This is a genomic window from Arthrobacter sp. LFS091, from assembly GCF_047977885.1.
GTDB lineage: Bacteria > Actinomycetota > Actinomycetes > Actinomycetales > Micrococcaceae > Arthrobacter.
In genome coordinates this window covers 1-114401 of record NZ_JBFPFP010000005.1, presented here as the reverse complement: position 1 = coordinate 114401, position 114401 = coordinate 1, and the positions used below count along the sequence as shown (strand labels likewise).

At 63.6% G+C, this 114401-nt stretch carries 103 protein-coding genes, 2 tRNA genes and 1 riboswitch; of the genes, 42 read left to right on the top strand and 63 right to left on the bottom strand.

What is annotated here, in order from left to right; all coding sequences use genetic code 11:
• Positions 1–37 precede the first annotated feature (37 nt).
• The 6 genes from ACNQOP_RS10790 to mtrA form a co-directional block, all read right to left on the bottom strand.
• A complete protein-coding gene (locus tag ACNQOP_RS10790; protein WP_416404455.1) occupies positions 38–1327 on the bottom strand; it encodes a winged helix-turn-helix domain-containing protein in 1290 nt (429 codons plus the stop codon).
• 29 nt (positions 1328–1356) lie between these two features.
• Complete coding sequence (gene hpf, locus ACNQOP_RS10785; RefSeq protein ID WP_235520694.1) at positions 1357–2085, bottom strand: ribosome hibernation-promoting factor, HPF/YfiA family; 729 nt, start codon at positions 2083–2085, stop codon at positions 1357–1359.
• Positions 2086–2227: 142 nt separating this feature from the next.
• Positions 2228–3229 carry a ComF family protein gene (locus ACNQOP_RS10780; RefSeq protein WP_416404454.1) on the bottom strand — a complete coding sequence of 334 codons (1002 nt, stop codon included), beginning with the start codon at positions 3227–3229 and terminating at the stop codon, positions 2228–2230.
• 106 nt (positions 3230–3335) lie between these two features.
• Positions 3336–5054: an LpqB family beta-propeller domain-containing protein gene (locus tag ACNQOP_RS10775; protein WP_416404453.1), complete on the bottom strand. Its 1719-nt coding sequence runs from the start codon at positions 5052–5054 to the stop codon at positions 3336–3338.
• The gene (mtrB, locus tag ACNQOP_RS10770; protein ID WP_416404452.1) at positions 5051–7015 is read right to left on the bottom strand and encodes an MtrAB system histidine kinase MtrB; all 1965 of its coding nucleotides are present in this window, start codon (positions 7013–7015) and stop codon (positions 5051–5053) included. Before mtrB ends, ACNQOP_RS10775 begins: the two co-directional genes overlap by 4 nt.
• The gene (mtrA, locus tag ACNQOP_RS10765) at positions 6987–7661 is read right to left on the bottom strand and encodes an MtrAB system response regulator MtrA (RefSeq protein WP_211714198.1); all 675 of its coding nucleotides are present in this window, start codon (positions 7659–7661) and stop codon (positions 6987–6989) included. The genes mtrB and mtrA overlap by 29 nt, the downstream gene beginning before the upstream one ends.
• Positions 7662–7884: 223 nt before the next feature.
• On the opposite strand from mtrA, the gene ACNQOP_RS10760 reads away from it, so the two are divergent.
• From ACNQOP_RS10760 to ACNQOP_RS10735, 6 genes are read left to right on the top strand one after another with little or no spacing between them, the layout of a single operon-like run.
• On the top strand, positions 7885–9159 hold the full coding sequence (locus ACNQOP_RS10760; RefSeq protein ID WP_416404451.1) for a hypothetical protein: 1275 nt from the start codon (positions 7885–7887) through the stop codon (positions 9157–9159).
• Between the two features lie 23 nt (positions 9160–9182).
• Positions 9183–9839 carry a DUF4129 domain-containing protein gene (locus ACNQOP_RS10755; protein WP_416404450.1) on the top strand — a complete coding sequence of 219 codons (657 nt, stop codon included), beginning with the start codon at positions 9183–9185 and terminating at the stop codon, positions 9837–9839.
• Positions 9836–11038: a DUF4350 domain-containing protein gene (locus ACNQOP_RS10750; protein ID WP_416404449.1), complete on the top strand. Its 1203-nt coding sequence runs from the start codon at positions 9836–9838 to the stop codon at positions 11036–11038. The genes ACNQOP_RS10755 and ACNQOP_RS10750 overlap by 4 nt, the downstream gene beginning before the upstream one ends.
• A complete protein-coding gene (locus tag ACNQOP_RS10745) occupies positions 11035–12075 on the top strand; it encodes an AAA family ATPase (RefSeq protein ID WP_416404448.1) in 1041 nt (346 codons plus the stop codon). Before ACNQOP_RS10750 ends, ACNQOP_RS10745 begins: the two co-directional genes overlap by 4 nt.
• Before the next feature lie 32 nt (positions 12076–12107).
• Positions 12108–13400 carry a DUF58 domain-containing protein gene (locus ACNQOP_RS10740; protein ID WP_416404447.1) on the top strand — a complete coding sequence of 431 codons (1293 nt, stop codon included), beginning with the start codon at positions 12108–12110 and terminating at the stop codon, positions 13398–13400.
• A gap of 11 nt (positions 13401–13411) precedes the next feature.
• Complete coding sequence (locus tag ACNQOP_RS10735) at positions 13412–14137, top strand: DUF4166 domain-containing protein (RefSeq protein ID WP_416404446.1); 726 nt, start codon at positions 13412–13414, stop codon at positions 14135–14137.
• On the opposite strand, the gene ACNQOP_RS10730 is transcribed toward ACNQOP_RS10735, so the two are convergent.
• Both ACNQOP_RS10730 and ACNQOP_RS10725 read right to left on the bottom strand, forming a co-directional pair.
• Positions 14134–15168: a hypothetical protein gene (locus ACNQOP_RS10730; protein ID WP_416404445.1), complete on the bottom strand. Its 1035-nt coding sequence runs from the start codon at positions 15166–15168 to the stop codon at positions 14134–14136. The two genes, ACNQOP_RS10735 and ACNQOP_RS10730, sit on opposite strands and share 4 nt — an antisense overlap.
• A gap of 3 nt (positions 15169–15171) precedes the next feature.
• Positions 15172–15561, bottom strand: coding sequence for a chorismate mutase (locus ACNQOP_RS10725; protein WP_235520619.1), 390 nt, complete (start codon positions 15559–15561; stop codon positions 15172–15174).
• A gap of 160 nt (positions 15562–15721) precedes the next feature.
• On the opposite strand from ACNQOP_RS10725, the gene ACNQOP_RS10720 reads away from it, so the two are divergent.
• A complete protein-coding gene (locus ACNQOP_RS10720) occupies positions 15722–16378 on the top strand; it encodes an NADPH-dependent F420 reductase (protein ID WP_416404444.1) in 657 nt (218 codons plus the stop codon).
• A gap of 78 nt (positions 16379–16456) precedes the next feature.
• On the opposite strand, the gene ACNQOP_RS10715 is transcribed toward ACNQOP_RS10720, so the two are convergent.
• The 4 genes from ACNQOP_RS10715 to ACNQOP_RS10700 all read right to left on the bottom strand — a co-directional run bounded on the left by ACNQOP_RS10715 (position 16457) and on the right by ACNQOP_RS10700 (position 22022).
• On the bottom strand, positions 16457–18163 hold the full coding sequence (locus ACNQOP_RS10715; RefSeq protein WP_284986913.1) for an ABC transporter ATP-binding protein: 1707 nt from the start codon (positions 18161–18163) through the stop codon (positions 16457–16459).
• Positions 18160–19173 carry an ABC transporter permease gene (locus ACNQOP_RS10710; protein ID WP_257369220.1) on the bottom strand — a complete coding sequence of 338 codons (1014 nt, stop codon included), beginning with the start codon at positions 19171–19173 and terminating at the stop codon, positions 18160–18162. Before ACNQOP_RS10710 ends, ACNQOP_RS10715 begins: the two co-directional genes overlap by 4 nt.
• 2 nt (positions 19174–19175) lie before the next feature.
• Positions 19176–20267: an ABC transporter permease gene (locus ACNQOP_RS10705; protein ID WP_284986912.1), complete on the bottom strand. Its 1092-nt coding sequence runs from the start codon at positions 20265–20267 to the stop codon at positions 19176–19178.
• 126 nt (positions 20268–20393) lie between these two features.
• Positions 20394–22022 carry an ABC transporter substrate-binding protein gene (locus ACNQOP_RS10700; RefSeq protein WP_416404443.1) on the bottom strand — a complete coding sequence of 543 codons (1629 nt, stop codon included), beginning with the start codon at positions 22020–22022 and terminating at the stop codon, positions 20394–20396.
• A 242-nt stretch (positions 22023–22264) separates the two neighbouring features.
• Here ACNQOP_RS10700 and ACNQOP_RS10695 point away from each other — a divergent pair, with 242 nt between their 5' ends.
• Entirely contained in the window at positions 22265–23092 is an 828-nt protein-coding gene (locus ACNQOP_RS10695; RefSeq protein WP_284986911.1) for a caspase family protein, read from the top strand.
• Between the two features lie 19 nt (positions 23093–23111).
• On the opposite strand, the gene ACNQOP_RS10690 is transcribed toward ACNQOP_RS10695, so the two are convergent.
• Together ACNQOP_RS10690 and mnmA are read right to left on the bottom strand one after the other, a co-directional pair.
• On the bottom strand, positions 23112–24737 hold the full coding sequence (locus ACNQOP_RS10690) for a hypothetical protein (protein ID WP_257369224.1): 1626 nt from the start codon (positions 24735–24737) through the stop codon (positions 23112–23114).
• Positions 24738–24831: 94 nt separating this feature from the next.
• A complete protein-coding gene (gene mnmA / locus ACNQOP_RS10685; protein WP_416404565.1) occupies positions 24832–25953 on the bottom strand; it encodes a tRNA 2-thiouridine(34) synthase MnmA in 1122 nt (373 codons plus the stop codon).
• A gap of 176 nt (positions 25954–26129) precedes the next feature.
• Between mnmA and ACNQOP_RS10680 the strand changes: the two genes are divergently transcribed.
• Positions 26130–27368 (top strand): NAD(P)/FAD-dependent oxidoreductase, encoded by a 1239-nt coding sequence (locus ACNQOP_RS10680; RefSeq protein WP_416404442.1) that lies wholly within the window; start codon positions 26130–26132, stop codon positions 27366–27368.
• Between the two features lie 38 nt (positions 27369–27406).
• On the opposite strand, the gene ACNQOP_RS10675 is transcribed toward ACNQOP_RS10680, so the two are convergent.
• The gene (locus tag ACNQOP_RS10675) at positions 27407–28630 is read right to left on the bottom strand and encodes a cysteine desulfurase family protein (protein WP_416404441.1); all 1224 of its coding nucleotides are present in this window, start codon (positions 28628–28630) and stop codon (positions 27407–27409) included.
• Positions 28631–28639: 9 nt separating this feature from the next.
• A complete protein-coding gene (locus ACNQOP_RS10670) occupies positions 28640–29335 on the bottom strand; it encodes a helix-turn-helix transcriptional regulator (RefSeq protein ID WP_416404440.1) in 696 nt (231 codons plus the stop codon).
• Positions 29336–29445: 110 nt separating this feature from the next.
• Here ACNQOP_RS10670 and ACNQOP_RS10665 point away from each other — a divergent pair, with 110 nt between their 5' ends.
• Entirely contained in the window at positions 29446–29841 is a 396-nt protein-coding gene (locus ACNQOP_RS10665; RefSeq protein WP_416404439.1) for a hypothetical protein, read from the top strand.
• A gap of 20 nt (positions 29842–29861) precedes the next feature.
• On the opposite strand, the gene ACNQOP_RS10660 is transcribed toward ACNQOP_RS10665, so the two are convergent.
• On the bottom strand, positions 29862–30533 hold the full coding sequence (locus ACNQOP_RS10660; RefSeq protein ID WP_416404438.1) for a hypothetical protein: 672 nt from the start codon (positions 30531–30533) through the stop codon (positions 29862–29864).
• Positions 30534–30608: 75 nt separating this feature from the next.
• Positions 30609–31550 carry a diacylglycerol/lipid kinase family protein gene (locus tag ACNQOP_RS10655; RefSeq protein WP_416404437.1) on the bottom strand — a complete coding sequence of 314 codons (942 nt, stop codon included), beginning with the start codon at positions 31548–31550 and terminating at the stop codon, positions 30609–30611.
• Between the two features lie 111 nt (positions 31551–31661).
• Here ACNQOP_RS10655 and ACNQOP_RS10650 point away from each other — a divergent pair, with 111 nt between their 5' ends.
• The 4 genes from ACNQOP_RS10650 (at position 31662) to ACNQOP_RS10635 (ending at position 34737) form a co-directional block, all read left to right on the top strand.
• Positions 31662–32600 carry a J domain-containing protein gene (locus ACNQOP_RS10650; RefSeq protein ID WP_416404436.1) on the top strand — a complete coding sequence of 313 codons (939 nt, stop codon included), beginning with the start codon at positions 31662–31664 and terminating at the stop codon, positions 32598–32600.
• Positions 32601–32642: 42 nt separating this feature from the next.
• Positions 32643–33110, top strand: coding sequence for a tRNA (cytidine(34)-2'-O)-methyltransferase (locus ACNQOP_RS10645; RefSeq protein WP_211714220.1), 468 nt, complete (start codon positions 32643–32645; stop codon positions 33108–33110).
• A 78-nt stretch (positions 33111–33188) separates the two neighbouring features.
• Entirely contained in the window at positions 33189–33914 is a 726-nt protein-coding gene (sigK, locus tag ACNQOP_RS10640) for an ECF RNA polymerase sigma factor SigK (RefSeq protein ID WP_416404435.1), read from the top strand.
• 28 nt (positions 33915–33942) lie between these two features.
• Positions 33943–34737 carry an anti-sigma factor domain-containing protein gene (locus tag ACNQOP_RS10635; protein ID WP_416404434.1) on the top strand — a complete coding sequence of 265 codons (795 nt, stop codon included), beginning with the start codon at positions 33943–33945 and terminating at the stop codon, positions 34735–34737.
• An 86-nt stretch (positions 34738–34823) separates the two neighbouring features.
• On the opposite strand, the gene ACNQOP_RS10630 is transcribed toward ACNQOP_RS10635, so the two are convergent.
• The 6 genes from ACNQOP_RS10630 to ACNQOP_RS10605 all read right to left on the bottom strand — a co-directional run bounded on the left by ACNQOP_RS10630 (position 34824) and on the right by ACNQOP_RS10605 (position 41265).
• Positions 34824–36227, bottom strand: coding sequence for a GntP family permease (locus ACNQOP_RS10630; RefSeq protein ID WP_257369232.1), 1404 nt, complete (start codon positions 36225–36227; stop codon positions 34824–34826).
• Complete coding sequence (locus ACNQOP_RS10625) at positions 36224–36769, bottom strand: gluconokinase (RefSeq protein ID WP_211714223.1); 546 nt, start codon at positions 36767–36769, stop codon at positions 36224–36226. The genes ACNQOP_RS10630 and ACNQOP_RS10625 overlap by 4 nt, the downstream gene beginning before the upstream one ends.
• A 74-nt stretch (positions 36770–36843) precedes the next feature.
• Positions 36844–37623, bottom strand: coding sequence for a PIG-L deacetylase family protein (locus tag ACNQOP_RS10620; RefSeq protein ID WP_416404433.1), 780 nt, complete (start codon positions 37621–37623; stop codon positions 36844–36846).
• A 5-nt stretch (positions 37624–37628) separates the two neighbouring features.
• The gene (locus tag ACNQOP_RS10615) at positions 37629–38582 is read right to left on the bottom strand and encodes an electron transfer flavoprotein subunit alpha/FixB family protein (protein ID WP_284986901.1); all 954 of its coding nucleotides are present in this window, start codon (positions 38580–38582) and stop codon (positions 37629–37631) included.
• 13 nt (positions 38583–38595) lie between these two features.
• Positions 38596–39399 (bottom strand): electron transfer flavoprotein subunit beta/FixA family protein, encoded by an 804-nt coding sequence (locus ACNQOP_RS10610; RefSeq protein WP_416404432.1) that lies wholly within the window; start codon positions 39397–39399, stop codon positions 38596–38598.
• 237 nt (positions 39400–39636) lie between these two features.
• Entirely contained in the window at positions 39637–41265 is a 1629-nt protein-coding gene (locus ACNQOP_RS10605; protein ID WP_416404431.1) for a trypsin-like peptidase domain-containing protein, read from the bottom strand.
• Positions 41266–41586: 321 nt separating this feature from the next.
• Here ACNQOP_RS10605 and ACNQOP_RS10600 point away from each other — a divergent pair, with 321 nt between their 5' ends.
• Together ACNQOP_RS10600 and ACNQOP_RS10595 are read left to right on the top strand one after the other, a co-directional pair.
• The gene (locus tag ACNQOP_RS10600; protein WP_235520642.1) at positions 41587–43644 is read left to right on the top strand and encodes a TPM domain-containing protein; all 2058 of its coding nucleotides are present in this window, start codon (positions 41587–41589) and stop codon (positions 43642–43644) included.
• A 100-nt stretch (positions 43645–43744) separates the two neighbouring features.
• On the top strand, positions 43745–44533 hold the full coding sequence (locus ACNQOP_RS10595) for a PspA/IM30 family protein (RefSeq protein WP_235520643.1): 789 nt from the start codon (positions 43745–43747) through the stop codon (positions 44531–44533).
• Between the two features lie 109 nt (positions 44534–44642).
• On the opposite strand, the gene ACNQOP_RS10590 is transcribed toward ACNQOP_RS10595, so the two are convergent.
• From ACNQOP_RS10590 to ACNQOP_RS10570, 5 genes are all read right to left on the bottom strand, one after another.
• Positions 44643–45437, bottom strand: coding sequence for a GntR family transcriptional regulator (locus ACNQOP_RS10590; protein ID WP_284986897.1), 795 nt, complete (start codon positions 45435–45437; stop codon positions 44643–44645).
• 155 nt (positions 45438–45592) lie between these two features.
• Positions 45593–45666: transfer RNA gene (locus ACNQOP_RS10585), tRNA-Met, on the bottom strand.
• Positions 45667–45941: 275 nt separating this feature from the next.
• Positions 45942–46015 (bottom strand) — tRNA-Met (locus ACNQOP_RS10580).
• Positions 46016–46152: 137 nt separating this feature from the next.
• Positions 46153–49149 carry a UPF0182 family protein gene (locus ACNQOP_RS10575; protein ID WP_416404430.1) on the bottom strand — a complete coding sequence of 999 codons (2997 nt, stop codon included), beginning with the start codon at positions 49147–49149 and terminating at the stop codon, positions 46153–46155.
• Between the two features lie 126 nt (positions 49150–49275).
• Positions 49276–50412 (bottom strand): PDZ domain-containing protein, encoded by a 1137-nt coding sequence (locus tag ACNQOP_RS10570; protein WP_284986593.1) that lies wholly within the window; start codon positions 50410–50412, stop codon positions 49276–49278.
• A 210-nt stretch (positions 50413–50622) separates the two neighbouring features.
• Between ACNQOP_RS10570 and ACNQOP_RS10565 the strand changes: the two genes are divergently transcribed.
• Entirely contained in the window at positions 50623–52059 is a 1437-nt protein-coding gene (locus tag ACNQOP_RS10565) for a zinc-dependent metalloprotease (RefSeq protein ID WP_416404429.1), read from the top strand.
• 64 nt (positions 52060–52123) lie between these two features.
• On the opposite strand, the gene ACNQOP_RS10560 is transcribed toward ACNQOP_RS10565, so the two are convergent.
• Genes ACNQOP_RS10560 through nudC form a run of 3 tightly spaced genes read right to left on the bottom strand, consistent with a single transcriptional unit; the run spans position 52124 to position 55865 of the window.
• The gene (locus ACNQOP_RS10560; protein WP_284986590.1) at positions 52124–52747 is read right to left on the bottom strand and encodes a M48 family metallopeptidase; all 624 of its coding nucleotides are present in this window, start codon (positions 52745–52747) and stop codon (positions 52124–52126) included.
• Positions 52747–54879: an ATP-dependent DNA helicase UvrD2 gene (locus tag ACNQOP_RS10555; RefSeq protein ID WP_416404428.1), complete on the bottom strand. Its 2133-nt coding sequence runs from the start codon at positions 54877–54879 to the stop codon at positions 52747–52749. Before ACNQOP_RS10555 ends, ACNQOP_RS10560 begins: the two co-directional genes overlap by 1 nt.
• Positions 54876–55865, bottom strand: a complete 990-nt coding sequence (gene nudC / locus ACNQOP_RS10550) for an NAD(+) diphosphatase (protein ID WP_416404427.1) — start codon at positions 55863–55865, stop codon at positions 54876–54878. The genes ACNQOP_RS10555 and nudC overlap by 4 nt, the downstream gene beginning before the upstream one ends.
• A 172-nt stretch (positions 55866–56037) precedes the next feature.
• On the opposite strand from nudC, the gene ACNQOP_RS10545 reads away from it, so the two are divergent.
• A complete protein-coding gene (locus ACNQOP_RS10545) occupies positions 56038–57270 on the top strand; it encodes a macrolide 2'-phosphotransferase (protein ID WP_416404426.1) in 1233 nt (410 codons plus the stop codon).
• Between the two features lie 3 nt (positions 57271–57273).
• Here ACNQOP_RS10545 and ACNQOP_RS10540 read toward each other — a convergent pair whose 3' ends face one another.
• The 3 genes from ACNQOP_RS10540 to ACNQOP_RS10530 are packed head-to-tail and all read right to left on the bottom strand — an operon-like array spanning position 57274 to position 64531.
• Complete coding sequence (locus ACNQOP_RS10540) at positions 57274–60789, bottom strand: ATP-dependent helicase (RefSeq protein ID WP_416404425.1); 3516 nt, start codon at positions 60787–60789, stop codon at positions 57274–57276.
• A complete protein-coding gene (locus tag ACNQOP_RS10535; RefSeq protein ID WP_416404424.1) occupies positions 60786–64118 on the bottom strand; it encodes an ATP-dependent helicase in 3333 nt (1110 codons plus the stop codon). Before ACNQOP_RS10535 ends, ACNQOP_RS10540 begins: the two co-directional genes overlap by 4 nt.
• Complete coding sequence (locus ACNQOP_RS10530; protein WP_257369245.1) at positions 64115–64531, bottom strand: MGMT family protein; 417 nt, start codon at positions 64529–64531, stop codon at positions 64115–64117. Before ACNQOP_RS10530 ends, ACNQOP_RS10535 begins: the two co-directional genes overlap by 4 nt.
• Positions 64532–64597: 66 nt before the next feature.
• Here ACNQOP_RS10530 and ACNQOP_RS10525 point away from each other — a divergent pair, with 66 nt between their 5' ends.
• From ACNQOP_RS10525 to ACNQOP_RS10510, 4 genes are all read left to right on the top strand, one after another.
• Entirely contained in the window at positions 64598–65308 is a 711-nt protein-coding gene (locus tag ACNQOP_RS10525; RefSeq protein ID WP_416404423.1) for a 3'-5' exonuclease, read from the top strand.
• Positions 65309–65648: 340 nt separating this feature from the next.
• Positions 65649–66599, top strand: coding sequence for an ABC transporter substrate-binding protein (locus ACNQOP_RS10520; RefSeq protein WP_235520656.1), 951 nt, complete (start codon positions 65649–65651; stop codon positions 66597–66599).
• A 12-nt stretch (positions 66600–66611) separates the two neighbouring features.
• The gene (locus ACNQOP_RS10515) at positions 66612–67376 is read left to right on the top strand and encodes an amino acid ABC transporter permease (RefSeq protein WP_416404422.1); all 765 of its coding nucleotides are present in this window, start codon (positions 66612–66614) and stop codon (positions 67374–67376) included.
• Positions 67373–68110, top strand: coding sequence for an amino acid ABC transporter ATP-binding protein (locus tag ACNQOP_RS10510; RefSeq protein ID WP_416404421.1), 738 nt, complete (start codon positions 67373–67375; stop codon positions 68108–68110). Before ACNQOP_RS10515 ends, ACNQOP_RS10510 begins: the two co-directional genes overlap by 4 nt.
• Before the next feature lie 81 nt (positions 68111–68191).
• Here the strand turns inward: ACNQOP_RS10510 and ACNQOP_RS10505 are convergent, their stop codons facing one another.
• The 10 genes from ACNQOP_RS10505 to hemE all read right to left on the bottom strand — a co-directional run bounded on the left by ACNQOP_RS10505 (position 68192) and on the right by hemE (position 79481).
• Positions 68192–69478 (bottom strand): glycoside hydrolase family 3 N-terminal domain-containing protein, encoded by a 1287-nt coding sequence (locus tag ACNQOP_RS10505; protein WP_416404420.1) that lies wholly within the window; start codon positions 69476–69478, stop codon positions 68192–68194.
• Positions 69479–69590: 112 nt separating this feature from the next.
• Complete coding sequence (gene hemL / locus ACNQOP_RS10500; RefSeq protein WP_416404419.1) at positions 69591–70910, bottom strand: glutamate-1-semialdehyde 2,1-aminomutase; 1320 nt, start codon at positions 70908–70910, stop codon at positions 69591–69593.
• A gap of 43 nt (positions 70911–70953) precedes the next feature.
• On the bottom strand, positions 70954–72033 hold the full coding sequence (locus ACNQOP_RS10495; RefSeq protein ID WP_416404418.1) for an LLM class flavin-dependent oxidoreductase: 1080 nt from the start codon (positions 72031–72033) through the stop codon (positions 70954–70956).
• Entirely contained in the window at positions 72033–73013 is a 981-nt protein-coding gene (gene hemB, locus ACNQOP_RS10490) for a porphobilinogen synthase (protein WP_416404417.1), read from the bottom strand. Before hemB ends, ACNQOP_RS10495 begins: the two co-directional genes overlap by 1 nt.
• Entirely contained in the window at positions 73010–73867 is an 858-nt protein-coding gene (locus ACNQOP_RS10485; RefSeq protein ID WP_284986578.1) for a uroporphyrinogen-III synthase, read from the bottom strand. The genes hemB and ACNQOP_RS10485 overlap by 4 nt, the downstream gene beginning before the upstream one ends.
• A 4-nt stretch (positions 73868–73871) precedes the next feature.
• The gene (hemC, locus tag ACNQOP_RS10480) at positions 73872–74870 is read right to left on the bottom strand and encodes a hydroxymethylbilane synthase (protein ID WP_416404416.1); all 999 of its coding nucleotides are present in this window, start codon (positions 74868–74870) and stop codon (positions 73872–73874) included.
• Positions 74867–76090 carry a ferrochelatase gene (locus ACNQOP_RS10475; RefSeq protein ID WP_416404415.1) on the bottom strand — a complete coding sequence of 408 codons (1224 nt, stop codon included), beginning with the start codon at positions 76088–76090 and terminating at the stop codon, positions 74867–74869. Before ACNQOP_RS10475 ends, hemC begins: the two co-directional genes overlap by 4 nt.
• Positions 76087–76788: a hydrogen peroxide-dependent heme synthase gene (hemQ, locus tag ACNQOP_RS10470; protein ID WP_235520665.1), complete on the bottom strand. Its 702-nt coding sequence runs from the start codon at positions 76786–76788 to the stop codon at positions 76087–76089. Before hemQ ends, ACNQOP_RS10475 begins: the two co-directional genes overlap by 4 nt.
• 72 nt (positions 76789–76860) lie before the next feature.
• The gene (hemG, locus tag ACNQOP_RS10465; protein WP_416404414.1) at positions 76861–78360 is read right to left on the bottom strand and encodes a protoporphyrinogen oxidase; all 1500 of its coding nucleotides are present in this window, start codon (positions 78358–78360) and stop codon (positions 76861–76863) included.
• Positions 78361–78365: 5 nt separating this feature from the next.
• Complete coding sequence (gene hemE, locus ACNQOP_RS10460; RefSeq protein WP_257369256.1) at positions 78366–79481, bottom strand: uroporphyrinogen decarboxylase; 1116 nt, start codon at positions 79479–79481, stop codon at positions 78366–78368.
• Positions 79482–79639: 158 nt separating this feature from the next.
• Between hemE and ACNQOP_RS10455 the strand changes: the two genes are divergently transcribed.
• The gene (locus ACNQOP_RS10455; protein ID WP_257369257.1) at positions 79640–80959 is read left to right on the top strand and encodes a glutamyl-tRNA reductase; all 1320 of its coding nucleotides are present in this window, start codon (positions 79640–79642) and stop codon (positions 80957–80959) included.
• A gap of 9 nt (positions 80960–80968) precedes the next feature.
• Here the strand turns inward: ACNQOP_RS10455 and ACNQOP_RS10450 are convergent, their stop codons facing one another.
• The gene (locus tag ACNQOP_RS10450; protein WP_416404413.1) at positions 80969–81958 is read right to left on the bottom strand and encodes an SDR family NAD(P)-dependent oxidoreductase; all 990 of its coding nucleotides are present in this window, start codon (positions 81956–81958) and stop codon (positions 80969–80971) included.
• A 38-nt stretch (positions 81959–81996) separates the two neighbouring features.
• A complete protein-coding gene (gene moeB, locus ACNQOP_RS10445) occupies positions 81997–83199 on the bottom strand; it encodes a molybdopterin-synthase adenylyltransferase MoeB (protein WP_416404412.1) in 1203 nt (400 codons plus the stop codon).
• 6 nt (positions 83200–83205) lie between these two features.
• On the opposite strand from moeB, the gene ACNQOP_RS10440 reads away from it, so the two are divergent.
• From ACNQOP_RS10440 to ACNQOP_RS10430, 3 genes are read left to right on the top strand one after another with little or no spacing between them, the layout of a single operon-like run.
• Entirely contained in the window at positions 83206–83940 is a 735-nt protein-coding gene (locus tag ACNQOP_RS10440) for a TetR/AcrR family transcriptional regulator (RefSeq protein WP_257369260.1), read from the top strand.
• A 50-nt stretch (positions 83941–83990) separates the two neighbouring features.
• Positions 83991–84215, top strand: a complete 225-nt coding sequence (locus ACNQOP_RS10435) for a DUF3107 domain-containing protein (protein WP_018776516.1) — start codon at positions 83991–83993, stop codon at positions 84213–84215.
• A gap of 37 nt (positions 84216–84252) precedes the next feature.
• The gene (locus ACNQOP_RS10430; protein WP_257369261.1) at positions 84253–84555 is read left to right on the top strand and encodes a hypothetical protein; all 303 of its coding nucleotides are present in this window, start codon (positions 84253–84255) and stop codon (positions 84553–84555) included.
• Between the two features lie 57 nt (positions 84556–84612).
• Here ACNQOP_RS10430 and ACNQOP_RS10425 read toward each other — a convergent pair whose 3' ends face one another.
• From ACNQOP_RS10425 to thiO, 3 genes are all read right to left on the bottom strand, one after another.
• Positions 84613–85410, bottom strand: coding sequence for a thiazole synthase (locus ACNQOP_RS10425; protein ID WP_416404411.1), 798 nt, complete (start codon positions 85408–85410; stop codon positions 84613–84615).
• A gap of 3 nt (positions 85411–85413) precedes the next feature.
• Positions 85414–85650 carry a sulfur carrier protein ThiS gene (thiS, locus tag ACNQOP_RS10420; RefSeq protein WP_257369263.1) on the bottom strand — a complete coding sequence of 79 codons (237 nt, stop codon included), beginning with the start codon at positions 85648–85650 and terminating at the stop codon, positions 85414–85416.
• Positions 85647–86900: a glycine oxidase ThiO gene (thiO, locus tag ACNQOP_RS10415; RefSeq protein WP_416404410.1), complete on the bottom strand. Its 1254-nt coding sequence runs from the start codon at positions 86898–86900 to the stop codon at positions 85647–85649. Before thiO ends, thiS begins: the two co-directional genes overlap by 4 nt.
• A riboswitch (TPP riboswitch) is annotated at positions 86893–87012 on the bottom strand. (Overlaps the previous gene by 8 nt.)
• A 27-nt stretch (positions 87013–87039) precedes the next feature.
• Here thiO and thiE point away from each other — a divergent pair.
• The 4 genes from thiE to ACNQOP_RS10395 all read left to right on the top strand — a co-directional run bounded on the left by thiE (position 87040) and on the right by ACNQOP_RS10395 (position 92121).
• A complete protein-coding gene (gene thiE, locus ACNQOP_RS10410) occupies positions 87040–87723 on the top strand; it encodes a thiamine phosphate synthase (protein WP_416404409.1) in 684 nt (227 codons plus the stop codon).
• A 66-nt stretch (positions 87724–87789) separates the two neighbouring features.
• Positions 87790–89268 carry an RNB domain-containing ribonuclease gene (locus ACNQOP_RS10405; RefSeq protein ID WP_416404408.1) on the top strand — a complete coding sequence of 493 codons (1479 nt, stop codon included), beginning with the start codon at positions 87790–87792 and terminating at the stop codon, positions 89266–89268.
• A 277-nt stretch (positions 89269–89545) separates the two neighbouring features.
• Entirely contained in the window at positions 89546–91234 is a 1689-nt protein-coding gene (locus ACNQOP_RS10400; protein ID WP_416404407.1) for a DEAD/DEAH box helicase, read from the top strand.
• A gap of 8 nt (positions 91235–91242) precedes the next feature.
• Positions 91243–92121, top strand: coding sequence for a DNA-methyltransferase (locus ACNQOP_RS10395; RefSeq protein WP_235520679.1), 879 nt, complete (start codon positions 91243–91245; stop codon positions 92119–92121).
• A 10-nt stretch (positions 92122–92131) separates the two neighbouring features.
• Here ACNQOP_RS10395 and ACNQOP_RS10390 read toward each other — a convergent pair whose 3' ends face one another.
• Positions 92132–92740: a MarC family protein gene (locus ACNQOP_RS10390; RefSeq protein ID WP_235520680.1), complete on the bottom strand. Its 609-nt coding sequence runs from the start codon at positions 92738–92740 to the stop codon at positions 92132–92134.
• Complete coding sequence (locus ACNQOP_RS10385) at positions 92740–93585, bottom strand: PHP domain-containing protein (RefSeq protein ID WP_416404406.1); 846 nt, start codon at positions 93583–93585, stop codon at positions 92740–92742. Before ACNQOP_RS10385 ends, ACNQOP_RS10390 begins: the two co-directional genes overlap by 1 nt.
• A gap of 80 nt (positions 93586–93665) precedes the next feature.
• Here ACNQOP_RS10385 and ACNQOP_RS10380 point away from each other — a divergent pair, with 80 nt between their 5' ends.
• Positions 93666–95249 carry an aminopeptidase P family protein gene (locus ACNQOP_RS10380; RefSeq protein WP_257369269.1) on the top strand — a complete coding sequence of 528 codons (1584 nt, stop codon included), beginning with the start codon at positions 93666–93668 and terminating at the stop codon, positions 95247–95249.
• Between the two features lie 102 nt (positions 95250–95351).
• Here ACNQOP_RS10380 and ACNQOP_RS10375 read toward each other — a convergent pair whose 3' ends face one another.
• Positions 95352–96161 carry a general stress protein gene (locus ACNQOP_RS10375; protein WP_416404405.1) on the bottom strand — a complete coding sequence of 270 codons (810 nt, stop codon included), beginning with the start codon at positions 96159–96161 and terminating at the stop codon, positions 95352–95354.
• A 76-nt stretch (positions 96162–96237) separates the two neighbouring features.
• On the opposite strand from ACNQOP_RS10375, the gene ACNQOP_RS10370 reads away from it, so the two are divergent.
• From ACNQOP_RS10370 to ACNQOP_RS10360, 3 genes are read left to right on the top strand one after another with little or no spacing between them, the layout of a single operon-like run.
• A complete protein-coding gene (locus ACNQOP_RS10370) occupies positions 96238–97521 on the top strand; it encodes a magnesium transporter MgtE N-terminal domain-containing protein (RefSeq protein ID WP_144648468.1) in 1284 nt (427 codons plus the stop codon).
• The gene (locus ACNQOP_RS10365) at positions 97502–98233 is read left to right on the top strand and encodes a DUF1003 domain-containing protein (RefSeq protein ID WP_284986563.1); all 732 of its coding nucleotides are present in this window, start codon (positions 97502–97504) and stop codon (positions 98231–98233) included. The genes ACNQOP_RS10370 and ACNQOP_RS10365 overlap by 20 nt, the downstream gene beginning before the upstream one ends.
• A gap of 4 nt (positions 98234–98237) precedes the next feature.
• Positions 98238–99365 (top strand): Mrp/NBP35 family ATP-binding protein, encoded by a 1128-nt coding sequence (locus ACNQOP_RS10360; RefSeq protein WP_416404404.1) that lies wholly within the window; start codon positions 98238–98240, stop codon positions 99363–99365.
• A gap of 36 nt (positions 99366–99401) precedes the next feature.
• Here the strand turns inward: ACNQOP_RS10360 and ACNQOP_RS10355 are convergent, their stop codons facing one another.
• Genes ACNQOP_RS10355 through sigE form a run of 3 tightly spaced genes read right to left on the bottom strand, consistent with a single transcriptional unit; the run spans position 99402 to position 101368 of the window.
• Complete coding sequence (locus ACNQOP_RS10355) at positions 99402–99794, bottom strand: Sec-independent protein translocase TatB (protein WP_416404403.1); 393 nt, start codon at positions 99792–99794, stop codon at positions 99402–99404.
• Positions 99795–99825: 31 nt separating this feature from the next.
• A complete protein-coding gene (locus tag ACNQOP_RS10350) occupies positions 99826–100737 on the bottom strand; it encodes a hypothetical protein (protein WP_284986561.1) in 912 nt (303 codons plus the stop codon).
• A 7-nt stretch (positions 100738–100744) separates the two neighbouring features.
• Positions 100745–101368, bottom strand: a complete 624-nt coding sequence (gene sigE, locus ACNQOP_RS10345; RefSeq protein ID WP_235520688.1) for an RNA polymerase sigma factor SigE — start codon at positions 101366–101368, stop codon at positions 100745–100747.
• Between the two features lie 236 nt (positions 101369–101604).
• On the opposite strand from sigE, the gene ACNQOP_RS10340 reads away from it, so the two are divergent.
• Entirely contained in the window at positions 101605–102237 is a 633-nt protein-coding gene (locus ACNQOP_RS10340) for an O-methyltransferase (RefSeq protein ID WP_257369273.1), read from the top strand.
• Positions 102238–102314: 77 nt separating this feature from the next.
• Here ACNQOP_RS10340 and ACNQOP_RS10335 read toward each other — a convergent pair whose 3' ends face one another.
• The 4 genes from ACNQOP_RS10335 to ACNQOP_RS10320 all read right to left on the bottom strand — a co-directional run bounded on the left by ACNQOP_RS10335 (position 102315) and on the right by ACNQOP_RS10320 (position 105179).
• The gene (locus ACNQOP_RS10335; RefSeq protein WP_211714277.1) at positions 102315–102482 is read right to left on the bottom strand and encodes a DUF3117 domain-containing protein; all 168 of its coding nucleotides are present in this window, start codon (positions 102480–102482) and stop codon (positions 102315–102317) included.
• Positions 102483–102708: 226 nt separating this feature from the next.
• On the bottom strand, positions 102709–103905 hold the full coding sequence (locus ACNQOP_RS10330) for a hypothetical protein (protein WP_416404564.1): 1197 nt from the start codon (positions 103903–103905) through the stop codon (positions 102709–102711).
• Between the two features lie 77 nt (positions 103906–103982).
• A complete protein-coding gene (locus ACNQOP_RS10325; RefSeq protein WP_257369274.1) occupies positions 103983–104324 on the bottom strand; it encodes a DivIVA domain-containing protein in 342 nt (113 codons plus the stop codon).
• Positions 104325–104342: 18 nt separating this feature from the next.
• The gene (locus ACNQOP_RS10320) at positions 104343–105179 is read right to left on the bottom strand and encodes a TIGR00730 family Rossman fold protein (RefSeq protein ID WP_257369275.1); all 837 of its coding nucleotides are present in this window, start codon (positions 105177–105179) and stop codon (positions 104343–104345) included.
• A gap of 163 nt (positions 105180–105342) precedes the next feature.
• On the opposite strand from ACNQOP_RS10320, the gene ACNQOP_RS10315 reads away from it, so the two are divergent.
• The 4 genes from ACNQOP_RS10315 to ACNQOP_RS10300 all read left to right on the top strand — a co-directional run bounded on the left by ACNQOP_RS10315 (position 105343) and on the right by ACNQOP_RS10300 (position 108692).
• Complete coding sequence (locus ACNQOP_RS10315) at positions 105343–106098, top strand: amino acid ABC transporter ATP-binding protein (RefSeq protein WP_235516869.1); 756 nt, start codon at positions 105343–105345, stop codon at positions 106096–106098.
• A gap of 74 nt (positions 106099–106172) precedes the next feature.
• Complete coding sequence (locus ACNQOP_RS10310) at positions 106173–107051, top strand: glutamate ABC transporter substrate-binding protein (protein WP_257369276.1); 879 nt, start codon at positions 106173–106175, stop codon at positions 107049–107051.
• A gap of 91 nt (positions 107052–107142) precedes the next feature.
• Complete coding sequence (locus tag ACNQOP_RS10305; protein ID WP_257369277.1) at positions 107143–107793, top strand: amino acid ABC transporter permease; 651 nt, start codon at positions 107143–107145, stop codon at positions 107791–107793.
• Positions 107790–108692 carry an amino acid ABC transporter permease gene (locus ACNQOP_RS10300; protein WP_416404402.1) on the top strand — a complete coding sequence of 301 codons (903 nt, stop codon included), beginning with the start codon at positions 107790–107792 and terminating at the stop codon, positions 108690–108692. Before ACNQOP_RS10305 ends, ACNQOP_RS10300 begins: the two co-directional genes overlap by 4 nt.
• A 64-nt stretch (positions 108693–108756) precedes the next feature.
• On the opposite strand, the gene dapE is transcribed toward ACNQOP_RS10300, so the two are convergent.
• The gene (gene dapE, locus ACNQOP_RS10295; RefSeq protein WP_257369279.1) at positions 108757–109872 is read right to left on the bottom strand and encodes a succinyl-diaminopimelate desuccinylase; all 1116 of its coding nucleotides are present in this window, start codon (positions 109870–109872) and stop codon (positions 108757–108759) included.
• 85 nt (positions 109873–109957) lie between these two features.
• Here dapE and dapD point away from each other — a divergent pair, with 85 nt between their 5' ends.
• Positions 109958–110983 carry a 2,3,4,5-tetrahydropyridine-2,6-dicarboxylate N-succinyltransferase gene (dapD, locus tag ACNQOP_RS10290; RefSeq protein WP_416404401.1) on the top strand — a complete coding sequence of 342 codons (1026 nt, stop codon included), beginning with the start codon at positions 109958–109960 and terminating at the stop codon, positions 110981–110983.
• Positions 110984–110996: 13 nt separating this feature from the next.
• On the top strand, positions 110997–111839 hold the full coding sequence (locus ACNQOP_RS10285) for a hypothetical protein (protein ID WP_416404400.1): 843 nt from the start codon (positions 110997–110999) through the stop codon (positions 111837–111839).
• Between the two features lie 11 nt (positions 111840–111850).
• Here ACNQOP_RS10285 and ACNQOP_RS10280 read toward each other — a convergent pair whose 3' ends face one another.
• On the bottom strand, positions 111851–112462 hold the full coding sequence (locus ACNQOP_RS10280) for a hypothetical protein (RefSeq protein WP_284986557.1): 612 nt from the start codon (positions 112460–112462) through the stop codon (positions 111851–111853).
• Positions 112463–112564: 102 nt separating this feature from the next.
• Positions 112565–113188: a TetR/AcrR family transcriptional regulator gene (locus ACNQOP_RS10275; RefSeq protein WP_257369282.1), complete on the bottom strand. Its 624-nt coding sequence runs from the start codon at positions 113186–113188 to the stop codon at positions 112565–112567.
• A gap of 80 nt (positions 113189–113268) precedes the next feature.
• Between ACNQOP_RS10275 and galE the strand changes: the two genes are divergently transcribed.
• Positions 113269–114285 carry a UDP-glucose 4-epimerase GalE gene (gene galE, locus ACNQOP_RS10270; RefSeq protein ID WP_235516892.1) on the top strand — a complete coding sequence of 339 codons (1017 nt, stop codon included), beginning with the start codon at positions 113269–113271 and terminating at the stop codon, positions 114283–114285.
• The last annotated feature ends 116 nt before the right edge of the window (positions 114286–114401 follow it).

Genomic DNA, 114401 nt, shown 5'->3' with positions numbered 1-114401 from the left:
ATTGCTCCCAGTCTCATGCTGCCGAATTCTGGCTGTTTCAGTCTACGGGAGAGACCAACGCCACGTTGCCGGGTTCACCTGTGAGCGGACTGCTCGGCTGGGCGGGGCCGGCACTATCGACACTGAGGACTGCCACCTCACTGGCCAGGCTGGCTGCAAGGTCACCAACGGGCCAAACCACCACGTCGTCCAAGCCGAGCCATTGGGCCATCAGGCAGAGCTCTGCGGCAAGTTCGACGGCGGTATCCGCCGGTGCGTCGGCCTCACCGAACGCCGAGCGCACCAGCAACTGGCCGGAGGCCCTATCCGCCTTCAGGTCCACCCGCGCCACAATGCGTTCGCCCAGGAGGAACGGCAGAACGTAGTAGCCGAATCGTCGCTTGGCAGCCGGGGTGTAGATCTCAATCCGATAGTGGAAGCCGAAGAGCTCTTCCAGGCGTCGACGTTCAAAGACCAATGAGTCAAAAGGACTGAGCAAAGCACGCCCTTCCGCTCTTCGCGGCATCTTTGCCTCGACGTGCTTGAAGGTTTCACGGTCCCAGCCACGGATTGACACAGGTTCCAGTCGGCCGGACTTCACCAAACGCCGGACCGATTCCGCTCCGGCCTTCACCGGTGTACGGAAATAGTCTGAGAAGCACCGCACCGTGCCAATGCCATGGGCTTGGGCGGCGGCCTCGATCAGTCGGTCCAAGGATGCTTCGGGATCAAGGACCGGCGGAGCCAGGTCCGGAACGACCCGGGTGGTGAGGGTGTATTTCCGCTCGAATTGCTGGGTCCTTGTAGCCGCGGAAACCCTTCCTTCTTCAAAGAGGTGCTCAAGCACGCGTTTGACCATGTTCCAGTTCCAACCCCATTGGTCTCGCGAAGCATCGTGGACATGCCCGAGCTTCGCAGTCAGTTCGGACGCGGTCATTGGACGCCCTGAGGCGAGGGCCGAGAGAATGCGGTCTTCCATACCCTGACGTACCAAGGGATCCAGGGTGTGCGCGCCCACCCAAGCGCGCTTTTGCCACAGCAGGAGGTCGTGGAAGTGCTCCGGCCGGATAAAGCTTGCCTCGTGCGCCCAATACTCCATCATCTTGCGCGGCTTCCGGCCAGCCATGACATGCAGAATGTCGGGGTCGTAGTTACCCAACCGGGAAAAGAACGGAAGGTAGTGGCTGCGTGACACTACGTTCACGGAATCGATCTGGACCAACTGGAGCCGGGCAAAGGTCCGGCCCACCGCCCGTGCTGTGACGGGGCCGGTAGGCCGGACCTTTGCCAAACCCTGAGCTGCCAATGCGATCCGCCGTGCCTGTGAGAGGCTCAGCGAAGCGGTCATTGAAGTCCCTTCATGCAGGAGTTGACGACTTACTTTGCCGTAGCGGCCTGGTCATCGGAGCGATAGGCGTGGATCTTCTCTTCCACGGCCTCCTCACCCGGTTCGCACGTCGAATCAAGGGTAATCACACCATAAGTCCAGCCACTGCGCCGGTAAACGACCGAGGGCGCGTTGGTTTCCTTGTCCAGGAACAGATAGAAGTTGTGTCCCACCAGTTCCATGCTGTCCACGGCGTCGTCGAGTGTCAGCGACGCTGCGGGAAATACCTTGCGGCGGATCAGGACGGGTGAATCGCCCGCCGGGATGTCGTTCTCAATCTCGTAGGGAGAACGCTCATCGGTCTGTGGCTCGGAGTCCTGGTGATTGCTTGCCTCGACGTAGAGCGGCTCGCTGGTGCTGGCCGGCTCCAACGTTGCCGTGGCCTCCCGGACGGCCTTGGGCGTGTGACGGCCGTGGTGGACCTTCTTGCGGTCCTTCGCACGGCGGAGCCGCTCCAGCAGCTTGTTGTACGCAAGATCGAAGGCAGCGAATTTGTCAGCGGCTGTGGCCTCGGCACGGATAACGGGGCCTCGGCCCAGGACTGTCACTTCGACGGTGAGCTGGCCCGGCGTCTGCCGGGGATTGGTTTCCTTGGAAACCTTGGCGTCTACTCGCTGGACCTTATCCCCCAGCGATTCAATCTTCGAGATTTTTTCGCCGGCGTATTCGCGAAAGCGGTCAGAAACTGTCAGATTTCGTCCGCTGATCATGAACTCCATGGTGCCCTCCAAATAACTCGGTGACACGACAACGACTCTGTTGGGGGCTGGTCTGACGGACAGTCGAGCCCCTTTCCGAGCCGCTATCGACAGGTACATCTGTTCTTGGTACCCACAACCGACGTTAGTTCATCGTCACGTGTTATTCATCCTTTGGCCGTTTATTTTTTGATTTTGTCTTATCAACTGCCATGGGGTCGTCTGCGATCACTACGGAGGCGTAGGCTGGTGGCCTCGTGGCCGCGAGAACAACAGCGCCGCAAACCACGCCTCCGGCCGCGGTGACGGCCCGCGCAGCCTCGGCCAGGGTGGCGCCCGTAGTGAGCACGTCGTCGATCAGTATGCATCGGGCACCATTGAGCTCCTTGCGCCAGCGGCTCCGCACACGCATGGAGCCGCGGACCCTGCTGACCCTCCCGCCCCGCCCCAGCCCCTTTTGCCCGCCCCGATCCTGGCCGGCGTCGCCACCCAGCACGGAGTTGGCAAGCCAAATGGCAAGATCGCGGGGTGCGAATTGGCCCAGCCCGTGGCGGAACGGACGGGCGGTCTTCACCAGCGCATCCAATGCACGGCCTTGCGGGTGTGTCCTCCGGAGCCGCATCCAGAAGAGCAGGAGGTGCACAGGGCTGAATCCGCGCTTCGCGAACGCCGTTGTACTGGTTGGTACCGGGACGAGGCGATAGCCTTCCAAGCCACCTGTGGCAGAGTCCACGGCCTTGCTCAGGCAGTTCGCCAGCACTCCGGCCAACTTCCATTGGCCATGGTGTTTAAACGAGAGCAGGCATTGCGCCAGTTCATCGCGGTACGGCCCCGCAGCCACCACACCGATCTTCGCCGTACCGTCGAACTCGACCAGGGCGGGCGCCTCCTGCTCCGCCCGAAAGGGCTGCCTGCAGAGTTGCCGGACCCGCTTGGCGCAAGTTCGACACAGGACGGTGTCTTCGGCATTGCAGCAGACACATTCAACAGGGATCAGCAGGGCCAACAATTCAGCCGCGGTTCTTTGGAGCGCGGAAAGGATCCTGCCCATGGGTTGCCTGTCCGGTCCGCGACGCCGTGCGAGACCGCTGGCTGTGGCTTCCAGGTCAGGGTCCTCGCGGCGACGGGGGCGGGCGGCTTTTGCGGCGGGAGGAAACGAAGTCATTCCATCAGCCTGTGCCAGAGCACTACTGCACGGAAGGACTTCGTAGCCCTATGTGGACAGAGGCCCCATGTGGACAAAGGGCCGTGATAGCGGCCTGACGAAGACGTCAGCCGGGAAACGCGGGTTCCGTAGGTCCTTTGAGCTGGAGTTCCCAGCCGTTGCCGACCCGCTGGAAAATCCCGGCCTCTGACTGACCATAGATCTGCTCGGATCCGTTGCCGGCGCTGAGGCTGGTCAGTCCGTCCCAGGGTGCGAGCTGCTGGGGTTCACCTGAGGCCAAACTGAGCAACTCCGGAACAACCGTGGACGTCACTGAACCGGACATCACGGCTACCGTTGACCCGTTAATCCACACACCCTGGTTTGCATTGCCGGTGCTAAGGAGTGTGACCGGAGTTGTGAGGTCCTTGGGCACCCCGTCAGGAGTACGGACTATTCCCGTGATCTGGACCGCGGATTTGCCGTTGGCCTCCGAAATGACCAGGGCCCGCGTCCCTTCCCTGGACACCCGGAAATCCTTCACGGTCCGGCCCGAGAGCCAGGACGGGGTGATCGTGACGGCAGGCACGGTGGTGCCCGGTGGAACTCCGGTGGGTTTGTACGCCACCACTTCGGCAGCGCCGTTGGCACCGGGCCCCGCGGTCCAAACCCAATCCTGTGGGCTGAACGATGGCCCGGTCAGTGTGCTCCTGGTGGTAAGTTGTCGCGCAGGCTGGCCTGGTTCGATGGAGTACAGGGTGGTCCTGTCACCGTTGAGGAAGGCGGCCGTCTGGGACACTGGCGACTCCGCGGGAGCATGCGGCCCCAAGCCCGCAACGGATTGGATGTCCGGGAGCGGGGAAACCCTGTTGTTCTCGTACCGCACCAGGTCACCATTGTTCACGGCGATCTGGTGTGCAGGAACATTTTTGTCCAGCACGGGCGGCAGCACCGTTCCGTTGTCCTCGACCCGGACCAGGTCCTGGTCCGCCCGAAGTTGGACGTTGATGACATCAGGCTGGCTCCTGAAGGTCAGGGCCAGTTGGTTTTGCATCCTCTGGCGATCCTCCGCGGAGGCATCAAACAGTTCCTTCGCCGACAGGTCCACCTGCGCAGCACCTGAGACCACGGGCACGGATTCGCGGGCAAGTTTCATCCCCGATGGGAAAGCACTGACCACAGCACCCCGAAGGTAGGGTGCCGGGCCGGCCAACAAGGCGCTGGTCATGGATTTGACGGTGTTCTTCTTGATGAACCACCGATAGTCAGGTACCGCGTAGGTGAACGTCGGGTCGTAGAAGTAGATGGGGTTTGCCCCATAAATGACCTTGAACGTTTCTTCCGGAATAGCCGTGCCGTCCGGGACCTTTGAAATGCGCCACTCCCCCTCTACCTGCTCCAAGGTCAGGGGGATGGTCTCCCTGGTTCCCGGTGGGAACTGGGTGGCGACGCCGTCAGCGTCCACGGAGTAGGCAAGATCAAGTTCGTAGACGTATTCGTTTTCCGCGGCAGCCTTGACCACGTGCGCCGCACGGAAAACGAGGGCCTTCTTGTCAGGCTTCCAGGTCACCGATTGCGCCTGTGTCAGGTACTGGCGGGCAACAGGGTAATCGTCCTCATAGCCGCTGCCGGCCATGTAAAAGTCCTCAATGATGGTTTCCGGGCTGGAACCGGACCGCGGCGCGGCAGGAAAGAAGACCGGCGCATTCGGATTGCCTGCACCTTCATCCTTGCTCTTGCCAACTGGTCCTGATCGGGGAATTTGCGCGCAGGAGGTGAGCAGGAGCATCAGCACGGCCAGAATAACGGCTGCGGCCTTGGAACGGGCAAAACGCGTTCTCGTCACGGGGCCTCTCTCGTTCCGCTGCCTGTTTGTGGATTCCGGTCAGCATCTGAAGCGGTCTGCCCGGGATTACCCGTGGATCCCGTGCCAAGCACCAGCATGTGGCGTTCGTTTGCCGATCCGGGGAATTCGAAGTCCGCAGGCTCCAGAAGCAACGGCGACTTTACGATGGTGCCCCCTTGGCGCAGCGGCAGCGTCAGGCGGAAATTGGATCCCGATCCCTTGCGGCCCCAGGCCTGCAGCCATCCGTTGTGCAGTTTGGTGTCCTCGGCAGCGATTGACAGGCCCAGGCCGCTGCCTCCCGTGGTTCGGGCACGGGCCGGATCTGCCCGCCAAAAGCGGTCGAATACCCTCGCTGCCTCTGCCTGGCTCATGCCGATGCCGTGGTCCCGGACGGACACGGCCACAGCATCATGGTTTGCTGCCACCGAAACATGGATGGGCCTGCCTTCACCATGTTCGAGTGCGTTGAGCAGCAGGTTGCGCAGGATCCGATCGATTCTCCGGGAGTCCATTTCCACCACAATGCTCTTCTGGCGGGCGCTCAGCCGGACTTCCGAGCCATACTCCTCGGCCACGGGCGCCGCACCGTCAATGACGTGGGAAATTACCTGGAAGATGTCCTGGGGCTCGGCGTCAAGGACAGCGGCGCCGGCGTCGAACCGGGAAATCTCAAGCAGGTCCGACAGCAACGACTGGAAACGCTCAACCTGGTGATAGAGCAGTTCCGCAGACCTTTTGTTCATGGGATCGAACTCGTCACGGGCGTCGAAAAGGACCTCTGCGGCCATGCGCACGGTGGTCAGTGGGGTGCGGAGCTCGTGGGAGACGTCGGAGACAAAGCGCTGCTGCATCTGGGACAGCGTCGCCAACTGGGTGATCTGTTCCTGGAGGCTTGCAGCCATGTGGTTGAATGAGGCACCCAATCGTGCCACCTCGTCTTCGCCCTTGACTACCATGCGTTCCTGGAGCTGCCCGGCGGCAAGCTTTTCCGAGACCACTGCAGCGTGGCTCACGGGACTGACGACATTCCGGGTGACGTACCAGGCAATGGCGCCAATCATGAGAACCAGTGCGGCACCACCGGCCCAGAGGACATTCTGGATCTCATTCAGGGTTTGTTGGGCCGAATTGAGGTCGTATATCAGGTACAGCTCATAGGCCGTGCCGTTGAACGTCACCAGGTTTCCGACGGCGATGCCGGGTCGGTCCTCGTTGCCCACCGGGAACTGCGTGGAAGCCCAGAACTGCTGCTTCCCGCCTTCCTGGACGGCTTTGCGCAACTCCGGCGGTATGACCCGAACGGTCAGTTGGTCCGAGGCCCTCGACTCGACCCACCGGTTTCGGGGCTTGGTCTGCTCGGGTTTGGCTTCAAAGACGTATCGGCGTTGGATCACCGATCCCCGGCCTTCCACCGCCGTGAGGGTGTCGTAAACCAGGGTGATGACGCTCGACTGGTCGGTGACCTGGGCGCCGTCGAACGTGTCCTGGACCTGTTTGACGTTGTAGCGTGACTCTGACTCCGCTTGGGCGAGTCGTTCCTGGAACAGGTTGTTGGCGATTTGGTTGGAAAGGTACGCACCCACGATGGCGAACGATGTCACGGCCAGGAGCAACGTGGTGAGGACCGTTCGGAATTCCAGTGAACGGCGCCAGCGGCGCAGCAAGGACTTCCACAGGAAGCGCAGGCCAGGCCGGATGTGCCTGATGCCGGTGACAACCAGCCGCGACACCCGCAGGACAAGGATCAGGGCCCGGCGTGTCCAGATCCGGGTACGGGTCAGGAACCACGAGAGGTCCCGTGCCGGAGGCGGGGACGATTCTGCCGGCTTTGGGGTGGCCGAAGTAGCCGGCGTCGGTTGTTCCACGCCGGCTGTTTCGGAAACCTCGGGGGCAGCATCCCCTTTTGCCGTGCCGGCCTCGCCGGCTGCGGACTCAGGAACCTGCTTTATATCCGACACCACGCACCGTCAAGACAACCTCTGGCGCTTCCGGGTCACGTTCAATCTTTGAGCGCAAACGCTGGACATGGACGTTGACCAACCGCGTGTCCGCGGCATGCCGATACCCCCAGACCTGCTCGAGGAGGAGCTCGCGCGTAAAGACCTGCCACGGCTTCCGGGCCAGGGCCACAAGAAGGTCGAATTCGAGGGGCGTCAGCGAAATGCGCTCCCCGCCACGGGTCACCAGGTGCCCTGCGACGTCGATCGTGACGTCCGCAATACGCAGCGTTTCGGGGGCCTTCTGTTCGCCGGGACGCAGGCGCGCACGTACACGCGCCACCAGTTCGGCGGGCTTGAAGGGCTTGGGCACGTAGTCGTCGGCACCGGACTCGAGGCCACGGACCACATCGGACGTATCGGACTTCGCCGTGAGCATCACGATGGGAACATCTGACTCGCCACGGATTTGGCGGCACACTTCAATGCCGTCCGAGCCCGGGAGCATGAGGTCCAGCAGCACGAGGTCGGGCTTCGAGGAACGGAAGATTTCCAAGGCCTGTCCGCCATCCGCGCAGAAGACGGGCTCGAAGCCGTCATTGCGCAAGACGATACCAATCATCTCCGCGAGTGCTTCGTCGTCGTCCACTACCAGAATGCGTGCCTTCATAGTTATATATTCCCTTATCGCCAAGTCTTTGTCCCGTTGGGCACGGCGCACGGCATGGCGCCCCCAGGGCAATTCCACCGTAACGCACCACGGCGCGGCCATGCTTGTCGACGGCGGCACCGCGGCAGGCTAGGAGCGACGACGGCGGGACTATAGGCTGGGTGCGAGGGTCCGTATGGGGGACGTCGGACGTCGACGGAGCGGGCCTTATGGGGAGGATATCGTGTCACAACCACAGCACGGCCAGGATGGGGTGCCAGGCAACCAACCCGCGTGGGGCAACCAGCCACCGCCAGGCAACCAACCCGCGTGGGGCAACCAGCCACAGTGGGGCGGCCCTCCAGCGTGGGCAGTTCCGCAGGCCGGTAGCCAAGGCGTCCCGGGACCGCCTGCGCCAGGGTGGCCACCCGGAGCTCCCTACGGCCAGCCCCTCTACGTTGCGCCCCCAAAACCCGGCGTCATTCCATTGCGTCCGTTGCAGTTCGGCGAGATCCTAGACGGCTCCTTCCAAACCATCCGCCGCAACGCCGCGGCGATGTTTGGCTCGGCCCTGATCGTGCAGGCCATAGGGGCGATCCTGATCGGGGCAGTCACGGTGGGGATGGTCCAGATGACCTCATCCCTTGAAACCGTCAACTCCGAGGAGGAGTTCCTCCAAGCGATGGGCCCGGTCTTTGCCGTCATGGCAGGGGCCATGGGTATTTCGGTCTTGATCGGTTTCCTTGGCTCGGTCCTCCAGGGAGTGCTGGTGGTCCCGGTGGCGCGGTCGGTCCTTAACCGACGGACCGGCTTCAAGCAGATGTGGACGCTCGCCGGACGCAGGATCTGGCCGCTGCTTGGCGTAGCAGCCTTGCTGACGGTGGGCGGGTTGCTCGCTGTTGCTGCCGTAGCGGGCATCGCGGTATTGCTGTTTACGGCAATGGGGCCCATGGCCTTATTTATTGTCTTCCCGGTGGGGCTGGGCTCAGTCGTCCTTATTGTGTGGATTGGCCTGAAGCTCATGCTCGCCCCGGCGGCCATCGTCGTGGAACGCACGGGCGTCTATGACGGCCTCCTTCGGTCCTGGCAGCTGACGAAGAACAACTGGTGGCGTATTTTCGGGATCACCCTTGTAGTGGCGATCATGGTTGGAATCATTGCCCAGATCGTGCAAATCCCGGCCTCTCTGGCTGCCACTGCCATCGGCGGAGTGGTCTCGCCCCATCCCGACCAGGACACAGTCGCTTCCACCATGGTGGTCAGTACGGTTATTTCCTCCGCCATCGGAGCTTTGGTGGGCTCGGTAACTTTTGCCTTCCAGGCGTCAGTTCTGGCGTTGCTCTACATGGACCTGCGCATGCGTCGTGATGGCCTTGATATGGAGTTGATGCGGTTAATGGAAACCGGAGCGGACCCTGACGGCATCCCGGGCGCCCCTTCGGCACTACCCGGCAACGGGCAGCCACCCGCCGGTGGACAGTTTCCATACATCCCGCCTGGTCAGCGTCCTCCCGCATGAGGTTTCCCGGCTGGAACGTACCAGTGGGCACAGAGCCCCCAGTGACACCGGGTCGCGACGAGGCGCGCCAATGGGCTGCCGAAGAACTCGCAAAAGCCCAATACCCCGACGCACGTCCAGGCTGGGTTGACCAGCTGTGGCGGGATTTCCTGGACTGGCTCTCGTCCTTCGACGGTGAGCTGTCCGGTCCAGGACCCGACCTCGCCGTGCCCATCATCCTCGCTGTGGCCGTAGCGGTCGTTACCGTGGCCATCCTTGTGGTCCGGCCACGGTTGAACGCACGGCGAAAAGCAGGGGTCACGGACATTTATGGTGACGAACGCATCATGGATGCGGACGGGTACCGTTCGCGTGCCGCAGCCGCGGCCGACGACGGCGACTGGCCGGCCGCCGTCGTCGACTTGTTCCGCGCCCTGGTCAGGTCCGCTGAAGAGCGGGACGTCATTGATGTCCGGGCCGGCAGGACCGCAGACGAAGCGGCAGCCCAACTGGGAAGTGTGTTTGGGGCCGCACAAAGCAGGCTCATTGCCGCTGCCCGCGTGTTCGACGCAATACGCTACGGCGAGGCGGGGGCTTCGAAAGCCGATTACGATTCCCTGCGCCAGTTGGATACCGATGTCCTTGCCATGAAGCCCGACTATGCAGGGCAGGCAGCTGCCGGCTTCGCGGTGCCACGATGACGACAACTTTGCAGGAACACTCCCAAGGTTCGGATGAGGCGGCACCCACCAGCGGCTCCTCCCGGCGCGGCTTCCCTGACTGGTTCCGAAAGAACCTGGCGTGGATCGCGATCGGTGCGTTGCTCGCCGGCTTGGTGGCCTTTCTCGCTGTTTCCACTCTCACTGGCAACAGCGACAAGCGCCCGCTGTCCGCCCGGAATCCCGCCCCGGATGGCGCCATGGCCGCGGCAGAAATCCTGGGGCAGCACGGCGTTTCCGTCAATCCGACCGACACGTTGGAGGAGACCCGGACCGCGTTGACTGAAAAGCCCCGAGCCACAGTGCTTGTCTATGATCCCCGTGGTTTCCTCAATCAGGACCAAGTACAGGATGTTGCGGCGATGGCCGACCGGTTGGTGCTGGTCAAGCCAAGGTTGCGGAGCCTCGGTGGACTGGGGCCGGACTTCCATCCCGGTGGCGTCGTTCCTGAAGCAACCACCGCGATAGAGCCGGGTTGCGAGCAGGAGGACGCCACGTCGGCCGGCAGAATTTCCGTGCAGGGACCTGTTTTCCAGGGTCCCGTAGTCTGCTACCCCATCCGGGACGGTGGACCGGGCGTCTACGCCGCATCAGCCGACGGGAGGTTGGTGGCCATCGGCAGCTCCGAGGTGCTGGACAACGAACACCTCGCATCTGAGGGAAACGCCGCCCTGGCGCTGCGAACCCTTGGGAACAATGCCGAGCTTGTCTGGTACCTACCCGGCATCGAAGACGTTGCGGCATCGGATTCGACACCTACCCTGAACGAGCTGGCACCCCGATGGCTGGCATTCGCCGGCCCCTGGCTTGGCTTGGTGGCCGTCCTTGCCATTGCCTGGCGGGGCAGGCGCATGGGGCCGCTGGTCTTTGAACCGCTTCCCGTGGTTGTCAAGGCAGCAGAGACAGCAGAGGGAAGGGCCCGGCTGTACCAGGACTCCCGGGCCATAGACCGCGCAGCGGACAATCTTCGGGCAGGAACCCTCACCCGCTTGGCCCGTCATTTCAACCTCGGGGCCGACGCCACCGCCGAAGCCATCGTGGACGCCTGTTCCAACCGCTTGGGGAGGCCGGCACCGGAAGTACGGTCAGTCCTGATCGACGCCATACCCGCAACCGAAGGCCAACTGGTGCAGTGGGCCCAACAGATCGAACGAATCGAAGAGGAGGCAACCGCCCGATGAGCAGCCAGCCGAACAGCTACACGGACAGCAACAGCCAACACGCAGGCGGCGCCGCCCCACAGCAGGCACCGGAGCGGCCGGCCGGAGAAGACCCTGCACGACAGTCGCTGCTCAACGTCCGGGCGGAAGTGGGCAAGGCTGTCGTTGGCCAGGATGCCACCGTGACTGGAATGCTGATCGCCCTGCTGTGTGGCGGCCATGTGCTCCTGGAGGGTGTGCCCGGGGTGGCGAAGACACTCCTGGTACGGGCGTTGTCCACCGCTCTCAGCCTGGACACCAAGCGGGTGCAATTCACCCCCGACCTGATGCCAGGCGATGTGACGGGCTCCCTGGTGTACGACTCCCACTCGTCCGAATTCACTTTCCGCGAAGGCCCGGTCTTCACGAACATCATGCTCGCGGATGAAATCAACCGGACACCGCCGAAGACCCAGGCTTCGCTGCTGGAAGCCATGGAGGAGCGCCAGGTCTCGGTCGATGGGCTGTCACGTCCGTTGCCGGTTCCTTTTATCGTGGCGGCCACGCAGAATCCTGTGGAGTATGAAGGCACCTATCCTTTGCCTGAGGCCCAGCTCGACCGTTTCCTCCTCAAGCTGACCATGCCGTTGCCGGGAAGGGCCGAGGAAATTGAGGTCATCCGGCGCCATGCCGTCGGCTTTGATCCACGCAACCTCGCAGCCGCCGGCGTGCGGCCGGTCGCTGGCGCCGTCGAGCTGTCCGCCGCCCAGGCGGCAGTAGCGGATGTGACCGTTGCACCCGAAATTCTTGCGTACATCGTGGACGTGGTGCGGGCCACCAGGTCCGCACCTTCTTTCCAGCTCGGGGTCTCCCCCAGAGGTGCCACCGCATTGCTCAATACGTCCAAAGCGTGGGCGTGGTTGTCGGGCAGGACCTTCGTGACCCCGGACGATGTCAAAGCGTTGTCCTTGCCCTGCCTGAGGCACCGGGTGGGCCTTCGGCCGGAAGCCCAGATGGATGGCATCCAGGTGGACGATGTCCTGGGCAGTATCCTGGCGTCCGTCCCGGTGCCGCGATGATTCCAGGATTTCTCAAGGACCGGGCGGACTAAGTGGCAATTACCGGGCGTTTCGTGCTCCTGGCCGTGCTGGGCTTGGTTCCCTTGGTGGTGTTCCCCGCGTGGAGCACTGTTCTCTTTGTCGGCATCGGACTCCTGCTCCTGTTGGTCCTTGACCTTGTGGTGGCGGTGTCTCCGGCCAAACTGGGTTTGGAACGACGGCAACCCGGCAACGTCACGCTTGAAGGCCAAGCGGATTCGGTTGTGATGGTATCCAATCCCACCGGCCGTAAACTGCGGGCCCGTATCCGTGATGCATGGCAGCCTTCCGCGGGAGCCATCAGCCCTGTCCAAAGCCTCACGGTCCCGGCCGGTGAGCGGCGCCGCCTGACCGTGGCCCTGGTACCCCGGCGTCGCGGGGACCTGGAAAGCCCGCACCTGACTATCCGCTCAATGGGGCCCTTGGGCCTGGCCGCCCGCCAGCGTACGCGCGTGCTCCCCGGACGGCTGCGGGTGCTGCCACCCTTCCACTCCAAGCGGCATCTGCCCTCCAAGCTAAGGAAGCTCAGGGAACTGGACGGAAAGGCGGCTGTGCAGATCCGCGGCGCCGGAACGGAGTTCGATTCCCTGCGGGACTACGTCCGCGGAGACGATGTCCGGTCCATCGATTGGCGCGCCACGGCACGCCGGACCTCCGTAGTGGTGCGGACGTGGCGCCCGGAGCGGGACCGCCGCGTCGTCATCGTCCTCGACACGTCCCGCACAGCCGCCGCGAGAATCAACGATGAACCCCGCCTCGATACAGGCATCGAAGCCGCCTTGTTGCTGGCTGTGCTCGCCGAGAGGGGTGGAGACCGGGTGGACTTCCTCGCTTACGACAGGAGGCTGCGCGCCCGGGTCGAATCGGCGTCGAAGGGCAATCTGCTCGGGCAGTTGGTCCAAGCCATGGCCCCATTGGAAGCGGAACTGATCGAACTTGACTGGCAACAGATACCGGGCCAAGTGCGGGCCGTCTCGGCGCACCGCTCGCTGGTGGTTTTGTTGACGGCGCTCGACGGCGGCGCCCCCGAAGAAGGGTTGCTCCCCACCGTCGCGCAGTTGTCGCGTCAACACGCGGTAGTGGTTGCCTCGGTCCGCGATCCCCTGCTCACCGGGATGAAGGAACAACGGACCACGGCCAGCCAGGTGTTCCGTGCAGCCGCCGCTGAACGCGCACTGTTGGAGCGGGCCGCTGTTACAGCCCAACTGCGACAACTCGGAGCCGAGGTGGTGGACGCTGACCCCCTCGACGTTCCGCCTCTGCTCGCAGACACCTATATACGGCTCAAAGCCGCCGGACGGCTCTAGGAAGGACGCCCATGAACAGCCCCATCTATGAACTCGCCCTCGGAGAGGACTTCAAGAGACTGACGCCGGAACTCCAGGAGTATTTTTCGCTTTCCGCTGGTTCAGGCACCTATGGCATAGGCGAGGGGATCTTTGATGTTGTGGGTTGCCGGCAGAAGTGGCTGCGGCCCCTCCTCGCATTGACCGGAAGCGAGGAGGCCTTCTTCCCCGAGTACGGTGAAGGCATACCGTTCCGCATAGAAAACCACGCCCATGTCGACCCCTTCGGGCGACCAGCGCTCACAGCCCGCCGCGAGATCTACTTCCCGTCCGGAACACGGCTTTTCCATGACACGACCAGTGCGATTCCGACGTCCGGCGGGCAACCGGCACCTGGGGTGGAAGCCCGACTGGTGGACCATGTGGGCCGGTACCGCCGGTTGGTCACGGACCTGGATGTCAGCGTCACCCCAGAGGGCCGGCTGCGTGGAGTGTCGAAAGCAAGCCGGCTCCTGCTGGGGCCGTTGCGGATTCCGTTGCCTGAAGCCCTGGACGCCCGCGCCTACGCCGAGCAGTGGTGGGACGGCGTCGAGGGCAAGCACCGGATCCAGGTCAAGGTCATCCAACCGCAGATCGGCCTGGTCCTGGTGTATGCCGGGCGGTTCGATTACCGCCTGGCACCCTACCTGCCGGGCACGGCACCCGGCACAACACTCCCACGGTACGCGGAACCGGACCGCTGGGAGGAACGGATTTAGCCCTGGATGAGTTGGTCCAGACCGTCAGCGACCTTCGTCAGCTTCGAAAGGACGGCTTTGGCGGACGACGGTGTGAAGTGTTCCAAACCAGTGGACGGGGTGACCCGAACCCCGGCAAGCTGCGATGCCGGCAAGCCGAGTTGGCGCCACGGTTTCCAGATGCACTCCACCACGTCGGCAGTCCGGGGCAGCAGGGACTGGGGATCTCCCGTCGGCAGGGCACCCGCCCACAAGCGTTTGCCGTTTTCCACGGCCTCTGCAAGCTGTTCCCATTGCCGGGTCGTCAGGGCCTTGAGAGGCACGGCGACACCGTCAGCCCCGGCAGCGATCACACGGTCAATGGGTGCTTCTATTTCGGGAACCGAAACAACGGTTTCCACCACACCCGCAGCCTTGAGCGCCTTGATGACCAACTGCCAAGCGCCTGTCACTTCCTCCCCCGGGATGGACCTCAGCGTTCGGTAACCACTCGCCGTCGGGATGGTCCCTGCCATGATCGACGCGATATCCGGTTCGTCCACCTGGACCACGATCCCGGCGCCCGGCACCGCGGCTGAGATCCTGCGGACATAGTCGCCAACGCCCGCAGCAAGGGACTCCGCAACATCCCGCCTGGCGCCATAGTCCAGGAGGGCCCGCTCCCCGTTGTGCAGGTAAAGGCTGGCAGCGAGGCTCATCGGGCCCAGCAACTGGACTTTCAGGGCCGTGGCCGAAATATCCTCGGCGCCGGCGATGTCGGCCAGGATGTTGATGTCGGTAGACAGGGCTGAACGAGCGCGTTGGGCGTCCTTGCCGGGCCTGTCCACCAGACGCCAACCATGGGGCTGGACATCGATGGCCAGGTCCACCAGCAGGGAACCCGTTCGGCCAACGGGGTCCGATCCCACACCCCTGTCCGGCAACGACGGCAGGAACGGAAGATGCGGGTCGCCCAACTCGCCGCGGATAATCCGGTTTGCTTCTGCCGGGTCGCTGCCTGGCCACGGCCCCAGCGCCGTGGCACTGGCACGCAGGTCATTCAATGAGGACATGGATCAGGCCTGCTGGCTGGAGATCTGGTGATCCTCGGCAATAGCCTCATGGTGTCGGATCACTTCGCTGATGATGAAGTTCAGGAACTTCTCCGCGAAGGCGGGATCAAGGTGCGCGTCCTCAGCGAGTCTCCGCAGCCGCGCGATCTGGGCAGCTTCACGCCCCGGGTCACCAGCAGGAAGCTTGTGCGTGGCTTTGAGCACCCCTACTTTCTGGGTGGCCTTGAAGCGTTCCGCGAGGAGGAAAACCAGGGTCGCGTCAATGTTGTCGATACTGGACCGAATGGACAGCAGCTCATCCATGACGGCGCGGTCCACCTGGCCGGCCAGGGAACTCGCAGCCGGGTTGAAGGAATCGGCGTCATCGGGAAGGGCATTGTTGTACTCGGTCATGCACCCCAGTCTAGGGTGTGGGGACGTGACGGCGCCGTTGTTACCTGCCCTCCGCAAGCAGGGCATGCACCACGCCTGGCGAGCCGGTGTGGGCAGTGTTCCTGCCGCCGGAAACGGAGCAGAATGGCACCATCACCGCAGCCTAGGCAAAGGAGCTCCCATGAAAATCGCTGTGCTGGGTACGGGAATGGTAGGGCACGCGCTCGCCGGAAAACTCGTCAGCCTGGGTCATGAAGTAACCATGGGTTCCCGCGAGGCCGGTAATCCCAAAGGCATGGAATGGGCCCGAAGCGCCGGCACAGGGGCAAGCGCCGGCTCCTTCGCGGAGGCCTGTGCACGGTCCAGCCTGATCATCAACGCAACCCCCGGCACCGTGAGCCTGTCAGTCCTGGCCGAGGCAGGTGACGCCACCCTGGACGGCAAGATCCTGTTGGACGTCTCCAACCCGTTGGATTCATCGAAGGGATTCCCTCCCCCGCTCACGGTCTGCAATACGGACAGCATCGCCGAAACCATCCAAAGAGCCCATCCGGGAGCCAGGGTGGTGAAGTCGCTGAACACCGTCACCGCACCGGTCATGGTGGATCCCGGCCGGCTCCCGGCGCCGCATGACATCTTCATGGCCGGCAACGACGCTGACGCCAAGGCCGTAGTGTCGGGCCTGCTTCAGGAATTTGGGTGGACGCCCGCGCACATCCGGGATCTGGGCGGCCTGGACGCTGCGCGCGCAATGGAGATGTGGCTCCCCCTCTGGTTGCGGATTTTCATGCAACAGCCCCAAGGAAAGATGTTCAATATCGGCATCGTTTCCGAATAGAACCAACTACGGCAAAGGCACGCCCCCATGCAGGGGGCGTGCCTTTGCTGTGGCTCACGCGCCGGGATAAATGCCGGGCTAGCCGCCCAGCAGTGCCCGGTGCGCTTCCCGCCGTCGTGCTTGTTCGTCCGGGTCCGGCACCGGCAGCGAGGCAATAAGCCGCTTGGTGTAGTCATGCTGGGGCGAACCCATCACATGGTTGCCGATCCCCTGCTCCACCAGCTGGCCTTTGTAAAGCACGCCCACCCAATGCGACAACATGTCCACCACTGCGAGATCGTGGCTGATGAAGAGCGCCGCGAAGCCGAACTGCTCCTGGATGTCTTTGAAGAGGTCCAGCACCTTGGCCTGCACCGACACATCCAGGGCCGACGTGGGTTCGTCGGCGATCAGAAGCCGCGGGTTCAGCGCCAGCGCCCTCGCCAGGGAGGCCCGTTGCCGCTGCCCACCCGATAGCTCGTGGGGGTAGCGCTGAGCATACGACGCCGGTAACTGGACTGATTCGAGTAGCTCACCGACCTTTTTTCTCGCTTCGGCGGCGCTCGGTTTCGTGTGGATGACCAGCGGCTCCGCCACGCACTCACCAATGGTCAGGTGCGGGTTGAAGGACGCCGCCGGGTCCTGGAAGACGAACCCGATCTCTTTCCGCAGTGGACGGAACGTTCGTTCCTTGAAGTCCAGCATCTCGTAGCCGAGCACCTTCAAGCTGCCCCCGGTTGTCCGGTTCAGGCCTGCGATGGCGCGACCAATCGTGGACTTTCCGGAGCCGGATTCACCCACCAGGCCAAAGACCTCGTTCTCTGACACCGTGAAGCTGACGTTGTCCACTGCCTTGAACCCGTGCCGTCCGAACCGGCCCGGGTACTCGATGGTCAGGTTCTTGGCCTCAACCAGTACCTTGCCGTCCTGGTGGAGGCGGCTCCGGGCACCTTCAGAGGCCGAGTGCCGGCCCAGATGGGGAACCGCGGCGAGGAGGTTGCGGGTGTACTCCTGGCGGGGTTCGGCGAAGAGGACGCGGGACGGCGCCTCCTCCACCACGTCGCCCTGATACATGACAACCACGCGGTCAGCGAGGTCAGCCACAACGCCCATGTTGTGCGTGATGAGCACAATGGAGGTGCCGTAGTTGTCCCTGAGGTCGCGCAGCAGCTGCAGGATTTCGGCCTGGACGGTGACGTCCAACGCCGTGGTGGGTTCGTCGGCCACGATCAGCCCGGGGTTCAACGCGAGCGCCGCGGCGATGACGACACGTTGTTTTTGGCCCCCGGAGAACTGGTGCGGATAGTAATCGACCCTGGTTTCAGGGTCCGGGATACCTACTTTCCGCAGCGCCTCGGTGGCCCTCTTCTTGGCTTCCTTGGCGGAAACACGCTTGCCGTCCGTTGCGTGTGCCCGGATACCTTCGGCTATTTGCCATCCGACGGTAAAGACAGGATTCAGCGCCGTGGAGGGTTCCTGGAAGACCATGGCAACATCCCTGCCACGGATTTTCCTGAGCGTGGATTTGCTGACACTGATCACGTTGTTGCCATTGATCACCACGGCACCGGAGCTGATGGCCGTTTCGGGAAGCAAGCCCAGGATCGTTTTTGCGGTGACGGTCTTTCCCGATCCCGACTCGCCCACGATGGCCACTACTTCACCGGCCTTCACCTCCAGGCTGACGTCCTTGACGGCGTGAACGTCTCCGCCATCGGTGGCGAAAGTGACTTGGAGACGGTCAATGGTGAGCACGGGCTCACCAGCAACGGACTGGTCTGAGACATTTCCAAGGTTGGTGGTCATGGCTTTCCTGCCTCTGCCGGGGTTTCCGGCGTTCCTGTTTCCGGGGTTGCGGACAGTACCGGGGTCCTGCCGGCGCGCTTGCGTCCGCGGATGCGGGGGTCGTTGAGGTCGTTGATGCTCTCGCCGACCAACGTCAAGCCCAGCACTGTCAGGACGATCGCGATGCCCGGGAAGACACCTGTCCACCAAATTCCCGACGAGGTGTCAGCCAAGGCCTTGTTGAGGTCGAAACCCCACTCGGCTGCTGACGTTGGTTCGATGCCGAAGCCCAGGAAGCCCAGGCCGGCCAGGGTGAGAATGGCCTCCGATGCGTTGAGGGTAAACATCAGCGGCAGCGTCCTGGTGGCGTTCTTGAAGATGTGCCGTCCGATGATGCGCAGGCTCGAGGCGCCCAGGACCTTGGCCGATTCGACGAATGGTTCGGCTTTGAGGCGGATGGTTTCGGCGCGTATCACGCGGAAATACTGCGGGACGAAGACCACGGTGATCGAGAACGCGCAGGAGAAGATCCCGCCCCAGAAACTGGACTGGCCACGGCTGATGACAATGGAGATGACGATTGCCAGGAGCAGCGTCGGGAAGGCGTAGATGGCGTCCGCGACCACCACGAGGATCCGGTCAAGCCAGCCCCCGAAGTACCCGCTGAGCAATCCCAGGGCGACACCGAGGAACAGGGACATTGCAACGGACACAATGATGACGGTTACGGCTGTCTGCGAACCCCAGATAACCCGCGACAGGACGTCGTAGCCGCCCACGGTGGTTCCCAACAGGTGATTTCCACCGGGAGCCTGCTGCGTGGGGAAGGAACCGGAGGCATCGCTGAGCTGGGAATATCCATAGGGTGCCAGCAGCGGTGCGAAAATGCTGGTCAGGATGAACAGCCCGCTCAGGACTACCCCCACGATGAGCATGCCGCGTTGGAGCCCTACGCTCTTCTTGAGGTGGGACACTACCGGAAGCCTCGAGAACAGGGGCTGCCGGGGCGGTGTGAGCGTTGGTGTGCTCATGGTCAGTACCTCACTCGGGGGTCGATGAGCGCGGCGATGATGTCCACGATGAAGTTGGTGACGGCCACGATGATGGCCAGCAGCACCACGATGCCTTGCACTGCCACGAAGTCGCGGGCATTGAGGTACTGCACCAGTTGGTACCCAAGGCCCTTCCACTCGAACGTGGTTTCCGTCAGGATGGCACCGCCCAGCATCAACGCGATCTGCAGGCCCATGACGGTAATGACCGGAATCAGTGCCGGTTTATAGGCGTGCTTGGTCACCAGCCTGTACTCGCTGACACCCCGGGACCGGCCGGCCTCGACGTAGTCCTTGCCGAGGGTGCCGATCACGTTGGTGCGCACCAGTCGCAGGAACACCCCGGCGGTCAACAAGCCCAACGCGATGGCAGGGAGAACCGCATGGGCTGCGACATCGCCCAGTGCCGTGAAGTTGCCGCTGCGAATCGCGTCCAGCCAATAGATGCCCGACGGCGCCGCCAGTCCGCCCATGGTCAGTTCCGTCCGGGTTGAAGCACGGCCCGCGACGGGAAACCAACCCAGCCAGACGGAGAAGGTGAGCTTCAGCAGCAGTCCCGAGAAGAAGACGGGTGTCGCGTAGCAAAGGATCGCAAAGAACCGCAGCACGGCGTCGGACGTCTTGTCCCGGTGTTGCGCGGCGATAAGTCCGAGCGGAATTCCCACTGCGAGCGCAACGATCAGTGCGTTGATGGACAACTCCAGGGTTGCCGCACCAAAGGTAGTGAGCACCTCGACGACGGGACGCCGGTCCGTGATAGTGGTACCGAAGTTCCCGGTCAGGAGTTGGCCGAGGTATTCGAAGTACTGGACGAGAACGGGCCGGTCGTAGCCGGCGTCATGGATGCGCTGGGCCAGAACGTCCGGAGGAAGCCGGCCACCTTGTGCCGCGGTGATGGGGTCGCCGATGACCCGCATCAGGAAGAAGACGAGTGTCACGAGGATAAAAACTGTGGGGATGATCAGGAAGAACCTGACCACGATGTATCTGCCAAGCCCTCCTCCGGACCTGGACTTGCTCTTTGGAGCAACGATCCCTGGCTCTGCCTCGGGGACCTCAATAAGTGTTGTCATTGTTACCTGTATTTCCTGCCCGTGGATTGCGCGGGATTTGGCTCATGCGTGCTGCCCACCTTGGTGTTCAGCAAGGAGGCGGGACGTCTGGTGGACGTCCCGCCTTCCTTCCATGGAGAGGCTCGGTTACTTGGAGACAGTTCCGAGGCGGAACTTGAAGGACGGATCCAGTGTCTTGTCGACACCGTTCACGCCACTGCCGACAACTGCCACCTGGGCACCCTGGAGCAGGGGCAAGGTGGAGATGTCCTTAGCCAGTGCGTTCTGGACATCCTTGATGTCAGATTCACGCTTGGTCTTGTCCGCTTCGGTGAGCTGCTTGGCGATGAGGTCGTTGACCGTGGCGTTGTTGTAGTGGTTCTTGAGGAAGCCGCCCTCCGGGAAGAACGGGGTGAGGTAGTTGTCAGCGTCGCTGAAGTCCGGGAACCAACCGAACTGGAACAGCGGGTACTCGTCGGCGCGGCTGGCCTTGCTGTAGGTCACCCACTCGGTGGATTGCAGGTTGACCTTGAACAGGCCGGACTTCTCCAGCTGTTCCTTCACCATGGCGTATTCGTCGCCGGAGGATCCACCGTAGTGGTCCGGGTTGTACTGCAGGTTCAGTGAGACGGGTTCATTGATCCCGGCATCTGTCAGGACCTTCTTGGCCTTGTCCAGGCTCGGCTTGCCGGCGTCGCCATAGGCGTCCTTGAAGGACTCGTTGGCTCCCATGAATCCGTTGGGGACGTTCGAGTACAGGGGCAGGTAGGTGCCCTTGTAAACCTGGTCGGCGATGGCCTGGCGGTCAACAAGGTTGGCGATTGCCTGCCGCACGGCAAGTGCCTTGGCGGGATCAGCACCGGTGGCCTTGGTTCCGAACGGCATGGTGTCGAAGTTGAAAGTGATGTAGCGGATTTCGCCACCGGGGCCGGTGAGGACCTTGACTTTGGAATCCTTGCGGAGATCGTCGATGTCCGTCGCGCTGAGGCTGCGGAAGGCAACGTCAATGGCACCTTGCTGGATTTCCAGTTTCAGGTTGGTGGGGCTGGCGTAGTACTTGATGGTAGCGGCGTCGTTCGCCGGCTTGCCAAGGACACCCTTGTAATCGGCAAATGCCTTGAAACTGACCAGCTCGTTCTTTTTGTAGCTGTCGATGGTGTACTGGCCGTAGAAGGCGTTGGCCTTGATGATTTCGTCGTCCGAGAGGATCTTGTCTGCCGGGAAGACTTCATCGTCCACGATCGGCGCGGCAGGGCTGCTGAGAATCTGGCTGAACGTTTGGTCATTGGCGTTCTTGAGCTTGAACACCACGGTGGTGGCATCCGGTGCGCTCACGCTTTGGATGTTGGTAAGCAACGAGGCCGGTCCAGCGGGGTCGTTGATGGCTACCTGGCGGTCGAACGAGAATTTGACGTCCTTGGAGTCCAAGGTGTGGCCATTGGCCCACTTGAGCCCCGACTTGAGCTTGACCGTGTACTCGGAAGGGGACGTGAACGACGCCGATTCGGCGAGGTCGGGTACGGGCTCTGCGCTGCCCGGCTTGGAATTGAGGAGGAAGGAGTAGACCTGGTTCATCACCATGAATGAACCGTTGTCGTAGGAGCCTGCCGGGTCAAGGGAGGTGACCTTGTCCGTGGTGCCGTAGGCGATGGGGCCGCCGGCAGCCGGAGCGGATGATGAACCGCCTCCGGAGGGCCCGGTGCATGCCGTCAAGGCGAATGCGGAGATGCCCGCCAGCGCGATAACGCCGTGCAGGGCCTTCTTGTTCAGTGCCATCTGGTGAACCTTCTGTTCGATGGATTGGGCGCGCCGCCGTGGAAAATTTGTGACGGCGGACACTCTTGATCCCACGATTCAACCAGACTTCCCGAGCGGAGAACCCCGGATTTTGTGATTCGAGACATAAAATTTACCTTCCAGTAGCTTTCTTCTTCGTCCGGCAGCCGTTGCCCGGCCGCGGAGGCGGGAATATGGTGGTCCCGGGTGATCAGTCAAGGGGCGACAGCTTGGACAAGCACATGGATAAGGCAGCACTCTGCGTAGGTATCAATCAGTTCGCTTCCCTGCCGCAGTCAAGCTGGCTACAGGGCTGCGTGAACGATGCCAAGGACCTGGCCGCTGTCCTGGCAGACTCCTACGGCTTCGAGGCTTCGGCCATCACCGTTCTCTGCGACGCCCAGGCCACGAAGAAGTCAGTCATGGCGGAGCTGAACAAACTGGTGGACGCGGCGGTCGCCGGCAAAGCCACACACCTCGTTTTCACCTTTTCCAGCCACGGCACCCAAATCCCTGATACCAACGGGGACGAGGACGACAGCCTGGATGAGGCTTTCGCCTGCCATGACATCAACAGCAGCGGGGACGCGTGGGACCCCGACACCGTGATCTCGGATGATGAACTCTCAGCCGTTTTTGCCCGCCTGCCCGCAGGTGTCCTCATGGATGTTGTCCTGGACACCTGCCACAGCGGCACGGGGCTCAAGTCCCTGGACTTGCTACCTGGCAGGCGGCCACGTTTCCTCCCCGCACCGACGCCGGAAGCTGCCATAGCGAACGAAGACAAGGAGCTCCGAAGCCTGCGCGACCTGGTCAAAACCGCCAAGCTGTCAGCTCCAGTGCTGATGGCGGCCTGCCGATCGGACCAAACGGCCGCCGACGCGTTGATAGAGGGCCGCTATAACGGCGCCTTCACCTACAACTTCCTGAAGACACTCCGATCCGACGGGGCGTTGGGGCGGGCCGAAATCCTCAAGCTGGTCAGCAAAGGCCTGAAGGCCGGAGGCTTTGACCAAGTGGCGCAACTGGAAGCCCCCAGAGCAGCCCGCAAGGCCGCATGGGGAACGTGACAGTTCGGGCATGAATCGCCTAGTCACCGGTGCCGTGAAACCTGTTTCGCACGCCCGCTGAGGCGGCCAGCTCGGCGTCGTGCTGTTGGTCGGAACCGAACAACTTCCCTTGCCGGTCCCGGTCCATCACGGGCTTCAGCGCGGCATACACGAGCCGCCCACCGGCGTCGAACCGCAAAAGTCCTCCACCCCGAATGTCCACGTAGTCCCTTGTGGTCCTCAACCCGAGGCGGACGTTCGCTTCCCGCCGGCTCATCCGCACCGTCTGGATGAAGGAAGCCCCAATTTCGGAAATGACGAACCCGTCCGGGGACACGCGCTCCGATGTCCGGACGCGCGTGGAGCTCAGTGGAGTCCGTCGTTCCAGCCGTGCCGCGTCCAGGAGCCTCGGGTTTTCCCAGACGAAGCGCTGCACTTCCTGGGGGTCCGAGCCCAGGGCCGATAGGCGGATGGGATAGCGGAGCCCCTGGTAGTTCTCAACGCCGCTGATGTTGTCCCTGGACACCCTCCGGATGCCGATTGCGGAGAATTCCGCTTGAAGCGCCTCGCGGTACCCGTGGATGTCCTCCGGGACCATGTCCAGGTCGGCTGCGATGATGCCCCGCAGGAGATCACGCCAGGACACATCAACCGGCGGCATGTAGGACAGTCCCCGGATAACCATCCGCAGGACCCGGGTTGCCACGATGGACCCGGATTCGGCTTTTTGCCGGAGGCTTTGCCCGTCTCCCAGCCTGGCATTCCTTTCGCCCCAGAGCCGCTGGACGGCACGGAGCACGGCGCCCACCACCACGGCACCGCGTGCATGAGGTTCGCACAGCTCCTGCCAGTGGTCGGGGACAACGCCCACGAACGGCTCACGCAGCGGACCCCGGGCGAACAGGTCGCGGGCGAAATCGAACAGCGATCGCATCATGACCACGTCATCGACCACCTGCCCGGCTCCGAAACCGGCTCGGGCTGCTTCAAGTTGACGGTAGACGACGTCCCGCGAAGAAAAGACCGAGAGGATAGCCACGAGGTCAGCCAGGGCCTCGTGCATCGCCAGCTGCTCCATGGTGGCCAGCTCATCGGCCCAGGCGGGACGGAATCCGTCCAGGATCGCGTGCGTCACCTCGTGGGCCACGATGTCCCTGTAGAGGGCCGTCGGAACCTTGTATCCCATCCGATCCACCGAGCCGAAGCGGATGATGTTGCTTCCACGCTGGTATCCGGTATCCGTGGCTGTGACCAGGTCGCGGGCTTTGAGGACCACGCGCCCCTCCGGGTTCCAAGGCATACGCCGTCCCAGGGTGCTTTCAAAGATGTCCAAAGTGCTCATCGCCACCCCGTACACATGTTGGGCCAGGAAGCGGGTGTCATCCAGCAGCTCCCGCAGACCGTGCGGCGGCGGCTCGTCGACCAACTGCCAGGGGTCTCCCTGCCTGGTAAGCGTCACCGGGGATACGTTGGTACCGCGCCACTTCCGGATGTGGATCGCGTAGCGGTGCCCGGTGGGTCCGCGCCTCAGCCGTTCCACAGGGATCCGTACCTGCGCCGTCTCCGGGGCAGTACCGTCCGCTCCGATTGGCCCCTCAGCCAGGACGGTCACCGTGACCATTTGCCCGGCTTTGACATCTCCCGGGCCCTTCTTTGGAAATGCCACAGTCATCGCCATCCCGGATGCGGACCCCACATACCGCAGCGGAAACGCTGCTTAGCCCAGTATGGAGGCCGGCCAATCCGGTGGCAATGGCCCTTTAGAGTGCCGCGCGCTGGAGGGAGCGGGCGGCGTCGATGGTTGCCTGGCCCAGTACCCTGCTCCCTTGGTAGAGCACGACTGTCTGGCCCGGCGCAACCCCACGCAAGGGATCTGTCAGGGTAACCACGAGCTCAGCCCGCTCAACGCCGGAGTCGTCGGTCACTGCTTCCACGCGTGCAATTGCCGGCACGGGATCACCGTGGGCGCGGACCTGGGCGTAGCAATCGAACTCCGCACCAGTAGCAACCTCGGAGATGGGCAGGCCTGCCCACGAAACCTTGATGCCGCGAATCTCATCGATGGCCAGGAGCGCTTCGGGACCAACCACCACTTTGTTTTCCTTGGGACGGATCTCCAGGACAAACCGGGGCTTGCCATCGGCAGCGGGCGTCCCGAGCTTCAGGCCACGACGCTGTCCCACAGTGAAGGCATTGGCGCCGGGATGCTCCCCGACTTTGGCGCCGGTTTCATCGACGATATCGCCGGTGGTCATCTCGATCTTTTCGGCCAGCCAGCCACGGGTGTCGCCGTCGGAAATGAAGCAAATATCGTGGCTGTCCGGCTTGTTTGCCACGGACAGGCCCCGGCGTTCAGCTTCGGCGCGGACCTCCGCCTTGGACGGCGTATCAGCGAGCGGGAACATGGAGTGCTTGAGCTGCTCGTGGGTCAGGACACCCAGAACGTAGCTCTGGTCCTTTGCCCAGTCAGCGGCACGATGGAGTTCGCGGTTGCCGTCGGCATCTTCGATGACCTTGGCATAGTGGCCGGTGCACACAGCATCAAAACCCAAAGCAATGGCCTTCTCCAGCAATGCGGCGAACTTGATGCGCTCGTTGCAGCGCATGCACGGATTGGGCGTGCGCCCGGCGGCGTATTCATCGATGAAGTCCTGGACCACATCTTCCTTGAAACGTTCCGAGAAGTCCCACACGTAGTACGGGATTCCCAGGACATCGCAAGCACGCCAAGCGTCACGGGAATCCTCGATGGTGCAGCAACCGCGGCTTCCGGTGCGGAGGGTCCCCGGCATGCGCGACAACGCGAGGTGGACCCCGACGACGTCGTGCCCCGCTTCGACGGCGCGGGCGGCTGCCACGGCGGAGTCGACTCCGCCGCTCATTGCTGCAAGTACTCGCATGCTGGCTTTCTGTGTGTTTGGGGCTGCCCTGTGTCCGGCCCGGAACGGCCAGTGTGCCCGTCCATTCTAGCTCGCAGTAGCCGGAGTGTGCTAAATGCCTTGACCACTCCTACCCGTAATTCTAAAATGAGAACAACTGATTTTAGAATCGAGCTGACATGGCTTCAGGACAAATGGTCATATCCGGCGGTGGCCTTGCCGGCGCCACTGCCGCAAGGACCCTCCGGGACAAAGGTTTCGATGGTCCCATCACACTGCTCTGCGCCGAGAACCGTATCCCCTACCTCCGCCCTCCCCTCTCAAAGGAATTCCTCCTCGGAAAGGCGGGCGAAGATTCCGTGCCGGTGGTTCCTGCCGGCTGGTACCAGGAGAACGGCGTCGAACTCCTGCTTGGCAGCGCCGCGGTGGAGCTCGATCCGTCCAACCATCGGATAGTGCTGCAGGGTGGCCACCGTCTGGAATACGCCAAACTGCTCATCGCCACCGGCGCACGCCCCAGGACCATCCCCCTTCCCGGCTCGGACCTGGCGGGCGTCATGACCTTCCGGACCTTCGAGGACAGCCTGCGGCTGCAAAGCCTCCTCAAAGCCGGCGGCAGGAAAGTGGTCATGATCGGATCCGGCTGGATCGGCATGGAATTGGCGGCGGCAGCCCGCACGTACGGCAACGACGTCACTCTTCTCGGGCTGGAGGATATTCCGCTGAGTGCCGCCATTGGACCGGAATTGGGCCGCTACTTCCAACGCCTTCACCAGGATCACGGTGTGGCCTTCAGGCTTCCGGCGAGCGCTGCGGGAATCGAGGGACGCGCCGGAACAGTGGAAGCAGTGGTCACGGACAGCGGCGAAAGGCTCCCGGCCGACGTCGTTGTCGTTGCCGTCGGCGTCGTCCCGGATACCGCACTCGCCGAGACAGCGGGCCTGGCCGTCCGCAACGGGATCCTGGTGGACAGCGCCCTCCGCACCAGTGCCCCGGACGTCCTTGCCGCAGGAGATGTGGCCAACGCCCTCCATCCATTCACCGGCGAACACCACCGCAGCGAACACTGGTCCAATGCGCTCAACGGCGGCAAGACCGCGGCGAAGTCAATGCTTGGCCAGGACGCCACCTTTGATGCAGTGCCCTACTTCTATACCGACCAGTACGAGGCGAGCATGGAATACTCGGGCTTCCCTTCACTGGCGTCCGGCCTTTCGCCCGTCATTCGCGGCACCGTGGCTGACGGCAGCTTCATCGCTTTCTGGGTCAACGACGGCTGCGTGGTTGCAGGCATGAGCATCAACCAACGCCGTGTCCAGAAGGCGATCAAGGCCCTCATCACGGGCAGGGTTCGCGTCAGCCTGGATCGGCTGGCTGATCCGGCAGTCCCCCTCGAGGACCTTCTGCCCACCCCGTAACGGGCGGAACTGCCCACGCCCTGGCGGCGCGCAACAGCTCAGGCCTGGTGCTGCCTGGCCACCGTCGCCGCCGTTTGAATGCTGGACTCGTGGCCCGCCATCCCGGCCTGCCGGGCCCGTGCACAGGCCTCCGGCAATGCCTTGAGGAGAGCCTCGACGTCGGCATCCGTAGAGCTGTGGCCCAGGGTGAACCGCTGTGCCCCGCGGGCCGTGTCCTCATCCAAACCCATGGCAAGGAGGACATGGGAAGGACGCGGCACTCCCGCGGTGCATGCCGATCCCGTGGATGACTCCACGCCGGCCAGGTCAAGGAGGAAGAGCAGCGAATCCCCTTCACATCCCGGGAACGTGAAGTGGGCGTTGCCGGGCAGGCGGCCAGCGCCCGGCGCTCCCCGCAGTACGGCATCGGGAACCGCCGCCAGGACGCCGTCGATCAGGCGGTCGCGCAGGCCAGCCAGCCGCTCCTGCTCCTGGGTCAAATGGGCGGTGACTGCTTGGGCGGCCGCAGCGAACGCAGCGATGGCCGGCGTGTCCAGGGTCCCCGAGCGTACGTCCCGCTCCTGGCCACCACCATGCTGAACCGGAGTCAAGGTCACGGCCCTGCCCAGGAACAGCGCTCCCACGCCCACTGGCCCGCCCAGCTTGTGACCTGATACGGACATAGCAGACAGGCCCGATCCCCGGAAGTCGACCGGAACAGAACCGAATGCCTGGACGGCGTCCGAATGCACCGGGATTCCGTGGGGCTTTGCCAGCCCCACAACCTCAGCTACCGGCTGGATGGTCCCGACCTCATTATTGGCCCACATCACTGTAATCAAGGCGATCGAGTCAGGGTCACGTTCGATCTCGCGCTGGAGTACATCCAACCGGACGGCGCCTTCACTGTCCACGGGAAGCCATACGACGTCGGCCGCCTCGTGGCGCTCGAGCCACTCAACGGTGTCCATGACGGCGTGATGTTCGACGGCGGAGCAGAGGATGCGGGTCCGGCGCGGATTTTCGTCACGGCGGGCCCAGAACAGGCCTTTGACAGCCAGGTTGTCCGCTTCAGTTCCACCAGAAGTGAAGATCACTTCCGATGGATGGGCGCCGGCTGCGGCTGCCAACGTCTCGCGGGCATCCTCCACCGCGCGGCGTGCACGACGGCCCGCGCCGTGAAGCGAGGACGGATTGCCTGTTCGCGCCAGCTCACGCGTCATGACGGCGAGCGCTTCAGCCGATAGGGGCGTGGTGGCAGCGTGATCGAGGTATACAGGCACCTTGCAATTCTACCGGGCCGCGTCGTGGCCGGAGTCGTCAATGTCGCGGGTGATCCGGGCGCAGCAATGTCCCGGCCCTGCGTCTCCCACCACCGTTGAGGGGTCGGCACCGGACGTCACCGCCACACCCCGCAGGAAGGCCCCGTTCATGGGGCAAACCACCTCTGCGTGGTCCCGGGAGAGTCGGTGGAAGGGACAGTTGAGCAGGCGGTACCCGCCGGCTTCGTCGGGCATTGGCTGGTAGCCGCAGTCGGCGAGTGCGCCAATGAAGTCACCCGATCGACCGGCCTCCCTGCCGGAGGCATGGGCCACATCGAGAAGGGCATGTGAGACCGGGACGCCCTCCGCAGCGGAGTGGGCAATCGCGGAAGCCATGAGGTGGCCGGCAAGGTCGTAGCTCCGCTGCGGAACCGAGGCGCCAATTTCATCGAGTGTGGGCCTGTAGAGCTTGGCGGGCCGCCCGGACCCGGGCCCGGTTTTACCTCCCGGCCTTTTGAACTCTGCGCGAAGAAGCCCGTCGTCCACCAGCCGGTCCAGATGGAAGGACGCCGTGCTTCGCGATAGTCCAAGGGCCGTGGCAGCCTGGTCCCGACCAACGGCTTCACCCGACTCCAGCACGTACTGGTACAGCGCCCGGCGGTTCTCCTCCCCCAAGGAGGCTACGGCGGCGATTTTTCGGGTCCAGGGGAAGTCGGTAGCGCCCATGGGAACAGCTTATCTCTAAAAGTGGATTCATTGATTTAAGAATCCGCCGGTTCTAAAATCAAGGTATCTATTTTTAGAAAGGATGAGTCATGGAAACCTAAACAACGGCAATGCCACGGGCCACATTTCGCCGCAACCCCGACCGGCAGGCGTTCATCCTGCTACGGACCGTCTTTACGGTCGCACCCATGGTTTTCGGCCTCGACAAGTTCACCAACCTCCTGACGGAGTGGACCCACTACCTCGCTCCCGTTGCCACGGCCGTGGTCCCGGTGCCTGCGCAAGTCTTCATGTATGGGGTGGGCGTGGTGGAGGTAGTCGCCGGGATCCTGGTCGCTGTTCGTCCGCGCGTAGGCTCTATGGTGGTGGCCGTCTGGCTGCTCGGCATCATCGTCAACCTTTTGGTCCTTGGCGCGTTCTTCGATGTTGCGCTGAGGGATTTCGGCCTGCTCATAGGAGCATTGGCGCTGAACCGCCTCGCCACAGCCCGGGCACCGCAAGGCTAGGACCCAGCCGGGCAAGCCGCTCAGGACGGGGGAACTACTGCCAGCTTGGAAACCATCTCCGCCCGGGCGCTCGCGAGCGCTCCTGGATTCGGACAAGCGAGGGAGATGTACACCGAGGACGCCGGCGCACTGAACAGCCTTGCCAGCACCAGCGCCGCGGCCCCTCCGGAGGATGACGAGTCCAGGGCGAGGAACTCTACACTGTGCTGCGGTTTGTCAGCGTCTCCTCCCCATCGAAGTGAGGCGGGCTTCAGAGTCTCGGCGGCGATCCCGGCATCCAGGTATTGGAACAATGCCCTGGTTGAAGCGTTGTCGTCGCCTGGGACCACCAGAGGGCCCTGGTTGACGCTGACCCGGATTGCCAACGCGCATCCATCGGCCCTTTTGTACCGGACTTCGCCCTGCAGGCCCGAATGAACCAGTGACCACCCGGGCACCTCCTCCATCCGGCTGGAGACCGTCACAGGATCCCCCGAAGCCAAGGTGCTTCCTGCAGTCATGGGAAGGTCCTTGGCAGCCACGGCCTCCGCATCGTGCCCGGGCGTAATGGTGGGGGTCGAAAGCGTGGACTCCGACGGCGAGGGCTTCGGCGCTTCCGGATCCGGGACGTTGACGCTGCAAGAGGCCAACAGGACACCTACGGCGGCGATGGCAGCCGACCCGGCCAACCGCCGTCGAACATTCCCTGACACTGTCGCTCAAGCCCCTTCCGGCTTTCCCGGCCCCGGCCCGCGGCCCTGACGCGATCGAGTCTATCCGGCTACCGCTCAGGCGAGGACGCGCAAGCCGCCAGGCACCACTTCCACATCGACAGGCAATTCGCCCAGCCTCTCGCCGTCGGCATAAGCAACGACACCAGCAGCCTCCAGCCGCACCTGCCTCACCCTACGGATCTGTACTGCCGGGTGGTCGGTATGGTTTCCCGCAAACACCTTGGGGAAGACAGCCAGGAAGCGCAGCCTGGAAAGCGGCCGCACCACGAACAGGTCCAACCATCCATCGTCAGGGGTGGCTTCCGGGGTGATCCTCATCCCGCCACCGATCGATTGCCCGTTGGCCACGGAGATCAACAACGCCCGCTGCCTCCACTGCCGGCCGTCTGCAGTCACCCGATATCCGATCGGACCGAAGGAGACAAGCTCACGCAGCATCGCCAGGTTGTATCGGTTCTTTCCCCGTGGCCAACGCCAGGAATTGGCCCGTTCATTGACTGCTGCATCGAAACCGGCTGAGAGCACCCCTGCAAAGTAGGTGGTGCGACCCTCCACGGTGACCCGTCCGACGTCGATCTTCCGCCCACCGAACGCCAGCGCGGCCAGCGCCTGCCTACACGCGGCGGTGGTGTCATGGAGGGGCAGGTTCAGCAAACGCGCCACGTCATTGCCGGTACCGCTGGGGACGATGCCCAACGGAATGTGCTTGCCGGCAAGGGCATTGACGCCCAGGTGGACCATGCCATCGCCTCCCACCACCACCAACGCAGCCACACCCGTCCCGCCCAGCGCCCGGTCCACCATGTCAGCCAGGGCGCCATAATCTTCAGCTTCAAGCACGACGACGTCCCAGCCTGCGGCGCGGAAACACCCTGCGGCCTGGTGCCCGGCATGGCGGGTACGTCCAAAGGAAGCAGCAGGATTTATTGCCAGGACAATATTTCCCGATGCGCCGGAGGGCGGGACGGGAAGGGCGGGTGACGTCACAGCCTGCATTATGCCAGCCGGGAACCACGCACCCTCCTGCACTCGTTCACCACGTAGCTGGATAAACTTGCCAGTGCCGCGCCTGTCTTGCGCGGACCGTCATAAGAGAAGGGCCTGTGCTTGGCCGAGGGCAGCAGTTCGCACTATCAGGTTCTCCGCGTCGCCGTCACGGCAACGGACAAGGAGATCAAAGTGGCCTACCGCAAGGCTGCCCGTATGGCCCACCCGGATCACGGCGGCGAAGCGGAAACTTTCCGTCGGGTGACTTTGGCCTACGAGACACTGATCGACCCACAGCGCAGGGCAGAATATGACCGCCGCTATGCCAGCGGAGCGTCGGGTGTCAGCCAGCCGCGGCCAGGCGATTACTCCGGCGAGTCCGCTCCGGGTCCGACCACCAACATCAAACGACCCCAGGCCCAACGGAACACAGCGGGCGATCCACCGGTCTACGTGCCCGGCTTCGAGGACCCCAACGAGGTACCCCTTATCTCCGCGGCAGAAGCTGCCAGGCAAGTCCACGGGATACCCCGCAAACGTGGCATCTTCGGTGCCGAAGCGCGCATCCAGCGCGAGATGCGAACGGTCCAGCTCATCAGCAGGCAAGTCCTGACCGCTATCCCCGCGGCCCGCCTGATCAACGGTCTCCGGTCGCCGTCGGACAACAACCACATCGACCATGCTGTCCTGTCGGGCTACCGGCTTGCGCTGGTGGGCTCCATGCTGCTGCCCAAAGGCGCCTATGCGTGGGACGGACAGTCGCTGCGGCATGGCGGACGTTCCGTGGCTCCCCCGCAACTGGCTCACATCGTCCGCCATATGCAGGAGATCTTTCCTGAACTGAACGTCACCGGCTGGGTGGTCCTGCACAGTCCGGACGGAAACCTGCACGAACCGGTCATCGACCAGTACGGCAAGGGCCAGTCCACCCACAACCCGGTGGAAGTGGTCAACGGTGCAGGACTGGCCCGTGGCTTGAAGCAGTTCCTCAGTTCCGGACCCGCTCCCAACACCGTGGTGGTCCCGGTCCTGGCACGCCTCCTCCGCGGGATGCACTAGGCCCAATCAGCAGCTCCCCGGGCCCCTGACTAAGATGGGACAGTGTTCCGCATCCTTTTCCACACTCCAGAAATCCCGGGCAATACGGGCAACGCTATCCGCCTGGCGGCCATCACCGGGGCTGAGCTCCATTTGGTGGAGCCCCTGGGTTTCGATTTCTCCGACGCCAAACTCCGCCGCGCCGGCCTCGATTACCACGACCTGGCTGTCGTGACTGTCCACAAGGACATCGACGCCGCGTGGTCGGCCCTTCAGCCGGAGCGCGTCTTCGCCTACACCGCCGACGGCGAAACGTCCTACACGGACATCAGCTACCGCGAAGGGGACGTCCTGATGTTCGGCCCCGAGTCCGTGGGCTTGCCGGAATGGCTCAAGCAGGATCCCCACGTCACCGCACGTGTACGCCTGCCCATGAAGCCTTCCCTCCGCTCACTGAACCTGGCCAACGCGGCCTCGATCGCAGTCTTCGAGGCCTGGCGGCAAAACGGATTCGCGGGCGCCAAACTCTAGCCCATCCAAGGACCCCACAGCACCGAATACCTTATGCAGGGACAACCCCTGGCCCGGATATTCATTGAGGGAGCCTACGTGAGCGTGCAGCAGACCAGCGCGATGGCAGCAAGGCACCGTCCCGCCGCGCCCACAACACCAGCGGCTCATGCTGCGCGATTCAAACGGGACAACATATGCTGGACGGTGATGGACATCCCCAACAAACCCTCCGTTCCGGTGGTCGAGCCGGCCGATACTGCGACAGACCTGAACTCGCAGCTCACCGGCCTGCTCAACCTTGTGGCCTCAGGAGACCAGCAGGCCTTCGCAGAGTTCTACCGCCTCACTTCGCGCAGGGTATTCGGCATGGCCAAGCGGGTCCTGATAGACCCGGACCTCAGCGAAGACGCCACCCAGGAAGTCTTCATCCAGGTATGGGAAGGCGCAGCAAAGTTTGACCGCGCCGCAGGAACTCCGCTGGCCTGGCTCATGACCATCGCGCATCGTCGCGCCATTGATCGGGTGCGTTCCGTGCAGTCCGCAACGGACCGTGAGGCCAAATACGGAGCAGCCAGCTTGGACCCGGACAGGGACGTGGTGGCAGAGGAAGCGGACAGCAACCTCGAAGCCGAGGCCGTCAGCCGATGCCTCGGCACCTTGACTGACACCCAGCGCGAGTCAGTCCGGCTCGCCTACTACGGCGGCCTGACCTACAGGGAAGTGGCCGAGCACCTTGGCGCCGCCGTTCCCACGATCAAGTCCCGCATCCGCGACGGACTGCTGCGCCTGAAGACCTGCCTGGGGGTGGGTTCCTTTGAGTGAGAACACTGGTGGAGGCTTTATCCGCAGAATGTTTGCCAATGACATTGCTACCGACCTCGCCGAGGGCCGGGTCCTCGAATTGGCTGAGATCTATGCCCTGGACGCCGTCAGTGACGATGAACGGGCCATGATCGATGACTTCGTCAAGGACGCCCCCGAAGGTCCGGAATTCCTGGAGCGGGTCCGTGAAGCCCGCGAGACCCTTGCGGTCAGCTTTGCGCCCGAGGAAGAGCCGCCTGCCGGACTTTTCGGGAACATCATGGACCGCATCACCAAGGACGTTGCCACGGAGCCCGTCTCCGCGCCCGCAGCGCCTGCGGCGGCCGGGCCCGCCGTCGACGATCTCGCGGCCGCCAGGGCAAAGCGCGAAGAACGCCGCAATGGTGGCGCGCGCCGATGGATCGTAGGAGCGGCAGCCGCCGCGGCGCTTGCCCTGGGTGGGATTGGTGTGGGGTCCTATGTCTCCGCCCAGAACGATCCCGTCAACCAGGTCCTCCAGGCACAGGATGTCCAGAAGCAGTCAGCAGCGGTTCCCGGCGGCGGCACAGCCACCATCTCGGCATCCTCGGCCAAGGACTCTTTCGTGGTCCTGATGAACGGCGTAGCACCTGCGCCCGAGGGCAAGGTCTACCAGCTGTGGACGCTGCCAAAGGACGGCTCCGCCCCGGTACCCCAAGGCACCATGGACGCCCAAACGCTCTCGAAGCCTGCAGTTGTAAAGGGCCTCTCTTCGGCGTCCTCCGTAGCCATCACGGTGGAACCAGCGGGCGGGTCGAAAGCGCCCACCACAGCCCCGGTGCTGGTGGTAGCTCTTTCCGCTTGAGCGCTGACCTGCTGACTTAACGCCCGACGGCGGCCGCCCCACCAACAAGGGACGGCCGCCGTCGGCGTCTTACTGCGTTCCGGAAGCTATAACACCAGCGACAGCAGCATCACGAAGCCGAATCCAACCACGGAAATCAAGGTCTCCATGACCGACCACGTCTTGAACGTTTGCCCGACCGTGAGGCCGAACAGTTCCTTGACCAACCAGAATCCGGCGTCGTTGACATGCGAGAGGAACAGCGAGCCGGCGCCGATCGCCAACGCAAGCAGAGCTGCATGGGTTGGGCTCAGGCTGCTGGCGAGGGGCGCGACGATACCGGCTGCCGTGACCGTGGCGACCGTTGCCGAGCCAGTGGCCAGGCGGAGGGCCACTGCGACAATGAAGCCCAGGACCAGGACCGACATGTTGGCCCCTTCTGCCCACTTCTTGACGGCGTCTCCCACTCCGGCACCAATGAGCGTCTGCTTGAAACCGCCGCCGGCACCCACAATGAGGAGGATGGCTGCGATGGGGCCCAGGCTCTCCCCCAGTTTCGCCGTGATCCTGGTTCCTGTGAATCCCACGGCGTAGCCGAAGGTAACGATTGCCAGAAGCACTGCAAGGGTCATGGCTACCAGCGGCTGGCCGACGAAGTCGAAGAAGATCCTGATGCCGGGCGCAGTTGCGGCGTCCGGCCAAATGATGCCCCCCAAGGCCTTCAGGAGCATCAGGACAACCGGGAAGATGATGGTCAGCAGAGTCACGCCAAAGGAAGGCTGGCGCTTGACGTCGCTCAAGTCCGCCGTGTGCTGGGTGTCAATGCCACCAGCAACGGCCGGAGCATCCACGGGGACCCAACGGGCTGCAAGGCGTGAGAAAAGCGGGCCACAGATGATAACGGTGGGGATAGCCACCAAGATGCCCAGGCCCAGCGTTGTTCCCAGTTCCGCTTTCACTGCGCTGATGGCAATGAGCGGTCCGGGGTGCGGCGGCACGAGGCCGTGAAGCACCGACAGGCCAGCCAAAGCCGGGATGGCTATGCGCATCAGCTTCATCTTGGATCGCTGGGTGACCAGCACGATGACCGGGAGCAGCAGGACGAGCCCGATCTCGAAGAACATGGGCAGGCCGATGATGACAGCAACCAGCGTGATCATCCAGACCAGCTTGTTGCCGCTGGCCTTGGCCAGCAAAGTATCGACAACCCGGTTGGCACCGCCGGAATCGGCGAGCAACTTCCCGAGCATGGCGCCAAGGGCAATCAGCAGGCCAACTTCCTTCAGGACACCGCCCACGCCGTCCTCGAAGTTGGTGATGACCTTCCCCAGCTCCACCCCTGACGCAAGCCCAACAAAGGCTGAGCCCAGGACAAGTGAAAGGAACGGGTGCATCTTGAGTTTCGCGATCAGCACCACGATCAGGGCGATTCCCAGCGCCGCAACTACCAGGAGCTGAGTGTCGTGCGCGGTCCATTGCTGCACTTCCGTCGCAGCTTCCAAGGCCTTCACGAGGCACTCGTTCCGGTATTGGCACCCGCGGGGCGAAGACCAAGCCGCTCGATGACTTCGTCAGCTTCCTCGGCGGGCGACGCGGAAACGCACAGCGAGATGTAGTTCTCGTCGTCGGTGGGTTCCTCCAGGGCGTCAAATTGCGATTCAAGAAGCGACGGCGGCATGAAATGCCCGTGCCTGGAGGCCAGTCGGTCCGAGATCTTGTCCTTGCTTCCTTGCAGGAAAACGAAGACCACTCCTTCGCCGCGGAGAACGTCGCGGTACTTCTTTTTCAGTGCCGAGCACGTAATGATTGCCGGGATTCCGGCGTCCGTGCGCTGACGGATCCAATCCGAAATGATGCCCAGCCAAGGCCAACGGTCCTCATCAGTGAGGGCGAGCCCCGACTGCATCTTGGCGACGTTGGCTTCGGGATGAAGGTCGTCGCCCTCAGCGAGATCCCATCCCAGCTTCCCGGCGAGAACACCGGCCACAGTCGATTTGCCGGAACCGGAGACTCCCATAATCACCAGTACGGGTTGTTGCGCAGTCTTCGCCATCAAAGTCTGCCTTCCTCGAATAAATATGATTTAACCGAGACCAAGCATATGACACGGGTTACATCACGGCAATATCAGAAGCCTGCTATGGTGCTGGATCCATTGACGGACACCACATGGAAGCCCTCGGCGCTGGTCCCCTCCGGCAGTCCGGCACGTTGTCCGTTAGCGAGCATCAGTCCGCGGACCACCCTCTCCATCGCCTCGACATCCGGGTGCTGGCTCGCGTGGACCCGTATGGCGTCGAGCTTGGCGGAAACGTGGGCCGAGACATCCACGAAGTGGTTCTCCCGGGCCTCCGGGCTCGAGATAAACCAGAGCCACGGCAACTTGTAGGCCTCGAGCCCGGCCTCCGCCAGTTCCGGATAGGCGAAGGGATTCTCCACCGCCGGATACACGGCCCGGGTCACCGCTTCCCCTGCGGCAAGGTGGTCGGGGTGGCTCTTCTGGAGGCGGTCCCAGTTCCGCTCCGGATGCATGGTCAAGACGATGTCCGGCCGGATCTCACGGATCAGCTTCACCACCTGCTTGATGACGCCGTGAGTCGGTTCAAGGTAGCCGTCGCGCTCGTGAAGGTAATGGATGTCAGTGACACCAACCAACGCAGCGGCACGCTTCTGCTCCTCAGCCCGCAACTCGATGATGCGTTCCCGGTCCACAGGATCGAATCCACCGGCATCGCCGTCTGTCATGATGCAGTAGCTGACCTGGACACCGGCTGCCGTCCAGGCCGCGATGGTCCCCGCAGCGCCGAAATCGATGTCGTCAGGATGGGCGGTAAAACAAAGCACCCGCTCGACACGCTCCGTGGAGGCATCGAACGGGCTCTTTGCTGACGGGACGTCAGTAGGCAAAGCGATCAGCCTTTCCGCTTCTTGATTTCTGCGGTTGCCTGCGGAAGGACCTTGAAAAGGTCACCGATGATGCCATAATCCGCTATCTCGAACACCGGAGACTCGGCGTCCTTGTTGATGGCAACGATGACCTTGGAGGTCTGCATTCCGGCCTTCTGCTGGATGGCCCCGGATATGCCTGCGGAGATGTACAGCTGCGGAGACACCGTGACACCGGTCTGGCCGACCTGGGCATCGTGGCCGATCCAGCCGGCGTCGGTGGCGGCACGGGATGCACCCACCGCGGCACCCAAAGCATCTGCAAGCTCTTCAAGTGGACCGAAGTCCCCGTCCACGCCGCGTCCGCCGGCAACAACGATCCTGGCTTCGCTGAGGTCCGGCCGCCCACTGACCGGCTTTTCGGTGCGGGCCGCGATGCGGGCAGAGTTCGCTGCGGCGTCAGCCGGTACATCCACCGTGGTGGTCGTCGGGACAGCGGTAGCACCAACCGGAGCCGGCTCAACGTTGTTGGCCTTCACCGACAACACCGTGACCGGCGTCGTGGCCTTGGCAGTGGTGGTGTAGGAACCGGCCAGCACAGACTTGTGCGCAGTGCCGTCAGCTTCGACGCCAACGACATCCGTGATCACACCTGCGCTGAGCTTGATGCCCAGTCGGCCTGCGATTTCCTTGCCCTCTGGCGAGTTGTCGAGAAGCACTGCGGTGGCTCCCGAAGCGTCGACGGCTGCCGCAAGGTAAGCGGCCTTCGGCCCAACAAGGTATTCGTCAAGGTTCGCCAGCGACGGTTGGTACACCGTGGAAGCGCCGTAGGCACCCAAGGTGGCCGCGACGTCGTCGGTCAGTTCACCGGTAATTGCGACGGCGGTCTCCCCCAGCGAACGGGCGATGGTCAGGAGCTCCAAGCTGCTCTTCTTGAGAGCCGCTCCCGGGTTGTCAATAAAAACAAGTGCATTTGCCATGGTTGGGATCCCCTTAGAGCAGCTTCTGTGCGGCCAGGAAGTCGACCAGCTTGATGCCGGCGTCGCCTTCGTCTGTGATGATGGTGCCTGCGGTCCGGGGTGGCCGCGCATCCGCCGATTCCACCACTGTCCAGGAGCCGGCCAGGCCGACCTGGGAGGGGTCCAGCCCAATATCGGACAGCGTCAGGGAAGCGATCTTCTTTTTCTTGGCTGCCAGGATTCCCTTGAAGTTGGGGTACCGGGGCTCGTTGATCTGGTCGGTGACCGAAACGACGGCCGGAAGGCTCGCTTCGACAGTCTCCGAAAAGTGGCCGGCGTCGCGGCGTGCGCGGACCTGGCCGCCCGAAACCTCCAGGCTCGACGCGAAAGTCACCTGTGGGTACGACAACCGCTCAGCCAGCTGCGCCGGAACAAGCGAGGTCTCGCCATCGGTCGATGCCATGCCCGTCAGGACAAGGTCCACAGGACGGCCGTCAGCCGAAAGGTGCTCAATGGCGGCGGCAAGGGCAAGCGACGTAGCCGCCGCATCCGAGCCGGCCAGCGCGTCGTCACTCAGGTGGACGCCCGAATACGCGCCGATCTGGAGGGATTTCTTGACGGCATTAACGGCTCCCGAAGGACCCATGCTCAAGGCGATGACCTCGTTGCCGGCTTTGGGGCCGCCACGCTCTTCGGCGAGCTGCAGCGCGGCCTCGAGGGCGTACTCATCCAGTTCGGACAGGATGCTCTCGTCACGGTCGGTTGTGTTGTCTGGGCCGGTGATGTGCCGGTCGAACTGCGCGTCCGGGACGTTCTTGACCAGAACGACAATCTTCAATGTCTCTTCCACTGTCTTCGAAGCAGCCTTCCATGCTTGTGGACGGCCAAACGCAGAAGCGTGGCCGTGAATTGCCCAGCGCGTGGGCTCGTCCTAGCTAAGCATATTGCCCACGGAATTCCACTCCCAGCGTTAACTCCTGTTTCGGGCCACACGGCAGGGTGCAACGACGAAACGGGCAACACCCAAGGGTGCGGCCCGCCGTCGTACTTCGCTTTTCCTGCTGTTGCTGCGCGCTTACTGCTGGGCAGCTGCGTCGAGGGTAACTTCAACCTCCTGCGACTGGCCGCCGCGGAGGATGGTCACCTTCACCTTGGCGCCCGCCGGCTGCTCCCGGACCGCTGCCGTGAGCTGGTTGGGGTCACTGACCGCGTAGTCCCCGAACTTGGTAACGACGTCGCCCACTTTCAGCCCGGCCTTCGCGGCGGCGGAGCCCGACGTCACCGAGGCAACCTCGGCACCGACCGAGAAGCTCGAGTCACTGCCCGTGGAGGACTTGGCCCGCACCGAGACGCCGAACTGGCCGTGGCTGGCCTTGCCGGTATCGATAATCTCCTGGGCCACGCGCTTGGCATGGTTGATCGGGATGCTGAAGCCCACGCCGATGTTGCCGCTGGAAGAACTGGAGGTGCCGCTGCCGGCGGAAGCGATCGCAACGTTCACGCCGATGATTTCACCCTTGCTGTTGACCAAGGCGCCGCCGGAGTTACCCGGGTTGATCGCGGCGTCAGTCTGGATCACGTTGATGGAGATGGATCCCTCATTTGCCGTGGACTGGCTCTGGCCACCGCCTGGAGGGGCGAATTGGAAGCCCTGTCCGCCGCCCTGAGAATTGTCTGTGCCTTCCTTCGGCGCGGCCGACGAAGCCACGCTGATGGTGCGGTTCAGGGTCGAAACGATGCCGTCCGTGACCGTCCCGGTCAGGCCCAGCGGCGAACCGATCGCGACGGCGGTGTCCCCCACGTTGATCTTGGAAGAGTCACCCAACGCTGCCGGAACCAGGCCCGAGGCGTCGTCCACCTTGATGACGGCCAGGTCTGACAAAGGATCCGTGCCTACGACCGTGCCCTTGAGCACCTTGCCATCGCTGGTTCGTACCTCGATCGCAGCGTTGGACGTCGCTCCGTCCAGAGTGACCACGTGGGTGTTGGTCAGGATGTGGCCCTTGTCATCGAGGATGATGCCGGAGCCCGTACCGCCTTCGTTGCCACTGGTTGCCTTGATGGTCACCACGCTGGGTGAGGCCTTGGCGGCTGCCGCGGTGATGACGTTGACGTCGTCCTTGTTGTTCACGATGACCGTGCTGGACTGGCTGCCCGTCGAGGCCGCCGGTGAGGTGTTGTTGTCCCACAACGCGTTGCTTCCAGCCACCACGCCGCCGCCAATCAAGCCAGCGGCGAGCATGCTCGCGACCAGGGTCCCGACGCCGAAGGCCGGCTTGCGTTTGGTGGTGACTGCCGATGACTGTCCGGGCGTGTGCTGCGATCCTGGGCCCTGATGGGGTCCCTGGCCGTTGCTGAAATGCGAGCCCGGGTTGTTGGCCTGTCCCCCACCGTAGAACGGCTGCTGTGAGGGGTACGCAGGACGCTGCGTTGGGTCCTGCTGCTGGGCGCCAGGCTGAGCGCCTTGGGCCGGGCCTTGCTGCGGGGATCCGTAGTAGTGGGGGGTCGGTGCCGGCGGCTGATGCTGTCCGGCCGGCGGCTGATATGCCGGACTGGGAGTTGTTGGTTGTGTTCCACCCTGGCCTGAAGTCCAGGCAGGCTGCTGCTGGGTAGCGTTGGCATCGTTGTGCTCGCCCGAAGTGGCCCGTGGCTCAGACGGCTCACGGTTCTCTGGGGCGGTGCCCTGCGCTGGGTTCTCCGTCATGGGTCTTCCTTTCGTCCTCGTCTTCATCAACTATGTACCCATTCACTGGAACAAAAGCGGACGTTCGCTGGGAGCTTCCTGAAAGGGCAGGGCGAGCGGTGCAGGGGTTCTTTGGATTGCCCTAAACGTGCCAACAGCCACGCTTTCTCCTATATTTCGCTGGTGGCATATTCACCGCTGTGGACGGGCTATGGGGTGCACCATAGAATCAAGAGGAATTGCCACAGCGACCTGCGGCTTTACACCATGCGTGGGGGCGCTGAGCATTCTGTGACGATTGGTACGCCTTGTTCCAGTCGCAGACGTGCTGAAGGGTTGCACATGCGGTCAATATTTAAACGCGTACTCGCTGTCGTTGGCGTGGCTGGAGTGTTGGCCTTCCCGGCCGGCGCGGCTTTTGCTGCCGATCCTGTGACGATACCGTCGGGGCAGAACATCGTGGATGATGCGAATCTCCTGGGCAGCCGCAAGGGTGAAGTCCAGGATGCGATTCAAAAGACGCTCAAGGACCACAAATACAACTTGTATGTGGTGACGGTGGACTCGTTCACGAATCCCTCCGATCCCAAGGCCTGGACACAGGCCGTAGCTACGGCAAAGAAGATGGGCAAAGCAGACGCCGTTCTGGCCATCTCTGCAGCAGGTCAGTACAACTTCGTGGTGAACTCCGCGAGTTCGATCGCCTCGAAGCAGGCCAACATTACGCAGAACGCTGTGACGGCCAACCTGGCAGGTGGCAAGAAGGACTATGCCCAGGCCGCAATCGATACTGCAGCAGCTATCGGCGACGCAGCCGGCGGCGGCAGTGGAACTGTGCCCAGCGGCAACGCAGGGGTCGGCGTCCTCGTCGGCGTCGGCGCCGTTGCTGCTGGTGGCGCAGGAACCTACCTTTACCTCCGGAACCGCCGCAAGAAGGCCGGCACCAAGGCAGTCAGTGCAAGTTACGGTCCGCAGGGCGAACAGCTTGACCCGTTGGCTGGACTGAGCATCCCCGAGTTGAGGCAGAAGAGCGGTTCGCTGTTGATTGAAGCCGATGATGCTATCAAGTCGAGCGAGCAGGAACTCGGCTTCGCGCAGGCACAGTATGGCGATTCCGCAATTGGCAACTTCACCAAGGCTCTGGAAGAGGCCAAGAACCACATGACCGAGTCGTTCAAGCTGCAGCAGCAGCTCGACGACCATATCCCGGACACCGAAGAACAGCAGCGGACCTGGCTTGGAGAGATCATTCGCCGGTCCGAGGCCGCCTTGGCATCACTCCGCGACCAAAAGGCGGATTTCGACTCCCTGCGCGAGCTGGAAAAGACCGCGCCGCAGGCTCTGGCAGCAGTCTCGGCTGGGGCCAAGGACGCTGACGCCAGGATCGCCAGCGCGGAGCAATCCCTTGAAGGACTTCGTGCCAAGTACGCCGAAACCGCTTTGACCCAGGTTTCGGACAACATTCTCCAGGCCAAAGAGCGCCTCGCGTTTGTACAGAACGCCGCCTCCACCGCACAAGAGAAACTGGCTGCCGGTGAGAACAGCATGGCGGCAGTGGCCGTCCGCGCTGCCGAGGAAAGCCTGCACCAAACGAACATCCTGATTGAAGCAATATCCAAGACTGCGGGAAGCCTGGATGAAGCCCGCGCGTCGCTTGACGGCGCCGTGGCAGAGACCAGCCAGGACCTTGCCCAGGCACGCGCGATGATCCAGTCCGGTGCACACCCCGAGCTGGCCGGCCCGGTGGCTGGCGTGGAATCTGCTTTGGCGCAGGTCAAGGCCGAGATTCAGGGCGGCAAGATCGATCCCATCGCCACGCTCAGCCGAGTTGAGTCGGCCCATCAGGTCCTGGACCAGTCGTTGACGGGTATCCGGGACCAACAGGAACAGGCCCGGCGCGCCCAGGCCTCGCTGCAGCAAACCATCATGGCGGCGCAGGCCCAAATCAGCGCTACCTCGGACTACATCACAGCTCGACGCGGCGGCGTAGGCACAGAAGCCCGTACCCGACTGGCCGAAGCACAGCGAAACCTCGACTACGCCTTGTCCATCTCCCGCAATGATCCCGTAACGGCCCTGACCTACGCCCAGCAGGCACACTCCCTCGCCGCCCAGGCAGCTCAGCTCGCACAGTCCGACGTTGACCAGTTCGGCTACGCCGACCAAGGCTACGGTCGTGGTGGAATGTTCGGCGGCGGCGGAGGCGGCGGTGGTGGCCTCGGCGGCGCCATCCTCGGCGGAATCCTCATCAACTCCATCCTCAACGGCGGCGGAGGTGGCTGGGGTGGTGGCCACAACGACGGCGGGGGCGGCGGAGGCTTCTTCGGCGGCGACTCGGGCGGTGGCGACTTCGGTGGCGGTGGCGGCGACTTCGGTGGCGGCGATTCCGGCAGCTTCTAGACCTACAAACTAAGCGGGGTCCGTGCCCCAAATAGCAGCGGTACAACAACTGATCACTGATTTCAGTGGGCATTCACTGAGCAGGACGAAAGGCAACACCATGGTTAAGCAGTCCATTTTCGGTCGGATCTCGCAGCTGGCTAAGGCCAACATCAACGCCTTGCTCGACCAGGCAGAGGACCCGCAGAAAATGCTGGACCAGATGGTCCGCGACTACACGAACAACATTGCCGAGGCCGAGTCAGCTGTGGCGCAGACCATCGGCAACCTCAGGATGCTGCAGGCCGACTACAACGAGGACATCAAGAATGCCCAGGACTGGGGCAACAAAGCACTCGCTGCATCCCGCAAGGCCGACGAATACCGTGCTTCCGGCAACGCCGCGGATGCCCAGAAGTTCGACAACCTCGCCAAGGTGGCCATCCAGCGGCAGATGACTGCCGAATCAGAGGCACGGACGGCTGAGCCCAGCATCGCGTCCCAGACCGAGGTTGTGGACAAGCTCAAGACCGGGCTTGACCAGATGAAGAACAAGCTCAACCAGCTCACCGCCAAGCGCAACGAGCTCGTGGCACGCTCGAAGACAGCCGCTGCGCAGTCCCAGGTACACGACGCCCTCAAGAGCATCGACATCATGGACCCGACCAGCGAAGTAGGCCGCTTCGAAGAGAAGATCCGCCGCGAAGAGGCAAAGGTCCTCGGCCAGCAGGAACTCGCCAGCTCCAGCCTCGATGCCCAGTTCAACCAGTTGGAAGACCTGGGCGAACAGACCGAAATCGAAGCCCGGCTCGCGGCACTCAAGTCCGGCGGCGCCAAGCCGGCTATCGGCGCCGGCACCCCGGCCTCGAGCGGCTCGACCGTTGACGAAGCCGACTTCGACAAGCTCTAGATAGCCGCCGGCACGTTCACGCCGGCACCCTTACAAACCTTGAAGTGGGTGGGACCGGATACAGGTCCTACCCACTTTTTTGTTGCCTCTTTCGACTCCAGCACGGCAACTATCCACCAGGCTGCGGCTGGTCCTGGCCCGGGCTGGCATCCGTTGCCACTTCGGCCCGGATCTCAAAACCTTTCGGATGGAAGTACGTCACCGTGCATTCCAGAACCTCGCCGTGGGGTCCGAGCGTGGTCCGTTCCAAGCGCGGGACCATGGGGAATTCACGCACGTTCAGGGCGTCAGCGAGGTGCTCCGGGGGAGCATGCATGGTTACCGTGATTTCGGCCCGGTGCAGGGGCTTGAGGGTCCTGTCCTGGATGACCTGGTAAATCGAGTTCCGCTCCGCGTCGGCAAGACTGATGTGGCGTCCAATGTGCGACGGTATGAATATCTCAGCAATTGCATAAGGCCAGCCCGCGCTTGAATAGGAGCGGCGAATGACCAGAACAAGGTTGTCCTCGGAGACCAGCTTGGCCGGCACCGATTGATCCTTTTCCATCCACTTGTATTCGATGAGCCCTTTAACGGTCTTCATCCCCGCCGCAGTAAACGTCTCCATGAACGGTGCCAGGCGGTTGAGCATCTTGACCGGCCGCTGGGCCATCACGAACGTCCCCTTTCCCTGCCTGCGGATCAGGAGACCCTTGACCACGAGCTTCTCAATGGCTTTACGAACAGTAGTACGGCTGATCCCGTACTCATCCATGAGGGACTCTTCCGTTGGTATGCGGGAGCCCGGTTCCAAGCGGCTGACCTGTTCTGTCAGGACGTCGGCCACCTGCTGGTAGACAGCGACTGGGCTGTCCCGTTGAAGGATCCGACGATCGAGGCCAAGGTGGGGGTCTTCATTGACCAATGGGCCGTCTCCTCTGTTCTGGCAAAGTATGGCAACTATCAGACGCAAAGGAATTCCGTGCGCGGCCAATCGGCTTCGATGCTAGCATCGGCGGCCCGACCTGCCCTTAAAGCAAAAGATCCGGATCAGTAATACTGATCCGGATCTTTGTCCAGTTGCGGGGACAGGATTTGAACCTGTGACCTCTGGGTTATGAGCCCAGCGAGCTACCGAACTGCTCCACCCCGCGTCGCAAGAACAACTCTACCGCACCCGCGGTGCGGTTCTGACCAGTCGGGCCAGAAGGTGCCGGAGATCACCTCAACCCCTCCCCCAAACGGGTAGGACGTGAGAGAGCGTCACACCCAAGCGGGCGGGAGGTGAGAGAGCGTCACACCCAAAGGGGCGGGACAAGAGAGAGCGTCTCCCCCAAACGGGCGGGACGTGAGTGAGCGTTGGAGGCAGGCCTTTCAAGACAAAACAAAAGGTCCGGATCAGTGATGACTGATCCGGACCTTTTTCCAGTTGCGGGGACAGGATTTGAACCTGTGACCTCTGGGTTATGAGCCCAGCGAGCTACCGAACTGCTCCACCCCGCGTCGCAAGAACAACACTACCGTCCGGTGAACGGCAGACCAAATCCTGGCTACGTGATGTGCATCTCCCCCGCACGAGCGAGGGCCGGTACCGGCCTCCAGAAGGAGGCTGGCACCGGCCCTCGCCGAACGTGCCGCTCTTAGCTACTGGGCGAAGGCGACGGGGTCGCGCTCGGAGTAGCTCCCGGCGTCGTGGTTGGTGCTGGTGTGGCACCCAAACGGTTTTCTGCGTCCACGGCCTTCTTCAGCGCCTCGGAGAGCTTGGTCTGCTGTGCGCCGTATCCGGCGAAGTCGCCCTTGGCCAGGGCCGCCTGTCCGTCCTGGATGGCTTTGTTGGCCTCGTCCAAGGCCGCCTTCAGGTCAGCCTTGGCATCGCTGGGACCGGCCGGGGGCGTCGTGGTGCCCGGAGGGGTGGTTGGCGTTTGGCCATTGTTGGCGACGTCGCCGGCAGAAGCGCCGGAGTCTCCGCCGAACAGCTGGTTTAGTGCCGCATCCAGTGTGGGCGCGAAGCCGATCTTGTCGCCGAAGGCCACCAGGACACGCTGGAGCGTGGGATAGGACGTCTCACCAGTGGACTTCAGGTACACCGGCTGAACGTAGAGCAGACCGCCACCCACAGGCAGTGTCAGCAGGTTGCCGTTGAGCACATCCGAGGCACCCTGGCGCAGGAGGTTCAATGCCTGGGACACGGTGGGGTCCGAGTTGAACTTGTTCTGCGCCTGGCCCGGTCCCGGTACCTGGGTGTCGGTGGGAAGTTGCAGGAGCCGTAGCTGCCCGTAGCTGTCCGCCTTCACGCCCTTGACGTTTCCGGCGTCGGAGTCGGCCGCCAGGAATCCGTAAAGAATGTTCCTGGCACTGCCATTGACCGTCTGCGGAATGAACGAGGACGTCAGCTGGAAGGCAGGTTTGTTCTGGTCCGGCATCTGCAGCGACATGTAGAACGGTGGCTGCTTGACGGCTTCCGAAACGGTGGGATCGTTCGGGACGCTCCAGGCATCGTTGTTCTGGTAGAAGCTATCCGGATCCGTGACGTGGTACCGGCCAAGCAGTTCACGCTGGACCTTGAAAAGGTCCTCCGGGTAGCGGACGTGGCTCATGAGGTCGCCCGACATCTCAGAGAAGGGCTTGATGACCGTGGGGAAGACTTTCTGCCATGCCTTCAGGATGGGATCCTTGTCGTCCCAGGCATAGAGATTCACGGAGCCGTCGTAGGCGTCCACGGTTGCCTTGACCGAGTTGCGGATGTAGTTCACCGAGCTGTTGGGCAGCGCGACGGTACGCCCGGCGTTGGTCTGGGAATCAGCGGTGGCATTCTGCAGCTGCTGTGGTTGGGAGTACGGGAAGTACTGGCTGGTGGTGTAGCCGTCAACGATCCATTTGACCCTGCCATCAACGACCGCCGGGTAGGCGTTGCCATCCACGGTCAGGTAGGGGGCCAGCTTCTCGACGCGTTCACGGGGGTTGCGGTCATAGAGAATCTGGGATTCCGCATTGACACCATCCGAGAGCAGCAGATCAGAGGACTGGAACTTGATGGAGTAGAGGATCCGGTTGAGCCAGTTGCCCACGTTCGGGCCGCCGTTGCCATTGAAGGTGTACTGCGTTTCACCCCCGCCTTCGCGGCCAACGGGCCGGTCCTGCTCGCGGTTCGGGGCACCGTCCGGGGCTCCCACGATGGAGTATTCCGGCGAGTTTTCGCCGAAGTAGATGCGCGGCTCGTACGAGGTGTCGTTGCCGAGGACGCCATTGGATGGGATGCCTGACTGAAGGAAATCCGGTTTGCCGTCGGGGGTGAACTTATTGCCCTTCGCAGCAACGACGCCATATCCGTGCGTGTAGACAATGTGCCTGTTGACCCACGTCTGCTGGTTGGCGCTCAGGCCGTCAGGGTTCAGCTCACGAACCGCGATCACGGTGTCCTGCACCTTGCCGTCAACCACGTAGCGGTCGACGTTGAGTGTCTGCGGGAACTGGTAATAAGGACGGAACTGTTCCAGCTGCGCAAACGCCGATGAGATCAGGTTCGGATCCAGGAGGCGGATGTTTGCAGTCGTTTGGGCGTCGGCGGCCAGCGCACCGGACGTAGCGTTGGTGGTGGCGTTGTAAGCCGACACATCAACCTTGTCCAGGCCGTATGCCGAACGGGTCATCTTGATATTGCGGTCAATGAAGTCTTTTTCCAGGGTGTTTTCCGAAGGACGCACCTGGAACTGCTGGATGACCCACGGGTAAACGCCACCGGCCAGGATCGCGGTGATGACCAACATCGCCGTACCGATGACCGGCAGGCGCCAGCGTCCGATGATTGCGGCGATGATGAAGAGGATCGCCACGAGTGCAGCGGCAACGGCAAGGATGGCCTTGGTGGGAACCACCGCGTTGACGTCCGTGTAGAGGGCACCGGCCCAGCGGCCCGAATTGCTTTGGACGGTGGTGTACCTGTCCAGCCAGAAGTTGATACCCAGGAGAACCAGGAAAATCGCACCTGTCACGGCAATGTGGATCTGGGCAGCGCGGCTGGTGAAGATTCCGCGCTCCATGAGCCGGATGCTGCCGTAAAGGTAATGAGTCAGGATGCCCGCGATACCAGCCACGACGGCGATGCTGATGAGGAATCCGGTGACGAATCCCAAGAACGGCAACGTCATCAGGTAGAAGCTGATGTCGATGTTGAACAGTGGATCTGTCTGGCCGAACGGTTCCTGGTTGAAGAACAACAGGGCCTTTTGCCATTGGCTGGCGGCCGCACTGCCGGCGAAGAGCCCGAACAGGATAGGCAGGCCAATCATGACCACCCGGCGCACCGGCTCAAGCTGCGCCTGGTAGCGGTTCAGGTTATCCCTGGACTCGGCATCGGGAGCGTAAACGGGCCTGGACCTGTACGCAATCCGGATGGCAAAGAACACGGCTGCGAACATCATCGCGAAACCAATGAGGAAGGTAATGATCCGGGCAAGGTTTTCGCGCAGATAAACTTCGAAGAAGCCGAGCTGCTGGTACCAAAGGACGTCAGTCCAGACATTGGCGAAGAAAATGAACCCGACGACGGCCACTGCCACGACAATAAGCGTCGGCGTCAGGGCACCTCGTCTCAGCGGTGATCTTCCGGGCGGGTTGGAGCTGGCGGGACGGGACAAACTCTGTACCTCATTGGTGTCAGTGAACAGTCGGTGTGCGAGTGATTGACATTCTCTGCCGCTGGGATATGGCGGAGGCCGTCATATATGCCACGAGTGGCAGTAAAGCTAAGTTCCACCGTCAGTCTAGTTGTTTGTGCAGGTGGGAAGGCCCGCCGTGTCTTGTCCCGACGCAAGCCGTTCCACTGCGGAGGTGGCATCGGCAAGCGTGTCGACCTTGACCACCTGCAAACCGTCGGGAACGTGGCCTACGACATCGGCGCAATTGGCGGCGGGGGCAAGGAACATCGTGGCCCCGTGGCTGCGCGCTCCGATCATCTTCTGTGCGATGCCGCCGATCGGCCCCACAGCACCGTCGGCGTTGATGGTTCCGGTGCCTGCGACATGCTTTCCACCCGTGAGGTCGCCGGGTGTAAGACTGTCCACGATCCCCAGGGCAAACATCATTCCGGCGCTCGGCCCGCCGACGTTATCCAAGGAAATCCGGACATCGAAAGGGAACGTGAAATCGCTGGCGAGCAGCACACCCAACACGTAGCGTCCGGCGTCGTTCTTGGTTGGCGTGACGGTTTCGGTCACCTGTGTGCCTTTCCGGTCAACGACGACGGCGGCAGGGGCTCCCGCCGCAGCAGCCAGTTCCGCCTGGATCACGCTCATCGACGTGATGGACTTGCCGTTGATGGAGATCAGCCGGTCACCCTCCTGGATCTTCCCTGTCGACGGCGACGGGTCGGACAAGCCGGCCACCGTCAGCCGCTGTTCAAACGGGATATCCAGCTCCCGCAACGCCGCTGCCACAGCATTCTCCTGGGACGTCTCCATGGCGATTTCGCCCTGCTGGACCGTCTGCTCCGCGGTGGTGCCCTTGGGGTAGATGAGTTCCTCGGGATAAATGGCTTTGGAAGGGTCGACCCACGCACGGAAGACATCGAAGATGGTGGCGGGGCTCTTCGGGCCGCCTGTCATGACCACGGTCGTCAGGTCCAGGTTGCCACTGGCGGGGAAAGACTCATGGCCGGAGATGGTGATCACCGGCTTGTCGCCGTCTTTACCCAACGTATTGAAGGTAGGACCGGCTGACTCAATAACGTACGGAACGGGCAGTGCTGCTGCGCCGACACCAAGACCCACGGCCACCAGGCCGGAAATGACCATGACCATGAACCGGTTGTCGCGAGCAGGTGCTGGTGGCACGGAGGAGGGATCGGCGTCGTGCACTTGACGCGGGTCCAATGAGCCCTCGGGGCTGGGCGAAGTAAGCATTGGGACCTCTCTATGCCGGTATTGCATTCCGGTGACATGGCTCGGCCGCCGGAGTCGACGGCAGCATATATACCAAACATCAACAGTACGCGTTCAGCCGTTGTGGCACTGCTTTGCCTACAGCGAACGACGCCCCGTCCGGGCAGACAGCGTTGGACCCGCGCGGTACGGTGAAAGAGATCACCAGCCAGTTCGACGATCGGCGGCACCATGACTTCCAACCCCAACAATCCGTCCAATGACGACGAGAATCCCCAGGATCCGCTGGCAGAAATGCTCCAGAACCTGATGGGCGGGCAGGGCATGGGCAACATCGATCCCGCCGAGCTGGCCAAGGCTGCGGGGCTGCCCAACGATCCCCAGCTCCTTCAGCAGATGTTCGCGCAAGTCCAGGCCATGATGAGCTCTTCCTCCGATGGCCCGGTCAACTGGCAGCTTGCCCACGAGAATGCGCGGCGCGTTGCGGCTACTGGCAGTGACCCTTCGGTCAGCGCCCACCAAGCAAAGGAAATCGACGAAGCTCTTCGGCTCGCGGAGCTTTGGCTCGATCCCGTCACAGATCTTTCCGCCACGGGCCTCATTGGCCGTGCCTGGTCCCGTGCCGAATGGGTTGAAGCCACCCTGGGCACATGGAAGCGACTGACGGAGCCGGTGGCGAACAGCATTGCCAATGCCCTGTCCAACGCACTCACCCAGCAGATGCCCGAGGAAATGAAGTCCATGATGGGCGGCGCCTCCTCCATGCTGCAAAACATGGGCGGGGCGATCTTCGGCATGCAGCTGGGACAGGCCATCGGTGCGCTCTCCGCCGAAGTGGTCAGCTCCACGGACATCGGAGTTCCGCTGGCCGACCTTGAAATGGCTTTGCTGCCGGCCAACGTCACGAAGTTCGGTGAAGGCCTCAGCCTCCCCGAGAACGATGTCCGGCTCTTCCTCGCCGTCCGCGAAGCGGCACACGCTCGCCTGTTCGTGCAGGTTCCGTGGCTGCGCGGCCATCTCCTCGGCGCCATTGAGGCGTACGCCCGTGGCATCCACATCGATATGTCGCGTATTGAAGACCTGGCCCGGGACCTGGATCCGAGCAACCCCGAAGGAATCCAGGAAGCCCTGTCCCAGGGAGTCTTCACGCCCGAACGCACTCCTGTTCAGACGGCCGCACTTGAAAAGCTCGAAACGGCACTCGCCCTCGTCGAAGGCTGGGTGGATGAACTGACTGCAGAAGCCACCGCCAACGTTTTGCCATCAGCGACGGCACTGCGCGAAACGGTCCGCCGCCGCCGGGCGACGGGCGGCCCCGCGGAGCACGCTTTCTCGTCCCTGGTTGGCTTGGAACTGCGTCCCCGCCGACTCCGGGAAGCTGCGACCCTTTGGGCAACGCTGAAGGAAGAACGCGGAATCGCCGGCCGCGACGCCATCTGGCACCACCCCGACTTGCTGCCGACTGGTGACGACCTGGACGACCCCAAGGGATTCTCCGAGCGGCGCCGACTTGCCGAGGCCAGCGACAGCGAGGTGGACGACGCCCTGCAGAAGCTGCTCAACGGCGGATACGACACCGATGGGCAGGAAGCACAGGACTCCAAGGGGGAGTCAACGGAGGACGAGCCGGAGTCGGACGACACGGACCCGCAGTCGCCGAACAAGTAGGCAGTATCCAATAGTGGCCGTCCCTGCCGGGGCGGCCACTGTTGCCTTAAAGGCTCTTGGTGAATCAGCAGCCGTCGCTTGCCGTATCAGCGCCGTCGCTGCTGTCCGTATCGGGCGGCAGCCCCCGGGACGTAGCGAAAGCTACGCCTTCCAGGAAAGCCTTGGCCCGCTGCGTTTCGGGATAGGCCTCCACCAGTCGCCAGAAGGCTGCGTTGTGTCCGGCGACGAGCAGGTGGGCGAGCTCGTGCACCAGGACGTAGTCGATAACCCACTGCGGCATGGGCTGGAGCTTGTTCGAAAGCCTGATGCTGCCATCCGCAGGAGTAGCCGAACCCCAACGTGAGTTTTGGTTTCCAACCCAGCGGACCGACGTCGGAACGGCCCGTCCGCCAAGATAGGTCCGCGAAAGATGCGCGGCATGACTGGCCAGTGCTTGGTCCGTCGCAGGACGGCGCCTGCCCGAACCTCCTTGGCGCTCCCCCTGCTTCTTGAGTTTGGACAGCATGCGCCCCACCCATTCGCGTTCCTGGGACGCGGTGAAGCTCGCCGGAATGGCCACCACGGCATTGCCGTCTTCCCAGAAGGCAGCTACCGTCCTGCGCCTGCGGGCCGATCTCCTCACGACCACCGGCGCACCATCTTCAGTCACCATAGGGGTGCCCGCGGCAGAGGAGGCAGGGCGCGCCATCAGAGCTCAGTGCTCTCAGCGAGCACAGCCAAAACGGCCTCACCGTATCGCTCAAGTTTGGACGGGCCAATGCCCGCCAAACCAGCCAACTCTTCCAGGGACGAAGGGCGCGCCTCGGCAATCGCCGTCAGCGTCGCATCGGTGAAAACGACGTACGCGGGCACGTCTGCCGACTGTGCCTCTTCCTTGCGCCATTGCCGCAAGGCATCGAAAGTCTGTTCCTCATACGTGGGAGGACATTGGCTGCAACGCCCGATTTTGCGCTCAGCGCCGGTGGCCAGCATGCTCCCGCACACCCTGCACGACGCCGGGGCAGCAGCCTTGCGCCGCGCCGGACCCGACTTGCTGCGTGCATTGGCCGAAGCCACCGAATCCGGACGGAGTCCATCCAAAAAGCGCGAGGGTTTCCGGTTGGCCCGGCCACCCGGAGTACGCGCCGTGGACCACGACATCGTGAGGTGCTCACGGGCACGGGTGATGCCCACGTACAGCAAGCGACGCTCTTCGTCCACGTCCTCCGGGGTGTCAGCGAAGGAAATCGGCATGAGGCCTTCACTCAGGCCCACCAGGAAAACGGCATCCCATTCAAGGCCCTTGGCCGCGTGGAGGGAGGCCAACGTCACGCCTTGGACGGTGGGAGCATGCTGGGCCACCGACCGTTCCTGGAGCTCGTTGACAAATTCGGCCAGGGTGAAGGACTCCCCCCGGCTCACGGCAAGTTCGTCGGCCAACGCGACCAATGCGGCCAAGGACTCCCACCGCTCACGGAGCGCTCCCCCGTTGTGTGGGGGCGCATCCGTGTAACCGAGCGAAGCCACGATATCCCGCACCACCTGGCCCAGGGCTTCCTGGGGACCCTCGGCTACGGCACGGGTAGCGGCACGCAACTGCAGGATTGCATCCCGGACTTCTTTCCGCGCAAAGAACCGCTCGCCACCACGAAGCTGGTAGCCAATGCCGGCTGAGGCCAGGGCTTGTTCGTAGGCCTCGGACTGACCGTTGGTCCTGAAGAGAATGGCTATTTCACTGGCCTTGACCCCGGTATTGAGCAACTCCTGGATTCGGCCAGCCACGACGGCTGCTTCCGCTTCGTCGTCCGGACACTCCATGAACCGCGGTTCCGGTCCTGAGGGTCGCTGCGCGATGAGCTGCAGCGGCGGAGCCCAGGCAGCGTCAGCCGCGGGTCCCCCGCTGCGCCGGGAGCCAAGAAGCTCATTAGCCAACTTCACTACCTGCGGAGTGGACCTGTAATCCCGGACGAGCTTAACGACGGTAGCGCCCGGGAACTTCGCCTTGAATCCGAGCAAATGCTTCGGAGAAGCGCCGGTGAAGGAGTAGATGGTCTGGCTGGCGTCGCCCACCACGCAGAGTTCATCCCGTCCCCCGAGCCACAGGTCCAGGAGCCGTTGCTGGAGGGGAGAAACGTCCTGGTACTCATCCACGACGAAATGGCGGTATTGCTCGCGGACAGTGGCGGCCACCTTCGGGTCTTCCTGAAGGATCCCGACAGTAATGAGAAGAACGTCTTCGAAGTCAATGACGTTGCGGTCCGTCTTAATATCCTCGTACGCCTGGAACACCCTCGAGACTGCCGTCAGGTCGAAGCCCCCCGGGGTTCCCCTGCCTTGGGCGTTCTCCAGGTAATTCGCGGGCGTCAACATGGACACTTTGGCCCATTCGATTTCCGCAGCCAGATCCCTGATGGAGGCACGGTCTGTGCTGAGGCGGAGCCTGCGGGAAGCCTCGGCGATCATGTTGGCTTTGTGGTCCAACAGGCTTGGCAACGTACCACCGATGGCCTGGGGCCAAAAGAACTGCAACTGCCGCAGGGCAGCGGCATGGAAGGTGCGAGCCTGGACGATGGCCACACCGAGATCCCGAAGGCGGCTTCGCATTTCCGCGGCGGCCCTGGCAGTGAACGTCACAGCCAACAGCCGCTGGGGGCTGTATACCCCCGAGTGCACTCCGTAGGCTATACGGTGCGTGATGGCCCGCGTCTTGCCGGTGCCCGCCCCGGCAAGGACACAGAGTGGACCCGTCAAGGTACTGGCTACTTCGCGCTGCTCTTCATCCAAGCCGCCGAGGATGCGTTCCTCAAGCGATGCGCTGGCGTCGAAAAGTTCCGCTGTCACGGCTGGAGGTCTTCGATGACGCCGCCGTACCAGTGCTCGATCAGGGAACGTGCGATGGAAAGGCGAGTTGAGATGGTGATTTCACCACTTAGCACCGCTTCCTGGAGCTCCTCACGGCTGAACCACCGCGCGCGGGTAACCTCGACGCCGTCGGGCCGCGCCACGGCGTCGTCCGTTGTTGCCGTGAAGCCCAACATGAGCGAGGCGGGAAAAGGCCAGGACTGCGATCCGAGGTACTGGCAGGCGGTTACACGGACGCCCACTTCTTCCCCGATCTCACGCACAACGGCCTGTTCCAAGGACTCGCCCGGCTCCACGAATCCGGCAAGGGTGGAGTAGTTCCTGGCATCCGCGGGTCCACCTCCGCCCAGGAGCAGGCGACCGTCGGGGCCTACGACAGTGACGATGATGGCGGGATCAGTGCGGGGATAGTGCTCCGAGTTGTCCTTCGGGCACCGCCGGACCCACCCGCCGGCTTCGATGTCAGTGGGATTACCGCACTTGGGGCAGTGGGTGTGGTTTGCGTGCCAGTTGGAAATGGCGCTGGCCTCGATGAACAAGGCGGTGTCGACGGCGCCCAGCCGTGCTGCGACCTCGCGGAAACCTGCCCACTGGACATCCGAAGGCACCGTCAAGGTGCCCGGTGCTGGCGGTTGATTGACTGTGAACAGCAGAACGGGAGTGCCTTCTGCCACAGACGACGGTGTGAGGGTTGTGCCGAGGTAGATGGCCGTGACGTCACCGGCGTCGGAGTCTTTGAGGGCATTCCACAGCGTCGTGGCGTCAGCAAACCACAGGCCGTCCGCGGTGACCAGCGCCTTGCGCTCCGAAATCACCATGGCCCGGGCACTACCGGAGGAGATGAGTTCCTCGACCATGCCAGGTTTCATACGCGCCGCCGAGCCCCGGTCCACCATCGCCGGGCGCACCGGCAAGACTGTGTCCATCAGGTGGTTGGCCAGTGCCGGGGACTCCGTATAACTCATGTATCTACCGTACTGACTCGTACCGACAAAAAACATTTGAAGGGGCCCTACCTTGTGGACACCGCGACACTATGCCGTTTGAACGACGTATTCTTCCTTGTTTTACTGCGGATCTGAAGACTCGCCGCGCTGCATCATGGCCTGAGGCCGCACTCAATCTACCGTGGAACACGTGAGAAGAACACCGCTCGAACTGGCCGCTATAGCAACCGCGGCGGTGCCTGGATTGGCACCGACGGCTACAGCCTATTCCCCCGACGACGACGCCGATTTTGACTCGGCGCTGTTGCTCGATGCGGAAGGCAAGCGCTGGCGCGTCCGTTCGCCGCGCCATCCGGAAGCCAGCACCCGGTTGGAGACGGAGTTCATGGTGCTCCGCGCCTTCGCGCCCGCTATCCGGGCGGAGCTTCCGTTCCATGTCCCCACCATCGCGGGCACAGTACGCCAGGGGGCGCTCACCACCTTCGTTTACGCCCACCTTCAGGGCGCGATGCTGTCCATAGAGGAAATCTCAGCCGGAACTCCGGCGTTGGCCCGTGAAGTCGGTGCCGCCTTGGCAGCCATCCACGACCTGCCTCTGACGCTGGTCACCAACGCAGACCTCCCGAGCTACTCGGCCAACGAATTCCGGCAGCGCAAGCTCAACGAACTCGACCAGGCCGCCACCACCGGCAAGATCCCGGCAACGCTGCTTCGCCGCTGGGAACACGCACTCGAAGATGTTGCCCTCTGGCGGTTCAACACCTCAGTAGTGCACGGCGATCTTCACGAAGACAACCTCATGGTCCAGGATGACGCCGTGACCGCGGTGACAGGCTGGACGGACCTTCGCATTGGCGATCCGGCCGACGATTTTGCCTGGCTGGTGGCCTCCAACGAATCCTCATTCGTCCAAGCGGTCCTGAGCCACTACACACAGGCGCGCCGCGAGACTCCCGACAACCACCTTCTTCGCCGTGCTGCCCTGCTGGCCGAGTTTGCCCTGGCCCAATACTTGGTGAAGGCCATGGCCGCCGGACACCAAAGCATGACAGCCGAGGCGGAGTCCATGCTCCAAACCCTTGCCAACGACATCGAAGAGCAAGCCCGGCGCGACGAAGCGGCCCAAGCCGCCGAAAACGAGGCTGCAGCGCACGACCTCGCAGTCGCGGCCGCCTCGCAGCCGGCTGTCAGCGTCGTAGCGATTCCCGACGTCGGACCAGCCGTTTCGGTGGCCGCCATCCCCCCAGCCGCCGAACCGGCCGGCGCAACACAGGTGGGGTCTTCGAACGAAGAAGGCGAACCGGGCGGCACCGACGACGGGAACGAATCCGGCTCAGGCACCCTGGCCGACCACGATGAAACCTCAACGGCCGCCATCAACGTTGTCAACGTGACACCACTGCATTCGGTGGACCGTTCTTAGGCCTCAGGCACTGTTCTTCAAAGCACGTTCAATAATCTCCTCCAGTTCTTCGGCCGTGCCCAGATCATGTGGCCTCACCACGGAGTCGTCCACCACGTAGTAGAAAGCGGCACTGACGTCGTCCAGGGGAACTCCTTGCAATCGTGCCCAGGCGAGCCGGTACACGGCGAGCTGAACTGCGCGCGACGCCAACTGTTGGCCTGATGGACGGCGGCCGGTCTTCCAGTCAATGAGCTGCCAACGCCCATCAGAGTCACGGAAGACAGCGTCGATGCGACCACGGACCACGACGTCGCCGATGCGGGTTTCCACCGGAACTTCCACGAATGCGGGGGCACGATGGGCCCACTCTGACTGTTTGAACGCCGACACCATCTCGTCCAGGCCGTAGGCCTCGTCGATGTGGGCGTCCGAACCCGGTGCCTCGTCAAGGTCCAACATGCCGGTTGAGCCGAAGTACTCCTCCACCCAAGCATGGAAGGCCGTACCCTTGCGGGCTGAGATTCCAGGTTCCCGGGGCACGGGCCTGCGGAGTTGGGACAGGACAGCTGTCGGATCGGATCCGAGGTCCACGAACAGCGATGCAGAGATGTGGCTGGGCAGGTGGACGTCCTGGACTGATGAACGCATCCGCTGGCGGTCCAGCAGGAGTTCGGCCTCCTGGGACCATCGTGCGGCCATGCCACTCAGATCATCGGAGGCCTCGCTGGAGCTGTGTCCTTCCATAAAGCCGCGAACCAACGCCGCTGCTTGGTCCATGGCAGCCCGACGCCCGGGAACCAGCCTGAGACGCGCGCCGGTCCGGGGATCGGACGGTCCCTCCAGAGGATCATAGGGGAACTGTGCCACTTCCAAAGTTGCGGTCAACGGGCTTTCCTCCGGTAACGCTTCCTCGGCCACGGATTCGGCATGGATGACTGCTTGTGCCGTCCTGCGGGCGATACCCGGTTCCCGGCCTTCCCCGTCCACACCGTCCAATCCGGTGAGCGGGGCCAGTTCTGACAGGAAACCCGACATGGAGGCCATCCCCGAGCGGGAGCCGTTCCAAGCTGCGCTGGAGGCCCACAAGACAAATTTGGCCCGGGTGTAGGCCACATACGCCAGCCTGCGTTCCTCTGCCTCACCGTGATGCTGGACCTCGGACTTGAAATCCTTCTCTGCGTCCAGCCACCCTTTCTGGTCCGGCTGGTCAAGGTCCCACTGCGGGAGGTCTGCGCGGTCCCCCCGCAATGGCCACGGCAATGCAGCAGCTCCGCTGCTCCATCGGGAATCCCGGTTGCTGGGGAACGAACCGGCATTGAGCCCGGGAACAAAGACAACGTCCCATTCCAGTCCTTTGGAGGCATGGACTGTCAGCAACTGCACGGCTTCCCTGTTGGTCTCCACCGGAGCGACGTCCAAACCGCCCTCTTCTGATGCGGCCGCTTCCAGCCAGGACAGGAACGCCAAAAGGTCGATGCGCTGCGACGTCTGCAGGAACCCGGCCGCGGCGTCCTGGAACGCATCCAGGTTGCGGCGGGCCTGGTGAATGCTGATTCCCGGTTTGGCTGCCACTTCGATGTCCAGGAGCATCGCCCGTTCCACTTCGCCCAGGAGCGTGGTGAGGTCGTCGCCAATGTAGCTCCTAAGGAAGCGAAGTTCAGAGGCAAGCCTGGCCAGGCGTTCCAAACCGGCCTCGCTCAAGCTCCTTCCGTGCCCCGAAGTCCAGCCGGGCTTGGGCAGGAAGTCCAGGGCCTCCACCAGGCTTGCGGCATCGGTGATATCGCTCTCAACCACCACCGCTGCCGGCTCCTCATTGGCATCGATGGGATCCGGGTGGGAGTCCGGGGCAGACCGGCGACGGGCCAGCGAACGCGACCAATCGCTGAAAGCCATCAAGTCCGCCGGACCAATGCGCCAACGTGCTCCGGCCAGCAACCTCATCAGGGCATCAGAACGCCCAGGGTCTGCCAGCACCCGCAGGGTGGCGACCAAATCCACTATCTCCGGCGTGTCCAGCAGGCCTCCGAGGCCCACGATTTCATACGGGATCCCTTGCAGCTCGAACTCGCGGCGAAGGCACTCCATCTGGGCGCGTCGCCGGCACAGCACCGCCATCGTCGGCCTGACCGGCGTACCGTCCCCCTCCTCTTCGAAGACCGTCCGCTGGTAGCGCCGGACATCGCGGGCAATGACAGCGGCTTCATCCTCATCGGTGCTGAAACGCCCAATCACCACCTTCCCGTCAACGGCCGCCGGGCTGGGAACCAAAGGCGGGACCGAGACACCGGAGGCTGAGTCCTTCTCCCCTGCCGGCCCACCCATGACCGCTGCCTTGTTCAAGGGCGCTGCGATGGTATTGGCCGCTTCCAAAATGTTCCGACCGTTGCGCCAGGCCGTAGTCAGGTACGACGTGGGAGCCACGGAGTACGTTTCAGTCCCGCCAGCCGTGTCGATATGCCTGACGGGAAACTCCTGCACGAAATGGAAGAGCTGTCCTGCCGAAGCACCGCGGAAACCATAGATCGACTGGTTCGGGTCGCCCACTGCGGTGACAGCGTGGCCCTGTCCAAACAGTCGCGAGAACAGGACGAGCTGCGCATGCGAGGTGTCTTGGAATTCGTCCAGGAGCACCACCTTGTAACGGGCACGTTCGGTGGTGGCGGCAAGGGGGATGTCGCTGGCGATCCTCGCGGCGAGAGCCACAAGGTCGCCGAAATCGAGGACACCCCGCTGCCGCTTTGCCTCCTGGTATCGGACCACCATGTCAGCGACACTGGCACGGGTCCTGAGCATCGACGCCAGCTCGCCGGCGGCCTGGGTGGGGTTCTTCTTGGCACCGGCTACGTAAGGAAGCTCTTCGAAGGTGTGGACACGTTCAAGGACCCATTCCCGGACCGCGGCCGGGTCCTGAAGGTGCTCGGCACACTCCCCCGCCAGCTGGATGACGGCGTTGACCAGGGTTGACTTGGCCGCGGTGAAGTGTTCGTAGTCGCCGTCGTAGGCCTCGACGACTTCACTGGCGAGCTGCCAGGACTGGGCGCCGCCCAACAGGACAACGTCGCGTTCAATACCCAGCCTCAGGCCGTAGTCGGAGACGATGCCGCTTGCGTAGGAGTGGTAAGTGGAGACCTTGGGTTCGAGGTCGTCTGTGCCCATCAACCCTTCCGGGAAACCAAGGCTGCCGTCGTCTTCGGTTGCAATGCGCTGCAGCGTGGCCAGTTTGCTCCGGATGCGGCTGGCAAGCTCCCCTGCGGCCTTCCGGGTGAAAGTGACGCCAAGGACTTCCTCAGGGCGCACCCAGCCGTTGGCCACGAGCCACACAACGCGGTCCGCCATGGTGGCAGTCTTTCCGGAACCGGCTCCAGCGATGACCAGGCGTGGAGTGAGGGACGATGCAATGATGGCGGCTTGTTCGTCCGTGGGGTGGTTCTTTTCACCCAAAACCCCAGCCAGTTGCGAGGGTGTGAACCGGGGCTCAGGAACGTCCTCCGCGCCCGGACTGCTGGCGGCAGAACCAGCCAGGAGCTCGATTGTCATTCGGTGACCTGCTTTCCTCTGGCACACAACGGGCAGATATCGGGGAGACGGCACCCATGGCCGCCGTGGCCGCTTTTGCTGGGGTCGTGCCGGGCTTCGAAAGTCGCCGCAGCCATGAGCCCAGCCGCCTCATTGACCAGGCCCTCGGCCCAGTTATCGGCAGGGTCAAGCGGCTCCTGCTGCTGCACGGCGGGGCTCTTGGCCTTGGTGCCGAGCTGGGCCAGCACCGCTCCGCCCGGGACTGCGGCGTCCGCCGGTCCGGCGTCGGGCGTTTCCGTACCGGTTACGGCGTCCCGGAAGGCACCTTGAAGGACGGCAGCCTGGTAAGCACCGAGCTGGGGGTGCCTGGCAACTTCGGCTTTACCGGGCTGGCGTTTTCCGGTCTTGAGGTCCACGACGACCAGCCGGCCCCCGGAATCGATCTCCAGACGGTCCACCTGACCTCGGAGGACTGCGTGCCGCGTGTTCCCGGCCCCGGGCTCGTCCACGCCAAGGTCATCCACGTGGACATCGGGAAGCTGGACTTCAAAATCATGCTCGACGGCCAGCAGGCTCCTTCCCTCGCTGCGCATGAGGAGCACATACTGGGCCAGCTTACGGACCATGAGTTCGGCCCTCTGGAAGTCCAGTTTGCCCTCCCAGTTGTCTTTCATGCCAAGGGTGGGCCAGCGTCTGACCAGCTCTGCGACGTACTCGGAGCCGGAGGCATCGGGCAGCTCCTGGGCGATGCTGTGCACCAGCGTTCCCAGGCTGCGCGCGAAATCCGTAGCTGCCTCTCCTCCAGCGGCCTGGACAAACCAATCCAGGGGTGACTTGTGGACAGCTTCGACTTTCGAGGGCGAGACGGACACTGTGCCCCCGGGCGGCACCACGGCAGCTTCAGAGCTCAGTGGTGCCAGCCCCCACCAGGTGTCCGGGTGGGCGCCCGCGACAGACGGTTCCGTGCTGGCGAGGCGGGCAAGTACCCGTGCAGCCTCCCGTGCGGTTTCCCGCCCCCCGGGACCGGACTCGCCTGCCTGTGCATGCTGCCGCAACTCCGCGACGAGTGCACGCAGGGTCATGGGACGGTCCACGGGCGTGTACTCGCGCCGGTATTCGCCGCCGGCCAGCGGTGCCACGTAGTCCAGGAACGCCGAGGGCTGTTCGTCCTCGGAAGACACGGCAGTGCAAATAAGGACCTCGCGGGCACGCGAGACTGCCGTAGAAAAGCTCCTCAGCTCGTCGTAGCGGATGTCGCGGAGGCGGCTCAAGGGTCCACGTGCCAGGGCATAGTCCACCCCATGCTCCACGGCGTCGGCGTACACGGTGCTGCCGAGCAGTTCACCACGCAAACGGGTGTTGGGCCATACACCTTCCTGAAGGCCTGCAACGATCACCACCGGCCATTCCTTGCCTGCAGCGCTGGCCGGGGTCATGATCTCAACGCAGGCCTCCAACTGCGCGCGGGCCGCGAGGGTGTCCATGGGAAGTTCCTGGTTCATTAAATAGTCCAGGAACTGTTCGGGACCGGAGCCCGGCAACTGGTCCACGAACCGTTCCGCCGTGTGGAACAGCGCCATCATGGCATCCAGGTCGCGGTCAGCGCGCGCCCCGGCGGTGCCGCCCTCAAGCGCTGCTTCCGCCCACCGGGATGACAATCCCGTGGCTTGCCATAGGGCCCACAGCACGGATTCGGCGTTCGCGCCAGGCTGTCCTGCGGCCGCGGCCCCCGCCGAAAACATCCGTGCCAGCCGACGTGCCGAGCTGCCTTCAATTCCCAGTGAAGCCAAAGCGCCTGGCTGAAGCAACGCCTCCACGAGCAAAGCGTCACTTGACCGCCCTCCGCCGCCGAGCAGTTCCTCGCGGCGCAACGACTGCCGCAGTCTGCGCAGTTCGATAGCGGTGGCGCCGCCGATCCGGGAGGTGAGGAGGGAAACTGCTGTCTCGGGGGTGAGTTTGGCGGGGTCCAGGACAATCGCGAAGGCCTCCAATAGAGGACGGACTGCCACTTCGTCGCGGACGGCCGAGTCCGCCACAGGAACCCGCACCGGGATCCCCTGGCCGCCCAGGTAGCGCTGCAATTGCGAGATCTGCCCGCCGTTGCGAACAATCACCGCGATATCGCTGAACTCCCGCCCCTCACGGAGCTGCGCTTCAAGGATGCGTTGGGCTACGTATCGCATTTCGTGGACGGCGGAGGGAAGCACATGACCTTCCACGCGGCCCTCCCCTGCCCCGTTATCCTGCCCGGAAACAGAGTCGGCCGGTTGTTCCATTCGCCGTGCGAGCTGACCGCCGGACCGCTGTGAAATGCGGGCGGCGACCCGCGTCCAGGCTTCGGCTACCGCCGGCGTATGCCGGTGGGTGACGCCCAGGGGAAGTTCCACGATGTCCTGATTGGCGCCGCCCAGCAGGGATGGCAGCTCAGCTACGAGGTCCGGCCGCGCACCCCGGAAACCCTGCACGACGGTATCCGGGGAATACGTCACCACAACATCCTTGCCCTCCGCCACATCGGCGAGGAGCTCGAACACGGCAGGGTTGGATTCCTGGGCGTCGTCCACGAGGATGAGCTGGAGCCGGTCCCTTTCGGCGGCCAGGAACGACGGTGAGTCCTGGAAAATCTGCCGTGCCGTCGTGATGATTCCAGCGGGGTCGAAGGCCTCGGGCATTCGCAGGTCCAGGATATCCCTGTACTCGCTGTACAGCTCTGCCGCCGCCATCCAGTCCGGCCGGCCACATTCATAGGCCAGGCCAACCAGGTCTTCGGCAGTTCGGCCCGATTCGATGATGCGGTCGAACAACTGCCGGATCTCGTGGCGGAAACCGCGGGTGGGCAGCGCAGCCGTAAGATCCTCGGGCCAGGGCAGATGGAAACCGGGACGCGCATGGCCTTCCAGCAGCTCTTTGATGATGAGGTCCTGTTCGGGGCCGGACAGGAGCTTGGGCGGCCGGGCCAGCGGAAGGATGCCTTCTGCTTTGGCGCGCCGGATGACATCGAAGGCGTACGAAGCCCACGTCCGTGCCGGCGTCGTGCTGAGGCTACGGTCCAGTCGACCCGTGAAGGTGTCCCGCAGGCCAGCGGCCGCGTGCCGTGCCGGGGCAAGGATGAGGATGCTGCCCGGATCCAGGCCATCCTCGCGAACCCGGCGGACAGCCGATTCAATGAGGACTGTGGACTTGCCCGTTCCCGGACCGCCTGGGACGAGTACGGGGCCACTTCCCTGTGGAAGCGAAACCACGGCCTGCTGGTCCGGGGATAGAACAGGTGCCGCGTAGTGGGTCTCGCGCGGCGGCAGCAGGCGGAGCGTTGCCGAAGCTTGGCGGGTTTTGGTGGGTGTCGCGGTCACACAGTCATTTCATCATCGGGCACCGACAAAATATGGAGTTGACGCTCCAACTGGTCCGAGATCACATCAAGTTGATCAAATTCCGCATCGGTTGGTGCCCAACGCGCGGCGGCCAAGTCCACGCGCCACCGGCCCTCGCCCGTGAGCAGGAAAGCCTGGTACGCACCATGAAGAGGGGTGGATTCGGCCAGGTAGTGCCGCAGGGCATCGGCTTCGTGCCCGGCAGGCGCCTCGCCGCTGGCCCGCAGCACCCTCCACCACGCCACGGGACTGCCGTAATGGCTCATGACGGAGCCGACCTGCCGTGGACCACCGGCGCCCAGCAGCTCGGCGACGTCACCATAGGACACTGCCGAGCCGGACGGAACGAGGTCCACAACGGCCAGCACCGCCGTCACATACTCCATCCGCATGTGTTCAGCGTAACGGCAGGAGTGTCGTGCCCAAATAGTGTCGGAGCCAGCCGGTAGCTTGAAGACATGAGCTCCTGGAACACCCTCTCCCGCGCCGCCTTCGACCTCGAGACCACCGGGAAAAACTCCCGGTCAGCGCGGATCGTCACCGCATCCATCACGGTGGTGGATGAACGCGGGGAGCTCATCGCCGAGCATGAATGGCTGGCGGATCCGGGTGTGGAGATTCCTGCCGAGGCCAGCGAGGTCCACGGCGTGACCACCGAAAAGGCGCGGGCCGAGGGGCGCCCCGCCGCAGAGGTCACCCGCGAGGTAGCCGCAGTTCTTCAGGGACTTTTCGACGACGGCACTCCGGTCATCGCTTTCAACGCCAGTTACGATTTCACGGTCCTCGCGGCGGAATCCGCCCGCTACGGCGTCCCTCAACTGACGCGCTTCCCCGTACTCGATCCCTACATCATGAACAAGCAGGTTGACCGTTACCGGAAGGGCAAGCGGACCCTGACCGCCCTGTGCGAGGAATACGGGGTTGACCTCGACAATGCCCACACGTCAGCTGCGGATGCCCTGGCAACCTTGAGGGTGCTGGACGCCATGGCCGGCAAGTTTCCCAAGCTGCAGATGCCGGCATCCACGCTCCACCAGTTGCAGGTGGACTGGGCGGCCTCGCAGGCGGCTGATTTCCAGCAGTATCTCCGCCGCAGCAAGCCGACGGCCGTCATCGAGGGCGAATGGCCCGTCCTTCCGCCCGAGGACGCCAGCAGAGGCGGCTTCTAGCGACGCGCCGCGCACGCGGAACTGTCCCCTGCGGATTACGTTCTGCGACGCAAGTCACACCTGAATTCAGGAACCCCCATCAGGCCTGTATTAGTGCGCGGATTCAACGACTTCGCCCAACCGTTGAATAGTCCAAGGAGCAACGCACTCCTGGTAGGAACTATATTCGGCTAAACCGAGCGTAGGCACCCACTTATTCGATTCACTGACGCCTGGGGCCCTGGTGACATAATTAAGTTTTGGCGGGTTGAAGTCTGCTAGGGCAGCCAACTTTCGTTTCGCTGCCGTTTTCCCCGCCCACCGCGATACGTCTCCGTGACTCGATGAAAGTGATTTCTTCATGAAATTCAAAGCCCCTAAGTGGCTGTCTGTCGCCCCTGTGGCCGCAGCCCTGGTGATTTCCCTGGCAGCATGCGGCGGTGGATCCTCCACCCCGAGCGGCACCCCCACCGACGCCCTCGCCGGCAGCGACCAGAAGAGTCTGGACTCCTTCACCACCGCTGACGTCACCCCCTTGGACAAGATCGACAAGTCCAAGCTCGGCCTCATCACTGACGGCACCCTTCGCGTGGGCACCCTCTCCGACGCCCCGCCCAACATCTTCATTGATCCTTCCGGCAAGTTCACCGGCTACGACAATGAACTGCTGCGCGCCATCGGCGACAAGCTGGGCCTCAAGGTCGAATTCGCATCGACTGACTTCTCAGCACTGCTCTCCCAGGTGGGCAACAAGCAGTTCGACGTCGGATCCTCCTCGATCTCCACCACGGACGCCCGCCGCAAGACGGTCGGTTTCACCAACGGTTACGACTTTGGCTACATGGCCGTCGTCACCAAGAAGGATTCCAAGGTCACCGGCTTCGGCGATATCAAGGAAGGCCTGCGCGTCGGCGTTGTCCAGGGCACCGTCCAGGATGACTACATGACCAACACGCTCAAGATCGAGCCTGTCCGTTTCCCTGACTACAACACGGTCTACGGCAACGTAAAGAACGGCCAGATCGACGCTTGGGTGGCCCCGTCACAGCAGGCAGAAGGCCAGGTCAAGGAAGGCGACAACACCAAGATCGCCGAAAAGGTTGTCAACACCCAGAACTTCACCGCGTACGCAGTGAACAAAGACAACAAGCCCCTGATCGATGCCCTGAACTCCGGCTTGGACGCTGTGATCGCCGATGGCACCTGGACCAAGCTCACGGCAGAGTGGTACAAGGACCGTCCGACTGCTGCTGAGCAGACCCCCCAGGGCTGGAAGCCGGGCAGCAAGGCCGTCCAGATCCCCGCCAAGTAACCCGGACGTTCCATGGATATCCTCAACCAACTGGCCCAAAGCTTCTTTGACTGGAAGGCGATAGGCGAAGTCCTTCCCAAGATGTTCGCCGTCGGCTTGCCCAACACCATCGTGCTGGCTGTCGTCTCCGGCGTCATCGGGACAGCGCTCGGGATGCTGCTCGCCCTGATGGGGATTTCCCGGAACGCAGCGGCACGGTGGATAGCCCGCATCTACACGGATATTCTCCGCGGGCTTCCACCGGTGCTGACCATTCTGGTGATCGGATTCGGGTTCGGCCCGATTGTTCGTGAACTCACAGGCTCAACCAGCCCGTACCCCATGGCCATTGCGGCGCTGTCCCTGATGTCTGGTGCCTACATCGGTGAGATCTTCCGATCCGGCATCCAGAGCGTGGACAAGGGTCAGCTGGAGGCTACCCGTGCCCTCGGGTTCAGCTACGGTTCCTCCATGCGCCTGGTTGTGGTCCCACAGGGTATCCGCCGCGTACTCCCGGCCCTGGTCAACCAGTTCATCGCTTTGATCAAGGAATCGTCGCTGGTCTTCATGCTGGGCCTCCTGGCAACCGAGCGTGAGATCTTCCAGATCGGCAAGGACGCGGCGGCGAACACCGGCAACCTGTCCCCCTATGTAGCTGCCGCCATCTTCTACTTGGCACTGACCATTCCGCTCACCCACTTCGTGAACTGGATTGATGGCCGGATGCGGACCGGCCGGCCGGAGAAGAAGGAACCGGACGAAGCAGCAGCCGTCGTTGGAAAAGGAGCCCAAGCATGAGTGAATTCGTTTCAGGCACATTGACGGCCAAGAACATCCACTTGTCCTTCGGCAGCAACCACGTCCTGCGTGGCATCGACCTGCACGTTGAGAAGGGCACCACCGCCTCGGTGATCGGTCCTTCGGGTTCGGGCAAGTCGACGCTGCTTCGCGTCATGAACCGGCTCATCGAGCCGGACCAGGGCGACATCCTGCTTGACGGGCGCTCGGTTCTCAAGGACAACCCTGATGAGCTGCGCCGCCGGATCGGCATGGTCTTCCAGCAATTCAACCTGTTCCCGCACAAGACGGTTGCAGAGAACATCTCCCTGGCACTGCGCAAACTCCGTGGCATGTCCAAGGAGCAGGCGCGGCACGAGGCCCTGAACCAGCTGGACCTGGTGGGTTTGAAACACAAAGCGGACTCCCGGCCAGCCAACCTCTCAGGTGGCCAGCAGCAGCGTGTGGCTATTGCCCGCGCGCTGGCCATGAAGCCGGAAGTGATGTTCTTCGACGAGGCAACATCTGCGTTGGACCCGGAGCTGGTCAAGGGCGTCCTGGCCCTCATGACGGACCTGGCCAAGGGTGGCATGACCATGGTGGTGGTGACCCACGAGATGGGCTTCTCCCGCAACGTTTCCGACGTGGTGACCTTCATGGATGCCGGTGTGGTCGTGGAGTCGGGCCCGCCCGAGCAACTGTTCACGGATCCGCGCACGGAGCGCCTCCAGGGCTTCCTTTCGGACGTACTTTAGAAGCCAAGCCACAGGAAACCCCGCTTTGCGTGCCCCCTCGGGGCTGCACGAGGCGGGGTTTTCTGCGTTCGGAAACAGAAGCTACTGGCCGGCCTTGACCCGCAGGATGGTCAGCGCTGCGGCGTCCACCTTGGCCCGGAACGCCGGATCGGACTGGGCCTTCTGCACCACAGCCTGATGCATGGCGGGGATGCGGGCAGGATCGGCGCACACCAGCATGGTTCCCCCGGCAGCAAAGAAGTTCAGCGCCCTGTCGGCATCGGACCATGCTTCCAATTGAGCCGCGCTGCAGAGGTCGTCTGACAGGACGATTCCCGTGAACCCGGCATCAGTCCGCAGCATGGTGTCCATGATGGTCGCTGAAAAGGGTGCAATGTTGGCGGGGTCGATCTTGTCGTAATAGGCATTTGAGACCATGACCCACCGGGCGCCACCTTTAATGGCTGCCTGGAACGGTTCCAGGGCGGGATCATTACGGGTGGTGGAAGTGTCCCGGACCTCGCTGCTGACGTCCGTATTGGGAACCACTCGGCCCAGGCCCGGGAAGTGTTTCACTACTGGAGCGACGCCGGCATCCTTCATGCCATCAGCGAAGGCATTGCCCAGCACCGAGACATCGTGGGGTGTGAAGCCGTACTCCCGCCGGAAGTGGCCGATCGGGGCGTTGGACGGGGCAAATTCGGGACTCGTGACGGTATCCAGGACAGGGGCAAGGTTCACGTTGATGCCAACGCTGCGTAGCTCCTTGCCCCAGACGGCCGCGTCGGCACGGAGTTTGGTGGGCCCTGCCCCTGCCTGTACCAGCGCTGCGGGGATCTGCGAGAAGCCGGGACCGGACAGGACCTGCACGAGTCCTCCTTCCTGGTCTGTGGCGACCGACAACGGCAACCCCCCTGTCGTTGCAGCGGAAACCGTGCCGGTCAATGCTGATACCACCGACGCTGTGGTCGCCGTTCCGGCTTTGCTGCGCCCGCTCAAGTAGATGTTGCCGACGTGATAATTGTTCAGCGCGGCCATGGTGGCAGGTTCGGCGCCGGTGGCCTTGGCAGCGACCATGAACAGCTGTCCAACGCGTTGTTCCACGTCCAGGGTGCCGAGCTGCTGTTCAGCGGCGGATGGGGTGCTGGTGGCCGGCTGGGGGTCCGGAGCAGGGGCCGCTGGAGCAGAAGGCCGCGCGGAGGGCGTTGCCGCCGCGGTGCTGGGAACCGGGGCGGCTGATGACGGGGACGCGGAGGCCGACTGCGTCCCTTGAGTTGGGTTCTGGGCGGAGCTTCCGTTGCCTGCCGAGCAGCCGGACGCCATGGCGAGCAGAGCTCCAGCCGCCGCGATGCTCATTCCGAGGGATGCAATTGTCTGGGTCTTGCGCATGGTAAACCGTTAATTCGTTGGGGTTGGGTTTCCACTTACGAGCCTACCCCGTGCGGGTACAACAATGCCCCGGGCAGCTGCGCGGTGCAGCCCCCGGGGCAGGCTGACCACGTCAGGCTGAGGCGGCGGCCGCAGCTTTCGCAGCTGCCGGGAGTGCGTCGAAGATCCGGCTCATTGCTGCGTCGTCGTGGGCTGCAGACAGGAACCAGGCTTCGAAGACAGACGGCGGAAGATAAACACCGGAGTCCAGCATGGAGTGGAAGAAGGGCGCGTAGCGGAAAGATTCCTGGCCCTGGGCGTCGTCGTAGTTGTGCACGCCGTGGGCGGAGGTGCCGAACGCGACGGAGAACAGGTTGCCTGCCCTCTGGATGGAGTGGTCTACGCCGGCCGCTTCCAGGGCGGACGACAGGGCCGCAGACAGCTCCAGCGAACGGGCATCGACGTGGGCGTAGACCTCAGGCGTCGCGTTCGTCAGCGTTGCCACGCCAGCAGCCATGGCCACAGGATTGCCGGACAAGGTGCCGGCCTGGTAAACCGGACCAACCGGAGCGAGGTAGTCCATGACGTCGGCGCGTCCGCCGAGTGCCGCCGTCGGCATTCCGCCGCCGATGACCTTGCCGAAGGTGAGAAGGTCCGGCGCCCAGCCCTCCTGACGGCCAGTCAGGCCCCAGTAGCCGGCATGTCCAGTGCGGAATCCGGTGAGCACTTCGTCGAGGATGAGCAGCGCACCGTATTCCTTGGTGATTCGGGAAAGACCGGCGTTGAAGCCCTCTCCCGGGGTCACGACACCCATATTGGCCGGCGCAGCTTCAGTGATGATGGCAGCGATGTTGTTGCCGTGGGCGGCGAAGGCAGCTTCGACGGCGGCGAGGTCGTTGTAAGGCAGCACCAGGGTCTCAGCTGCCGTGGCTTCAGTGACACCTGCCGACCCGGGCAAGGCCAAAGTGGCGACGCCCGAACCGGCCGCGGCGAGCAGTCCATCGAGGTGGCCGTGGTAGCAGCCGGCGAACTTGATGATGAGGTTGCGGCCGGTAAAGCCGCGGGCCAGGCGAACGGCCGTCATGGTGGCTTCCGTGCCGGTGGACACCATCCGGAGGCGTTCGACGGCGGAGACGCGTTCCTTGACGATGGCAGCCAGGTTGGCTTCGTCCGGGGTGGAGGCGCCGAAGGACAGGCCACGGTCCACGGCCGCGTGGACGGCGTCGAGGACGGCCGGGTGGGCATGGCCCAGCAATGCCGGCCCCCAGGAGCACACCAGGTCAACGTATTCTTTGCCGTCCGCGTCCGTGAGGTAGGCACCCTTGGCCGAGACCATGAACTTCGGGTTGCCACCCACGGATCCGAAGGCGCGGACCGGGGAGTTCACGCCTCCGGGCATAAGGGACCGGGCGCGGTCGAAGAGCTGGTCGGACACGGGGGTGTTTGAAGTCATGGTTCCTATTCTTTCAGTGATTCATCAGCGGCAGGGCCGTCGCCTACGAGGCCGCGGCAAGCAGCTCGGCGACCCGTGGGGCCACCTGTGTGCCGTAAAGCTCGATGCAGCGCATCATGGATTGGTGCGGCAGGGTCCCATTGCTGTATTTGAGGTCGAAGCGGTCAACCCCGAGGTTCCGCTTCAGGAGCGCGATCTTCTGCGCCACGGTTTCCGGAGAGCCCACATAGAGTGCGCCTTCGGGACCGCACATCGCATCGAATTCGCCCCGGTTGCCGGGTCCCCAGCCACGCTCGGCGCCGATCCTGTTGCGCTGTTCAAGCCAGTGCGGGAAGAGTTCTTCGCGGGCGGCCTCGTCGGTATCGGCGATGAAACCCGGTGAGTGTGTCGCTATCTGGCGCATCGGGTGGCCGTATTTGCCCATGGCCTCGCGGTACAGATTCACCAAGGGCGCAAAGCGGCGGGGTTCTCCGCCGATGATGGCGAAGATGATCGGGTATCCGTATTCGGCACAGCGCAGTACAGACTCAGGTGTTCCGCCTACTCCGATCCAGGCGGGCAACAGATGGTGCTGCAGCTTCGGGTAGACCTGGAGCCCGCTGACGTTGGGTCGGGTACGGCCTTCCCAATGGACCGGCTTCTGCGCGCGCACTTTGTTGAAGAGCTCAAGCTTTTCCTCGAAGAGGACCTCGTAATCGGCCAGGTCAAGGCCGAACAGCGGGAAGGACTCCACGAACGAACCCCGTCCGAGCATCACCTCGGCCCTACCGTTCGATATCGCGTCAACGGTGGAGAAGCGTTGGAACACCCTGATGGGATCGTCCGAGCTCAGCACCGTGACAGCCGAGCCGAGGCGGATCCGGGTCGTCACAGCCGCTGCCGCGGCGAGGAAAACCTCCGGCGCGGACACGGCAAAGTCCCGACGATGGTGCTCACCGACGCCGAAGGCATGGAGGCCGACGGAGTCTGCGAGTTTCGCTTCTTCCAACAGCTCCCGCAGGACTTGGGCATGCTCCTTGGGATTTCCGTCGGCGTCGAGTCCCGCGTCGCCGAAGGTGTTTAGCCCGAGCAGGATCTCGTCAGAAGCTACCGGAGCTGTGGGGTCGGAAGAAACAGAGGTCATCAGGACTCCTTAAGCCAGCCTGCCAGTTCGGAGGCCCAGTAGGTCAGTACGGTATCGGCTCCGGCCCGCTTGATCCCCAGCACGGACTCGGTGATGGCACCACGCCGGTCGATCCAGCCGTTGGCCGCAGCCGCTTCGATCATGGCGTACTCACCTGAGATTTGGTAGGCCGAAACGGGCACCGGGCTCATGGCGGCGACGTCGGCAAGGATGTCCAGGTAGCTCATGGCCGGCTTGACCATGACCATGTCCGCCCCTTCCTCCAAGTCCAACTCAACTTCGAGGATGGCTTCGCGACGGTTGGCCGCGTCCATTTGGTAGGTCCGGCGGTCACCCTTCAGCTGGGAATCAACGGCCTCACGGAACGGGCCGTAGAAAGCGGAAGCATATTTTGCGGCGTACGCCAGGACCGCGGTGTTCTTGTGGCCGGATTCCTCCAGGGCCTGCCTGATGACGACGATCTGGCCGTCCATCATTCCCGAAGGGCCCAGGACGTGCGCGCCGGCATCTGCTTGGGCGACTGCCATCTTGCCGTAGATTTCCAACGTGGCGTCATTGTCCACGTAGCCCTCGGCGTCCAGTACACCGCAGTGGCCGTGGTCTGTGAATTCGTCCAAACACACGTCGCCCATGATCACCAGGTCGTCACCGACTTCGGCTTTGACGTCGCGGATTGCCTTGTTCAGGACACCGTCAGGGTCAAGGGATGCAGTGCCCTGCGCGTCCCGGACCGCGGGTACGCCGAACAGCATGATGCCGCCCACTCCCAGCTGCACGGCCTCGGCGGCAGCACGCTTCAGGGAGTCGGTGGTGTGCTGGACGACGCCCGGCATGGAGCTGATGGGGCTCGGTTCAGTGAGGCCCTCCCGGATGAATGCCGGGAGGATCAGGTCTGCGGGGGCCAGCCGGTTCTCGGCGGTCAGCCTGCGCATGGCGGGAGTTGTGCGCAAGCGGCGGGGACGATGGTTTGGAAAGCTCATTGCGGGTTCCCTTCGTTGGCGAAAACAGATACCAGGGCGGCCACGATGCCGTCCGGTGTTGGTTCTTTGGCCGTGGCAGCCACGGCGAGTCCGAGCTGGGAGGCCGCAGCCGCCGTCGGACGTCCAATCGCGATGACCTGGCAGCGGCCCAGTCCCGGAAAGTCCCTGGCGATGCGCCGTGCGCCACTGGGCGAGGCGAGCACCACGGCGTCCATGGTCCCGGCGTCCAGGGCGTCCCGCACTTCCGCAGGACTCATGATCCGCGGTGCCCGGTCTTCAACCACGACGGCGGATGGCAGCTGCGTAGTCAGGCGGGAACCGGCGCGGGCCGGGAAATCAACGGTGTGGTAGGCGGTCACGGCAGTGACGTCGGCGCCCTTCGCTGCCAGGCCTTCACGGAGGCCCGGCGCGGCAATATCTGCTTGGGGCAGGAAGACCTGCCCGGGTGCCGCTGTCCAGAGCTCAAGAAGGCCATCCGCCGACTGCACCTCGACGGGCGCCAGCGCAACTGTGAGTCCAACGGACTCCAGCGCGCGCCTGGTCGACTCGCCAACGGTGGCCACCCTGGTCCCGGCGGGGACCAGATGAGCAAGGGTGACACCGCGTTCGGCAGCCTTTTCCAGCAGGACCCGTACCGTGGTGATGCTGCTGACGACCAGCCAGTCGAATCCTCCCGCTGACAGCCGGTCGATGCCCTCATCCAACGGGGACTGGTCTTGGGCCCGTTCGAAATCGATCAGTGGAAGCACCAGTGGCTCCGCACCGGCTCCGGTGAGGAGTGAAGCCAAAGCCTGGGCGCGGTCGGCGGTCCTGGTAACCAGGACGCGCCGGCCGGCCAAGGTTTGTGCTTCCAAGGGCTTAGGATGCGGCAAGATCCGCAATCTCCGCCGCGCCGGCGGCGAGCAACAGCTCGGCAACCTCGATGCCCAGCAGGGTGGCTCCCACCTCAGTGAGGCCGTCGGTGGCCTTTTTCTCGCGCACGGTCTTGGTCCCGTCCACGGAGCAGACGGCAGCTTCCAGATGAAGCATGCTCCCCTTGCGGAAGGCAAAGGCACCTACGGGAGCCGCGCAGCCGGCCTCGAGCCTGGCAAGGACCGCACGCTCGGCTGTGACCGCAAGGCGGGTGTCGTCATCGTCCAGCGCGGCAAGGGCCTGCGCCAACACGCCGTTGGAGCCCTCCGTCGTGCCTGCCTGGCGGGGAGCATCCTCCGTGCGGCATTCGATGGCCAACGCCCCTTGCCCAGGTGCCGGCAACATGACGCTGGTTTCGAAGAACTCGCTGACGGTGTCCAGCCGGCCCATCCGCTCCAGGCCAGCCGCGGCGAGCACCACGGCGTCAAGGTCGCATGACTTACCGGGAACAACCTCGGACGTGGTGTTTCCCGGAAGCCCCGGGACCCTGCCAAGACGGGTGTCAACGTTGCCCCGGATGTCGAGGACCTCAATGTCCGGCCGCGCGGCCCGAAGCTGGGCTGCACGGCGGGGCGAGCCGGTGCCCACCTTCGCGCCACCCGGCAGTTCCGCGAGCGTCATGCCGTCGCGCGCGCAGAGGACATCCCGGACGTCGACGCGCTTTGGCGTCGCAGCGATACTCAGGCCAAGGGCCGCCCCTGTGGGCAGGTCCTTCAAGGAATGCACGGCGACATCGCAGGTGTCGGCCAGCAGCGCATCACGGAGCGCCGCGACGAACACGCCTGTGCCGCCCATCTGGGAGAGGGAACCTGTCTTGACGTCGCCCTCGGTCCGGATGTGCACGAGGTCTACCGGGAAACCGCCGACAGCAGCCAACTTGTCGGCAGTCTGCTGCGTCTGGGTTAGGGCCAGCTTGCTGGCCCTGGTGCCGATGCGGACGGTCACTTGGCGGCCTCCGACGCGGCGTACGCGTCGTGGCCGATGCCGACGCGGGTACCGACTTCGGCGATGACAGGCTTGGCACCGCGGAAGTTCTCGCAGCAGTTGGGACGGCACACGTCGTACCACGGTCCGAGGTCGGTGACATGCGGACGATCGGCGATGTTGTTATCCACGGTACGTTCGCAGATCAGGTCCACGAGACCGGAAACAAAGGCTGCATGCGTGCCCGGCGTGGGAACGCGAGTGGCCTCGATGTTGAGGTTCTGGCACGTTTCCAGCGCCTCAGTGTCGAGGTCCCAGGCAACTTCCATGTGATCGCTGACGAAACCGAGGGGAACAATGACAACGCCCTTAACACCTTCAGGAGCGATTGCCTCGAGGTGGTCGTTGATGTCCGGCTCCAGCCAGGGAATGTGCGGTGCGCCCGAGCGCGACTGGTACACCAGATCCCATGCGACGTTGGGTGCCACGGTATCCATGATGGCCTTGGCGTTGGCAAGGTGCTGGGCTGCGTAGGCAGATCCTTCAGCGAACTCGCGCGGCTCGTCGTCTGAACGGCCAGCAGCCTCGGCATCGCGGGTGGGAATGGAGTGGGTAGCGAACAGGACACGGATCTTCGAGTCCGGGTCGGCTTCGCCGGCAGCAGCCAGCTTGCCCCGGATCTCTTCAAGCCCGGCGGCTGTCCCTTCAAGGAAGGGCTGGACCACACCGGGGTGGTCGAAGTACTGGCGGATCTTGTCGACCTCGAGCTTGCCGTCCAGGCCGGTTCCGGTCAGGGCAACGCCGATGTCTTCGCGGTACTGGCGGCAGCTGGAGTAACAGGAGTAGATGCTGGTGGTGAGCATCAGGATCCGGCGGTGACCGGCGTCGTAAGCGTCCTGCAGGACGGGGGCGATGTACGGGTCCCAGTTCCGGTTGCCCCACAGGACGGGCAACTCGATCCCGCGCTGTGCCAGCTCCGCTTCGATCGCTGCCTTCAGCTCGCGGTTCTGCTGGTTGATGGGGCTGATGCCACCGAATGCGCGGTAGTGGTGCGACACCTCTTCCAACCGCTCGTCGGGGATGCCACGGCCACGGGTGACGTTGCGCAGGAAGGGTATGACGTCCTCCTGGCCTTCGGGTCCACCAAAGGAAGCCAGCAGGACGGCGTCGTAGTTCTTGGGTTCCTGGCGGCCGCGCTCGGTGACGCTGTTCAGTTCGGTGGAAAGGGGGAGCTCGCTCATGCCAGGACCTCAGCAATCTCGGCGGCGCTGATGCGGCGGCCGGTGTAGAACGGGATTTCTTCACGGACGTGGTTGCGGGCTTCGCTGTCCCGCAGGTGGCGCATCAGGTCAACCAGGTCCACCAGTTCCGGTGCCTCAAGACCAAGGATCCACTCCCAGTCCCCAAGGGCGAAGGAGGAGACGGTGTTGGAGATGACCTGTGGGAATTCCCGGCCCAGCAATCCGTGTTCGCGGAGCATGGCGCCGCGCTCTTCGGCCGGCAGGATGTACCACTCGTAGGAGCGGACGAACGGGTAGACACAGAGCCAGGTGCTGGGCTCGACGCCCCGCGCGTAGGCAGGCACGTGGCTCTTGGCGAACTCGGCCTCGCGGTGCACGCCCATGGCGGACCAGACAATTTCCGTTCCTGCGAACAGTTTGCTGCGGCGGATGGAGCGGACGGCGGACTGCAGGTCCTCGGGCTTGGCGCCGTGGAGCCACACCATGATGTCGGCGTCCGAGCGCATCGCCGACACGTCATAGCTACCGCGGAGGACCACGCCGCCGTCGGCGAGCGTTTCGATCAGGGCTTCGAATTCCTGGGCAGCATCGCCGCTGCGCAAGACGTCGGCCGAGCGCTTGAAGACGGTCCAAAGCGTGAAGAACTGCTCGTCGGTTCCAGCAGTTTTAGTGACAGATTCGGCAGAAGTGTGGCTCATGGTTCAAGTTTGCCCCGTGCATGGCGCTAAGTCGAAACGGATCAGTTCTACAGGGCGTAGAAGTGATGCAAATCACACAATGGCGGGCCCGCGCTTGATTGCCTCGCTGAGTTGCTTCCGGGTATCCGACACGACCGCGGCCAAGCCGTTGCCTGCCAACCACCCTCCGACAACCGTCAGCCCCTCCGCAGCGGCGCACACCTCACGGACGTGCGCCACACGCTGTTTATGACCGACGGCAGCGAACGGCAGGGCACCTGCCCAGCGCACCACATCCCAATCCACGACATCCGCCCGGGATACCGGCACCGTCAACAACTGCGAGGCATCGGCCAAGGCCGCGGAAAGGAGGGATTCGTCATCCAGGACCACATCCGGGGATCCACCCGCATCCTCGCGGCGACCATAGGACAGCCGCAGCACGTGGGTTCCAGGCCCGGCTTCCCCGGCAAGCCAATCCCATTTAGCCGTGGCGTGCGTCAGCGCCTTCGCCGTGATTCCCGGGGTCTGGGGCGCCACGAGGATGCCGGTTCCGCGGGGTCGGCGATCAAGTTCCGGCACGTCAACCACCATCGTCACCAGGCTCACCAAGGGCCCTGGCGCCGGACGCAGGTCAGACAATGCCGGCAGCGACTTCTCCAACAGGCCCACAGCCGCCGGGCCGTCCAGCGCAACCACCAGGCGGCCGGCGTCGTATGTGGAATCGCCGGCGGTGACACGCCAACCGGCCGCAGTCTTGACGACGTCCGTTGCCGCAGTTCCAGCGAGCAGGTCTACGCCCCGCCCGCGGAGGTCGGCCACCAGGGCCGTCACCAGGGTGTTCATCCCGCCTGCTAAACCGGAGACGGCGGAACCCGCCTTGGCCAGCCCGGAGCCTGTTTTTCGGGCTGACGCATTTTCGCCGGCCGGGACGGCAGCAACTTTGCGCTGGGCTGCGACGGCCGCCGACAAGGAACCGTGTGTTCGGATTCCAGCCCGGAGCCCGGGCGCAACCATGTCCACGTCCAGGAGGGCGGGGTCGGCGGAATGGACACCGCCCACCACGGGGGAAACAAGGCGTTCCAGGACTTTCCTGCCCATCCGGGTCCGCACAAGGGAGGCAACACTGGTCACATCCGAGGACGTACCCACCGACGCCGGCAACCACCGGTCCCAGGAGGCACGCACGGCACCGAGGAAGCCCAGTGAACGCCGGACCTCCGGGTCCCAGGGGTTGGCTGGTATGCCGAGGACTCCGGTCTTGGGCAACTCCTGCGGTCCGTCCGGCAGCTGCACCCAGGCACCACCGGGGTGCGGGGCCACGATCCTGTCGCCGAGTCCGAGCTCCCTGGCGAGGTCGGCTACTGCCGAAGACCTTGTGGCATATGACTCTGCGCCGCTGTCCAGTTGGAGCCCTGCGACTACATGGCTGCCCACGCAACCACCCCAGGCGCCGGTGGCCTCGAGGACGGTGACCGGCATGCCGGCCATGGCAAGTTCCCGCGCAGCAAGGAGCCCTGAAATGCCACCGCCCACCACCACGGCACGTGGTCCTGCGGGACGGGCTGTGGGCGTTGGATGTCCGCCGCGCATGAGCCCTACTCGGCCGGAATCGAGTGGATGAGTTCCACGACGCGGGTCAGGACGGTCGGATCCGTTTCCGGAGGGACGCCGTGGCCCAGGTTCAGGACGTGGCCCGGGGCGTGGGCGCCGGCTGCGATAACCTCGCGGACATGCGCTTCCAGGATGTCCCAGGGCGCGGACAGCAGTGCGGGATCGATGTTGCCCTGCAACGGAACGGCCCCGCCAAGGCGACGGTTCGCTTCATCAAGGGGAAGCCGGTAGTCCACGCCCACCACGTCCACCCCGACGTCGCGCATGGCAACCAGGAGTTCGGACGTGCCGGTGCCGAAGTGGATCAACGGAGCACCGAGGTCCCGGACATGGTCCAGTGCGCGGGCGGAGGCCGGTGCTACGTACTTTGTGTAGTCGGCAAGGCCCAGCGAACCGGCCCAGGAGTCAAAGAGCTGCGCGGCCGAGGCTCCGGCCTCCAGCTGCGCCTGGAGGAACATTCCCGACGTATCGGCGGCCCAGTTTGCCAGCGCGTTCCAGGTCTCAGGGTCGGCGTGCATCATGGTCCGCGGGCCGAGGTGGTCGCGGGAGGGCTTGCCCTCAACCATGTACGCAGCGAGGGTAAACGGGGCACCTGCGAAGCCGATCAACGGAGTCTTTCCAAGCTCAGCCACTGTCAGGCGAACGGCCTCACGGATTGGCTCCAGGGCCTCCCAGGTCAGGGTGGGAAGAGCGGCGACATCGGCAGCCGTGCGGACGGGCTTGTCCAGGACCGGCCCCACGCCGGGCACGATATCCACGCCAACGCCCGCCAGCTTCAGGGGAATGACGATGTCCGAGAAGAAGATGGCGGCATCGACATCGTGGCGCCGGACGGGCTGCAGCGTGATCTCGGCGGCGAGTTCAGGACGCAGGCACGAGTCCAGCATGGCAACGCCTTCGCGGACCTTGAGGTACTCAGGAAGGGAACGGCCGGCCTGGCGCATGAACCACACCGGCCGCCGCGACGGCTTGCCGCCACGGTATGCCGTGATCAGCGGTGAGTCCGAGGTACGGCCGTCCTTCAGCGGGTGGTTGGGGCCGAGGGCTCCCGCCGGGGCGTTGGAGGCCGTACTCTGGGATGCTGCCGAGCTAGAAGTCATGCCTTTGATTGTGCCGAAAATCCGGGGCAAAAGATAACGACAAGCTGTCACGTCGAGCCCAAAAGGAGCCGCTGTGGCGGGGATCACGCATCCGCGTGTGGATCACCACGGCGCCATATTGTTCTACCGGGCTACGAAAAAGCTATGATGGGGTTGCTGTGGTTCTTTTCTCATTGGTGGCTACACACGCCGACATCGACCTTGAAACTGTCGCTCAGTTGAGCAACGGTTCCTCCGAGCTTGCCTCCGCGGCCCTCACGGATTCGCCCGTGGTTTCCGGCGCGGTGGTGCTAGCCACCTGCAACCGCTACGAGATTTACGGCGAAACAGGCAACGGCGCTGACATCGAAGCGGCCCGCTCTGCCCTGGTTTCCCAGATCAGTGAATTGAGCGGCCTGAACGAGCAACTCGTCTCCCGCTCCTTTGCGACCCACACCGGCCCGGACGTCACCAGGCACCTCTTCGCCGTGAGCGCCGGGCTGGACTCGGCAGTGGTGGGTGAGCGCGAAATCGCAGGCCAGGTCCGCCGCGCCCTGATCACTGCTCAGCAGGAAGGCACGGCGAGCTCCGGCTTGGTCCGGCTTTTCCAAGCAGCTTCCAAAACCGCCAAGGACGTCGGCGCGCAGACAGCGTTGGGCTCCCGCGGCCTGTCGATTGTCTCCGTTGCTTTGGACCTCGCCACCGACCTCGCCGAGAACGATGACTGGTCCACCAAGAACGTCGTAGTCTTCGGCACCGGCGCCTATGCGGGTGCCACCATGTCACTCCTGCGCGAACGCGGCTGCACCGCGATCTCCGTCTATTCTTCCTCCGGCCGTGCCGAGGCTTTCGTAGCCACCCGCGGGGGTACAGCGCTCGACGCCGAAACGCTCCCCGCTGCTGTCGCCGCAGCTGACGTCATGATCGGTTGCAGCGGTTCGGACAACCGCGTCGAAGCAGCGGACCTTGCGCGCGTCCGGGCACAGTCCAATAAGCCCTTGATTGCGATCGACCTCGCCCTGACCCATGATTTCGATCCCGCGGTCGGCGAACTCGACGGCGTGGAACTCCTCACGCTTGAATCCGTCCGGCTCGCTGCACCCCAGGAACAGGCAGAATCGTTGTCCCAGGCCAGTGCCATCGTCACAGGCGCGGCGTCTTCCTTTGAGTCCGAGCGTGAGGCACGCTCCGTGGATTCGGCCATTGTCGCGCTGCGCCGGCACACCATGAACGTGTTGGACGCTGAGATGGAGAAGGTCCGTGCCCGCCACGGTTGCACGGCTGCCGCGGAGGAAGTCGAATTCGCCCTGCGCCGGATGGTCAAGCAGCTCCTCCACATCCCTACCGTCAGGGCCCGTGAACTGGCCGCCAACGGCCAGCAGGAGGAGTACGTAGCAGCACTTGAGGCGCTGTACGGCATCCAGGTTGAGCAACCTGCAGCCGCCCCGGCCGCGGAGTGCCCTGTGGATCACGGGCAACTCCGCTCCGAAAGCGCCTGACACCGCCTGCTAGGCGAAAGCGTTGACTCCTGTCAGCTTCGCTGACAATTCCCAAAGCCTGGCGGCGTCCGCCTTGTCGATGGCGTGCGCGTCCACCCCCTGGTACCTCGCCAACGGCGATTCCTTGTCCGTTGGATTGGCAACGTCGCAGTCTTCACAGTAGACACCTCCCATACCTGACAGGGCAGGGGAAGTCGCAGCCCACACCGAGGTAGCAGCGCCTTGCTCCGGCGTCTTGAATCCTTCGCGGACGTTTCCCTCCGCATCCATCCATCCCGCTGCGACCATCTCTTCCTTGGGCAAATGCCGTTGAAGTTCGGTCATGATGCCACCAGGATGAACGGCGAAGGCCCGGACTCCGGAGTCCTGGCCCAGGCGGTCCAATTCCACGGCGAAGAGCGCGTTTGCCGTTTTTGCCTGGCCGTAGGCGCGCCACTTGTCGTAGCCGCCGTCAAAGTTGACGTCGTCGAACCTGATCGGCGACAACTTGTGGCCGGTGGATGAGAGGGAGATGACGCGGGCATCCCCCGAGGCGGCAAGGGCCGGCCACAAAGCATTAACCAGGGTGTAGTGCCCCAAGTGGTTGGTTGCGAACTGCGCCTCCCAGCCAGGACCTACCCGTTGTTCCGGGCTGGCCATGATGGCGGCGTTGTTGATCAGGATGTCCAAGGAACTATGCCCGGCCAAAAACCGCTGGGCGAATGCTTTGACGCTGTCCTGGTCAGCCAGGTCCATTTCTTCCACTGTGACGGCGTCGCCGAGCCCGGCCGCGGCAAGCACTTCCTTGGCATGTTCCACGCGTCGTGCGGGGACGGTCACGGAGGCGCCTGCGGAGGCCAGTGCCCGCACGGTCTCCAGGCCAAGCCCCGAATACCCGCCCGTGACGATCGCCGATTTTCCGGAGAGGTCGATCCCGTCGATGACCTCCCGGGCCGTGGAACCGTGTCCAAAACCGGAACCAATAGGGTGTTGCTGGGTCTCTGCCCGTTCTTCGCTCATGGTTGAGCTTTACAGATAACGGCCGGAACGGGCAACGCTCAGTAAACTGGCTTTTGGGGTTCCACGTCACGCACCCAGGCGAGGATACCGCCGTCGAGGTGGCTGACGCGCGTATAGCCCGCCTTCTGCGCGGCCTCCAGGACCGCCGCCGAGCGCGTTCCGGCCTTGCAGTGGAACACAATGTCCTTGTCCTGTGGCAGGTGGGACCACGCCTCTCCGGCCAGGATCCGGCCTTGTGGGATCAGCACGGAACCATCAATGCTCACAATGCTGTGCTCGCCTGATTCACGGACATCCACCAGTTCGAAGTCCCGCTCCCCCGACGCCCGCTCGGCGAGCATCGCTGCCAGCTCGGTGGCCGTGACGGTGTGGTCCTGGTCAGTGGCCGTGACGGGAGCGACGCCGCAGAAGGCCTCGTAGTCGGTCAGTTCGGTGATGGGTTCGGCTTCCGGATCCTTGGACACCTTGATTTCCCGCCAACTGCCGCCCAAGGCGTCAAAGAGTGCCACGCGTCCCAGCAAGGAACGCCCGACGCCGGTGATCAGCTTCACGGCTTCGGTCACCATGAGCGATCCAACAGCCGCGCACAACATGCCGAACACTCCGCCCTCGCCACACGACGGCACGGAGCCGGCCGGAGGCGCCTCGGGGTAGAGGTCCCTGTAGGTGGGTCCGTGTTCGGCCCAGAAAACGCTGACTTGCCCGTCGAAGCGGAAGATGGATCCCCACACGTAGGGTTTGCCGAGGATGGCCGCGGCGTCGTTCACGAGGTACCGCGTGGCAAAGTTGTCAGCACCGTCGAGGATGAGATCATAATCGGCAAACAAATCCAGGGCGTTGGAAGAATCCAGGCGGAGATTGTGCAGGACCACGTTCACCAAGGGGTTGAGCTCGGCGATCGCGTCGCGTGCGGACTCGATCTTGGGCGTACCCACGTCCTTCACCCCGTGGATGACCTGGCGCTGAAGGTTGCTGAGGTCCACAGTGTCGTCGTCCACGATGCCCAAAGTTCCCACCCCGGCTGCAGCCAAGTACAGCAGGGCCGGGGAACCGAGCCCGCCGGCGCCTATGACGAGGACTCTGGCATTCTTAAGCCTGCGTTGGCCCACGGCGCCGATTTCCGGAATGATGAGGTGCCGGGAGTACCGCTCCACCTCGGCCGGAGTAAGTTCAGCGGCCGGTTCCACAAGGGGCGGAAGGACGGCGGGCGCAGCGGTGCGGACAGCAGCAATTGAGGCCATACCCCAATGTATGCCCGCAGATACCGCCCGGTCATATTACCCACCGGTAGAGTGGTCATAACTGCAAAGGAAAGGCGGCAGACTGTGGCTGACGGCACACGGGCAAACGATGGAGCACCCGCGAAGCAGGAACGGAGCGGTTCCCCTCGATCGCCAAGGCTGCCAAGGGACGAGCGCCGCGCACAGTTGCTCAACGCAGCGTTGGAAGTCTTCGTTGCCAACGGGTTCCACGGCGCAGCCATGGACGAAATCGCAGAGACCGCACACGTGAGCAAGCCGGTCCTGTACCAACACTTCCCGTCGAAGCGCGAGCTCTATATGGCCCTGCTGGACAGCCATCTCGCGACGCTGACGGACCTGATGCTGAGCGCCCTGAACTCCACAACCGACAACAAAGAGCGCGTCAAGGCAGTCATGCGGGCCTACTACAGGTTCATTGCCGACGACGACCAAGCGCACCGGCTGGTGTTTGAGTCGGACCTCATCAACGACCCCGATGTCAGTTCCCGGCTGGAAACGTTCAACAAGACGTTTGCGGACGCCGTGGCCCATGTCATCGCCGAGGACACCAAGCTGCCGCCCCTGGAAGCGCAGCTCCTTGGCCGCGGCCTGGCCGGAATGGCGCAGGTCAGCGCGCGGTATTGGCTTGAGACAGACGGAAACCTGGACCTCGATGTGGCCAGCGATCTGATCTATCGTTTAGCTTGGCGCGGAATCAGTCGATTCCCCAAAGAGTCCTAAGCTACAAATAGAGGACTGATTCAAAACTTGATTGGCTTGGAGGCCTTGCTGTGGAAGTAAAGATCGGCATTCAGAACGTTGGCCGCGAAATTGTGCTCGAATCCGCTTTGGATGCCGACGCCGTAGCCAAGATCGTGGCGGAGGCCGTGTCCAAGGGCTCGGAATTGCGCCTCACGGATGAGAAGGGCCGCCAGGTCATCGTTCCTGGCAACGTTTTGGGCTATGTGGAGATCGGCGCCGAGGAAGTCCGTCGCGTGGGCTTCGGCGCCCTCTAGCATTCCCCCACCACCCGTCGTCCGCTAAGGAGTCTTCATGCTTTCACTCGTCGTGGTTGTTCTTGCAGCCATTGCCACGGGCTTCATTGTCTGGGCCAACGACAAGCGGCACGGCAGGTACGGCGTCGCCCTACCGGTAGGCGTTTCAACCGCTGTTGCGGCGCTGAGCTGGATTGCCTTCATCAGCGCGGGCTTGGGTTACCAACCGGGGGTCACCTGGATTCCGTGGGTTCTCCCCATCGTCATCGGAACCGCGGCAGCCGCGGCGGTTGTGGTGTACTTCGGCCGGACCCGGACCAAGCACGATACCGAGGCCCTCACCAGGGCCCTCCGGCTCTAAGCGCCACTTACAGCGATGGCCATCACCCGCGGGTGATGGCCATCGCTGGTTAACACCCTAAAGGAACTCGGCGCGTCCCTCCATCGCGGAGGATGCCAGGGCGTGTTCGCGCCGGGGAATCCGGCCTGCCTGCCTGGCCAAACGGCCGGCAAGGACAGCGTGCTTGAAGGCCTCCCCCATCTGCACCGGGTTCTGTGCACGCGTTACCGCGGTAGCCAGCAGGACGGCATCGCAACCCAGTTCCATGGCCAGCGCGGCATCGGAAGCGGTTCCGATCCCGGCGTCGAGCACCACGGGCACTGATGCCCGTGACACGATCAGCTCAATGTTGTGCGGGTTCAGGATGCCCAGGCCGGTCCCGATCGGTGAGCCCAGCGGCATCACCGCGGTGGCGCCGAGGTTTTCCAGCCGCAGGGCAAGGACCGGATCATCATTGGTGTAAGCGAAGACCTTGAACCCGCGGTTGACCAGCTGCTCCGTGGCATCGACGAGTTCCACGGCATCGGGCAGGAGTGTGTGCTCGTCCGCGATGACTTCCAGCTTCACCCAATTGGTCTCCAGCGCCTCGCGGGCAAGTTCGGCGGTCATCACCGCGTCCTTCGCCGTGAAACAGCCGGCCGTGTTGGGCAACACCCGGATGTTGTGGTCCACCAGGAGCTGGAAGAGAGACCCGGTTTCTGCCGGCGAATAGCGCCGCATGGCCACGGTGGTCAGCTCCGTACCCGAGGCCAGGAGCGCAGCGCCCAAACCGTCCAGGCTCGGGGCACCCCCTGTTCCCATGATCAGCCGCGAACCAAAGTCGACGCCGTCGATCACCAAGGCGTCGGTGCTGGGGGCAGTGCTTGTTGTGGTCATTGTTCAGCCTCCCTGGACTGCGGTAACGAGTTCGAGTTCATCGCCGTCGGCGAGTGCTGTTGCCGCCCACTGGCTGCGCGGCACCACCTCTGAATTGCGCGCGACGGCGACACCCAGCTTGCCGCCGTCGGCCGCCTGTCCCCTGTGGTCCAGTTCGCGGCCGGTGATGGCGGTGACGAGGGTGCTCACAGAGGCGTCATCGGCCACTGCATGGTCGGATCCATTGAGTTTGATGTTCATGCGCTTTCCTTGCTGCGGGCGTGTGCTGGGACGAAGTTCCGTGGATCGGGTGCGCTGGCCGTAAATCGGTCGGGGCGGAAAGGGGCCCACTGTGGATCGGTCGATCCGTTGATCAGTTCGCCGACAATCCTTGCGGCTACCGGTGTCAGCAGGACTCCGTGACGGAAGAACCCGGTGGCAACCACCAAACCCTCAATGTCGCCATTGGTTCCGGCGACGCGGCCAAGCAACGGCGCGTTGTCCGGCGTCCCTGGCCTGCCGCGGGCTGTTGCCTCCAGGAGTTCGAGTTCGGCGACCGCGGGGACCAGGACCTGGGCGTCGCGCAGGAGTTGGTAGACGCCGCCCGCTGAGACGGCATTGGAGGCCGTGGACAGTCCGTCCTCACGCTGGGTCGCTCCGATCACCACGGTGCCGTCGTCGCGGGGGACGATGTAGACGGGAACGCCCCGCACTATCCCCCGGACGGTGGAGGTAACGAGAGGTTGCAGGTTGTCCGGAACCCGAAGCCGGAGGATGTCACCATAGACCGGCCGCAGGGGCAGCGTGAGCCCTTCGGGCACGCCGTCCAAGCCGGCGGCGCCCAGACCGTTTGCGACCACCGTCTCGGTGGCAAAGACCCTGGTGCCTGACTCGAGTTCGACTCCAGAGACCCTGCCTTCATCCCACAGGAGACGATGTGCCAGCGCTTTCACAGCGAATCCGTTGTCCGCCCCCGTAACCCAGCTCGGATCATCGGGAGAGTGATCCGAAAGTTCGGCCAAAAGGCAGGCGGCGAGCTTGCGGGGATCCACCTGGTGGTCGGTGGGGATGTCGAAGGCACAGGAAATTTGGGGACTCAGCAAGGGCTCACGCTCCCTCACCTCCCGGAGGGCCAATGGCTCCACTCCCAAGCCTGCAGCCTTCTGTACCACCCGGAGGTCTGCGAGCGCGCGGCGGTCGGCGGCGTCGGCACCCACGGCGAGGGTCGGCGTCGTGCGGTATCCGGCGGCGTGCGCCCCTCCGGCGAGCGCGCCAACAAAAGCGGGCCACAGCCGGGAGGATTCGACCATGAGTTCCAGGAGTTCTTCTTCCTGGTAGTGCAGTTCACTGACGGGTGCCAGCATCCCGGCCGCTGCGAAAGTTGCGCCGTTAGCGGGCCAAGGGTCGATGAGGGCGACTGAGCGGCCCAGCCTGCGCAGTTGGTGGGCGGTGCCCAACCCGATGATGCCGCCGCCGATAATGGCTACATCTGCATGAATGGCGTCTGCCATGTGTTCCCTTCCCTACGCCGGTATTAGCCGGATCAGGTCAAGCGGTCGGCGCTGAAGCCCTCTCAGCCGGACGGTCACATAGTCGAACGTCGCGGCTCCCGCAGTACGTGCCCAGTGTAGAGGAACTACTCTGGTTCCCATGACCCAGCCTGAATCCCTCGCCTCAGCCCGACTCTATTTGTGCACCGATGCCCGGAAGCGACAGGGCGATTTCGAAGACTTCGTCGATGCCGCCTTCGAGGGTGGGGTGGACATCATCCAGCTCCGGGACAAGTCGATCGAGGCAGCCGAAGAACTGGACTTGCTGGCCATCCTGCGGAGTGTGGCTGAGCGGCACGGCCGACTGTGGGCTGTCAACGATCGGGCCGATATTGCCAGTGTTTCCGGGGCTCCTGTGTTCCACGTGGGCCAGAAGGACCTGCCCCTTCCGGTGGCCCGGACCTTCCTCCCGGCCCCTGCCGCGATTGGACTTTCCACGCACACTCCGGAGCAGGTCAATGCGGCCATTGCCGCTTCTACCGGCGACGGCGGCCTGGACTATTTCTGTGTCGGTCCGGTTTGGGCGACACCCACCAAACCGGGGCGCCAAGCCGTTGGGCCGGACCTGGTCACATATGCCGCAGAAGCGATGAGGCGTGCCACGGAAACGACCGACGGCGCCGTGCAGCTCCCGTGGTTCGCTATTGGCGGCATCGACCTGGGCAACGTGGAACAGGTCCTTTCGGCGGGGGCCAGCAGGATCGTGGTTGTCCGTGCCATCACCGAAGCCGCAGACCCGACGGCGGCTGCCAAGTCGCTGCTGGAAGCCCTGGACTCAATTTAGCGAAAGTCGCTCACCGTGCGGCCTTGACATGGTGTGATCCCCGGAATCCGGGCTACCCTGATTTTCGTGTCACATCATCGGATTGCACCCAACGTCGACGACTCGTCGGACCAGCTCGCAGCGGCCCTCGCCGCACTCCGGACGGAGCTGGAACTCCCAGGCGCCTACCCCACGGGGGCAGTGGAAGAAGCCCGAGAAGCCGTGGCGGACCTGAAGCTGCCTGAACGCGACCTTCGGGACATTCCGTTTGTCACCATCGACCCCGCCACGTCGACGGACCTGGACCAGGCGCTGTTCATAGAGCGCGCCGGTGACGGTTACAAGGTCCTCTATGCGATCGCCGACGTTCCGTCCTTCGTGGCTCCCGGTGGTGCCCTCGACACGGAGACACGCCGGCGCGGCCAGACCTTCTATGCTCCGGATGGACGCATTCCCTTGCACCCGGAAATCATCAGCGAACATGCCGGCAGCCTGCTGGCAGAGCAGGACTGTGGCGCCTTTGTCTGGGATTTCGTCCTCGACGCGCAGGCCGAAGCAGTGACGGTGACAGTAGGCCGCGCCACCGTGCGCAGCCGGGCCAAGCTAAGTTACAAGGGCGTCCAGGAGCAGATCGACGACGGAACGGCACCGCCCGTACTGCAGCTCCTCAAGGAAGTGGGGTTGAAGCGGGTTGAACTCGAACGCCTCCGCGGCGGCGCGAGCCTGAACATGCCCGAACAGGAGATCGTCCGAGCGGCCGACGGCGGCGGGTACAGGATCGTTGCTGCCCCGTCGTTGCCGGTGGAGGACTGGAACGCGCAGATTTCACTCATGACCGGGATGGCGGCAGCTCAGCTGATGCTGGACGGCAAGGTTGGCATACTGCGCACCATGCCCGCACCGGATGAACGCTCCCTGCGGCACTTCAAAAGGCAGACCACGGCCCTTGGTAAACCCTGGGACGGACGGATCAGCTACGGCGAATACCTGCGGACCCTGGACGCATCAGACCCAAAGCAACTCGCCATCCTGCACTCAGCCGGGACGTTGTTCAGGGGTGCCAACTACACACCTTTCGACGGCGAGGTCCCGACTGAAGTCATCCAGGCAGCCATCGGCGCTCCGTACGCGCACACCACAGCACCGTTGCGCCGCCTTATCGACCGTTTCGTCCTGGTGATCTGCGAGGCACTGAGCAACAAGCGGGACATCCCTGCCTGGGCCCGTGAAGCCTTGCCGTCCTTGCCCGAGATCATGGCCTCGTCCGATCAACTCGCTGGCCGCCTCGAGCGCGCCGCCTTGGACACGGTGGAGGCGGCACTGGTTGCCAACCATGTTGGCCAGGAGTTCGATGCGGTGGTCATTTCCGGCTCGAAGCCAAACGGGAACGGGAACGGAAGGGGCAACGGCAACGGGAACGGCGGTCCCTACGGAATCGTCCAAATAGCGGAGCCCGCCGTGACCGCCCGTTGCGACGGCGAACTGGAGTCCGGGACCAAGGTCCGCGTCCGGCTGGTCAAGGCTGACATTGCCAGCCGGGAGATTCTGTTTGAACTGCTGCCATAGCGCCGTTCAATCCCCAATCCGGGCTTTCGGGCTCCCAGAGGATAGACTGGGCGTGTAGTAATGGATGCCCGGTCGTTGATTCAGTTAATTTTTGAACTCAACAAGCCCGCCCCTACGCGATCTTGAGATGTACCAACTGGTCACCAGTGCCAGTACTTAGATAGCCCGCGATCGGCTTCCACTGGACTTGCTTGCGCGCCCGTTGGTGCTCCGGTACGGCTATGCCGCCCCCGTTGAGCATGCGGCGCCAATGCCCAAATGAATAAGGAAACTCCCTGTGAGTGAATTGCATACCCATGAAGTCCTGACGGACCCCACCGGAACAGAAACCCTCGAGCCCGAGGAAACGATCGTCTCGGACGAGAAGCCCCACGAGATCGAAGAGAAGTCGTTTGCAGACTTCAACGTGCGCGCAGACATCGTGGAGTCCTTGGCAGATGCCGGGATCACCCACCCGTTCCCCATCCAGGCCATGACCCTGCCCGTCGCACTGGGCGGCCACGACATCATCGGCCAGGCCAAGACTGGTACAGGCAAAACCCTCGGCTTCGGCGTGCCTGCCCTGCAGCGCGTTGTAGGCCGCGACGACGCCGGCTATGACAAGCTCGCCGTCCCCGGCGCACCGCAGGCACTGGTCATCGTCCCCACCCGCGAACTTGCCGTGCAGGTCGCCAACGATCTCCAGACGGCCTCGCGCAAGCGCAACGCGCGCATCGCCACCATCTACGGCGGCCGGGCCTACGAACCCCAGATCGATGCGCTGCAGAAGGGCGTCGAGATCGTCGTAGGTACCCCTGGCCGACTGATCGACCTCTACAAGCAGAAGCACCTGAGCTTGAAGAACGTCAAGATGGTGATTCTTGACGAGGCCGACGAAATGCTGGACCTTGGCTTCCTTCCCGACGTAGAGACCCTGATCGCCGGCACCCCCGCCGTGCGGCAGACGCTGCTCTTCTCCGCAACCATGCCCGGCCCCGTGATCGCGATGGCACGTCGTTACATGACGCAGCCCACCCACATCCGCGCAGCTGACCCGAACGATGAGGGCCTGACCAAGCGGGACATCCGCCAGCTCATCTACCGTGCCCACAGCATGGATAAGACCGAAGTCGTGGCACGCATCCTCCAGGCCCGCGGACGTGGCCGGACCATCATCTTCACCAAGACCAAGCGCACCGCCGCAAAGGTCGCCGAGGAACTTGTGGACCGCGGGTTCGCGGCTGCAGCCATTCACGGCGACCTGGGCCAGGGCGCCCGCGAACAGGCCCTGCGTGCCTTCCGCAACAACAAGGTGGACGTCCTGGTTGCCACCGATGTCGCCGCCCGTGGCATCGACGTGGACGACGTCACGCACGTGATCAACTACCAGTGCGTTGAAGACGAGAAGATCTACCTGCACCGTGTTGGCCGCACCGGCCGCGCAGGCAACAAGGGCACCGCCGTCACGTTCGTTGACTGGGACGACATGCCCCGCTGGGGACTCATCAACAAGGCCTTGGGACTCAGCGTTCCGGAGCCGGTTGAAACGTACTCCTCCTCGCCGCACCTCTACTCCGACCTTGATATTCCCGAGGGCACCAAGGGACGCCTGCCCCGGAACAAGCGCACCCTGGCCGGTGTGGACGCCGAGGTCCTGGAGGACCTGGGTGAGACCGGCAAGAAGAACTCCCGCTCCGGTGGTTCGGACCGCAATGGCTCCCGTGACGGCGGACGTGGCCGCGATGGCGGCCGCGGCCGGTCAGGCAAGGCTGACTCCGGCGAATCCAAGGGTGAGGGCGGACGCAACCGTACCCGCCGCCGTCGTACCTCCGAAGGCGAAGCAGCCCCGGCTGCCGCAGTCCCGGAAACGGGCTCGGACCATTCCGAGAAGCCTGCACGTACACGTCGCACCCGGACCCGCCGCCGCAACGGCGAAGTAGTCTCCGGTGAGGCCGCAGCTGCCCAGTCCGGCAGCACCGAGGCTTAATTTTCTCAATGACTGAAACTGTTTGGGCGCCGGACGGCGGCAACCTGGTGGTACACGCGGACAACGCGGAGTTCCTTCCAACGCTGCCGGACGGCGCCTTCACACTCATTTACGTGGACCCTCCCTTCAATACTGGGCGGGTCCAACGACGCCAGGAAACCCGGATGGTCCGCAACTCGGACGGCGACGGCGACCGCGTGGGCTTCAAGGGCCGCTCCTACGACACCATCAAGGGCGCCCTGCACAGCTATGACGACGCCTTCAGCGACTACTGGTCTTTCCTGGAGCCCAAGCTCGTGGAAGCCTGGCGCCTGCTGGCAGACGACGGCACCCTGTACCTGCACCTGGACTACCGCGAGGTGCACTACGCCAAGGTGATGCTCGACGCCATCTTTGGCCGGGAATGCTTCCTGAACGAAATCATCTGGGCCTACGATTACGGCGCCCGGGCCAAGAACCGCTGGCCCACCAAGCACGACAACATCCTGGTGTACGTGAAGAACCCCACCAAGTACCACTTCGACAACGCCGAAGTGGACCGGGAGCCCTACATGGCTCCGGGCTTGGTGACCCCCGCCAAACGTGAGCTGGGAAAGTTGCCCACGGACGTCTGGTGGCACACCATCGTTTCGCCGACAGGGCGCGAAAAAACCGGCTACCCCACGCAGAAACCCGAAGGCCTGGTCCGCCGGATCGTTTCGGCATCAAGCCGCGAGGGCGACTGGTGCCTGGACTTCTTTGCCGGGTCCGGAACCCTCGGGGCAGTGGCGGCCAAACTGGGCCGGAACTTCGTGTGCGTGGACCAGAACGAGCAGGCCATTGAAGTCATGCGGAAACGCCTGGGCAGCAAGGCCGTGTTCCACCAGGCCCAAACCACTGCGTCCTAGCCTGGAGCTGTCAGGCGACACCCTTCACGAAGGCAGTCACCGAGTCAGCGATCATCTGTACGGCGATGGCAGAGAGCAAAAGGCCGGCAATCCGGGTCACCAGCTCCACTCCGTTCTCCCCAAGGACCCGCTGGACCACTCCCGCGAACCGCATGGCCAGGTATAGCGAGGCGAGCACCACCGCGATGCCCAGGCCAACGGCCAGGTAACCTGACAGGTCCTTGGACTGCTGGACAAAGACCATGACCGCCACGATCGCACCAGGCCCGGCCATCAGCGGCGTACCCAAGGGAACGAAGGCCACGTTCTTGTACTTCGCGGCGTTTTCCTCGCCGCTGGTGGACCCCGTCAAGAGCTGCAGGGCAATGAGCACCAGCAGCAGGCCGCCGGCACCCTGCAGGGCCGCCAAGGAGATGTGCATGTAGTTCAGGATCGATTGGCCGAAAATCGCGAAAACCACGATCACGCCCGTGGCCACCAAAAGAGCCTGAAAAGCCGAGCGGTTCCTGTCCTTCGGTGACATCTGGGCCGTCAACGACATGAAGATCGGCACTGTACCCGGCGGGTCCATGATGACGAACAGCGTGACGATCACCGAGGCCAGCAACTGCAGGTCCATCAACGGACTACCTTGCTGCCCGTCGCCAGGTCCTCAATACGGGCCAGAACGTCGGCCGGCGTCGTGTTTTCGCCGAGGAGGTTCGGTTTGCCTGCGCCGTGATAATCGGAGGATCCGGTCATCAGCAGCCCATGCCGGGAAGCCAGCTCGCGCAGGAACCGCCTGCCGTCCTCCGGGTTGTCCCGGTGGTCCACCTCAACCCCCAGCAGGCCGGCGTCGATCATTTCACGGTAGGTGCGCTCCCCCACGATCCGTCCCCGGGACGAAGCCACCGGATGGGCGAATACGGGAACGCCGCCTGCCGCGCGCACCAGCTCGACGGCGACCGCCGGGTTGGGCGCGTAGTGCTGCACGAAGTACCGCGAATGGGAGGTAAGGATGGAGGTGAACGCTTCCGTGCGGTCCGCGACGACTCCGGCGGCCACCAGGGCGTCGGCGATGTGCGGGCGGCCCACCGTCGCTCCGGGTGCCACATGGTGGATCACGTCGTCCCAGGTCAGCGGATAGTCCTCGGACAGCAACGTCACCATATGCTCTGCGCGGGTCAGGCGTGCGTCCTTGGATTTGGTGATTTCCTCGAGGAGGCCGGGGTGGGACGGGTCGTGGAGGTAGCTGAGCAGGTGGACGCTGATGCCCTGCTCCGTCCGGCAGGAGATCTCCATGCCCGGGACAAACGCAATCCCGTGTTCCACGGCGGTTGCCGCAGCCTGGTCCCAGCCATCTGTGGAGTCATGGTCCGTCAACGCCACGGCGCCCAGGCCCGCCGATACAGCAGAAACGATCACCCCGGCGGGTGTCTCGGTTCCGTCGGAAACATTGGAGTGCGCATGCAGGTCTATCCTCACTTTCCCAGCCTATGGGATGCAGGGCTCCTTGGAGCGTTGCGCCGTTGGCCTCCTCACCGAACTGGTGGGACGATGTAACGGTGAACGATGCCGAAAACACCCAAAACATGGACTCCGCAAATTCCCAGCCGCTGCAGGAGCGCGTTAACAACCGCTCACAGAGGCCAACATCGGATGCTTTCAAAGCATTCATGGCCAGCAATTGGGCTGCCGCCCCGCAGGTGACCCCTGCGCGCGACGCCGTTGCAGACCACGCTGCACGCCGCCGTCGTGCCATTTCCGAACTGTTCAAAGGCGAACGGCTTGTCATCCCGGCCGGTCCGCTGAAGGTCCGCTCCAACGACTGCGATTACCGTTTCCGGCCCCACTCCGGCTTTGCGCACCTCACGGGCCTGGGCCTGGACCACGAGCCCGACGCCGTCCTCATCCTTGAGCCGGTGGCTGAAGGCAAGGGCGACGACGGCGGTCACCACACCGCCACGCTCTACTTCCGTCCCTTGGCCGGCCGCGATACCGAACAGTTCTACGCCGACTCACGCTCCGGTGAGTTCTGGATCGGTGCCCGTCCGACGCTGGCGGAATTCGAAGCCCGCCTGGGCCTCTCCTGCGCCCATATCGCCGAACTCGAAATGGCGATTACCAAGAACGTAGGCGCCCCGGAAATCGGTGGTATCTCCATCCGCCTGGTCCGCAAGGTGGACGAGAACATTGACGCTTTGGTGGACACCGCCCGGTACAACACCGCCAAGGATCCCGAAACCCTGGACCTGGGCGAACTCGATGCCTTGGACGAGAAGCTCAGCGAAGCACTCTCGGAATTGCGCCTCCTCAAGGACGAGTGGGAAATCGAGCAGATGAAGATCGCCGTGGCCGCCACTGTGGAGGGCTTCGCCGACGTCGTTCGCGCCCTTCCGCGGGCGCTGACCCACGCACGCGGCGAGCGCGTCGTTGAGGGTGCATTCTTCGCCCGCGCCCGCGAGGAAGGCAACGAGCTCGGCTACGACACCATCGCTGCCTCGGGAAACAACGCCACTGTCCTTCACTGGACCCGGAACACGGGCAAGGTCAACGCGGGCGAACTCCTCCTCCTCGATGCCGGCGTGGAAGCTGATTCCCTCTACACGGCCGATGTCACCCGCACCCTGCCCGCCACAGGCACCTTCACCGATGTACAGCGCAAGGTCTACGAAGCCGTACTTGACGCAGCCGATGCCGGTTTCGCAGCCGCGCAACCGGGCGTGAAGTTCCGCGACATCCACACGGCCGCAACCACTGTCCTGGCCGAACGCCTCGCCGAGTGGGGCCTGCTCCCCGTGTCCGTGGAGGAAGCCATCAGCCCTGAGGGCCAGCAGCACCGTCGCTGGATGCCGCACGGCACCAGCCACCACCTGGGGCTGGATGTCCACGACTGCGCACAGGCCAAGCGCGAGCTTTACCTGGACGGGATCCTCACCGAGGGCATGGTCTTTACCATCGAACCGGGCTTGTACTTCAAGAATGAGGACCTGGCGATCCCTGCCGAGTACCGCGGAATCGGTGTTCGCATCGAGGACGACATCCTGATGACGGCCGATGGCCCGGTCAACCTCAGCGCCGCCCTGCCCCGCAAGGCAGACGACGTCGAATCATGGATGGCCGGTATCTACCAGGAGGCGCAGGGCTAGGCACTGGCCCGCGCAGTCCAAGGGAACTGCCAACACAAAGGGAAGGCCACCGGAGATCCGGTGGCCTTCCCTTTGCCTTTTGAATTTGTCCTTTGCCGGGGACTACTGCTGTTTCGGTGTGTCCTCGGAGCCGGCTTGCTGTCCGTCTTCATGCGGGGCATTGTGGCCTTCGGTCACACGGACACCGTACTGCGGCCTACCGTCCGGCAGGTCGGGGTAGCGGACAGCCGACGGCGGCTGGTGGCTCGACGGCGCCGCACCGGCTTGGGGTTCCCCGTTCCCCTGCGTGCCGGTTTCACCGGTGCCGCGCTGGCCGTAAGGGTCATTCCATGTGGATGGCCTTTCCGGCGCCTGGCCCGGCTGCTGGAGCGGAGCGCTGTGCTGGTTGTAGTTCGTTGCCTGCGGCGCTGCCGCCTGCGAGGGGTTCATCGGCAGCTGGTGCAGCAGGCGACGGGCCTCGTTGGCTGCTTCCATGGCGACGATCACGTCATAGTTGGTGGCCACCACCTGGCTTGTGGAGGTGAAGTCACGCTTCCCGCGCTGGGTGGCATAGGTGACGATGCCGAAGAGCATGAAGAAGGCCGCGCCCATCAGGACCGAGGTGATGATGGAGAACGGTCCGCCGCCCGGCGTAAAGAAGGACAGCATCACACCGACGAACAGGCCAAACCACATGCCGCTCAAGGCACCGGACAGGGCCACCCTGGGGTAGCTCAGGCGACCGGTCACCCGCTCCACCATTTTGAGGTCGTTGCCCACGATCGATACCAACTGAACCGGGAACTGCTGGTCTGCCAGGTAATCCACCGCCTTTTGGGCATCCAAATACGAGGTGTATGAGCCGACGGTGTCTCCTTGGGGGACGCTCCGGGACTCCTCGACGGCTTTGGGACCACCAAAAATGTTAGACATAGCCCCATTGTGTCCCATGGACATGTGAAGCGGCTGGAATTCAGCTAAAAGAGAGCAGACTCGGTAGCCTGTAAACATGAGCACACATCCCTCACGCGTCTTTGTCGCGCGCCTGCTCGGCTTGGACGTCTTCGACCCCCTGGGTGACCGTCTTGGCCGATTGCGCGATGTCGTGGTGCTCTCCAGGGGCACCCGTGGAGCCCCGCACGTGGTGGGCATCGTGGTGGAAGTTCCCGGCAAGAAGCGCGTCTTCGTGCCCATGACCCGCATTACGTCCATCGACCAAACACAGATCATCTGCACCGGGCTGGTCAACCTGCGCCGCTTTGAGCAGCGGGGAGCCGAGACCCTGGTGGTGGCCGAGATGTTTGACCGCCGCGTCACCCTTGCCGACGGCAGCGGAGACGCCACCATCGAGGACATTGCCATGGACCAGCACAGGTCCAAGGACTGGTTCGTCAGCAAACTGTTCGTCCGCCGCGGGCACTCCCTGTCGCCGTTGAGCCGGCTGCGCCGCAACGAGACCCTGATCATCGACTGGGCCGACGCCCAGACCGGCGCCCACAACGAGCCGCAGGCGGCCACCCAGTTCGTGGCCACCCACGAGGACCTCAAGCCTGCCGACTTTGCCGAAGCCCTGCAGGAAATGAGCGACAAGCGCCGGTTCGAAGTGGCCAGCGAGCTCCAGGACGAGCGCCTCGCGGACGTGCTGCAGGAACTGCCCGAGGACGACCAAGTGGAAATCCTCTCGGCCTTGGACGTGGAGCGCGCCGCCGACGTCCTTGAAGAGATGGATCCTGACGACGCCGCAGACCTCCTCGCTGAGCTCCCCTCCGCGCAGGCCGAGGAACTGCTGCAGCTCATGGAGCCTCAGGAAGCCGAGGACGTGCGACGGCTCCTGGAGTATGACGAAGACACGGCAGGCGGCCTCATGACCCCCGTCCCGGTCATCCTCCCGCCGGAAGCCACGGTCGCGGAGGCCCTGGCCCACGTACGGCGGGAGGAGCTCTCCCCTGCCCTGGCCTCATCGATCTTCATTGCCCGCCCACCGCTGGAGACGCCCACGGGCCGATTCCTCGGCGTGGTGCATATCCAGCAGCTCCTGCGTTTCCCGCCGCCGGAACCTCTGGGCAACCTTGTGGACAAGAACCTTGAGCCGCTCTCGGACCAAGCCCACATCAGCGAGGTAGCCAGGACCTTGGCCACCTACAACCTGAATTCACTTCCAGTTGTCGACGACGACGGCCGCCTTGTGGGGGCGGTGACTGTTGATGACGTGCTGGATCACCTGTTGCCGGATGACTGGCGCGCCCACGAGGACGACGCCCCTATAAGGAGACTTGGAGGCCGCATTGGCTGATAACAACGCCACCCGATCCCCCAAGGCCACTGGACGTACCGTCAGCAGCCTGGACACGCCCCTGAGCGGGCGCCAACGTATCCTGCCCAAGTTCTCCCCCAACCCGGACGCCTTCGGCAACGCCACTGAGGGTTTCGCCCGTTTCATGGGAACCCCGCAGTTCCTGGTCTACATGACCATCTTTTGTGTGTTCTGGCTGGCGTGGAACACCTTCGCGCCGACTGAGTGGCAATTTGACCGGATGGAGCTTGGCTTCACCCTCCTGACCCTGATGTTGTCGCTCCAGGCCTCCTATGCAGCCCCGCTGCTCCTGCTGGCCCAAAACCGGCAGGACGACCGCGACCGTGTCTCCCTCCAGCAGGACCGCCAGCGCGCTGAGCGCAACCTTTCCGACACCGAGTACCTGACCCGGGAATTGGCTTCGCTGCGTATTGCCCTGCGTGAAGTGGCCACCCGTGACTACGTCCGGGCCGAACTCCGGAGCCTCCTGGAAGACATCATCGACGCCCAGGAAGAACTCCGCGAGCACGATCCCGCCACCGATGGCAGCGAATCCTCCGGAGAAAAGGTCAAGGAGAAGCTGAAGGAAAAGCGGGACAAGTCGCGCGGACCCCGCACCCAGCAAATCCCCAAGGTCCGTCCGCCGCGGACCGCCGGCCCCCAGCATTCCACTGCCAAGCGAACACCCGAGAACCCCGAAAGCCGAGCCTGACCGTATGAGCACCGTATCTGCCGAGGCGCTCCGTGCTGCCCTGGCAACCGTCATTGATCCGGAGCTCCGCCGCCCCATCACCGAACTCGGGATGGTGGAATCGGTCTCTGCCGATGAGGCCGGCGCAGCCCACGTTGCTGTCCTGCTGACCATTGCCGGCTGCCCATTGCGCGAAACCATCACGGAGGACGCCACTGCAGCCCTGTCCAAGGTGCCAGGTGTGACCGGGGTGGACGTGGAACTCAAGGTCATGACGCCGGCCCAGCGCGAAGCCCTCAAAGAGCAGCTCCGTGGCCCCGGCGGGCAACGCGGAATTCCGTTCACCAAGCCGGGTTCGTTGACCAAGGTGTACGCGGTGGCCAGCGGCAAGGGGGGCGTGGGCAAGTCGTCCGTCACCGTGAACCTCGCCTGTTCCCTGGCGGCCCAGGGACTGCGCGTTGGCATAGTGGATGCGGACGTCCATGGTTTCTCCGTACCGGCCCTGATGGGAATCACGCAGAAGCCCACACAGGTTGACGACATGATCCTCCCGCCAGTGGCTTATGGCGTAAAAGTCATTTCCATCGGCATGTTCGTCGCAGGCAACACGCCCGTAGCCTGGCGCGGCCCCATGTTGCACCGCGCCCTGGAACAGTTCCTCAGCGACGTGTACTTCGGCGACCTCGACGCTCTTTTCCTGGACCTGCCTCCCGGCACCGGAGACATCGCCATCTCTGTCGCCCAGTTGCTTCCCAACGCCGAGATCCTGGTGGTCACCACACCGCAGGCAGCGGCCGCGGACGTCGCCGAACGCGCGGGGACGATCGCCACCCAGACCGGACAGACGGTGGCCGGGGTGATCGAGAACATGTCCTTCCTGGAAATGCCCGACGGCGGCCGCATGGAGCTGTTCGGAAGCGGCGGCGGTGCTACCCTGGCTGCGAGGTTGAGCGCTGCGGTGGACACCGATGTTCCGCTGTTGGGGCAAATTCCTTTGGACATCCGTTTGCGGGAAGGTGGGGACGCCGGGAAGCCCGTAGTCCTGGCAGCGCCCGAAACGGCTGCCGCGAAGGCCTTGGAGGGTATTGCATCGTCCTTGGCCACCCGGCCGCGTGGGCTATCCGGGATGCCTTTGGGAATCCAACCCCGCTAACAGCGACTTTCGGGCGAGCTGAACGCCGTCTTCCGGTCAGGTAGCTTCGGTGTCAAAAGGCGCGGCTTCACCATCTGCAAGCCGCTCGATGATCCTCGCCGGGGCCTTGGGCTTGGTGTCCGCGGTCGGGGCAGTTGCCGCGGCGACGGGCGCACCGGGACTCACTGGCTTGGTGTCGTCCTCCAGGAGTGCATCCTTGATGATGCGCCGGGGATCATACTGACGCGGATCGTACTTCTTCCAGTCGACCTCATCGATGTCGATGCCGACTTCTTCCTTGATCTGCTCGCGCGCGCCCGACGCCATCCGCCGGACTTCCTTGACCAGGTTGGCGAGCTTTTGAGTGTATTCGGGCAAACGGCTGGGACCGATGACGAGTACGCCGATAAGGAGGAGGATTATGAACTCCGGGCCGTTGATTCCAAACACGCTACGAAGATTACCTTGTCTGTGGTGCCGCTCATAAACCGGCGGGACGGAGGAGGGTCTGGAGTCCGCGCAGCAGTCGCCCATACCAGGACCCGGAGCTGTCTCCGTGCCCTTGATGCGACATGGACTCTCCTGCCCGGACTATTTCCGGCACCGCGTCATCAGCGCTTTCCGGGGGCAGGTCGGAGGTGTAGCTGATCACGGCAGCAGGCATGGCGTAGACGGCCTTCCACGGCGTTCCCTGGGTGACAGAGAGCTGCGCCGCGCCCCTCTGGTCGGCGGATTGCGCGTCGGCCGGAAGGTGTTCTTCGGTGATGGTGGCGTAATGGCCGTTGCTTTCGAGCCGGATTTCCACCGCCGGGTGTCCATTGAGCATCGAGGCCTGGGCGGAGACGACGTGGAAGCCCATCTCCAGGAGTTCAGGACAGGCCCACCCTTGGTCGCGGAGGGCATCCAGTTGCGACGCACTAAGACTCATGGTGCTTCCAGCCTTGAACGAGGGGTCCATGACGTCCACCGGTCCAGCGCTCCAAGCCCCCACCAGCGCTCCGGCATTGCCGGCGCCGGCCAATACCCGCGGCTGGTCATCCCCGGCCACTACGTAAGCTGCGACGCCCAGAGCTCCGGCGCTCACCACGAGGGTACCCGCTGCGACGGCAGCGAAGCGGAGACCCCTGGACAGCCCACCCTGCTGTGGGTGGTTCCACGGATCCTGTGCAGGTTCACTGGCAAGCCGCTCCGTGTGCTGGATCAGGCGCGCAGCCAGGTCCTGGCTCGCTTCGGGCACGGCCGCACCCCGGAGCCGCTCGAGGTACTGCCGTTCCCGGCCTGCCGCGGCACGGCAGTCCGCACATTCCTGAAGGTGTTCCGGTAGCCGCGAATGGCGCCGGGCAGCGAAAGCGCGCCGGGACAGGGCTCCCGGACGGAAGGGACGTCGAGGCATCGACAACCTAGTGGATGCTGGCGATGCGGGGCATCTTCAAGCGCGGCTTGCGGGCCTCTGCGGGTCGGGGATCGCGGTGGGCCAGCTTCTCGCGCAGCATGGTCCTTCCGCGGTGGATACGGGACCTGACGGTCCCCAGCTTCACCCCAAGCGCCTCGGCGACTTCGTCATAGGAGAGGCCTTCAAGATCGCAAAGAACGACGGCGGCACGGAAGTCGGGTGGGAGCTCTTCCAGTGCCCGCTGGACGTCCAGGTCCAGGTTGTTGTGCTCAAAGCTCTGCTCGGGTCCGGGCTCGCGGCCAGGAAGGCGGGACTCGGCGTCCTCGGCAAGCGCATCAAACCGTATGCGGCTCTTTCGGCGGGCCTGGTCGAGGAACAGGTTGGTGGTGATGCGGTGCAACCAGCCGTCCAATGTTCCCGGCTTAAAGTTCTCAAGCGAGCGGAACACGCGGACGAAGACCTCCTGGGTGAGGTCTTCGGCGTCGAACTTGTTGCCGGTCAGGCGGTAGGCGAGGCGATATACCTTGGCGGAGTGGTTCGCAACCACGTCCTCCCAGCTGGGCATGACCCATTCGGCTACGGCCTCGTGGCCTTCTGATGTTTGGACTGGCGCAGCATGCGATGCCGGCATCGTCCACTCCCCTCAAACTGTGGTTCACCGAAGAATCCGGTGCCGTCCACCTCATGGATGACCGGAGCAATATCATCCCAAGGTTGTCTGGGAATTTCCTGACCGGCCGCCGATTTCCCCGCAGGGCGGAAAACATCGGCGGACACAGCCGGATGCCGCTCTCCCAACAGCGGGTTTACGCCGGACCACGCAGTAGTCTGGTACAAACACCCCTACCCGCGGAAAGCGAATCCTTCATGAGTGCCGACAAGTCAACCAGCTGGTCCTATGCAGAAGATCTGCCGGCTGAGGACGACGTCTTGTTGCGTGCCCGTGAGCGGTCCTTCGAGTTGGGTGTCACCCCGATCAGTCCGGGTGTTGGTGCGGTGCTGACAGTCCTTGCTGCTGCGTCCAAGGCACAGACAGTAGTAGAGGTCGGATCCGGTGCCGGAGTATCCGGGGTCTGCCTGCTGCGGGGCCTCAGCCCGCAGGCGGTCCTGACAACCATCGACGTCGATGTTGAGCACCTGAAAGCCGCACGGGAAGCGTTCCTGGAATCCGGCAGCCCGGCAAACCGTACGAGGACCATTTCCGGCAGGGCGGCTGACGTATTGCCTCGCCTAACGGACTCTGCCTACGATCTCGTCTTCATCGATGCGGACAAGCCGAACTTCCCCAAATACGTTGAACAGGCGGTCCGTCTGCTTAAAACCGGCGGCACCTTGGTGATCAATGACGCCCTGGACAAGGACCGGGTGTCCAACCCTGCTGCACGGGACGCGACTACCGTGGTCCTGCGCCAGATCGGCAAAGCCATCCGCGACGACGAGCGACTGGCTTCGGCCATGCTGCCCACGGGTGACGGACTCCTGGTGGCAGTCAAGAAGTAGCGGGGAGCGGCGTCGAAGGACGCCGCCCTTAAACTCAAAGCAGGGCTCCAGCTTCCGCCGGGCCCTGCTTGGTAAATCTATTCGGTCACACCTACGAGGCATTCCTTGAGGTTCTCCGCTTCGGAAGCGTTGAGCTCGACCACAAGCCGTCCCCCACCTTCGAGCGGCACACGCATGATCAGGCTGCGCCCCTCCTTGGTAACTTCCATAGGGCCGTCGCCAGTACGTGGTTTCATAGCCGCCATTAGGAAAATCCCCTCCATTTGTCCCAAGTCCGCCCAACCCGGCCGGGCTGGATCCGCCTAGCAATCGCAGCCGGCGGCACCGCTTGGGAGGCCGCCTTGGCCGGGCACTTTAGGTGCTTTGTCCTTGCTAATAGTCCATTATCCCGTACTTACCCGCCCGTAACGAAATCAACAGTCTGTTAGTCAGGGCTTTGTACATATTGCCGTTCCCGAATAAAGCTCCACGTCAGGGCGGATAATCGCCACCTCCGGGCAAAGGGGCCCACGCCCAGAGCCAAACGACCCAGACCATCTGGAGGAGGATGAACATGATGACGACGGTTCCACGGTACGCCTTGGACTTCGACAACATCGCTGTTGCCAGGGCAAGGGGAAACAGTGGAAGGAGCATCCGGAACGTGCTGGTTTGCGGGTGCAGGAATACCAGCAGGTAACCCATGTAGCAGGCACACCATAGCCGGAGCTCCGTCCCCAGCGCCCGGACTGGCCGGGAGATCATGACCAGTACGAACAACGCCGTGAAGACAAAGGGGGCGAGCACGCCAAGGACTGGACCAAAAAGCATCCGGCCGGTGTCGAACCAGGGCTTGAAGGGCACCAGGTCATCCCCGCGCCAGGCAGTTTCAGTGCGGGTATACGCTGCAGGGTCGCCGGTGGCCGCCCAGGCAATCGCCGGCCATGCAAGGGCTGCGACACAGGCGGCTGCCACCAAGGCACCCAGCGACAACAGGTTCCGCGTGGACAAGGGCCGGGTATCGGAAACGAACCCTTGCCTGTTCCTGGCCGGCCCGAAACGCTGCCATAGATGCCAGAGGAAGAGGAGGCCCACCATGGCCGCGAACGGGACGCCCGAGGGCCGGGACAGGGACATCAGAAGGACCACCGGTATGGCCGCCAGGTAGTGCCGCCGTACAACCAACAGCAGGGACGCTGCCAGAAGCAGGAGGTTCAAGGACTCCGCGTAAGGAACTTGGAGGATCGGCGCGATGGGAAAGGTCGAGACGAAAATGACGCCCCACATGGCTGTGCGCCTGCCCGCGAACTGCCTGAAGAGCTGATGAATGACCAGGACGGCTGCAAGACCTGCCACCATCGCGATGGCAGTGAGCGCTGGAAGCGTGCCCAGCCCTGTGATGGCCGAAAGCCCACGGGCGAGCAAGGGAAACAACGGGTAGAAGGCCCACGCGTTTTCCTTCACCACGCCGTTCTGGTCTAGCGGCAGGACAGCCGGGTAGCCGTCGTCAACGGCCTGCTGGTACCAGCGTGCATCCCAGATGGTGATGAAGTTCCAGTAGTCCGGTGCCGGCGCAAACCAAGGGTTGGTCCCTTGGTGCACTGCGGCGGCCATGAAGATGCACGCACTGACCAGCCGCGCAACGATGAAGACCGCAGCAACCTGGAGCCACCACGGCCACCGTGCCATCCGCGCGCCGGCATCCGACACGGCACGCGAAAGGAGTGCCGTGGGTCCCACTCCCCCGGGCATCTGAGCCCCGGAACTCACTGTTTGGTCCGCGTATCATCATCGACGCCGGGCCGCTGCGGCGTGAGGCCACTGAGCCGCTCGATCTCGCGGTCCTTGGCCTTCAACTGGTCCCGGAGTTCATCGAGTACCTGGTCCACCTGGTCCATGCGGTAGCCCCGCAGGCCCAGGGCGAAGCGGACTGTATCGATGTCGGATGGCTTGGCCTCCGCCGGCAGTAACACCGGAGGGAGGTTTGGCGTCGGGTCATCCAGGCCGGCCCCCATGGAGCGGCCGCGGACGATTCCGGCGCCCACAAAGAGGGCAGCGCCAACCAGGACAATCGCGACGAACACCAGAAAAAAGCTCACAGTGTCCATGGTGCCAGAAACCCGTTGCTACTCCGGGCGCTGCTCTCCGGTGGGGCTGGGCAGCGGGGCACCATGGAGCACGCGATGGACGGCGTCTGCCGGGTCATCGACCAGCTGGATCAGGTCGAGGTCCTTTTCGGACACCATGCCCTCTGCCACCAGAGTTTCCCTGATCCATTCGATCATGGGTCCCCAGAAGCCCACGCCCAGCAGCACAATCGGGAACGAGGTCACCTTGCGTGTCTGGACGAGGACCATAGCCTCGAAGAGTTCATCCAGGGTGCCCAGTCCGCCCGGCAGGACCACAAAGCCCTGCGCGTACTTGACGAACATGGTTTTGCGGGCAAAAAAATACCTGAAGTTGATGCCCAGGTCCACCCACTGGTTGAGCCCCTGTTCGAAGGGAAGCTCGATGCCCAGGCCGACGGAAACCCCGTTGCCCTCCACAGCACCTTTGTTGGCTGCCTCCATGGAACCGGGGCCGCCGCCTGTGATGACCGCGACTCCGGCTTCGGCAAGCTTCCGGCCAACATCGACAGCCATCTCGTAGTACTCGGTGCCCGGTTTGGTCCGTGCCGAACCGAAGACACTGACAGCAGGCCCCAGGTCTGCCAGGGCACCGAAGCCCTCCACGAATTCGCTCTGGATCCGCAGGACCCGCCAAGGATCCGTATGAATGAACTGGCCGGCACCACTCGTGTCCAGCAAGTGCTGGTCGGACATCCCCGTATCGGCTTGTTTCCGTCGCAGCTCCAAGGAGCCCTTGTGCTTGGCAGGCGCTATCTCGGACGGCAAGGGCACATGGCTGGACTTGGCGCGTCCGTTGGCATCCGGATGGGGAACTGGGTGCTGGCTGATGCTCATTGCCCAAGGCTAGTCCCTATGGACCCCTGCTTCGTCCATGCGACCCGCCCGTTGCATTGCAGTCTGGCATATCGCTGAAGGACAGGTTTCTGTTCAATCACGATCTTGGCGAACTTGGCGTGACCGTAGTCATATTTGGGTCTTTGTTCGCTAGATTCTTCGTATGACTACTCAAGCGTCCGGCGATGCCCTCGTCTCACTGAACGGCGTCAATAAGCATTACGGTCAACTGCACGTCCTGAAAGACATCAACCTGCAGGTTCGGAAGGGCGAAGTCGTGGTGGTCATCGGACCGTCCGGCTCCGGCAAGTCCACCTTGTGCCGTGCGATCAACCGTTTGGAAACGATCGACGACGGTGCGATTGCCATCGACGGGAAGAAGCTCCCGGAAGAAGGCAAGGACCTCGCCCACCTGCGGGCCGACGTCGGAATGGTCTTCCAGTCCTTCAACCTGTTCGCCCACAAGACGATTCTTGAGAACGTCACGCTGGGGCCGATCAAGGTCAAGAAGGTGGCCAAGGGGACAGCTGACAAGGAAGCGATGGCACTGCTCGAGCGTGTCGGTGTGGGTCACCAGGCTCCGAAGCTGCCCGCCCAGCTGTCCGGCGGTCAGCAGCAGCGCGTAGCCATCGCCCGTGCACTGGCCATGAAGCCGAAGGTCATGCTCTTTGATGAGCCCACCTCCGCACTTGACCCCGAAATGATCAATGAAGTCCTGGACGTCATGATCCAGCTGGCCAAAGAAGGCATGACCATGATCGTGGTCACTCACGAGATGGGCTTTGCGCGCAAGGCCGCTGACCGTGTGGTGTTCATGGCGGACGGCCAGATCGTGGAAGACGCAACTCCGGAGGAGTTCTTCACCAACCCGAAGAGCGACCGCGCCAAGGACTTCCTGTCCAAGCTTTTGACCCACTAGCTCCCCACCGCCCGCATCCCGGCTGTAGAGAACGCACCCTGGCCGTACGACGGCCAACCAATGAAAGGAATGTCATGAAGGCTTTTATTACCCGGAGGAAGTCGCTCCTGGTGGCCGCTTCGGCCGTGCTCGCCCTCTCCCTGAGCGCCTGTGGAGGTGGCGGAAGCTCCACCACTCCCCCCGTTGCCTCGGCCAGCTTCGATGCCGGCACGACGATGGAAAAGCTGAACAAGGCGCAGAAGATCACCATCGGCACCAAGTTCGACCAGCCGCTCTTCGGCCAGAAGGGCCTTGATGGCAAGCCTGTCGGTTTCGACGTTGAAATGGGCAAGGCAATCGCCGCCAAGCTGGGCATCCCGGCCGACAAGATCGAATGGGTTGAGACCGTCTCCCAGAACCGCGAATCGTTCATCGAGCAGGGCCGCGTAGACCTCGTCATCGCCACCTACACCATCAACGATGCCCGCAAGGAAAAGGTCGCTTTCGCCGGCCCGTACTACGAAGCCGGCCAGGCTTTGCTGGTGAACAAGGACGACAACTCCATCACCAAGCCTGAAGACGTCAAGGGCAAGAAGGTCTGCTCCGTTACCGGTTCCACCCCTGCCAAGACCATCGCTGAGAAGTACGGCGCAGAGGTTGTCCCTGCCGCAACCTACACCGCTTGCCTTGAGCCGCTGCGTAACAAGCAGGTTGTGGCTGTCACCACCGACAACGTCATCCTCGCCGGCTACGTCGACAAGGAACCGGACGCCTTCAAGCTCGCTTCGGACCAGACCTTCACCAAGGAGCCCTACGGCATCGGCCTGAAGAAGGACGACACCGTCTTCCGCAACTGGATCAATGACCAGCTTGAGGGCTTCGAAAAGGACGGCACCTACAAGAAGGCCTGGGAAGCCACTGCAGGAAAGGTCATCAAGACCGCTCCTTCACTTCCTGCGATCAACCGCTACTAGTCGGGACCAGTCAGCTGCCGCCGCCCGATGGACGGCGGCAGCTGACGAATCCAGGACCCTGTTCCCTGATTAGCTGCAGCCAAAGGAACCCATGGACGCCGTCATAGCAAGCCTCCCCCAATACTGGGACGGATTTCTCCGAACCCTTTACCTTTCCGTCATTTCAGGAATCATTGCCCTCATCGTCGGGACGATCCTGGCGGCCATGAGGGTCTCCCCCGTGGCTGCCCTCCGCGGATTCAGCACGTTCTACGTTGAAGTCGCCCGAAACACTCCCCTAACCATCATCTTCTTCTTCGCCGCGATCGTTCTGCCGCGGTTGGGCGTCAAGTTCGAACAATTCGAAGTCGCCGCCATCATCGCCCTGAGCAGCTACACGGCCGCCTTCATCGCCGAAGCCGTCCGTTCCGGCGTCAACAGCGTGCCCGTAGGACAAGCCGAAGCCGCCCGAAGCATCGGGATGACCTTCATCCAGGTGCTCGGCTTCATCGTCCTCCCCCAGGCTGTCCGCACTGTGATCCCGCCCTTGATCAATATCCTGATCGCCCTGGTGAAGAACTCATCGGTAGCCGGCGCCTTCTTCGTCCTTGAGCTTTTCGGCTATGGCCGCAAGCTCTCCAACGACTACGGCGACCAGGTTCTTTGGATCCTGCTCGGGGTGGCGTTCTTCTACCTCCTGATCACAGTGCCGCTGGGCCTCCTGGCTCACTTTGTTGAACGTAAGGTGGCGATTGCCCGATGACCTCGGTTCTGTACGACGTCCCCGGGCCCAAGGCCCGCCTCTACTCGCTCATCGGCTCCGCCGTGGGCATCCTGATCATCTTGGGCGTACTCGCCATTGCGGTGACCACCCTGGCACAACAGGGAATCTTCGACGCCGACCGTTGGGAAATCTTCTACGGTCCCATGGCGCCGGATGTCTGGAGCTTGATCGGTCAGGGCATCCTGTCCACGCTGGCAGCGGCAGCGGTAGCAGCGGTCATCGCTTTCCCGCTCGGCATCGCACTGTGCCTGTTGCGGATTTCCCTGATCGCCTGGATCCGTATCCCCACCCAGGTGGTACTGGAATTCCTGCGTGGTATGCCCGTGGTCCTCATGATGTTGTTCATTCTGCTGGTCTTTGCCACCGGTCAGTTCCAGGCCGTCGTCGTGGGCCTGACGCTGTACAACGCCGCCATCTTTGCCGAAATCCTCCGTGCAGGCATCCAGTCGCTGCCCAAAGGACAACGCGAAGCGGGCCTGGCCATTGGCCTGCGGAGCTTCCAGTCCCGAATGTCCATCGAGTTCCCGCAGGCCGTGCGCCGCATGCTTCCGTCATTGGTGGCACAGCTGGTGGTCCTGTTGAAGGACACCTCGCTGGGCTACATCGTCGGGTACGAGGAATTGCTGCGGAAGATCCAGATCATGGCAGACTTCCTCGGGCCGAACTTCCTGTTCCCTGCGTTCTTTGTGGGCGCTGCGATCTACATCCTGATCAACCTGACGGTGTCACGGATTGCGATCCTGATTGAGCGCCGCGGCTCCAAGAAGACCGCGGGTGGAATGGCTCCGATGACAATTCGCACCGGCCTCGAAGGGACCGGCAACGACCCCGTCGCGCAGAACGTGGTTCACGGCGCTGCGAACCCGGAAGAGAAGTAGTCTCCGCACCACGCAAAGAAGGTCCGCAGCCACCTGGCTGCGGACCTTCTTTTGATTCGTCGGGCTAAGCCAGCCACGTCCGCAGTGCCCGCAGGCACTCACGGATCGCATCGGCGTCGACGTGTTCGTTGTCTTTGTGCGCCAGCAGGGGGTCGCCGGGGCCGAAGTTCACCGCCGGGATTCCCAGCTCACTGAAACGCGCGACGTCGGTCCATCCGTATTTGGGCTTTGGCTCGGCACCCACGGCGGCAACGAAGGACGCGGCGGCGGGGTGGTTGAGTCCCGGCCGCGCGCCCGCAGCGGCGTCGGTCCGGACGACGTCGAACCCTTCCAGCAGTTCGCGGACGTGGGCTTCGGCCTGGTCCGGGGTCTTGTCCGGGGCAAAGCGGTAGTTGATCTCCACCACGCACCGGTCCGGGATGACGTTGCCTGCCGTGCCACCCTTGATCTTCACGGCGTTGAGGCTTTCACGGTAGTCCAGGCCGTCCACGTTGATGGTGCGGGGTTGGTAGGCGGCCAGCCGTTCCAGAATGGGAGCGGCAGCGTGAATGGCGTTCACTCCCATCCATGCGCGGGCGGAGTGCGCGGTTTCACCCAGGGTGGTGGCTTCGAACCGGCTGGTTCCGTTGCAACCACCCTCCACCGTGCCGTGGGTTGGTTCCAGCAGGATCGCGAAATCGCCGTGGAGCTGCTCACCGTGGTTCCGGACCAGACGCCCCAGCCCGCTCTTGACCGCTTCCACTTCCTCATGGTCGTAGAAGACGAAAGTCACGTCCTTGTCCGGCTGCCTGCCGTCGTCGAACAGTGTGGCGGCCAAGGCGAGCTGCACCGCCACGCCGCCCTTCATGTCGGTGGTGCCGCGGCCATACAGCACACCCTCCCCCGGCGTGCCGGACTCCCAAGTGGCCGGAACGGTACCCAAGGAACCTTCAACGGTGGGCAGCGGGACCGTGTCCAGGTGCCCGGCCAGGATGACGCGCTCAGCCCGGCCAAGTTCGGTGCGCGCGATAATCGCATCGCCGTCCCTGATCACAGTGTAGGCGGGAATGGCGCGGAGGGCTGCCTCCACGGCGTCCGCGAGCTCAGTCTCGTTTCCGGACACGCTGTTGTAGTCGATGATCGCCGCTGTCAGCAAGGCGACGTCCTGGCGCAGGTCAAGGAGGGCAGGGTTCTGGGTCACTGCTCCAGCTTAACAACCCCCATTGCGACCTGCTGTCCGTGAGACGGGTTTTAACCGACCTCTGCCTGCTGGATACACTTGGCGCATGACTGAAACTGCTTCTTCCACCGTGCCCGCAAGCACAGCCACCGACACCCGCTCAGCCTACGGATTCGGCCTCGCCACCATTGCCACCTCGGCATCCGGGGAAGCAACCGTGCTGGACGTCTGGTACCCGGCACCTTCCTTGGGTGTCGCCGCTGACTCTCTCCGGGACGTGGAGAACGCTGATCCTGCCCTTACGGCACTCGCCGACCAGAGCAAGGACGCAGACCGCGGCACCGAGCAAAGGGTCGTCTTCGCCCAGATCGACCTCGACGCCGCCCCGGCAGACACTGCCGACGCCTACCTGCGTTTGCACCTTCTTTCCCACCGCTTGGTGAAGCCGAACAGCATCAACCTGGACGGCGTCTTCGGCAAGCTCCCCAACGTGGTGTGGACCAACTTCGGCCCGGCCGCGGTTGATGGCTTCGAGCTGACCCGGGCGCGGCTGCGCAAGCGCGGCAACGTTGTGGTTTACGGCGTGGACAAGTTCCCGCGCATGGTTGACTACGTCGTTCCCTCCGGCGTGCGCATCGCCGACGCCGACCGTGTCCGCCTCGGCGCCCACCTGGCCGAAGGCACCACCGTGATGCACGAGGGCTTCGTGAACTTCAACGCCGGCACCCTGGGCACCTCCATGGTCGAGGGCCGCATCTCCGCTGGCGTCGTCGCCGGCGACGGCACCGACGTTGGCGGCGGAGCCTCCATTATGGGCACCCTCTCCGGTGGCGGCAAGGAAAAGATCGCACTGGGTGAGCGCGTCCTGCTGGGCGCCAACTCCGGCGTAGGCATCAGCATCGGCGATGACTCCGTGGTTGAAGCCGGCCTGTACGTCACCGCCGGCACCCGGGTTCGCGTGCCGGGGCCCAAGGACGAGAACGGCGAGGACACCAGCACCATCATCAAGGCCGTGGAACTCTCCGGCGTTCCCAACCTGCTGTTCCGTCGCAACTCCACCACCGGCGGCGTGGAAGTCCTTCCCCGCAAGGGCCAGACGGTGGAGCTGAACGAGGCACTTCACGCCAACTAGCAGGAGGAAATCCGTGCGCCGGTTCCGCCGCGCCATCGTTGCGGTGCTGGCCTTGGCCCTCATAGCAGGGGCAATCTACGCGATCGTGGCTGTACTGCAGCGCTCCGAGACCCTGGTCACGGAGCGCTGCGTCGCCGTCGTAGGTTCTGACAGCCACGAGCTCGCCACGGACCAGGCGGCCAACGCTTCGCTTATTTCCGCGATCTCCGTCAGGCGCGGACTTCCCCCGCGTGCCGCGAGCATCGCCCTCGCCACGGCGATGCAGGAATCCAGGCTTCGCAACATCAACTACGGGGACGACGCCGGTCCCGACTCCCGCGGCCTGTTCCAGCAGCGGCCCTCGCAGGGTTGGGGCACGGAAGCCCAAGTGATGGACCCCGTGTATGCAACCAACGCGTTCTATGACGGGCTGGTCAAAGTGCCCGGCTACGAAACCATGGAGATCACCCAAGCCGCGCAAGCGGTCCAGCGTTCGGCATTCCCACGCGCCTACGCTCAGCATGAACCGATGGGCCGCGCCTTCGCGTCGGCGCTGACCGGGCACTCGGAGTCATCATTGAGCTGCGAATTGCGCATGCCCGAAGCGGCAGGCGACCCTGCCGCCGTCGTCGATGAACTTTCGACGGCGTTCGGCACCCAGCCGGCCACCGTTCAGGGCCGGACGGTGCAGCTGAATATCAGCGGAACCCAGGCCTGGGCCGTGGCTCATTGGGCTGTAGCGAATGCCAAGACGCTGTCCATCACGCAAGTCGATGTTGCCGGCCAGACCTGGAACCGGGAGAAACGCAACGGCTGGCAAGCGTCGGCGGCTCCAGCCGGACCGGTCACCATCACGGTGTCTGCCCCCACCACCTGAGTTTCTGTAGGTCAGACCAGGAGCTCCACCACCGGCTGGACGTAACTGCGGAACACGTCCGGCTCCGACAAAAGCCGGTGGCTCATGATCATGGTGTTGGGCTCCAGATACCAGGCCCGGGGTTCGCTGAGTGGCAGTTCGATGATGGTGAGCTCGAAGTCCCGGGAGCTCCTGCCGACCTCCAGGAGCCTGTCCTCCACCATCTCGTTCAGCACTTGGGTGACGCCATTTGCCTCGCGCGCTGCTTCCAGGTCTGCGTACTCGTCGATCCTGTCCGTTGCCCAACCAAGGGCAGAGCCGAAATGGGCCTGGAGGACACGCTGGAGGGCAGGCGAATTCCCGAACGCCTTGAAGCTTGGCGGTGCCAGCTCAGATGCGGGTTTGGGATAGGACTTCACCAGGCTTTCCCACCAGGCCTCCCACTCGGTCTTAAGGGCCTGGATGCCCCCAACATCCGAGGTCAGGTGGCTGTGGTCGGCGTGTCGGACCTTGGGCGCTGCATGGGACAGCAGCGGCGTGCCGGCACCGTCAAGACCGGCAATGTCACGCAAGTACAAGGCAATGAGCATCGGCCCCGAAGTATCCATGGTGATGCGCCATCCCGGGCCGCCTGACTCATGCATCCGACTTCCTCCCTTTGGCAGGTCCCCGACAAGTCCCAGTCTATTCCCGTTAACCCCCGGCGGTAGAGGTCCGGACCCACTGCTTCGCGGGGGCGGAACCGGCTACCGGGATACCGGTGACGCTTCCAAGGAACGCAGGTGGGCGGCGAGGACGTCGCTGCACATTTCAGCGGTCATCCACTCGGGCTGGAGCAATGAATGCATGCACAGACCGTCGAGGGTGGCCAGGAGCCTCTCAGCCTCGGTGACGAGGCCTTCTTGGGCGCTTTCTCCGGGATTCAGCGCCATGATCAAACGCCCGACGACGGCGGCTACGGTACGGTGGCTGCGCTCGGCTTCTGCGGCCAGCACCGGTTTGATGCGTGCAGCATGGCGGAAGGCCATCCAGACGCAGGCATCCACGGCCAGTTCTTCGTCGAGGGGAAGGAATTGGCCGAGCAGGTTCAGGACGGCCACGTGCTGTTCCTGGCTTCCGGGTGGCTCGGCTTCGACTGCACTGAGTGCGGCCTCGAGCCTGCCGGCTATACGGTCGATCACTGCGCCGAAAGAGAAGGCCAGCAGCTCGTCGCTGCTGGCGAAGTAGTGGCGCACCGAGCCCACTGCCAGCCCCGCCTCATCGGCTACTTCCCGCAGGGACGCCCGTTCCAGGCCATCACTGGCAATGATCCGAAAAACAGCGTGGACGACTTCCTGGCGCCGGGCTTCGGCATCAACAATTTTGGGCACTAATTGTTTTTAGCACGAACGTGCTTCCACACCCCTCAACACTGAGCGGCGTGGCTTGGATTTCCGATAGCGTAGGGACCATGAAAATTCTTGTCACGGGTGGCACCGGCTACATCGGTTCGCACACCGTTTTGTCCCTTCAGGAAGCCGGGCACGACGTCGTCGTGCTGGATAACCTGGTGAATTCCAGCGAGGAATCCCTCCGCCGGGTCTCGGAGCTGACCGGCAAGAGTGCCGCCTTCCACAAGGTTGACCTGGTGGACGAGCCGGCCGTGGAGGCCGTTTTCGACCAGCACCAGATCGACGCCGTGATCCACTTCGCCGGGCTGAAGGCCGTGGGCGAATCGGTCCAGGAGCCACTCGCCTACTACTACAACAACATTGTGGGCACCCTGAACCTGCTCCGGGCCATGGACAAGCACGACGTCCGCTCCATTGTGTTCAGCTCCTCCGCCACCGTTTACGGCGAGCACAACCCCATCCCTTACATCGAGAAGATGGAAATCGGCGCGAACAACCCTTACGGCCGCACCAAGGAACAGATCGAGGACATCCTCTCGGACCTGGGCAACGCGGACGACCGCTGGCATATCGCACTGCTGCGCTATTTCAACCCCGTGGGCGCCCACCCGTCGGGCCGGATCGGCGAGGACCCCCAGGGCATTCCCAACAACCTCGTGCCATTCATTGCCCAGGTAGCCGTGGGACGCCGCGAGAAGCTCATGGTGTTCGGTGGGGACTACGACACCCCTGACGGCACGGCACAGCGCGATTACATCCACGTGGTGGACCTCGCGGACGGCCATGTGGCAGCACTGAACTACATTGCCGAACGCGCAGGCGTTCGCCGCTGGAACCTCGGCTCCGGGCGGGGTTCTTCCGTCCTTGAGGTGCTTCGGTCCTTCGAGAAGGCCGTTGGCCAGCCGATCCCCTACGAAATCACGGGCCGCCGCGCAGGCGACCTCCCTGCCTTCTGGGCCGATGCTTCGTCCGCCCTGGCCGACCTCGGCTGGTCCACCACCAAGACGGTGGACCAGATGTGCGAGGACCACTGGCGCTGGCAGAAGAACAACCCCTACGGGTACAACGCTTCCTGAAACAACGACGGCGGGCCGCGCACCCAGGCGGGGGTGGCCGTCGTCGAACCTTCCCGTGTTCCTGAACTTGCCGAGGTGCTGAGGGACCGGGCCGCCCGCCAAAGCGGCAAGCTTTT

Excerpts from the sequence above, each read along its gene's own strand:
- ACNQOP_RS10505 (WP_416404420.1), bottom strand. The coding sequence starts at position 69,478 with ATGCGCAAGACCCAGACAATTGCATCCCTCGGAATGAGCATCGCGGCG.
- ACNQOP_RS10750 (WP_416404449.1), top strand. The coding sequence starts at position 9,836 with ATGACGACAACTTTGCAGGAACACTCCCAAGGTTCGGATGAGGCGGCA.
- mnmA (WP_416404565.1), bottom strand. The coding sequence starts at position 25,953 with ATGAGCGGCGGAGTCGACTCCGCCGTGGCAGCCGCCCGCGCCGTCGAA.
- ACNQOP_RS10320 (WP_257369275.1), bottom strand. The coding sequence starts at position 105,179 with ATGAGCATCAGCCAGCACCCAGTTCCCCATCCGGATGCCAACGGACGC.
- ACNQOP_RS10395 (WP_235520679.1), top strand. The coding sequence starts at position 91,243 with ATGACTGAAACTGTTTGGGCGCCGGACGGCGGCAACCTGGTGGTACAC.
- ACNQOP_RS10350 (WP_284986561.1), bottom strand. The coding sequence starts at position 100,737 with ATGCCTCGACGTCCCTTCCGTCCGGGAGCCCTGTCCCGGCGCGCTTTC.
- mtrA (WP_211714198.1), bottom strand. The coding sequence starts at position 7,661 with ATGAAGGCACGCATTCTGGTAGTGGACGACGACGAAGCACTCGCGGAG.
- ACNQOP_RS10670 (WP_416404440.1), bottom strand. The coding sequence starts at position 29,335 with ATGGGCGCTACCGACTTCCCCTGGACCCGAAAAATCGCCGCCGTAGCC.
- ACNQOP_RS10310 (WP_257369276.1), top strand. The coding sequence starts at position 106,173 with ATGAAGGCTTTTATTACCCGGAGGAAGTCGCTCCTGGTGGCCGCTTCG.
- ACNQOP_RS10280 (WP_284986557.1), bottom strand. The coding sequence starts at position 112,462 with ATGCATGAGTCAGGCGGCCCGGGATGGCGCATCACCATGGATACTTCG.
- ACNQOP_RS10325 (WP_257369274.1), bottom strand. The coding sequence starts at position 104,324 with ATGGACACTGTGAGCTTTTTTCTGGTGTTCGTCGCGATTGTCCTGGTT.
- ACNQOP_RS10595 (WP_235520643.1), top strand. The coding sequence starts at position 43,745 with ATGGTTAAGCAGTCCATTTTCGGTCGGATCTCGCAGCTGGCTAAGGCC.
- ACNQOP_RS10425 (WP_416404411.1), bottom strand. The coding sequence starts at position 85,410 with ATGACCACAACAAGCACTGCCCCCAGCACCGACGCCTTGGTGATCGAC.
- ACNQOP_RS10515 (WP_416404422.1), top strand. The coding sequence starts at position 66,612 with ATGGATATCCTCAACCAACTGGCCCAAAGCTTCTTTGACTGGAAGGCG.
- hemQ (WP_235520665.1), bottom strand. The coding sequence starts at position 76,788 with ATGAGCCACACTTCTGCCGAATCTGTCACTAAAACTGCTGGAACCGAC.
- ACNQOP_RS10615 (WP_284986901.1), bottom strand. The coding sequence starts at position 38,582 with ATGGCAAATGCACTTGTTTTTATTGACAACCCGGGAGCGGCTCTCAAG.
- ACNQOP_RS10305 (WP_257369277.1), top strand. The coding sequence starts at position 107,143 with ATGGACGCCGTCATAGCAAGCCTCCCCCAATACTGGGACGGATTTCTC.
- thiS (WP_257369263.1), bottom strand. The coding sequence starts at position 85,650 with ATGAACATCAAACTCAATGGATCCGACCATGCAGTGGCCGATGACGCC.
- ACNQOP_RS10360 (WP_416404404.1), top strand. The coding sequence starts at position 98,238 with ATGAGCACCGTATCTGCCGAGGCGCTCCGTGCTGCCCTGGCAACCGTC.
- ACNQOP_RS10335 (WP_211714277.1), bottom strand. The coding sequence starts at position 102,482 with ATGGCGGCTATGAAACCACGTACTGGCGACGGCCCTATGGAAGTTACC.
- ACNQOP_RS10300 (WP_416404402.1), top strand. The coding sequence starts at position 107,790 with ATGACCTCGGTTCTGTACGACGTCCCCGGGCCCAAGGCCCGCCTCTAC.
- ACNQOP_RS10315 (WP_235516869.1), top strand. The coding sequence starts at position 105,343 with ATGACTACTCAAGCGTCCGGCGATGCCCTCGTCTCACTGAACGGCGTC.
- ACNQOP_RS10520 (WP_235520656.1), top strand. The coding sequence starts at position 65,649 with ATGAAATTCAAAGCCCCTAAGTGGCTGTCTGTCGCCCCTGTGGCCGCA.
- ACNQOP_RS10440 (WP_257369260.1), top strand. The coding sequence starts at position 83,206 with ATGTATGCCCGCAGATACCGCCCGGTCATATTACCCACCGGTAGAGTG.
- ACNQOP_RS10450 (WP_416404413.1), bottom strand. The coding sequence starts at position 81,958 with ATGAGCGAAGAACGGGCAGAGACCCAGCAACACCCTATTGGTTCCGGT.
- ACNQOP_RS10725 (WP_235520619.1), bottom strand. The coding sequence starts at position 15,561 with ATGACCGAGTACAACAATGCCCTTCCCGATGACGCCGATTCCTTCAAC.
- ACNQOP_RS10700 (WP_416404443.1), bottom strand. The coding sequence starts at position 22,022 with ATGGCACTGAACAAGAAGGCCCTGCACGGCGTTATCGCGCTGGCGGGC.
- ACNQOP_RS10705 (WP_284986912.1), bottom strand. The coding sequence starts at position 20,267 with ATGACAACACTTATTGAGGTCCCCGAGGCAGAGCCAGGGATCGTTGCT.
- hpf (WP_235520694.1), bottom strand. The coding sequence starts at position 2,085 with ATGGAGTTCATGATCAGCGGACGAAATCTGACAGTTTCTGACCGCTTT.
- ACNQOP_RS10625 (WP_211714223.1), bottom strand. The coding sequence starts at position 36,769 with ATGGCGAAGACTGCGCAACAACCCGTACTGGTGATTATGGGAGTCTCC.
- ACNQOP_RS10720 (WP_416404444.1), top strand. The coding sequence starts at position 15,722 with ATGAAAATCGCTGTGCTGGGTACGGGAATGGTAGGGCACGCGCTCGCC.
- ACNQOP_RS10780 (WP_416404454.1), bottom strand. The coding sequence starts at position 3,229 with ATGACTTCGTTTCCTCCCGCCGCAAAAGCCGCCCGCCCCCGTCGCCGC.
- ACNQOP_RS10635 (WP_416404434.1), top strand. The coding sequence starts at position 33,943 with ATGTTTGCCAATGACATTGCTACCGACCTCGCCGAGGGCCGGGTCCTC.
- hemG (WP_416404414.1), bottom strand. The coding sequence starts at position 78,360 with ATGCGCGGCGGACATCCAACGCCCACAGCCCGTCCCGCAGGACCACGT.
- galE (WP_235516892.1), top strand. The coding sequence starts at position 113,269 with ATGAAAATTCTTGTCACGGGTGGCACCGGCTACATCGGTTCGCACACC.
- ACNQOP_RS10710 (WP_257369220.1), bottom strand. The coding sequence starts at position 19,173 with ATGAGCACACCAACGCTCACACCGCCCCGGCAGCCCCTGTTCTCGAGG.
- ACNQOP_RS10790 (WP_416404455.1), bottom strand. The coding sequence starts at position 1,327 with ATGACCGCTTCGCTGAGCCTCTCACAGGCACGGCGGATCGCATTGGCA.
- ACNQOP_RS10525 (WP_416404423.1), top strand. The coding sequence starts at position 64,598 with ATGAGCTCCTGGAACACCCTCTCCCGCGCCGCCTTCGACCTCGAGACC.
- ACNQOP_RS10730 (WP_416404445.1), bottom strand. The coding sequence starts at position 15,168 with ATGTCCTCATTGAATGACCTGCGTGCCAGTGCCACGGCGCTGGGGCCG.
- ACNQOP_RS10495 (WP_416404418.1), bottom strand. The coding sequence starts at position 72,033 with ATGACCTCTGTTTCTTCCGACCCCACAGCTCCGGTAGCTTCTGACGAG.
- ACNQOP_RS10330 (WP_416404564.1), bottom strand. The coding sequence starts at position 103,905 with ATGGCACGGTGGCCGTGGTGGCTCCAGGTTGCTGCGGTCTTCATCGTT.
- nudC (WP_416404427.1), bottom strand. The coding sequence starts at position 55,865 with ATGAGTTATACGGAGTCCCCGGCACTGGCCAACCACCTGATGGACACA.
- ACNQOP_RS10680 (WP_416404442.1), top strand. The coding sequence starts at position 26,130 with ATGGCTTCAGGACAAATGGTCATATCCGGCGGTGGCCTTGCCGGCGCC.
- ACNQOP_RS10665 (WP_416404439.1), top strand. The coding sequence starts at position 29,446 with ATGCCACGGGCCACATTTCGCCGCAACCCCGACCGGCAGGCGTTCATC.
- hemL (WP_416404419.1), bottom strand. The coding sequence starts at position 70,910 with ATGACTTCAAACACCCCCGTGTCCGACCAGCTCTTCGACCGCGCCCGG.
- hemB (WP_416404417.1), bottom strand. The coding sequence starts at position 73,013 with ATGAGCTTTCCAAACCATCGTCCCCGCCGCTTGCGCACAACTCCCGCC.
- ACNQOP_RS10390 (WP_235520680.1), bottom strand. The coding sequence starts at position 92,740 with ATGGACCTGCAGTTGCTGGCCTCGGTGATCGTCACGCTGTTCGTCATC.
- ACNQOP_RS10510 (WP_416404421.1), top strand. The coding sequence starts at position 67,373 with ATGAGTGAATTCGTTTCAGGCACATTGACGGCCAAGAACATCCACTTG.
- thiE (WP_416404409.1), top strand. The coding sequence starts at position 87,040 with ATGACCCAGCCTGAATCCCTCGCCTCAGCCCGACTCTATTTGTGCACC.
- ACNQOP_RS10695 (WP_284986911.1), top strand. The coding sequence starts at position 22,265 with ATGGATAAGGCAGCACTCTGCGTAGGTATCAATCAGTTCGCTTCCCTG.
- ACNQOP_RS10715 (WP_284986913.1), bottom strand. The coding sequence starts at position 18,163 with ATGACCACCAACCTTGGAAATGTCTCAGACCAGTCCGTTGCTGGTGAG.
- ACNQOP_RS10530 (WP_257369245.1), bottom strand. The coding sequence starts at position 64,531 with ATGCGGATGGAGTATGTGACGGCGGTGCTGGCCGTTGTGGACCTCGTT.
- moeB (WP_416404412.1), bottom strand. The coding sequence starts at position 83,199 with ATGGCCTCAATTGCTGCTGTCCGCACCGCTGCGCCCGCCGTCCTTCCG.
- hemE (WP_257369256.1), bottom strand. The coding sequence starts at position 79,481 with ATGACTTCTAGCTCGGCAGCATCCCAGAGTACGGCCTCCAACGCCCCG.
- ACNQOP_RS10475 (WP_416404415.1), bottom strand. The coding sequence starts at position 76,090 with ATGAGCGAGCTCCCCCTTTCCACCGAACTGAACAGCGTCACCGAGCGC.
- ACNQOP_RS10340 (WP_257369273.1), top strand. The coding sequence starts at position 101,605 with ATGAGTGCCGACAAGTCAACCAGCTGGTCCTATGCAGAAGATCTGCCG.
- sigE (WP_235520688.1), bottom strand. The coding sequence starts at position 101,368 with ATGCCGGCATCGCATGCTGCGCCAGTCCAAACATCAGAAGGCCACGAG.
- ACNQOP_RS10600 (WP_235520642.1), top strand. The coding sequence starts at position 41,587 with ATGCGGTCAATATTTAAACGCGTACTCGCTGTCGTTGGCGTGGCTGGA.
- ACNQOP_RS10745 (WP_416404448.1), top strand. The coding sequence starts at position 11,035 with ATGAGCAGCCAGCCGAACAGCTACACGGACAGCAACAGCCAACACGCA.
- ACNQOP_RS10570 (WP_284986593.1), bottom strand. The coding sequence starts at position 50,412 with ATGCTTACTTCGCCCAGCCCCGAGGGCTCATTGGACCCGCGTCAAGTG.
- ACNQOP_RS10560 (WP_284986590.1), bottom strand. The coding sequence starts at position 52,747 with ATGGCGCGCCCTGCCTCCTCTGCCGCGGGCACCCCTATGGTGACTGAA.
- ACNQOP_RS10370 (WP_144648468.1), top strand. The coding sequence starts at position 96,238 with ATGAGCACACATCCCTCACGCGTCTTTGTCGCGCGCCTGCTCGGCTTG.
- ACNQOP_RS10375 (WP_416404405.1), bottom strand. The coding sequence starts at position 96,161 with ATGTCTAACATTTTTGGTGGTCCCAAAGCCGTCGAGGAGTCCCGGAGC.
- ACNQOP_RS10430 (WP_257369261.1), top strand. The coding sequence starts at position 84,253 with ATGCTTTCACTCGTCGTGGTTGTTCTTGCAGCCATTGCCACGGGCTTC.
- ACNQOP_RS10735 (WP_416404446.1), top strand. The coding sequence starts at position 13,412 with ATGAACAGCCCCATCTATGAACTCGCCCTCGGAGAGGACTTCAAGAGA.
- dapD (WP_416404401.1), top strand. The coding sequence starts at position 109,958 with ATGACTGAAACTGCTTCTTCCACCGTGCCCGCAAGCACAGCCACCGAC.
- ACNQOP_RS10655 (WP_416404437.1), bottom strand. The coding sequence starts at position 31,550 with ATGCAGGCTGTGACGTCACCCGCCCTTCCCGTCCCGCCCTCCGGCGCA.
- ACNQOP_RS10565 (WP_416404429.1), top strand. The coding sequence starts at position 50,623 with ATGACTTCCAACCCCAACAATCCGTCCAATGACGACGAGAATCCCCAG.
- ACNQOP_RS10605 (WP_416404431.1), bottom strand. The coding sequence starts at position 41,265 with ATGACGGAGAACCCAGCGCAGGGCACCGCCCCAGAGAACCGTGAGCCG.
- thiO (WP_416404410.1), bottom strand. The coding sequence starts at position 86,900 with ATGGCAGACGCCATTCATGCAGATGTAGCCATTATCGGCGGCGGCATC.
- ACNQOP_RS10540 (WP_416404425.1), bottom strand. The coding sequence starts at position 60,789 with ATGACAATCGAGCTCCTGGCTGGTTCTGCCGCCAGCAGTCCGGGCGCG.